Consider the following 113091-nt stretch of genomic DNA (forward strand, 5'->3'; position numbering starts at 1 on the left):
ATGCTCATAGTCGCTATCGTCGGAGGCATAACTGCGTTGATGGCCGCGACCATGGCGCTGAACAACCCTAATATCAAGAGGGTTCTGGCCTACTCTACCATCAGCCAGCTGGGATACATGTTCCTGGCACTAGGTACGGGCGGTTACTTCTTCGCCATGACCCAGGAGGTCAACGCTGGATACACCTCCGGCATGTTCCACCTGATGAACCATGCGTTCTTCAAGGCCCTGCTCTTCCTGAGCGCGGGCGCTGTCATCCATGCCGTGCACACGGAGGACATGCGATTAATGGGGGGACTGTCGAAGAAGCTGAAGATCACTTCCCTGGTGATGCTGATAGGTTGCATCTCCATCGCCGGTATCCCGCCGCTGTCCGGTTTCTGGTCCAAGGACGAGATCCTGGCTTCGGTGTGGGAGACGGGAGCGGAGAATCCCATATTCTACCTGCTCTACATCATGGGCATACTGACCGCGTTCATGACCGCGTTCTACATGTTCCGCCTATGGTTCATGACCTTCAAGGGAGAGCCCCGTGACCATCATGCATACGACCATGCACACGAGGCCCCCAAGGTGATGTGGGTGCCCCTGGCCATCCTCGCCATCCTGGCGTTCGGCTCGGGTTTCGCCCTGTTCATGGGCTTCGGGGAGGCCATCATCCCCGGTATAGAAGGCTGGCATCCCCACGCCGAGGACGCAGTGGGCATATTGACCACCATATTCTCGGAGTGGCAGACCTATCTGTCCATCATCGCGGCGGTCGTAGGTATCTATCTGGCCTACCTGATGTACATGAAGAAGTCCATCAACCCCGATGTGTTCGTGGCCACCCCCGCGCGCAAGAAGGTCTATGACTTCCTCCTGGCCCGATACGGCTTCACCGCGGGATATGACTGGATCGGCCTGAAGGTCGTGTACGGTATGTCGCTCGTAGTGGATTGGTTCGACCGCAAGGTCATCGATGGCATCGTGAACGGCTTCGCCAGCATCACGGTGCGCCTGGGCAACGTCCTGAGAAAGGGGCAGACCGGGTTCGTTCAGACCTATGCAGGAGTAGTATTGGCGGGTGTCTCGCTGATAGTAATCCTCCTCTTTTTACTCGGAGGCCTGATTTAGATGTTAGAGAACGTACCCATATTGTCCCTGCTGTTGATCGTCCCGTTCATCGGAGCGATGGCGACCCTCCTGCTGGGAACGTCGCCCAAGGTCGCCAAGTACATGGCCTTGGTCTTCTCGGGGATAACGTTGATCCTATCGGTGCTCCTGCTGTTCAACTTCTCGTTGAGCTCCGCTGATGCGTTCCAGTTCAGGGAGAACTACGTGTGGATCCAGCAGCTGGGGATATCGTACAACCTGGCAGTGGACGGGATCAGCCTACCAATGGTCTTCCTGTCCACCTTACTGGTGTTCCTCTCCATCCTGTTCTCGTGGGACGTGGAAGAGAGGACCAGGACCTACATGAGCCTCATGCTCATACTGGAAGTGGGGGTGCTGGGCGTCTTCATGGCCCTGGACTACTTCCTGTTCTACGTGTTCTGGGAGGTCGTCCTCATACCCATGTATTTCCTCATAGCGATATGGGGAGGGCCTAGCCGGGCTTACGCCTCGATAAAATTCTTCATATACACTCACATAGCGTCGCTGGTGATGCTGCTCGGTATCTTCGCCCTGTACTTCACCGCATCTCCCCTGCTGGGCTCTCCGAGCTTTGGCATGGAGGCGATCGCTTCGGTGGCAGGCAGCTTCGGTCACGATCTAGCTCTGATCGTGTTCTCGGCGCTACTGTTCGGCTTCATCGTCAAGATGCCGATGGTGCCGTTCCACACTTGGTTGCCGGACGCGCACGTGCAGGCCCCTACCGCAGGGTCGGTCCTTCTGGCCGGCCTCCTGCTGAAAATGGGGTCGTACGGAGTGATAAGGGTCTGTGTGACCACCTTCAACGATCTTTCCCATGAGGCCACTATCATGGTGGCCTTGGCCGTGATCGGCGTAGTGTCCATCATCTATGGGGCGTTCGCCTGCCTGGCGCAGACCGACCTCAAGAAGATGGTCGCCTACTCCTCCATCAGCCACATGGGGATAGTCCTGCTAGGTATCGCCACCATGACCGAGCTGGGGCTGGCAGCCGCCGTGTTCCAGATGTTCTCTCATGGTCTGATCACGGCAGTTCTCTTCATGACCTGCGGCATGTTCCAGCATAAGGTGGGTACGAGAGAGATACCCCTGCTAGGAGGACTGGCACCGAAGATGCCCATCGTGGCCACCATCATGATGATTGGCTTCATGGCCTCTCTTGGGCTTCCCGGACTGGTCGGTTTCATTGCCGAGTTCTCGGTGTTCACCGCCACCTACGACGCTTTCGATCTGTGGGTGCTGATACCGGTAATGAGCGTCGCAATCACTGCGGCCTATTACATATGGGCCATGCAGAGGACCATATTCGGGGATCTGACTACAAAGATCGACACCAAGCACATCCATGACTCGTACTGGTTCGAGACCGTGCCGCTGGCAGTCCTCATCGGGCTCATAGCTCTGTTCGGTATCTTCCCGTCCCTCATCATGGACATCATCTTGCCGTCGGTTGCACCCCTTGCGGCGGTGATCTAAAATGGCAATCGATTACAGCGCACTATATCCCGTACTGGTCATGGTGGTGTTCGCCGCCGCCCTTCCTGCGGTACACGCCGTCGCCAAGTCCAGCCGCGTGCTGGCCGGCGTTTCCCTGGTGGGCATAGCTGTGACCATGGCCCTGGTGCTGATGCATATTGTATCCGGTGAGTATCCCCCTGCCATCGGCGGCGCCTCCGTGGAGCTGCTGAGGCTGGATGTGTTCGCGGCACTGTTCGCATTGGTGTTCCTGGCTGTCGCCTTCTACGTGTCCTTGGCCTCGGCCAGGTACGTAGAGAAGGACCGCCACCAGGCAGAGTACTTCTCGCTCATCCTGCTGGCCACCGCTGGCATGATGGTCGTGGCCATGGCCGTGGACCTGATAGCCCTGTTCGCGGGCCTCGAGGTCGCCTCCATCTCCACCTTCGCCCTCGCTGCCTTCCGCAAGAAGGACAAGAGGGGTGCGGAGGCTGGTGCGAAGTACTATGTCATCGGTGGGTTGTCGTCAGCCTTAGCCCTTTACGGCATATCTCTGCTGTATGGAATAACGGGTACGACCAACATCGCAGGCATCAACACCGCCCTGGCCGGAATGGGCTCGGGACTGGACATCGCCTTGCTCCTTGCCATCGGCCTTCTGATAGCTGGTTTCGGTTTCAAGGTAGCCCTTGTTCCGTTCCACATGTGGGCCCCGGATGTCTATGAGGGAGCTCCTGATCCCATCGCCGGTCTGCTCGCAGCAGGCTCTAAAAAGATGGGCATGGTCCTCCTGTTCAAGGTCTTCCTGGTTGGCCTTATCGCCATCAAGGCGGACTGGCAGCTACTGGCGGGAGTGGTGGCGGTACTGACCATGACGGTCGGGAACGTCATCGCGGTCCAGCAGACCAATATCAAGAGGATGCTGGCCTATTCTTCGGTGGGTCAAGCGGGTTACATGATCATCGCGCTAGCGGTCGCCACGCCCTATGCGGTCGAGGGCAGCATATTCCACATCATCACCCATGCCTTCATGAAGGGCGGGGCTTTCATGATCGTGGCCTCGCTCGCATATGTGGCGCTGGGAGAGAACATCGCCAACTACAAGGGACTGGCCAAGAGGGCTCCGTTCCTGGCGATCTCTATGACGCTGCTGCTCTTCGCCCTGGCCGGCATTCCGCCCCTGTCCGGGTTCGTGAGCAAGTTCGTCCTGTTCTCTGCGGCCATCGATGCTTCGCAGATCGCGGATCAGAACTGGATGTTCTGGCTTGCTATGGCGGCCATTCTCAACAGCGCGCTGTCCCTGTACTATTACGTCCGCGTGATCAAGTACATGTATGTCGACGAGGGGTCCACAAAGGAGAAGATCAAGATCCCCTGGTCGATGACCGCCGCTGTTGCCATCTGCGTCATAGCGACCATCGTCCTCGGTGTGTGGCCCGACCCCGTGCTAGATATCTGCGATCAGGCCGCGAGAACACTTTTCGCCGGATAAGAGAGCAATTCAAACCTTTTCTTTCCAACCTCTTAGGGCGTCGAGGACGGATATGGTCCCGACCACCTTATCGTTTTTATCAACCACCACCAGGCTGGTGGCGTTCGACAGGTCCATCACCCTCAATGCGTTGAGTATGGTGTCCTCATCTCGGATCTGAACGCAGGGTTGGTTACCGGTTAGCATGCAAGCTGCGATGAAGTCCATCATCTTCGCTTCCTTCAAGTTCACCCCCTTGGCCACCAGGCGCCCGATGTCATTGTCCCCCACCATTCCCAGCAGCTCGTCACCATCCATCACTAGGACCAGGCTGCTGTTCTTCTCGGTCATCTCGTTCAGGACGTCCTCCAATGAACCGTCGCTCGGTAACCTGGGAGGGTCTCCTCTCATGAAGGCTTTCACCTTCGGCGTCTCATCCTCCTCCATCATTTCTTGCATGGCAATACCTTCGGAACCGGAGGGATATAGCCTTGCGGGTGCTTCAATCTCTTTCATGAGGTCTCAGACCGCCCTTGGATCCTGAGATGGACAAAGCCAACCGAGGCGTGTGCCGTCTTGGAGGACGCTGATACCTTTCATTTCTATTTCGCCAGGCCAATAACGATTAAGTAATCCCTCCGTATTATCTCGCGCATGGCAAGCTGGGACGCTCATATAAAGGACGAGCTCCGCCTTGTAGAAGAGGAGATCGTGAGGAGCGCCAGCTCGAGGCAGCCCCTTCTCAGAGAGATCGCCATGCACGTCATCCAGGGGGGCGGCAAGAGGCTGCGGCCTGGAGTCGCTCTTCTCTCCTTCCGCGCTGTGGGAGGGGAGGACACCGGAAGCGTGATCAAGGTCTCCGCCGGGGTCGAGCTTATTCACTCTGCCACTCTCATTCATGATGACATAAATGACGGTTCGGACACCCGACGGGGCCGCATCGCCGCTTACAAGAGATACGGGATCCAGAACGCCATCATCACTGGTGACTTCCTGTTCGTCCAGGGGTTCCGTTTGGGTGCTTCCCACGATAGCCGGGAGATCGTGGAAATTGTGGCTGATGCCTGTAGCGCCATGGCCGAGAGCGAGATCCTGCAGCTGGATGTCGAGCGGGATTCCAGCTTGCCCTTGGAGACGTACATGAGCATCATCGACGGTAAGACCGCTCGACCCATAATGGCGAGCGCGATGGTGGGAGCTTATTTCGGCAAGGGTTCGGTTGACCAGATAGATGCTCTGGGAAAGTACGGGCTGAACATAGGCTATGCGTTCCAGATCGTGGACGACATCCTGGACATCGATGGTAAGGAGACTGCCATCGGGAAACCGCTGGGAATGGACATAATGGACAGCAAGGCCAACCTTCCCCTGATGATCGCCATGCATGGGAAGGGAAAGGAGAGCGAACGCATCCGGGAGATCTTCAGCGCGCCCAAGAAAACAAAGGAAGAGGTCGATGAGGCCCTGGCCTTGGTGCGTTCCAGCGGAGCTGTGGATGAGGCCAGGAAGAATGCGGCGGCCTTCAGGGACAAGGCCTTGAGCTCCCTGGATGAGATACCTTCTTCCAAGTACCGCGACAGCCTGAGGGAGCTGGCGGCCACGGTGCTGGAGCGTAGTAACTGATGAACACCGACTATGATGTGGTCGTAGTGGGAGCAGGGCCGGCAGGCAGCACCACGGCCGAGTACGCCGCCCTCGGAGGGGCCCGGGTACTGGTCCTGGAAAGGAAGAAGGCGGTGGGGGAGCCAGTAGCGTGCGGGGAGTTCCTTCCCTCGACCGAGGAGGTCAAGGCCATAATCCCCAAGGCCGATGATCTGCACCCCCTTTTCGAGGTACCCTCCAACTTGATCTCCAGGCCCATGGAGACGTTCCGCATCTACTCACCCCGGGATCGCCCCTGGAACATCCCCTTCGATGGATACACAACGGACAGGGACCGCTTTGACAAGCACCTCGCGTCCAAGGCCCAGAAGGCCGGGGCCACCGTGCTCACCGATGCTCTGGTGACCTCGGTGCAGGGGAACGAGGTCAGGACGCGGGACGAGGTATATCGGGCGAAGGTCATCGTGGGAGCGGACGGCCCGGTATCTCGGGTGGCCAAGGGCCTTGGCCTCCCGCCCAACAAGGAGCTGTACCCTGCGGTGACCCAGCAGGCCGTGGGAGACTTCGAGCCGGTCATGGAGATGCACTTCGGGATCGCCCCTGGAGCATATGCCTGGGTGTTGCCCAAGGCGAAGGGCGCCAATGTGGGGGCGGGGATCTCCCCGAGATGGGCCAAGAAGAGGGCGGGAGACTACTTCCAGGACTTCGTTAGGACCAGGAAATTGGAGACCGTGGGGAGGATGATGGGCAAGTACGTTCCCTCCAGCGGGCCCATCGCCCGGTCGTGCACCGAGGACGGCATGCTGGTAGGCGATGCTGCCGGCCATGTGATAGCAGTAAACGGCGGAGGGGTCCCCATCGCCATGATATGCGGGCGCCTTGCAGGCCGGGTGGCCGCGGAACGCGTCAACAAAGGAACACCGCTATCCCGCTACGAAGAGCTGTGCAGGGACCAAGTGTACAAACCCCTGCGGACCGCGGTCCACACTCAATGGCTGGCCTCCTTCTTCTTTGGGAGCGCCCGGCGCCTGGAGTTCTCCATGATGGTCCTGGGAGAGAGGAGGATGGGTAACATCCTCAGGTGCAGGCCTTCATTCCCGTGACCGGAAGGAGCGCAGCGCGCTGCCGCAGACGGGACAGTCAGGGTGGTTCTCATCCCATACTTTACGGCAGCCGGTGCACCGGTACTTCCACTTTACTACCTCTTTTATCTCTTTCAACCCCACTCCCATATGCTTCACACCCATGACCCTGGCGACGTTCTGAATGGAGTAGTCATCGGTAAGCAAGAAGGCCTTGATCTCTGCCGCCAGTGCCAGGACCTCCACGTCAGTGGGGGACAGCCTTGCATCGTCCCCTGTCCTCCGTGCCGCCTCCCTTACCTCCTCGACAGCGGCGGGACCGGGCGAGGAGACGTTCAGAAGGTCCTCCCAGTACCGGAGCCTTGGGTCATTGTACTTGCGCAGCTCCCGCAATACCCCTGGGGTCACATGCACCTCTCCTGGAGGAAGGTCCTGCATGGAGAACAGTGCCGAGGTGTCTAGAACGTATCGCACGAACGCACACATGTCGCAGGGCCGACAAATAGGTTCGTAACCGTAATATACGAACCCGATAATGCCGTACAATGCAACGCATAACGGTCGATCAGGAGGTCATTGATTTCATCTTGCATAACAAGAGGGACTACAGGGTCTCCACCTCCTGCTCTGGACCGGTGATCGTCCCTACAACAGTGAAACCACCCAAGGATACCGATCTCAAGGTAAAGGTGGGGCAGAACACGCTTTACATCTCCAGGGTACAGGCCAGATATATCGATAGGGTCACTCCCGATATGCTCGATGAGACTAGGCTGGAAAGCTGCTCGCTGTTCTGAGGGGGACGGCCTCTTCAGCCGCGCGGCGCGCCACCGATTCTAGGTCCAATCTCTCCTCCTGAGCCCTCATCAGATCGGGCGTGGTAATGGTAGCTGGACGGTAGGGCACCAAGTTGCAGGGATTGGACCTCCTTATCGATATCTCATAGGTGCCGATGCGTCTGGCGATGCTCTCGATCTCCAGCTTGTCCAGGCCGATCAGGGGCCTCAGCACGGGGAAGCCCAGGCCGGCCTGCTCTGAGACCAGGTTGTGGAGGGTCTGGGAGGCTACCTGCCCTAGGGATTCCCCGGTTACGACCGCGTCGGCACCGATCCTCCGCGCCACGTTCCTGGCCACCTTGAGCATGGTGCGCTTGCACAGGACGCACTGGAGGTTGCGCTGGCAACGTTCGTATATCTGAAGCTGGCTCGGACCATGCGGAGCGGTGTAAAGCTCCACCCTGCGTCCCAGCGTTCTCTCCAATTGCGCTGAGAGGTCCATCACCTTGCCGAGGTCCGTATCATCGCAGTAAGGCCGGTTGTCCATGTGTAGGAGCACCAGGTCCGCTCCGCTCCTTCCCATCGAGTATGCGGCTACTGGGGAGTCGATACCTCCAGACAATAGGCAGACGACCTTTACCATGGGTACCGTCCTGTTCTTTCGTGACCTACACCGATCTCAAGAAAAATGGATCAGTTGTTGAAGCGAGGTACGTCCTGAACGAATCCGGGATAGTTGACCTCTTCTTCCTCACCCTCATCGGACTCCATGACCATGGAGAACAATACGTTCAGGACCTCTCTCATCTGCTTCATCTCGTTCTTGAGCTCATTGATCTCACGGATGAGGTCTTCGTTGTTCTTGGTCATGTTCCACCTGTTGGCGACTAATACTGACCATTGATATAAGCATATTCCCGGCCATACCAAAGAGGTGCTGGACATGCAAAAGGGCGTCCAGGCAGATGTTGGTGGATGGTGTTTCAGAAGTTTATGTCGCCGTAATCGTCGGCGACCTTGCGGTTCTCCACGCGCTCGCACGGCTCGCACCTGAGCGCCTTGCCATGAACGCTGAGAGGGGCGCGGCACTTACGGCATGATGCCTTGACCACTCCGAAGTGAGGCTCCTGCGTTGACAGCTGGACCGAGGGCTTGGTCTGGATGACCTTTGCCCGGATCAGGTCCCCCGGGCGGAACTCCCTGCCTACTTCCTGAACGTAGTCCGAGGACAGCTTGGAGATGTGGATGGTCGCGGAGGTGTCTCCGGTGATGTCCCTATCCTTGCCTTCCGCGGCAAATATCTCGCATATGGCCATGCTCGCACGGACATCGGTTATCCTGCAGAACACGCTGTCCCCGTTCTTCAACACCACCAGGGGGTTCTTGGGGGTCACCTTGGCTAGCTTCTCCTCCTGGTCCAGTTCCAGGTCTCCCGCGAGACTAGCAAGTATCTTGCCATCGTTCTCGTAAGTGCCCTCTGCGGGCATGTACTCCTCGGCGACCGCTACTTCGTCACCGGGAAAAACCGTCTTCTTGGTCATTTTGTCACTTCCGATGATATGCACAACAGCACAACTTCGATCTCTTTCTTCTTCCTGTCGTGGAACTCGAACAGATGAGGAATCTCGAATTTATAGCTTTTATGGAAGAATATTCTCGCGTCCATGGCCCGGATCATTCCCTCTAGGAAGTCCAGGGTCCGGGCGTTGTGAAGGGAGTACGCCCGGGGAGCGATCCTCAGAGCCGTCTCCAGGAACGGACGGTCTGCGTTACGGCGCTGGGCCCCGAAGGGAGGGTTCATTATGACAGTGTCCGCTCTCAGGTCCGCGTCCCTGATGTCCATGTTAAAAAGTTCCACGTTAACCCCTGACTCCTCGACGTTTCGCTGGGCGTCCTCTATGGCATGGGGGTCCACGTCGATGCCCGTCACCGACTCCGCACCGAGGAGAGCGGCCCCGATGGAAAGGATGCCCCCTCCGCAGCCCAGATCGACCACTTTCCTTCCTTCCACATCGCCATAGGAGTGGGCGGTGTAGAGCATGTCCGCAGCTATCGTCGCCGGTGTTGAATATTGCTCCAGGTCCGGCCGGGGTCGGCTGTGGGGGGTCACGCGCTGCAGGGCCCGCTCCAATTCTTTCTTCTTCATGATTTCAGTGCAGCCCCAGGTCCAGGAAGTCAGCGCTGGTTAGTATCCCGATGATCGTGCCGCGCCTTGTGACCAGGACCGCCTCCTCACGTTGCAGGTGCAGGGATGCCAGCTCTATGGGGGTGTCCTCTGCCAATATGGGGAAGGGGGGCTCCATGATGGAGTCCACCTTGGTCTGCATGACATCATCGTAGGACATGCGCTGATTCCTCGTCTGCTCAATGGTGTAATCGCGTATACGGTCGTCGGTCACTCCGCCCACGATGCGTTCTCCGACCATCACCGGCAGCTGGGTGAAACGCCCTTTCATCATTTTGTCCACCGCCTCCGCCAGGGTGGCCTCGGGTGTGATCGATATCACTCCCCGCGTGGCCAGGTCCCCCACGGTGAAGCGGGCTCCGGTGTTCTTCCCCTCCAACGCCCTCTTCTTTAGGATCCCTTCGAAAGCATTGAAGATCTTGCATACGTTGTCGTAGGAAGGATCTATGCTCCCTTTCTCGATCTTGGCTATAAGCGATTGAGACACTCCCGCAAGCGATGCCAGCTCCCGTTGGGAAAGGTCCAGTCTCTTCCTCATTTGCCGGATCTCTGCCAGATCGGGGAGCTGCGGAACAAGGGTCAATTTCAATGACGACATATACCGTCACCGTCTCCCTGCTATACCTCGGTCATCTATATAGAATCTTATAGTAATCTAATAGGCTGATCTTTGATTACCGTAAAATTGCTTTTTTTCCCTCTGGATGTTGCGATTTAAAGCGTGACGTCATTCTAGGAGGAATCATAGAACAGGAGGCCGCTGGAGGGGACTGCTTTTGAATGCGATTGCCCATGGTGTGACGATCATCCCTTATCAACGATGGGGGGAGTGTTTCCAAAAGAACTCATAAAAAATACCGCTACTAGATATTCATCTATTTCCAAAATATCTATATAGATGATAATTTAAACAATAAGCTCCTTGCTGAATGAAAATCTAAATATCTATTCCAAATGGAATCAAATAAATAACAACGATTAATAAATGGAGCGGTTTAAAAGGGTGAAAACCTTGCATTTGTGCAGGTGCCCTCAGGCATCCGCGGTCCATTGGCAGGTAGAATGTTATGAATATGGGGTACGACAACGACGATGGGTTCGATAGAAGGGACGATTTTCCCTTACTTCCGAGCTTCGGGGCTCAGCGGCCACCCGGGCTCCAGTACATGATGGGCGGTTGTGGGATCGCTGGCACCATTGATGTGAACGGAGGTAAGATATCGGGCAGCACCATCACCAGCATGCTCACAACCATGAGGGAGCGCGAGAACGGCCTGGGGGCTGGATACTCGGCGTATGGGCTCTTTCCAAAGGAGTACAAGGACCACTACTGCATGCAGTTCTTCTTCGATGACGAGGACGCGAGGATCGCCGTGGAGGAGTACCTGAAGGACCGTGGGGAGATAGTGCGAGAGGGCTCTGTGCCAACGAAGAGGGTCCGCTCCATGAGGCCTCCACTACCTAACGTCTGGCGCTATTTCTTCGATCCGCAGCCCAGGTCCAACAGGTTCGTGATACGGGACCAGTCCCCTGATGAATGCATCGTGGACATCGTTCTGGGCATAAACGGGACCATCCCCGGAGCCATGTGCGTGTCCAGTGGGAAGGACATGGCGGTGTTCAAGGGCAACGGTTACTCTTACGAGATCGCCGAGCATTATGACCTAGAGCGTTACCAGGCCTCCATGTGGCTCTCTCACTCCCGGTTCCCCACCAACTCTCCGGGGTGGTGGGCAGGTGCACATCCGATCAGCATCCTGGATTGGTCCGTTTGCCACAATGGGGAGATAACATCGTACGGGGTGAACCGAAAGCTGGTGGAGATGAACGGCTACCGGCTGTCCCTTCTTACCGACACCGAGGTCGTCACGTATCTGTGGGACCTCCTGGTCCGCCGCCATAACCTGCCGCCTCAGGTGGCGGCGTTCGCCCTTGCTCCACGTTACTATTCGGAGATCGAACGCATGGACGAAAGAACCAGGAAGCTCGCAGAGCAGATCCGGGTCACTTACAAGGAGGCGTTCCTCAACGGACCGTTCTCCATCCTGGTGGGCAGGAGCAGGCCCGAGATCGCCATGATCGCCATGGCCGACCGCAAGAAGCTCCGGCCCCTTCTGTTCGGCCGGTCCCTGGATGGCAGCCGCTACTACGCCGTCTCCGAGGAGAGCGCGGTCCGGGTCGTGGAGGAGCAGGCCAACACCTGGGTGGGCAATCCCGGCAACCCCATGATCGCCCAGGTGGGCAAGGGCCTTGTGCGCAAAGGTACGGAAGCACCGTTCGAGGGGGTGATCAGATGAGCGACGGCGAAAGAACGAACAGACGTAAGGACTCAGAGAGCATATACCGCAACGTTATTCATGAGAAGTTCAAGCCCTCGATCGACCGCAACATCTGTATCCGGTGCAAGAGGTGCGTCAAGGAGTGCAGCTTCGGGGCCCTGGAATCGGACGATGATGGCAACATAAGGTACAAGGGGAACTGTGTCGCGTGCCAGAGATGTGTGGCGACCTGCCCGGTGAAGGCCATCGACATAGTCCATCTCCCAACCCAATACCCGCCTCATGCCAGCTACACGGAGAGGGTGAGACAGGCCATTACGGCGCAGGCCACCTCTGGGGGCGTTCTCCTGTCGTCTTGCGGTACGGACATGCCGTATGGCATGATATTCGACGACCTCATCCTCGACTCCGCGCAGGTCACCAACCCTTCCATCGATCCCTTACGGGAGGAGGTGGAGACGCGAACCTATGTGGGCCATCGTACTGGGAAGATTACCCTGTCCAGCGACGGTTACATCACTGGTAGCGATTCCGTGGGCCCCATCGTGGCCATGGCCATGCCCCTGATGATCGGCCACATCTCCCTAGGGGCCATAAGCTACAACACCCAACTGGCGCTGCTGAAGGCAGCCAAGAACCTCGACATACTGGCGGGTTCCGGCGAGGGTGGTCTGCATGCCGACTTCAACCCCTTCGCCGACCATGTCGTCAGCGAGGTCGCCTCCGGCCGCTTCGGCGTCACCGCAGACTATCTGCAGAGGACGGCGGCAGTGGAGATCAAGATCGGCCAGGGTGCCAAGCCCGGCGTTGGGGGCCATCTGCCGGGGGAGAAGGTGACGGACCTCATATCCTCGTCAAGAAGGATCCCGCTAGGGACCGACGCCCTGTCGCCCTACCCTCACCACGATATCTACTCCATCGAGGACCTTCAGCAGCTCATCGCCGCCCTTAAGGAGAGCACGGAGCACCGTGTCCCCGTGGGGGTCAAGATAGCCGCCGTTCACAACGTGGGGGCTATCGCCTCCGGTGTGGTCCGGGCGGGGGCGGACTTCATCACCCTCGACGGGTTCCGGGGGGGCACGGGCTCCTCACCACGGGTCATAAGGGACCATGCAGGCCTGCCCATAGAGGTGGCGACCGCGGTGGTGGACAAACGGCTCACCGCCGAAGGCCTGAGGAACCGCATCACCCTGATCGCCGGGGGCTCCATCCGCAGCTCGGCGGACATGATCAAGGCTATCGCCCTTGGGGCTGATGTGGCCAGCGTGTGCACATCGGCCCTCATCGCCATGGGCTGTCAGGTGTGCCAGTCCTGCCACCGCGGGGTCTGTGCCTGGGGGATCACCACCCAGCGGCCGGACCTGGTCTCCCGCCTGGATCCAGACATAGGGGCGGCCCGGGTCACCCGCCTGTACACAGCGTGGAACGAGGAGCTTAAGGAGATGCTGGGGGCCATGGGCATCGACTCCGTGGAGTCCCTTGTGGGTAACCGTGACCGGTTACGCTACTTTGGCCCCAACCCCAAGATCGCTGAGATCATGGGCGTGAAACACGTCGGTGAAGGATGGGGGTGAGAGCATGAGCCCCATCTATAAGGTGACAGTTCGCAAGAACAGGGACGGGATCTCAGAAACAATAATCGATGCCACCAGCAGGGATCGTTGGGGTCGGCCGCTGGAGCACATGGCCCTGAACGCCGAGATCCGCAAGGCCATCCATGAGGGGGCCAGGCGCATCATGATCGACGGAGTCCTGGGGCAGAGGTACATCGCTTCCGCGGCCAAGGCCAAGGACCTGTACGTGGGCATCAGGGGGACGCCGGGCAACGACCTGGGGGCGTTCCTGGACGGCCCCACCCTGGAGGTCTTCGGCAACGCCCAGGACATGACCGGCAACACCATGTCCTCCGGCCGCATAGTCATTCATGGTAACGCCTGGGACGTCACCGGCCTTTCTCTCCGAGGGGGGCGTATCCTGGTCCGCGGAAGCTCCGGGTTCCGCGTGGGCATCCATATGAAGGAGTTCGGCGAGGACAGGCCTGCCATCGTCATCGGGGGCAGCACCGGCGACTACCTGGGGGAGTACATGGCCGGGGGCAACGTCCTGGTGCTGGGCGATGGGGTCCCGGAGAACGAGTCTCCCGTGGGCTCCTTCGTTGGCACCGGCATTCACGGCGGGTGCATCTTCGTGCGCGGGAAGGTGGAGAAGCACCAGCTAGGTATGGGAGCTTCCATCTCCGACCTGACCGATGATGACAAGATACTTCTCGAGGAGCTCATCAGCGACTTTGAGAAGTCCTTCGAGACCAAGGTGGAGAGGGATTGGAGCAAGATCGTCAAGATCAAGCCCCTGTCCTCACGGCCGTTCACTGGAAGGTTCGATTCCACGCCTATCTGGAATTAGATCCCGGGGAAGCGCATGACCGATTCCAGGATGATCCGGACCTCTACGTCCTTCAAGCCCAGGGGGATGATGGAGCTGGCGATGGTGCTCTCCAGGGTGTGATTGTCCGGAGCGTGCAGCCGAATGAGGACGCCTCTCCCTCCGCTGACGAGGAGAACCTCCATCACCCCATCCACGTTGCGGAGCTTGCTAAGGTCCTTTATGGTCACCCCATCGCCGATGTTGGCGAGCACGATGGCATCGGACTCCATGCCCATGAGCTCGTTGTTGACGATGGCCGAATACCCTAGGATCACGTCGAAGTCCTCCATCCTCTTGATCCGATCGCGGACCGTGGAAGGTGATCTCCGAAGCTTCTCTGCGACCTCGCGGTAGGTCATCTTCCCGTCCATCCTCAGGAGCCTGAGTATACGCTGGTTCATCTCATCGACGGTGACCGTTGTCCCACCACCTACCCGCCGCTTCAATGGTTTGCCGGACGATTTATAGGTTGGCTCCTGAACCCCTCGGAGAGGGGACGTCAACGCTCATACGGCGGTAAGGTGGTGTTAGAATCGCCGAACGGAGGGTCTTGACGTGTTGACATCCCTGAGTTTATTTTCCTGGCATCCTGCAATTATCTTGTGTTCCATATTTTGAGCTGGGACGGAGGGCTCATAAGGTCGTGCCTATCCTGGCTCCCAGAGAACGATCGAGGGACGAGAGGGAACGAAAACGCAGGGTGCCAACGGCCACCACTTCTAATTAACAAGCCCGACCGCGGCATTTCGCCAATGTGTATAAGCCGACCTGGCCTTTCATCTGGCAGAGGTGTGGTAGATTGCGGGAAAGCTCGTGTGCAACGGCCTGATGAAGGGGAGGTGGCGGGAGCGCTGAGCCCCAGGCCTCCGGCCTAGATCTCCTTCAGGGCCTCCTCTACGCTCCAGCCCTGGTGCACGATCCCGGATATGGCTCGTAGCATCCTCACGGGGTCCTCGGCCTGGAACACGTTTCGACCCATGGCCACGCCCCCGCCGCCGGCCTCCACGGAATCGTGGACCGTCTCCATCAGCTCCTTTGTGGTCTCCATGCGCGGACCTCCGGCCACAACGACTGGGACCGGGCATCCCTTGGTCACCTCACGGAATGACTCCACGCTTCCAGTGTAGTTGGTCTTGACTATGTCCGCGCCCATCTCCGCCGCCGCCCGGGCAGCTATCTTCACATACTGGGCCGAGGTCTCGGAGTCTATCTTGCGGCCCCGGGGGTACATCATCGCAAGTAGGGGCATCCCCCATTCCCGGCACTTGGTGGCGGTCATGCCCAGCGAGCGCAGCATCTCCCCCTCCGTCTCCGCGCCCACGTTGATGTGGACGGAGACGGCGTCCGCGCCCATCTTCAGAGCCTCCTCCACAGGCGTCACCAAGACCTTGTCGTTGGGATCGGGGGAAAGGGAGGTGGACGCTGATAGGTGCATGATCAGCCCGATATCCTTGCCGTGACGGCGGTGCCCGTGAAGGGGCAGGCCTATATGGCCCAAGACGGCGTTGGCGCCTCCCTCGGCGATCCTGTCCACGGTCTCCGTCATGTTCACCAGGCCCTTGATAGGCCCCAGGCTCATTCCATGGTCCATGGGGACGATGACCGTACGCCATGTCCTGCGGTCCATGATCCTTTCCAAGCGAACTGCCTTTCCAGTGTAGCTCATTTCATCTCACCTCAAAGATAAAGGATGGAAAATGGGGGCCTGCCCTGCTTACGCTGGCAGGCCATCAAAATATAATGGCAGAGCTACGGAACGAGAAGAATGAAGGACCGATGTCGAATCCGTAGCTCATTTTACCATCCTAGTAGGTGATAGTGATGTCCCATATTAACAATTCTTTCGCCGGGCAGGAGGTTCCCCCCTTTTTTTTCGGACCTTATCTTCAGGTCCCATGGTGAGAAGCTCTTACCCTTTGGCGATGAGCTTGATCAGACCTGAGGGGCTCCCCTCCACATCCCACTTGCCCATGGGAAGCGTCCAGATCTTGTCCGAGACCTGCTCCAGTCCCCCCGCTGTATCATTGTTGACGATGAGTGTGTATATCTTGGAGCTGGTGCGGAGCTTGAAGTCGTTCCACTCGTCTATCAGGACCTCGTTGTTCAGGTTGGACTCTCCGTCGGTGAAGAGGATGACATCGGCCGCGTGCCATTCCTTCCCCTTGACATTGTCCAGGCCCACGCGCAGGGCGGAGTTGAAGTCGGTGTATCCCTCGAAATGCCGGACCATGAGGTCCAGAAGGTTCTTGGCCACCTTCTTCTTGTCCGCCAGGTCGATCTCCAGCTTCCAGTCGGAGGCGGCGAACAGAATGACCTTGATGTTCCTTCCTTCCCGCTCCATGCGCTTGGCCAGCATGAGGATGAACGCCTTGGCCAGTATCTCCGGCTCCCCATACATGGAGCCAGAGGCGTCGATGAGGGCGATGACCGGCCCCTTCTTCTTTGGCGGCATATTTTCAGGATCGTCCTGCCCCTTGAGCTGATACGTCAGGAGCGCCCCTTCCAGCATCTGAGAGAAGAACAGCAGGCGAAGTATGGGGTCCTGCAGCTTGAGCAGTTCCACTGGTAGGACGTGGCGGATGTCCTTTGACAGGCCCAGGTCATAGGCCTCGGTGGTGGTGAAGCTCTTGGCCTTCTCCTGCTTGGCCCCGTACTCCACGTCCAGTTTGCCCATCAGGTCTATGATGCGCTGTAGGTCCTTCCTCTGACGGAGAAGCTGGGCCATGCTCTCGATGTTCTGCATGTAGGCCTGGAAGACCTCCTCCACGAAGGTCTCGTCATCGCCGGAGGGAAGCATCTTCTTCATCATCTCCAGCATCTCCATGTAGCTCTCCATCTGCTCGACCACAATGGTTAGCCGCTCCTTCAACACCGATCCCAGAGAGCCCAGGGCCTCCCCCCGGACGTCTGTCGACTCGAACTCCTCCACGCCGCGGGCCAGCATCTCCATGTTGACATCGCTGTGGCGCTGCCAAGCGATCAGGGTGAGGGCCGTCAGGCCCCTGAGGCTCCTCTCCGCCTCGCTCGATGCCGGCAGGGGGGCCGTCCTGTCCAGGAGGTCAAGGACGACCATCGTGGTGTATCGTAGCGAAAGAGCAGCAAGGATATCGCTCCTGGCGGCCATGCCCCGGAGCTTCTCCCAATCCTCCGTTCCCTTCAGAGCCTTCAGAACAATGTAGAACGAGCCGTAGCGGGCGGCCTGCCTGCGGACATCTATCACCGATCTCCGCTCCAGGATCTCCTGCGCCAGTATGGACGCTATCTCCTCCCTGCGTTTCCGTGGTATCATCCTCGGCCGCCCCACCACCAGGCGCACGGAGTCATCGTTCAGGGCCTTCCGGCAGCGTACGCTGCTCGTTTCCGCCATGGGGACCTCAGGGCTCTACCACGTCCTCCGATAGAACGATCTCCCGCGTCTCGGAGTGCAGCTTCTTCATCTTGACCATGGCCTTGGTCTTGATGTCATACTGGGCCATGATACCCTCTCGGTCCCTGGGAGTAAGCCAGATGTTATTGTTGAGTATGTTCACCAGGACCTCTCTCTCCTTGCCCAGGTCCTTCTCGAGGATCCCCAGGTCCTCCTGGAAGTCGGTCAGCTCCTTGATGTACAGCTCCTTGTCCTGAGGGGAGGCGGTGAGTATGACGGGATGTCCTCTGCTCGCGTACAGCTCGATGAGGTTGGGGAGAAGATGCGGTGACACCTTATGCTTCCACAGCTGGTAGAGGTTGTCATCGTCCGGGAGCATGTAGGCGTGATCATGAAAGGCGGAGGCGTGCACCTGCAGTCCCTTCCAATTGGAGAACCGTTGCCCGCACGACTTGCACGTTACGATCTCTGGCAGCTCGAAATCCTTCAACTGCTTGGCGGAATCGTGTAGGTCCTGCAGGTACTGCTGCTCCTTGTCTAGGTTCAGACCTCCTGCCACGGCCATCTCCACCAGGCGCTTCCCGATGGTCACCTTCTCCTCCGGTCGGTTCCAAAGCATATGCTTCAGAATGGGGAGCATGCTCTTGTCCACATTGGAACGGCCGAGGCTGTGGGCGGCCACCTTGAGGACCCCCACCATCTTCTTCCACCTGCGGTCGGAGATGGAGATGCTGGAAGTGCGGAACTCTTTCCGCAGGGCGACGATGGAGTCCATGACGTCGTTGTCGATGGTGACATCGGCCGATTCCTGCAGCTCCTTCCTGATCTCCTCCACGGTTAGCTGCACCGAGGGCGTGAAGTTCTCGGAATGCCCCAGGATTATGTCCACGAAATTGGTCTCGTCCTGCACGTATCCTATATAGAAGCGGAACAGGAATCGATCGTACAGCGCCTCCAGGGACTCGTTCTCCTCCGGCAGCTCGTTGGAGGCCCCGAAGACAGATATGAGGGGCACGTCCAGGATCTCGCATCCGTTGTGATACTTGCGCTCGTTGAGGATGGTGAGCAGTGAGTTCAGGATGGAGGAGTTGGCCTTGAAGATCTCGTCCAGGAACGATACATGGGCTGTCGGCAGGTATCCCTCGATGTTACGCCGGAAGATGTCCTCCTGGAGCGAGCTCAGTGACAGGGGCCCGAATATCTCATCAGGGGTGGTGAAGCGGGTGAGCAGGTAGTAGAAGAAATTGCCTTCTTTGATAGACTTGCACAGCTCCCTGGCGAGCATGCTCTTGGCCGTTCCGGGCGGGCCGATGAACAGTACGTGCTCCCCTGACAGCATCGCCAAAAGGGAGCCAGCGATCTCCTCGTCGCGTTCCCTAAAATTTTCGTTGAGCTCCTTGCTCAACGTAATGATCCTTGACCTCATCTTCTCGCCCCAATTAAGGTGGACTCACTATAAATTATACTCTGGAGAATGAAGCACGTTCACTATGGGACGATTTTCACATCTGGCCTCGGTAAAGTTGTACATCATACGCGCCCTCCGGCCGCCGTCCTTCGCTCAACATGCGTTGTACGTACTGACCGCAGTTGCTGCCTATCCGGTTCTCCACCTCTTCTCCCAGGCTGAGAATCACCTCGTAGCCCTCGTCATAGAGGGCGTTCATCAGGTCCATACAGGTCTCAGGACAGCCGTGCTGCAGCACGGACCTTATGCCATGGTCCATCGATCGTATCGTGGGGTTCAACGGCGTTAGCTTTATAATGAAGAACTCTGGATCGAAGTGCTCATTCAGCTTTGTGGCATCTATCGGATAGCCGACAAGGGGGGCGAAATTCAGGACCACTTTCCTATCAGCATGACGGCGATTATAGAAACGCTCCCCATATTCCGCAATTTGTTCAAAGGTCCAGGTCTCGGCCGGTATGAGGGCCCTCCTCTTCTCAAGGTCCGTGGTGTGGATGGAGAACTGCAACTGGAACCTGCCATTACGGTACATCTCCTCCTTGATGTGCAGGAGCTTTTCGAAGAAGCCGGAGGCTCGTGCTGGAGCGATGGTGGACAGTGATACCATCAGTCCAGGAGCGTCGAACCATCCAGGCAGGGCTCTCATGGTTTCAAGGACCGCCGGGTTCATGGACGGTTCGCCCATGCGCGAGAACTGCACCTTGAACTTCCTGGAAGGTACCCTGCGGTCGGGGTATCTCCTCAACACACATTCATCGATCTGTGCAAGTATCTCCGGGGAGGTCAGTGGACCGGCGTAGTCACCGCCGGCGTCGCACATCATGCAACCGATGGGGCAGCCGAACATGGATGACACGATTATCACCCACTTTTCCTCCCTTGACAGGGGGGGCTGAACGGATTCCACGAACTCGACCACAGATCGGGGGTCCTCCCTTCTCATCTGGGCGACGAAGACGCTGGCCAGTGTATCGTTCCCGTAATGTTCGAGCACGTCCATTGTGTCAACTCCCATCCACGTATCTTTCGGCCTTCATTGCCGCGCTCATCCCGCTCCCGATGGCTATGCCGACCTGCCGCTCCATCCCACCCACAAGATCGCCTGCCAGAAATAGTCCGGGGACAGGCGATGGGGAGGGCACAATGGACATCTGGGAGAGGAGCGTTGGGCTCAGTATCTCGACCCTGGGTTCCCTCCCGCAGGCCAGTAGGACCTTGTCCACTATCATGTGGTCTCCTTGTCCCATATCCAGCACCGTACCGTCCTGGTCTTTTCTCACATTGACGATCGGCAAACCATCCACTAGAGGAATGCCTCTCATCCTCGCCCGCTCTCGGAGCAACGGTAAGCACCTGGGTTCAGAACGGCACTGTACGGTCACCTCGTGGCCTTCCTCCCTCAGCCGTATGGCCTGGTCGAAGGCGGCATCACCGCCACCATAGACAAGGATCCTATCGTGGCCTCCTGCTGCCCTGGACAGCTCGAAGAGATCGTAGAACGCGGAGATGCCCTCCAGCCCTTTCAGCCCGGGTATGTCGATGGTACGGGGCCTGGTACCTGTGGCCATGATGACCGCGTCCGATTCGACCGTCCCCTGGGAGGTGGCGATGGTGAAGGTTCGTTCCGTATCGCGGTCGATCCGCTCCACGGAGGCGATGGTGACCTTCCCTCCCACCGATAGTAGGTGATCATGAATGAGAGACGCCAGCCTATCTCCCCCGATGCCCCCGGGGAATCCTGGATAGTTCTCGATCCAGTACCCATACCTCAACAGCCCCCCGGGAACGTTCTTTTCCAACAACAATGGTGCCAGACCAGCGCGTTGGAGGTAGATCCCAGCAGCCATCCCTGCTGGTCCTGCGCCAATGATGGTCACTGCCTGCCTTCCATCCAACTTAGCACCTCCTCTGTGGTCACCACTATGGTGAAGCCGTCGGCCAACGCCCGCAGGCTCCCCATATGGAGGTCCTCATGGTCTGTTGCCGTGGCATCCATCACAAAGAACACCTCCAGATCGCGCATGAAAGCATCACGAGCTGTGGATTCGCAACATAGGTGGGTCATGACCCCGGTAATGACCACCTTATCAGCCCTTAGTCCTCGCAGGATGCCTTCCAGTTCGGTCCCGATGAACGCGCTGTAACGGGTCTTTCGAACTATCGCCCCGTCCTTTTCTGGCTGCAGGCGGTCATCTATATGCGAGAGCGGGTCCTTATCCGCGGGAACGTCGCCCCACCAACCTCCCATGATGCCGGGGTCTTCATCGCTCCTCACCGCATGCCAAGTGAAAATGATCGGCCTGTGAGAGAAACGAAAGGAATCGACAAGGCTGATGACGTTCCCCATGATCTCCTCGGCCTCCGGGAATGAAGCATGGGACGATGGATCCAGGAAGTATCCCTGCATGTCGATGACAAGCAGGGCCGTTCGCTCAGTGATGAAAGGGAATCTCTCTCTGCGGCTTGGCCTTACATATGGCTGGAGCTGCTGAATCCGTTTTTCGGTTTTTTTATCTAGGCTGATGGCGGTCATGGTCGTTGGCCACCATCGGTGAACGGCGGCCTTATCCGCCGTTTCCTATTCTTTGGAGAGGCTGGAAACTGGAAAACAATGCCTCTTTCGATCGTCCCTATACCTCGGCGATCGTTGATATACTTGCCGTTATACCAGATGGACGAAGACATGCGCGTCCGTTCTAAACTTAAGGCCAGGAAGGAGTTGGAGGACCTTCCAGGCTACGAGATCGTTACTGGTTTGGGATCCGATCCCATGATCTTTTTCAGAAGCACGCACACTAGGAACAGACCTATGCTTATCAGCACGATAGCGCCGCCGGTCGCGAGCCTTTCGTACAATGCCGATGCTACCAGACCAAGGACTACGGCGATGATGCCTACCACCAGGCTTATGGCCACGGTACCGCGGAACGATTTCGATAGCTGCATGGCCGATGAAGCAGGCAGTATGAGCAAAGCCGAGACCAACAAGGAACCGACGATCTTGATCGATACCACCACGGTCAGGGCCAGCACGATGTTGAAGGCCAGGTCCAGGAGGAAGACGGGCACGCCGGACAGCCGGGCACCCTGCTCATCGAAGGTGAGGTGCATAAGCTCCTTGAAGAACAGGATTATGAAGACGACGACCACGAGTGACAGGGTTACACTGAGCGTCAGATCGTCCGCGGAGATCGTGAGGATGGAACCGAACAGGTAATCGAAGAGATCGACGTTGAACCCGTTCCCCAGGCTGGCCAGCACAGCACCAAGACCCAGGCCGAACGATATCATGATCCCTATGGCCATCTCCGAGTACACGATCCGCTTCCGTTGCATGTACGATATTCCGAGTATGCCCAGCAGAGATAGTACGAGGGCAGTGTCCAAGGGATAGATGGATAGGAAAAGGCCGAGGGCAATACCGCCGAAGGACAGATGCGCGACCCCCTCGCCGATGAGAGCTGCACGACGGAGGACGATGAAGACCCCCAGCAGGGAGCACAGCACTGCGGCACAGAGGCCTCCTATGAAGGCTCGTTGGAAGAAGGTGTAGTCAAATGCAGTTATCAGGTCCATGTTCTAATCACCATCATCGAGGAATAATGCAATTGTCACGGTGGTTATGGAACACGAACGTGAAGTGCTCACCGTAGGCATCGCGAAGCGACTTCGTGGGGTCGGTCCCCGGTGTTATCTCGGTCATCTCCAGCTTGCGGTTGACTATGGCCAGCTTATTGGCCTGGCACATCACGCTGGAAAGGTCATGGGACACTGTCACGATAGTGACCCCGGTCTCGTCCCGGAGCTGCCGCAGCAGGTTCACGAACCGGTCCTGGATGGATACGTCGAGACCGCTCGCGGCCTCATCGAGGATCAATAGCTCGGGACGTTTGACCAGCGCCTTGGCGATGAAGATACGCTGCTTCTGCCCGCCCGATAGTTCACTGATCTTGCTCTTGCGGACCTCATAGATCCCCACGGCATCCATGGCCTCCTTGACCGCTTCCTTGTCCGCAGCGGTGATCCATCGGCCGAGGTTGTTCCGGGAGATGCAGCCCAGGCGGACGATCTCCTCCACCGTGGCAGGGAACAGGGGATCGAACTGAATCGCATGCTGGGCCACATATCCTATGCGATGGTGCTCTTTGAACTTGCTCAGGTCGGTGCCGAAAAGGCGCACCTCTCCATGTGAGAGCTTAACGTTGCCTAGGAGGGCATTAAGGAGCGTGGTCTTCCCTCCTCCGTTGGGACCGACGATCCCCAGAAAGTCTCCCTTCAGGACATCCAGGTTAACGCCGTCCAGCACGGTAATGCCGTCGTATTTCACCACGATGTCCTTTGCCTCGATTACCTTTTCTACCATCTGGAGCCCACCGAATAAATGCTGAACCGTGATTTAATATTGTGCGATTGCTGGAATCGCTGTCGCAGCTCGAAGGGATTATGCGCTCTCCCTCTGCGATGGCGTTCCATTGCGCATGCCGATATCTTATCAACAGATATATCATCTATTATTAACTTTTCATCAATGATTCTTTTTTTCTTAATAAAGGAGAAACTCCAACCGCGGTCATTCGACAAAATAAGGAATGAGAAGGAAAGATGTTTCAGGGGGTCACCTCAAGGCCGGTCTTCAGAGATTCTAGGTTCGCACGCATTATCTCAAAGTAGTCCATATTGGAATGCGCTCCGGTCCTGCTGTGGATACCATCTAGGACTAGCACCTGCGCACCTGTCTCTTCGGCGATCGTGTCGATAATGCTGTCCGAGAAGATAGGCTCCGAGAACACGTAGTCAAGGCCGAGCTGGTCGACCATATCCGCCAGAGCCGCCAGGTCCGCAGCGCTGGGTTGGGCATCGGCGGAGATGCCGATGGCCGCGTACGCATCGAAGCCATAGCGCATGGCCAGGTAGTTGAATCCCTCGTGGGTCGTGATGATGGCGTTCTTGGTCCTCTTCGCCAGTCCATTGACGAACTCCTGATTGAGAACGTCGAGGCGGGACTTGAGATCATCAGCGTTCTGCTGGTAGGCCGTGGCGTTCGAGGGATCGGCGGCGACGAAAGCCTTCAGAATATTGGATACCTGGGCCTTGGCGCTGATCGGGTCCAACCAAATGTGTGGATCGTTCAGGCCATGTTCGTGGCCTCCCTCTCCCTCCTCCTCCCCGGCGATCATGATCAGCCCGGTCCCGGTGGAATTGGAGCTGAAGGATATGGAATAGACCTCACCGGCTCCAAGCTCCACGAACTTCGATCCATTGAACTGAGGATAGGAACTCACAGATCCACTTTCCAGCTCATACTCCAGCTCGGTACCTGTGGATGATCGTATGGTGAACTCGGTGGCATTGGTGACAAATAGCCTGATGTCCCCTCCGTTCATGGAACTTACCTTGATATAACCGCCATTCCCGCTGGCCAGGGGGGAGAAGTTAACATTCACGTATCCCTCTGCGCTCATGGTCGGCGCCGAAGCTTCTGAGTCCGTAGCTGTGACCACAGAGGTGAGGCCGCCATTGAAGGCCTCCACCGCCTGTTCATAGGCCTCCGTTATCTCGTCGGAAAGAAGCAAGGAAATGTTCTGGGATGAGTCGACCACGACCAGATCATCATTGTCCACGGAGCTTAGGACCGTGTCCATCCACGGCTCGAAACCTTGACCGTTATAGACAAGAATGTCTGCATCATTGACCTTGATGATATCAGATGGAGATGGCTCCCATGTATGAGGCTCGGAGTTGTCCGGGATCAGCATGCTGACGTCCACGTGTTCCTTACCGATCTCCGATGAGAAGTAGTAGAGGGGGTAGAAGCTCGCCACGACGCCCAATTTACCTGTCTTCGCATTGGAGCTGTTCGAGGACAGCAGGACCGCTGTGCCTGCCACTATCACAACCGCAACAACTGCGAGTGCCGCAACAATCCGTGTTCTCCTTCCGATGGCCATATTTCATCACTAACTAAATACACAGGTTATCAGGATATATAGTAATTTCTATTAACAAGTTAACAACATTTGATATAAATTTATTAATCATCTATAGGGGAAAATTTATGGCACTATAAGGAACGTGCATCCCATTTGCAATGATGCCATTGTAACATAACCGATCTGGCCAGATTGGGATCATGAACATCATAGTATGTTTGTCCCTTCTTTTCTCCATGGAATATTGTAGCATATGGGCCTCTTAGCAAATGCTGGAACTTTTCGGGAAGACGCCAATCACTTCTAGTTATGTGGCCAAGCTCGACCGTTCGATCCCCTCTGCCAGCAGGTCATCGAGCCCACCATATCATCGATGAAGATCGGCTCGGCGGCCCATGGGACCTTGAGACCCGGTGAAACATGGAGATTATCATCATCAGGTGCATTCCAGGCGGCCTTTCGACCTCGACCAGATGGTCGATCTATCTGTGAGGTGCCCAGATAGCGGCCCTGCTCCTCTAGTAAAATGATCATTCTAAGGGAGCCGACAAAGGACATAAGGATAGCTACTATCGTAAGAAATTGATAAATGGATACAAATTATTAGTGTCGGTGATGGGGAGTCGGCCGTCGAACGGGGGAGGTTGTGAGAAAATCGTATCGCATTTACCGCCCGGGACCTTGACGAAGTCCCTCCTAGGTCTCAGTAAAGGTCGCAGGCTAGCATACCTTGGGCATATCCGTTCCCAAGCATCATCGATGACACTTCTGGGCGGTCAATGCTGATGGCCTCGATCGAAGTTGCAAAGAAAGAGAGCACGCCCCCGCCGTGGATGCGTCGGTTCTTCACTCTATGGGCCGGGCAGGCCTTTTCCCTCCTTGGGAGTGCTCTCGTACAGTGGGCCCTGATGTTCTGGGTCGCGGTCACCACCGCCTCCCCACTGGACCTGGCCATTGCTGGTGCCATGGGGCTTCTCCCTCAGGTATTCCTGTCCCCGTTCGCCGGAGCGTACGTGGACCGTCACGACAGGAAGAAGGTTATGCTCTTCGCTGACCTGTTAACCGCTCTGGGCACTCTGATCCTAATGCTCCTGTTCGTTGCCCAGGCCATCGCTCTCTGGCACATATTCATCGTAATGTTCTTCCGGTCAGCCATGCAGGCCTTCCACTGGCCGGCGATGCAAGCCTCCACCGCGCTCATGGTACCGAAGGACCATCTTGCACGCATCACCGGCCTCAATCAGTCCGTCATGGGGCTCACCAGCATCATGGGCCCGGCCCTCGGGGCGTTCCTTTACGTCGCCCTACCCATGTACCTGGTCCTGGGCATGGATGTGGTGACCGCGGCCATGGCCATCACCGCCCTGTTGGTGGTGAGGATACCAGAGATCAGGAAGCCCAAGGGGCGTGAGAAGACCCCTATACTCCGAGATCTCGTGGAGGCGTTCCGATACGTACAGGCCTGGAAGGGGGCATTGCTGGTGGTAGCGGTGTTCTCCGTCGTTAACTTCCTGATCACCCCGGCGTTCACGTTCTTTAACCTGCTGACACTGTATCATTTCGGCCAGGGGCCGTACCAGGCCGCCTTCATGGATGTCATGTTAGGGGCGGGCATGATCACGGGCGGCCTCATACTGGGGATGTGGGGCGGATCCAAGCGGAAGATCGTCACGTGCATAGGGGCCCTTGCCTCCTCTGGCGGAGGGGTGCTCTTGATAGGCGTGCTGCCTCCTGACGGTTTCCTCATCGCGGCCACGACCGCCCTGTTCATCGGCACGGGCCTATCCATAGTCAACGGCATCGTCATGGCAATACTGCAGAAGGGAATCAGGGCCGACATGCAGGGACGGGTGTTCGCGCTCCTGTCGAGCTTGTCCAGCGGAATGGCCCCCTTGGGGCTGGCGCTCTCTGGCCCATTCGCGGCGGTGTTCGGCATTCAGGCCTGGTTCATCGCCGGGGGGCTGATAATGGTGGTCGTCAGTGCGTCCCTGTTCTTTGTTCCGGTGGTTTTGAACATCGAGGACCACATTGCCGAGGCGGTAGCGATAGAGCAGTAGCGTTGGGACCGCTGGGAGCGTGTATGAACATCACCGCATTGAGGTGTAAATACCTAGCGGCGTGTCTCATTCCTTCCTGGCGACACAGATATAGTAAGCGTCATCATCCCTCTCGAAGAGCACCGAGAGGCCGCTGTCCGTCATCATTCGCTTTAACCGCTCCATCGACGGTAAAAAGTCGTTGGAGATCTCCACACCTCCCTCCATGTGGATGCCATTGATCTTCTTCGCCGAGTCGGAGTGCGCGACGGCAAGCCGGCCCCCCTTCCTAAGTGCCCTCGACAGTATCTTGATCGCCAGGGGCTGATCGACGAAGTGAGGGAAACACGAGTAGCAGACCACCAGATCGAACTCCGAGCAGTATTCGAGATCGTACACATCGGAGATGACGTAGGAGACGAATGGATGCTCGCTCTCAGGATACTTGGTCCGGGCGACATCGATCATGTTCTCAGAGTAGTCCACGGCCACAATGGACCCGTTGACCAGACGGGCCTCGTAATGTGGGATCATTACCCCAGTTCCTGTGCCGATGTCCAGGACCCTTTCGTGGCCCTTTATGGAGAGGATATCGGTTATGTATTCTACCTTACTGCTATCGTGGACGGAGATCTCATCCCACACCTTGGCCTTTTCGTTGAAGAACCCCCTCTGCTTCGGATTAATCCTTTTCGTACCCACTGAGATCCCTTCCGTTCATATCGGTATGACCACCGGTATCCCCTTTACCTTTTCCACAAATGCGTCGATATTGTAGACGGCACGAATGTTCTCTGGCGTTATTATGCTATGATCGCCGGTGGCGAAGATCGCTCCTTCCCTCATCATTATGAACTTGTCTGAATGACGGATCGCCAGGTTGAGGTCATGTATCGTCATGATGGCCGCTATGTGGTTCCTTCTCGCGATGTTCCTAATCAGATGCATTATCATGTGCTGGTTGGGCAGGTCCAGGCTGCTTGTGGGCTCGTCCAGGAGGATCACCTTGGGCTGTTGCACCAGCACCCTGGCGATCTGCACCAGCTGGTACTCCCCGCCGCTTATCTCATTGACATACTTCAGCGCCAGATCGTCCAAGCCCATCAGGTGGATAACTCTTCCAGCGAGCCTGATGTCCTTTTCGGTGACCTCCCATTCAAAATGCGGTTTCCTCCCCAACAGAACGGAGTCAAAGACCGTCATCCTGGACATCTCGCCCCTCTGTGATACATAGCCTATTTTTTTGGCGATGTCCCTTCTGCTCATCTTATGGAGGTTCGACCCGTCTATGATGACCGAGCCCATGGCGGGCATCAGGATCTTGTTGATGCACTTCATCAAGGTGGTCTTGCCGACACCGTTGGGGCCCATGATCGATGTCACTTCATCCTTCTCGATGGTGAATGTGACGTCGTCCAGGACCTTCACGCTCTTGTAGGAGAACTCCACACCGTTCACCTGGAAGAACGTCATTTCCTGTACCTCCTTATCAGCAGGTAGATGAACAGCGGCCCTCCGAGCATGGATGTGATTATCCCCACCGGTATGACCGATGGGTACAGGATCACCTGCCCCAATCCATCCGCGGCGATCAATATGATGGCGCCCAGGATTATCGATAGGGGTATGAGGTGCCGGTGATCGCTTCCAATGATCATGCGAGCTATATGTGGACCAAGGAGCCCTATGAACGCGATGATGCCGAAGAAGGAGACGATGACAGCACTGAGGACCGAGGCCAGAACCATGCCTATGATCCTCTCCCTCTCAGTGTGTACACCGAGCCCCATGGCGGTCTCCTCCCCCGCCTCCATGGCGTTGTAGTCCCATCGCTTGTAGTAGAAGTACAGGGTCACCGATAGCAGGACAGCCATGATAAGGGTGTTCCAGGACCAGGTCGCCTTTCCCAGGTCTCCGAACGTCCACATGACGATATTGCCCAGCTGGGAGTCTGTTGCTAGGTACTGCATGAAGGAGAGGCCAGCGGCGAACATGGCGCTGATGGCCACTCCTGCGAGGACCATCGTTTCCGCGCTAACGCGGGTCACCCTGGTCAGTAGCAGGATGGCGCCGGTTGCCAGCAGCGAGAACAGAAAGGCGCTGATGGTAGTGACGTAGGGATTGCTGATGGAGACTATGGACGTAATGCTGGAGCCAGCGTTCAGGAATATGATGGCGAACGATGCTCCGAACGCAGCGGCGCTGGAGATCCCCAGAGTGTAGGGAGAGGCCAGCGGGTTCCGCAGGATGCATTGCATGACCACGCCCGCGACCGCCAGACCTGATCCAGCAAGGATCGCACCGACGATCCTGACCATTCGGATGTTCCAGACGACGCCCCCCATTCCATCATTGTCAAATGTAAAGATGTACCGGATGATGTCAGAGGTGGATATGCTCAGAGGGCCGTTGTGGGCAGCGATGATGATACATGCGAAGAGGGCCATTAGAGAAAGCACTACAACCAGGCCTTTCCTCCTGACGTATCCGCGATACAAACAGGAGTTGTGAGTGGCCTCCCCATCGCCATCATCGTAGATGTCGAAGCCTTCCCACTTGTCGTGGTCCGCGGTCATGTCGCCGTTCTTCGTTCTGATCACCGTATTCCAGAAAAAGATTGGAAGTTGTTTGAAAAATATTACAGCGTCACTTCCCCGCAGCCGTTGCCGCTCTGACCATCAGCGATCTCCGAGTATGTCATGGTTGTTTCTGGATAGAATAACTGAATGATCTCATTGGCCTTCTGGTCAAAGGTCCAGGAGAAGGCCTCACCGTTCATCACGGATGCCACGTAGTAGGAGTTGATAAGCTGGTTCTCCCAGTTGGTTCCGTAGCACTTGTAGACCATTGTAGAAAATATGCTGCCATTCTCTATCGCGGACACGTTCTGAAGCCCGGTCTCGTCCGCAATGTAACCGTTCATAGATGCCACGCAGTCGCTCAGGCCTATGCTGTCTATGAAAATGTAGTCTGGATCGGCAGCCACCAGTGTCTCTAACGTAATGACATATGGCTGGCCATTGCCGGCAGGGGCGATGGCGTTGGTGACGTTGGAGTAGTCAAAGGGGAGGTAGTTCCCCGAGGCCTTGAGGAAAGACGCCCCACCATAGTAGAACATCCCGCTGGCGTATGCGTTCTCAGTGCTTTCGTTCAATGACCTTGAGGTAATCTCGCTGATCATGTCCGCAATGCCTTTGTTCAGCTTTGCCGCCCTCTCCTCTTCGCCGAACAGCTTCCCTAGGGATGTAATCTGATCGTAGAAATCATCACCGAACTCCAGATTGGCATTGATGACATAGACGGGGATGCCTGTCTGGTTCTGCAGGGTATCGGCGGTACCAGCATCCGTTGCGGTGGATGTTATGATCAAGCTAGGGCCCAATGCCAGAATGCTCTCGGCATCGGTGGCGACCTGCGGCAAGGAGGATAGGTTCCCCTTGTTCACGAGATAATATGTCTGATCGTCCCGCGTGTTGAATGTACCAGCGGTCTCCACGGCCTTCACCTTGTCGAACACGTCGAAATAAGATACTAGCCTCAGGGAGCAAGCCCCTACACAGAAGACAGAGTCGATCTTCTCCGGCACCTCCACCGGTCTGCCCAATGAGTCTAAGGAGGTAGCTTTTTCTGCGTTGCTCCCGTTATCCTCGCCCCTGGTTAGCAGGTATGCTGCGCCAGTAGCGGCGATCACCACCACTAGCGCAGCTAATATAGCATATGTTTTTTTCGTATCGATTTGAACACCCCCGTTCGGAGCCGCCCTTGGTCCCGACAAGTCCAAGGACATGATCAGATGATAGGCTGAAATGAGAAGGGCTATTAATACTTTTTAAAAATTCGTATTACGAAATCGAACGAGGTCGTATGCAGGAACTAACAAGATTGGTGGATTATCAGGTCTTCGTATGTCGCGACCCGGAATCAATTAAATGGGTAGGCGACCTGTTCGAAGATTAATGGAACAGAGCAAAGACATGGCACCCATGAACTGGCGGATCTGAGGTAGGAGGAAGGCCATCTTACCAGAATTTGTGGTGGATAGAGATCTAGGCCAACATTCGAAGCTTGGTTCGATTAACGATAATGGTCTGTTCTCAAATTATCTGGCCCTTCATATCGGCTCCCCTTTTTCACGCTCCATTCCTTGATCTGGCGAATCAGCCTGAGAGCGCTCATCGTTCGCATCAGATGATAGAGGGACAACTTCAAACCAGGAATGAAATGCAAGGCCAGAGGGATTGTCCGGGAGATTAGCTAGATCACAAACGTCAATAACAGGGAAAATTGAAAAGTGGGCTCAGCCGGATTCGAACCGGCGGTCTCCTCCGTGTGAGGGAGACGTCATAACCGCTAGACCATGAGCCCGTGCGTGAGTCTGAAACCGCTGACCGTATATGAATTTTTGGCCATGGGGACGGTCGGAATTGGCCTTGGGTAAGCACATGAACCAGCATTTGGATCTGTTGCGAATTCCCGCGCCGCCATTGCCGTCATCCCATCATCAGAATCGGAGTCTCAGCCCTGGCATGTTCAAATAGGATGGCGTCTATAATAAGAGAAGGCTGCCGACCTGTTCTTCCAGAGGAAGTCGGCGGGCACTAACGTGAGGTATTGAGATGAAAGATGATCACTTACCGGAAGTTAGGAACAGCGAAGGAGTGGAAGAGGACCTCTGGACGGAGCATCAGAGAGCATCGGCACTGGAAGAGATAGACATTGATGATCTCAAGCAGGTAGCCCCTGCCCTATTTGATGACATATGCTCGAGCTCTGACCTGGAGGTGGTCAGGGAACGGGCGTTCAAAAGCCTCTATGAGCTGGAGCTAACCTATCATTTGCCATCGTGGACCGCGAGTTCGCTGGAGCGGGTGAACGCGCTGTATTGCATCCAGGTTCTCAGGAACTTCCTATCACCAAGGAACGAGAAGATAAGCGGATGCAGTACGCTCAAGGTGCTGCACCAGCTCGTTAATGAAGGCCAGATTGCTGCTGGCAACAGAGCCTTCTTCGTGGACATCTACCACATAATCAAAGGAGCGGTAGGCCTTTCCGAGCTGGCGCTGGAGGAGTCTCCGGACCTCTCCCAGACGTCCGGAAGGGAGGCGGCGAAGATCAGATCGGACTTTCTGGACGTGCTCTCTGAGAGGGCATGTCAGAGGATACAGTCGTACCCTACCGGCCTGGACCCTGAGGTCGTGGAGCGACGGAAGGAGAACCGCGAGCGCATAATCGAGGCCCTGGGAGGTGATCCTGAGAAGTGGCAGAGCTATAAGTGGCAGCTGATCAACGTCCTCAGGAACACGCAGGACCTCGATGGTCTCGTGGAGCTAACTGACGACGAGCGTAAGGCCATAGATATGGCTGTCAGCAACCGGATACCCTTCGGCATAACTCCCTACTACCTGTCCCTCATGGACATGGAGCCTCATCGTTGGTACGATCATGCCATTCGTGCTCAGGTCATCCCCCCATTGAGCTATATCGACGGCATCCTCCGGATGAGGGGGACAGAATCGTTGGACTTCATGCGGGAAGGTGACACCTCCCCCATTGATCTGGTTACCCGGCGTTACCCGATGATTGCTATCCTCAAGCCCTACAACAGCTGCGCCCAGATATGCGTCTATTGCCAGCGCAATTGGGAGATCGATGAGGCCGTCAGCCCCGACGCCCTCGCCCCCATCTCCAAGCTGGATGAGGCCCTGTCATGGTTCCAGGAGCATCCTTTAGTGTCAGAGATACTCATCACCGGTGGGGACCCTGCGCTGCTTCCCAACAATCGCATCCGCCGTCTCCTCTCCAGGGTGGCGGAGCTGGACCATATCAAGCGAGTGAGGCTCGGGACGAGGCTACCCGTGGTTCTCCCCATGCGCTTCGATCAGGAGCTCATAGACATGATGGGCGATTTCAACGATCCCTCCAAGAGGGAGCTGTGCGTGGTCACCCATTTCGAGCATGCCTACGAGGTCACGCCCGAGGTCATGTGGTGCATCAACAAGATCCGCCGGGCGGGTCTTTCGGTGTACAACCAGCAGGTCTTCACCATGGAGAACAGCCGCAGGTTCGAGACCGTGGCCCTCCGCCTGTTGCTTAAGCAGATTGGTGTCGACCCATATTATACGTTCAACACCAAGGGTAAGGAGGAGACGGACTGGTATCGAGTACCTATCGCCCGCATCCTGCAGGAGAGGAAGGAGGAGGCGAGAATGACCCCGGGGCTCGCCCGCACCGATGCCGCGGTGTTCAACATACCTGCCCTAGGCAAGAACAACATCGATTCCTGGCAGAACCATGACCTCATCATGATCTCCTCTGCGGGGGAAAGGATCTACGAGTTCCATCCCTGGGAAAAGAACATCGTGGCAGCACCTACGTACGTCTACCGTGACGTCCCCATACTAAAATACCTCAGGAGATTGCAGGAGAGGGGAGAGGACCCCATGGAGTACAACAGCATGTGGTACTACTTCTAGGGCTAGGACCATGCTCGTGAACCTCTCTGGCAAATTATTTATAGAAGTGCTTACAATGTGAGATAAGGATGTAAACCATCGGTTGTTTAGATCTACAGGAGATGGTACCAATGGTAATCAGAAAGAGGGACATTGGCTTGGTGCCCTGGGGTTTCTGGGGCCCCGTAAGCATAATGAGAGAGATGGACCGGATGTTCGACGAGATGGGCAGGGGATTCTCCTACGTGTCCATGACACCTCCCGGGACACGGATGCCAGCCGTTGATGTTCGCGACGATGAAAAGCACTACACTGTGGAAGCCGAGCTTCCTGGCCTGTCCAAGGAGGATGTCAGCTTGGAGATGGACGAGGAGTCCCTAGTGATCAAGGCGGACAAGGAGACATCCAACGAGGACAAGGCAGAGGGTTATGTACGCCGGGAGAGGGGAAGGATGTCCTTCTACCGCCAGGTCAGCCTGCCCGCCGATGTAGATGTTACCCAGGTGTCCGCTAAGATGGAGGACGGGGTGCTTAGGATCGTGCTTCCTAAGAAAGAGAAGGCCGAAGGCAGCAAGAAGAAACTGGATATCCAGTGAGGAGAACCCTTCTCCCCTTTTTTTCTGTGTTCCTTCCGTTCAATATTGAGATGGAAGGAAGAGCGTCACTGCCCTTCTTTTCAGTGGAAGCGACAGAAGCTCATCACTCGGTGATGACCTGGGTGGCTCGGAACTTGCTCTCAGAGAATAGAAGTGAGAAGTAGCCGGTCTTGTGGTTGGTGCTCCTCAGCTTTATGCATCGTATGCGTCTCTGAATGTCCGTTTCCCCGATCTCTTGGAGCTTCAGGGAGATAACGCCGTCGGCGAGGTACCCTTCATCGAAGCGGTTCTCGAACATGTTGTCGGGGGTGGTCTCGGAGATCAGGAACGATGTCACGTTAAGGTTCCTCAGCCATTCGAAGAGGTAGAACAGCTCGGTACGGCGGCTTCCCTCCATCTGGGCGGCCATCTCCAGGACGTCCAGGGAGTCGACCACGAGGATATCGTAATCGAAGCTCTGCTTGAGGTTGTCGGCGTACATCTTGAACACCTGCATCCATGTGCCCTTGGCGCTCAATTGTGTGAGCGACTTTCGTATGAGACCAAGGTCTAGGATCTGGATGTAGTCCTGTGCCTTCTTGTCGTCCATGCCTAGGGAGGTCATCTGTTGCAACAGGTTCTCCCTGGACTGTTCCAGAGTCATGTACACGGACTTGATCCCTTTCTCCAGCGCATTGTAGTATAGTATGCTGTATGCCACTGAGGACTTCATGGTTCCTGGCGTGCCAGTGAGAAGGACAACCTGGTTCTTGGGTATCCCGCCCTGGAGGTTCTCATCGAAGTTCTGAATGTAAGTCCTCACGCGCTCGATCTGCAAGGTGTTCACTCCTTTCCTAATTAATTGGCCTAAGTATATTTAATCCCCGAGTAGCTTGGTATCAATCCCCGGATTGAGGGGACGCTCTCATCATGGGCAGGCTCAGAATGAACGTGTTGCCTGCGTGCATCATGTTGTGGAATCGGGGGTCTATGTTGGCCCCCCTCATCTTGATGCATCTAATCCATCTCTGGATGCGTGAATCTCCAACCTCCTTGAGGGCCAGCTCCAACGCGCCATCGGCAACGTACAGCTCCATGGCGCCATCGTTCTCGAGCTTGGTCATGGGGGTTTCCGATATTACGAAGGTCGTCAAACCCAGGGAGCGAAACCAGTCGAACAGGTCCTGGGTCTCGATACGGGAGAACTTGACCTCGCTCATGGATATGAACGATTCCAGGGAATCCAGGGCAATAAGCTGGAAGGGGCAGTCCTTCATAACATTCTCTACGTAGCGCTGGATGATGTTTCTCCAGTCCCCGCTCTGGCCCTCCATACTCCGGCGGAGATCGACAAGGTCCACTATTATCAGGTCGTCCAAGGACTCCTCGCGCGGCATGCCGAGCCTCTCCATCTGTCTGAGCAAGGAATCGCGGTCCTGTTCCAGCGATAGGAACAGGCTTTTCACCTTGTCGCGTGCGGAGTGGTGTAGGATGTGATATGCCAGAGAGGTCTTCATGCTCCCCGCGGGACCGTTGATAAGTACGACGCTTCCAGCGGGGATGCCACCTGAGAGCAGCTTGTCCAGGCCCTCGATGCCTGTTCGGACCGTATGGTCCCCCTGCCCCTCAGCCATGCCCGCCCCTATCTGGGAGCTCAGGACCTGGGTGATCTCGCCCAACACTTGTTTGATATCGATGGGGGACGGTTCCGATAGTCCCTGTGACTCTCTGATGGTGGCGTTAGCAGCCTTCAGCTCGGCCTCCAGCTGAGCTATGCGGCTGAGCTGGTCTGCCATGTCCCTCTCGATCGATCGTCGGATGCGGGCCCTCTCCTCCTCCAGGACCTCTCCCAATTCCGCCTGGTGGGCCATCAGCTCCTTGAACCGCTGGACCCCTTCCTTGTCCGACGTCACGGTCCTCTGGTATTCCTGTGCCGCCATGGCCGTCTCCTGCACTATCAGGGCCATGGCGTCAAGCTCGTCCTCTCTCTCTTGGATGCGCTTCTTCGAGGCCTCTATGGAAAGGCGCTCCTTCTCCAGCTCCATGGCCACGGCCTCCAGCTCCTTGGACTCCTCTTCCAGGGCATCCATGGCCTCCCGCAGCTCCTTCTCGCGGTCCTGGAGCTCCTTCTCCCTCCCGTTATAATCGCCCGTTACCAGCGGACGCAGGGAGGAATTGGTGGTGGAGCTCTCCCTGGGCCTAAGGTCCTTGATGTCCTTGATCCCCGGAGCCGGGCTCTTACCTACGGCAGATGAGGCCTTGGCCTTGGGGTTGCCCTTCAACGGCTCGCCGCAGCGCCAGCACTGAGAGTCAGTGTGGCTTATACCGGCACCGCACCTAGCGCACTCCAAGATCTTGGGCATCGGAACACCGACCTTACTCACTTATAGCCTTGGTAACCTGGAACCGGCATCCGGAGAATAAGAGGGAGTAGTAGGAGGGGTCATGGTTGGTCTCCCTCATCTTCACGCAGCGTATCCTTCTCTGCGTTTCCACCTCCCGCACCACCTGCATCTTCAGCGTGATTATCCCGTCAGCAAGGTACCCTTCGTCGTATGCTCCCTCGAAGAGCCGGTCCGAGGAGACCTCGGAGATCATGAAGACGGTGGAGTTGAGGTCCCTCAGCCACTCGAACAGGTAGAACAGGTCGGTACGCCGGTTGCTCATATCTGAAATGGTCTCCAACACTCCTAGGGAGTCGATGGCGATGACATTGAAGTTCATGTCGTTCTTCAGGGAGCTGAGGTATCCTTTGAAGACCTGCATCCAGGACTCTCCGCCCGCTGCGTGCCTGAGGTTCTTGCGTATCAGGCCCAGGTCCAGGACGTGCAGGTTCTGCTTGACGTCCTCAGTGCGCATGCCCATCTTTTCCATCTGACGCAACAGGGAATTTCGGGACTGCTCCAAGGTCACGTAGACGCAGGTGGTCCCGTTCTCCTTGGCCATGTTGTAGAGCATATAGTACACAAGGGAGGATTTCATGGTACCGGGAGTACCGGCCATGAGAACGATGTGCCCCTGGGGGATGCCCCCCTCCAGTATCCTGTCGAAGCCTTCGATGCTCGTCTTAAGCCTTGGTGTCTGCTCCAAATCAATGTCCCCTAAACATAATTGCTATGCGATAAAAATCAACGATAATGATACTAAAACCTTGGCGGCTCGATGATGCTATTGATAATGATTCTTGTTTAGATATCACCGCGGATGATGACCTTGCGTACGTAAAGGCCAGCGGTCTCGGCCATTCCCTTGAGGGCTGCTCCTGAGTATGGTTTCACGACCTTCAGGCTAGGGTCCAGGGTGTTGCCCGGACGGAACTGCTGGAGCGCATATCTCTTGGTGCCTCCGATGTATGCGGCCATTGACTCCACGTCATGCGCGGTCAGCAGGATGGGTACGACGGTGGTGCGGAACTCGTGATCGATCCCTGATATCTCGAGGATCTCGATGGAGCGCTTGATGTTCTCCAGATCTACCTTGACCCCGGCAAGCTCATCATACTTCTCGTTGAGAGGTGCCTTGAGGTCCATGGCAACATAGTCCACTAGGCCGGCATCGATGAGATCGCGAAGCATCCTAGGATTCGTGCCATTGGTGTCCAGTTTCACCTTGACCCCCAGTTCCTTGATCTGCTGGAGCAGCTGTGGAAGGTCCTTGTGCATCGTCGGCTCGCCGCCTGTCACCACCACCCCGTCAAGGAACTCGGAGTGGGAGCGAACGTAATCGGCGATGACCTGAAAAGGGATCTCGTCGAAGGAGCCAGGGTTCAGCACCAAGTCCTGATTATGGCAGAAGGGGCATAGAAAATTGCACCCTGGTAGATAGATGGACGACACCACATGACCATCCCAGTCCAAAAGGGAGGTCTTGATGAAACCGACGATCCTCATGACCTTTCAGGGCAAAGCCTCTCTGAACTTAACCCTTGCTCTGGGTGCTTCGATTGCGGTCGGTCGAGGAAACGGCGTTTCCACGTCCTCTGGGGTCGCCGTCCTTCCTTCGTTCATCGGGGGCGACGGCCGGGTAAGGATTAAGAGGCCATACGGTCTCCAGGAGGACCAGTGACCGATGTGGAGCCCTGGCAGCCGAGAGTGGTGGCGTTCTGCTGCAACTGGTGCGCCTATGCCGGGGCTGACCTGGCAGGTGTGTCCCGTAGGCAGTACTCTCCCAGCGTGAGGATCGTGAGGGTGATGTGCTCCAGCCGTATCGATGCCGGGCTAATACTACAGTGCTTCGAGAAAGGTGCCGACGGAGTGATGGTCCTGGGCTGCCACCCCGGAGATTGCCACTACATATCCGGCAACCAACGGGAAGAGATGCGGGTACAGGAGGTATGGGAACTGCTCGATCTCCTGGGGATCGGAAGGGAGAGGCTGGTGCTGAAGTGGATCTCCGCGGCCGAGGGTGAGCTCTTCGGCTCCACCGTGGACAGCTTCGTCACTTTGCTCCAGAGCAAAGGCCCGGTGGGGAGGGTAACGGATGGACCGTGACGATATCTTCCGCAAGTTCCACGCTGAGGCCTGCATCGGCTGCGGCCGGTGCACATATGCCTGTGTGGCCGCCCAGCGCTACGACGGCTTCTCTCCTCGAACAGTGGCCGAGCGGGGACTTAGCGGACGGGGCGGTGAAAAGGTCACGCAGCTGTGGTCGTGTACCTCCTGCGGAGCGTGCACCCAGGTCTGCAACGTGGGAGTGGACTTCCCGCAGCTGATCCGCGGCCTGCGGTCCTTGGCGAGAAGGGACGAGGTTCCCATGGCCGCGCACCATGGAGTGCTCACCGCCGTGGGGAGGCTGACGTCCTCCCCCACCCTGCGTCCCCGGTCCGCCAATTGGGTCACTCCCGACCTGCAGACGGACCCCCACTCCCATACCATGCTGTTCGTCGGCTGCGTGCCCTATTTCGATGTCGCTCTGCGCTACATCCGAGATGATCTCCTGGATATACCGCGAGCGGCGGTCCGGCTGCTTAACGCAATGGGTGTGCGACCGAGGCTGGACCCCTCGGAGCGATGCTGTGGACATGATGCTTACTGGGCCGGTGATGATGCGCTGTTCGAGAGGCTGGCCCGTGAGAACTGGCAGACTGCAAGGGATGCCGGGGTGGAAGAGATCGTGACGTTCTGTCCCGAGTGCGCGTCCGTGTGGCGTGACCTGTACCCTCAGGTGATCGGGGACACCGGCATCAGGGTCAGGACCATGGCCGAGGTGCTCGCCGAGGCCATCGCCGTAGGAAAGCTAGAGCTCGTGGCCGGGGAGGATGTGGTGACATATCATGACCCCTGCAGGCTCTCCAAGGGGGCGGGGATCGTGGATCAGCCGCGCAAGGTCCTGCGTTCCCTGAGCGAACTAAGGGAGATGCCCCGCAGCGGCCTCCTGAGCGCCTGCTGCGGCACCTCGGGGTGGGTCGATTGCGATCATACCGCGAAGAGGGTCCAGGTGGAGCGACTGCAGGAGGCCGCGGCCACAGGGTCTGAGGTTCTTGTCACCGCTTGCCCCAAGTGCCTCGTGCACCTCTCCTGCGCCGACAGGCACCATGCCTCAGAGCTTTCCAGCAGGGTGCGCATCGAGGACATTTGCGTACTTACGGCCCGCCGCCTTCACAGAGAGCCGGTCTCATCCACCAAGGAGTAACCTTTAAAAGCAAGCTCGATCAGCAGGACGATGCCCCGTGCTGTCATCGCATGAACGGTGCCACCCATCAATGCTGACGAAGCGGGTCATGCCGATGGGTCCGAGTTCCCGAACATCACTCCTTCCCCGCCCTCTCCCTCTCCTGGGCCTCGCGCTTGGCCTTGATGTGGCCTGCCGGCCCTCCGCGCTCTTGCATTGCCCGCTCCGCGCACTCGTCACGCTCGCAGATGAAGGCGCAGAACTGGAAGTTCTTGGCCGTCCGTCCGCAGAACTGGCACTTCTCCTTCTCAATGTCCATGATGCCAGAACTGTGTTATCAGCTCTTAATGTCATCGCGCATTCAGGGGCTTCTGCCCGAAGGTTGAATCCCTTTTACGGTTGCCTTAGATCATGCCGGGATGCAGACCCTATTGTTTCCGCATTATAACCGCTCATGCATGTTATGTCCAGTAGAACAAGGATGATGATACGATATCACCGGCATCAGGAGTGGGACCGACCTTGGAGCCGAGCCGTTCATCAAGGAAGGAGGTTGAGGTGTTTTTCAACAAGATGAGCGTTTTTCGCGATCGTCATCTAATGTAAAAATACCAGGCTGCGAGCAGTGCACCCGCCAAGATAAGGATTATCGCCGCAGCGGCGATGATGTTATCCTTCCATTCCTCCTTGCTCCATTTCCTCCTGGGAAGCTCATCGTATTCGTCATCAGAGGACCTCGTCTCCACCTCCTCCGAAGGTGGAGCCCCCTCGTTCGAGGTTGCGGGAGGAGCTACCGACGGGGAAGCTGGTGACGGTGTCGTTCCCGCCAGCACCATTTGATTCTCCTCCCTGGACTCCCTTCTAGACTCCCAAACCATCAACGCTCCGCCTAGCGCGAACGAGATGACCGAGATCCAGCCGATCCAGTTCAGGAAGAGGTAAAGGCCGACGGCGGCTACCCACATCAATATACCTCCGGCCATCTTGTAGCGCTCCAGGAAGCACCCGGCCAGACCAACGACGGAGAACAGAACGATGAGGGATGCCGCCCTATAGACCTCGGTGCTGTCCCCTCCCAGGGCGTCACCGATGCTCGCTATCCACAATATGAAGATGGCGAGGTTCAGTCCCACGATGCCTCCTACCATGCCAGAGATGATGCCCAGGGGAAACCTGGCCTTGGAAGGGGCCACCATCATCACCTGCTGAACGATCTCCGTTGGCGGGGGCACGGGCGGGAACACAGTATGTACCGGTGGCCGGTAAAATCCGGTCAGGGGGACGTACGAGTCCTGGCCGCATTGCGGACAGAATCTCTCCTCGTCTTCGAGCTTGTTACCGCACTTCTGACAGTAAGGCATACGCACCTTCCCATCGCTGCGAGCTGGATAGGATAGCTTAAAGATTACTGGTAATGGTAACGGCCGTTCCTGATACTTCGCGGTGCATCAGGTCATTATCTTCACTATCGATATCTTCACGAGCCCTCTCTCCACGTCATAGTTCAAGGTCCAGTTGCCCATTGGTTGATCGCCTATCGCACTGATACGGCCCATGATCACGGAACCATCCATGTGCTCGTCGTCGATCAACATGAACGGAAAGCTCGTCCCGTTAAACGTTGACGCTCCCTCAGGGAATCCTGGGATGGTCACATTAAAGATGACAGAAGAGCTGGTGATGCCTTCCACGAAGATCCCGATAGCGGTCCAGCTCTCATCGACCGCAAAGGTCTCGTAACCGGACATATTGTTCACAAAAAGCTCCTTCTCGATGGCCCTCACCTCATTGGTCATCGATGAGGGATGTGCTCTGGGATCGTATATCGTTCCCTCGCTCGATCCCGAGGTCAACGGCCCCATCATTACTAACGCTGTCAGCAGCACCACGATGATGCCTAGCGCGATCAACGCCACCATCTTAAACTGGTTGTTGTTCAGCATCTCTTCCCCGATCGCCGAGAGCTAGGTGTTAGGTGATAAATCTCTCTCGTTCAAAGAACTGGAGAGAGTGCCTTTTCATCAAACGTGCTCTATGTCGCCATCAAGGTTCGCTGCCAGCGGGACCAACGGGGCAAAGGAGTATATGGCCGGGAACGCTTGCCATTGGCGTGAGGAAGACCGTTTACGATAGGGACTTGGCCCTATGGTTGGAGAGCGTGGCCCCACTGGCCATGCTGTGCCAGCAGTGCGGTGGATGTGCCGCGGTATGTCCCAGCCAGAGGCATGGCGGCATCCGTCCCGCAGAGGTGATGGCCCGGGCGGTCTCCGGTTCCTGCGATACGCTTCTCAAGGATTCGCTGTGGCTGTGTGCCCGGTGCATGAGCTGCTCGGAGAGATGCCCCTCCGGAGCAGACCCTGGCGAGGTCATCGCCCACCTCAGGGAAAGTGTGGTGTCAGGCGGCGAGGTTCCCACCTTCCTTCGGGAAGAGGCGCAGCGCTTTCTGACCACCGGCCTTAGCTTTCCCCGCACAGGCATGACCAAGAAGATGAGAAAGGAGCTGGGCCTGCCTGACGGAGAGGTCCCTGCGGAAGCGGTGGCGGAGGCGCGGGAAATATGCATGCGGACCGGGTTAGGGAGGGCTGTTCATGAGTAGACCGCTGTACCTCTTCTCGGGCTGCCTCATTCCCACCCGATTGCCTTACTTGGAGGCCTCGTCACGGTTCGTCCTAGACAATATGAGTGTGGACTACGCGGACCTGCCGGGGGCCACCTGCTGCGTGGAACCCATCGGCCTTCGCACCATGGCCCGGGAGACGTGGCTAGCATCCTCAGCTCGACTGCTGGCCATTGCTGAGGAGGACGGCAGGGACGTGCTCACGTTGTGCAACGGCTGCTACATGTCGCTCCAGGAGGCGCGGCACGTGCTCGAGGACGACCGCGTCAGATGGAGGATCAACGATGTGCTGGGCGGTGTCGGGAGGGAGTACCGCGGAGAGGCTCGCGTCCACCATCTCCCGGGTTACCTCCTGGAGCACGAGTATGAGGTCCGCAAGCTGATCGCAAGGCCCGTGGACCTTAGACTCGCGCCTCATCCAGGTTGTCATATGTTGAGGCCCTCCGAGGTCTTGAGACTCGACCGATCGTTCCGACCAGAGGTCCTGGACAGGATCGCCTCCTGGACCGGGGCCAGCGTCGCTACAGGGCCGGAGTGGCCGGCATGCTGCGGGGGCGGCCTGGCAGGAATCGACGAGGGGCTGTCGGCGAGCTTGCTGAGGGACGCGGTGAAAGGTCCGCAGGCGTCCAAGGTTGATGCCATCCTCACTCCCTGCCCCTTCTGCTTCGTGCAGTTCGATATAAGGCAGAAGGATGGAGTGCCCGTCCTGTACCTTGCTGAGCTCATGGCATTGGCCATGGGCGCAACGCCGGAGAGTATCGGGCTGCGCTACCACCGCACTAAGATCGCTCTCCCGTCCCCGTGATGTCCAATGAAAGGTCCACCGCCCGTGAGGAGTGGGTCAGCCAGCCCAATGATATCACGTCCACGCCCACGGCGTACAGGGGCGCGCTCTCCATAGTGATCCCTCCCGAGGCCTCTACGATGACCCTGCTGTCAATGGCCTTGATGGCGGCGGCGCATTCCGCGGCCTCCCCCGGGGACATATTGTCCAGAAGCACTATGTCCGCCCCGGCGGCCGCGGCCTCCCGTGCGCCCTCCATGTTCACGACCTCCACCTCCACCTTCTTGGTGAATGAGTACTTCCTGGCCCTGGCCACGGCCTCGGAGATGCTACCGACCACTGCCAGGTGGTTATCCTTGATGAGGATAGCATCGTCGAGGCGATACCTGTGGGGGTCCCCGCCCCCGAGCATGACCGCCTTCTTCTCATAGTGACGGAAGCCGGGGGTGGTCTTCCGCGTGGCCGCCACTATGATCGCGGGGTTGCGCTCCCGGCATACCGCCAGAACCTGCCTGGTGGCCGTGGCTATCCCGGACATGCGCATAAGGAGGTTGAGGGCCACCCTCTCGCCGGTGAGTATGGAGCGCAGGTCACCCTCGATGTGCAGTACCTCCGTGCCCGCGGGAACGATGTCCCCATCATCGACGCGTGCCGCGGTCCTCAGCCCCAGGGCATGGAAGACGGCCTTCGCCTCCTCCAGTCCAGCTATCGTACAGCTTTCCCTGGCCACGATTCGGGCCATGCCTGGCAGGGCACCTATGAGCGCCTCTGTGGTGATGTCTCCCTGGCCGATGTCCTCGCGGAGGAACCGTTCGATCCCGTCCATGGTCCGATAGAACGAGCGTGTGGATAATGAACTTTCCTGGTCACAGCTCGACATCTTCGTTAGCCGAGGGCAGGAGGACCTTGATGTTCTCCTGGCGTATGGCCTCGGCCATGGGCTCGCGGTCGTCAGAGTGCATGATGATGACACGATCAGGATTGCAGGCCTTGATGAAGGAGAGCAGCTCCCCTTGGTCGGCATGGGCGCTGAGATCGTACTTCTTGACCTCGCACTTGATGCCCACCGGTAGGGGCATCTCCTCCTTGCTCCTCTGGACGTTTATCATCCCCTCCCGCAGGAGGCGCCAGCCGTTGGATTCCTCGACCTGGTAACCGGTCATCAGCACGGCGCTCTTGGGATCGTTCTTGACATCGTCCAGGTAGGTCAGCACCGGACCTCCGTCGAGCATCCCGCCGGTCGTGACGATCACCTGGGCCTCGCGTCGGGCCCGTTGTCGGTCCTGAGGCGTGCGGACCTCGTGGAACTTCCGCTTCGCGGCCTTCAATGCCTTCTCCGAGCGGATGTACTCAGGCCGGTCCAGGTACATGCGGTTGATCGTCTTCCCCATCCCATCGACCCACATGTTGTACTTCAGGTCCTTTAGGATTAGCATGATCTCCTGGGTCCTGCCCACGGCGAAGCAGGGCAGGATGGCCTTTCCTCCCCGCTCCACGACGGCCTTAACCTTCTCGATCAGCTCGTACTCTGTCTTGAGCCGGTCCGGGTGGAGCCTGCCAGAGTAGGTGCCCTCGATGATGAGGTTGTCGCACTTGACAGGGTGTGCCCCCCATACCAACTGCATGTTGTAGGTGTGCAGGTCCCCTGTGAACACGGTGGTCTGCTCCCCCTTGATCTCGAACATGGCCGCTCCAGGCAGATGGCCTGCGGGGTGCAGACCGACCTCGAAGCCTCCCACGTCCATGACCTCGCCGTAGGTCATGGGTGTGAAGTTATGCATCATTGTCTTGATGTCCTGCTCATTGTATGGCTTGGGGTATCCCTCGATGTCCGCGATCTTCAGGGAATCGCGCACCAGCAGCTCGGCGACGTCCACGGTGGTGGGGGTGGCCACTACCTCGGTGTCGTACTTGCCGCAGAGCCACGGCAGCATCCCACAGTGGTCAAGGTGACTGTGTGTCAGGAACGCCATGTCCACATATGGGGCAGGCAAGGGATATGTTGGGGGTTTGGACGCGGTCATGCCATATTCGAAGAGGAGGTTCGCACCCTTGTTCTGCAACAGCATCCCCATCCTGCCGACCACGTCGGCGCCTCCTAAGAATTTGATGTTCATTGTTCATGCCTCCTAAGGATCTCCTATGATCTGGATTATCACCTTTCTGTCTCGACCGCGGTTGTCCAGCTCCATGAGGACGACCTGTTGCCAGGTTCCCAGGTCAGGGACCCCCTCGTGAAAGGGCACGCTCAAGGAGGTGCCCAGGAAGGCCGACCGAATGTGGGAGTGCCCATTACCGTCACCCCACCGGAGGTGATGTTCATACTCCAACTCCTTTGGGAAAAGGCGCTGAAGAGCTTCCCTCATGTCATGCCGGAGCCCGTCCTCATTCTCGATCGTGAACAGGCCAGCGGTTGAATGTGCTATGAATACGCAGGCTATGCCTTCATTGAACTGTGATGAGCGTATCGCTGAGCTCAAATCCTCGGTGAGGTCGATGATATCTCCCTCCGCCGAGGTCCTCAACTTAAGGACCTTCCTGAAGTTACCCATGTATCACTCTGCTACCAAGGCTACATTTGGTGGAGTATTTTAACTTGATGCTTTTTTTTAACTACTTGAACAAATAACATCTGGAAGGGTCATTCCGCCTTCTATGCGTCCCCTCCTTTTGAGGCTCTGGAGCTCATCGACGGCGGTAACGACGAAGGTTTCATGGAATAGTATTTTAAACCACATGGTCTTCGAAGGGATGTTGCCAGAAATGATACCGTACAAATATCTCCAGCGGGGAGAGATCACAGAGGATAAGGTCTGGCTGTCCTCCAACTATCGGGTGCGCTTGATCCAACAGGGGATCGAGAAGGCCGGTAGCATCAATCAGCTCGGCCGTGTGCTCGGGTACCGCTCCCGCGTGCATCCAGGATGGAGCGTCCGCCAGATACTGGTTGGAAAACAGCCTTTCCCCTTCGACCGACTGAAGGTGATGGCCGACTACCTGGGGTGCCCGATGGAGGAGGTCCTGAAGCACCGCATCCGACCGGACAGGGTGACGGTGGACGGGACACGTAAGGCCTTGGAGACCTGGGGCATGCATTATTATGTGGACTGATGAGGTCCGGACACGCCCTGCTTCGCTCATGTAAAGGTCTTCCTGTGGCCGAAAAAGAGAGCGCATTTCTCACATGGCCAGTGCCCCATCGTCAACTAGCCTCAGAACAATGGAATAAGCTCAATAATATTTTATAGTCTCCGAGCGTTGAGCTAAACGGTCGGACGAACGTCGGACCGCTGGGATGGGAGTGCTGCTTCGGAAAGGGTCCAAGATAAAGGACGGTACAACTAGCTCGCTCGTTCATAACGGAGTCTATCATTTAGCGGACACCTATGACGACGAGGAGGCCAGGAAGTTCGACGGGCCAGTGGTCTACAGCTACTGGAGCGCCGTCAAGTACACCTTCACCCTCTCTCTCCTGCTGTGGTGGCTCCCGATCTTTGGTCAGATGATCGCTGGATACGTTGGAGGACGACGCGCGGGATCACCCTTCAAGGGCATGATGTCCGCCCTAATCCCGGTCATTTTCATCTTCGCCGTGACCATGCTGGTGCGTGTCGGCATCATACCTACTGTGATCTTTGGGATCGACCTCAGCCCGGACGCCATCGCTGCGGTGGTGGCCTCCAACGTCCCGGTAATCCAGCCATACCTGGAGTTCGTGGACATGTATCTTACGTCGTTCTTCACCTCCCTTCATTCCACCGCCAACCTGGGGCTCGACAGCTACGTGACCACGGTGGCCTTCGCTTACATCGGAGGAGTGTTGTCGCAGCAGACCCACCGGGAGATGCTCCTGCTATCGCGGATGAGCAAGGGCAACTCCACCACCGTGGTCCTGGAGGGCAATACCTTCACGACCAGCCAGCGTCAGCCTGTGGGGAGGCGCCGCGGCCGTGGCTTCGCCGATCTAGAGGTGGTAGGGGGCATGTACGACGAGGATGATGATGTCCCCCGCCCCATGCGGGCAGCGAGGAGGGCAGTGATAGAGGATGAAGGGGATGAGTCCATAACTCTCAGGGAACGCAAGGCCCTGAGAGCACACGCTCAAGCCATGGCCGAAGAGCAGAGAGGAGTTGAGAGGAAGGTCTCCAGACGGTCCTCGGATGATGCTCGACCTCCACGTAAGTCCAACGGCGGTGCGCGCGACTGGGAGTTCATCTGAGACCGGATGTTGGTCCAAAAGGGGTAGCGCAGAACCCTTTTATATGAGCATAATTTACAGCATTCTGGCGAGTTAAAAATGTTCTGTCCAAAGTGCGGTGGTCTGCTTAGAGCCAAAGAAGGCTGTAAGGGAGAGTTCGTGTGTCCCAACCCCAAGTGCGAGTTCGAGCAGAGCGCCAAGGACCTGAGTAAGACGGCCCACGCCAAGACGATCATGGGTAAGAACAAGAAGGAGGTCGAGGACTGTCCCGTTGTCGATGGTATCGAGGGAACGATGCCTAAGACCAACGTGCCTTGCCCCAAGTGCAACCACAACGAAGCCTACTGGTACCTACGTCAGACCAGGAAGTCCGACGAGCCTGAGACCACCTTCCTCAGCTGCTGCAAGTGCGGTTACCGCTGGCGGAAGTACTGACCCAGTCTGCAATTAAAGCAAGGTTTATCATAGGCGACACGTTTACCTTCAAGACCACGAACAATTAATCGGGGGGAAATGGATGTTTCATGCTAAGATCAAGTCAGAGACCTTGAAAGGCGTCGTCGATGTGGTCTCCACGCTCGTGGACGAGGCCAAGTTCAACATTTTTTCCGATGGTATCGAGCTCAAGGCGGTCGACCCGGCCCACGTGGCCATGGTAGATATGAAGGTGGAGAGGTCCGCGTTCGAGGAGTTCTCCGCTGACGAGACCGAGCTGGGCATCGATCTGGATAAGATCAAGGAGGTCCTCCGCCTGTCCCGGGCCGGCGACATCATCGAGATGGAGCAGGATGAGGCCAAGAACCGCTTGGTGCTCCATGTGGGCAACATCACCAGGAGGATGAACCTGGTGGACACGGCGGGCATGAGCGATCCCAAGGTACCGAACCTTAACCTCCCGGCCAAGCTCGTGGTGACGTCCGATGAGCTGCAGAAGGGAATAAGGGCCGCGGAATCCGTGTCCGATCACATTGCCCTCAACGCCACCCCCGAAGGTTTCGAGATGTACTCCGAAGGGGATACCGACTCGGTGAGCCTAAAGCTCCCCAAGGACCTGTTGATCTCCCTGGAGGTAACGGAAAAGGTGAAGAGCCTGTTCCCCCTCGACTACTTCTCCAACATGGTGCGCTCCATCCCCGCCGGTTCTGTGGTCACCATAAACCTGGGGAGCGACTTCCCGGTGAAGCTGGAGTTCGAGATCGCGGACAAGCGCGGCAACGTGAACTACCTGTTAGCTCCTCGGATCGAGAGCGATTAAGAGGAACGACAAACCACTTACCCCTAACTTATCCAGTCTCCACTTTGATCCCCTTGATGCCAAAAAATGGCGTCTGGCTTAACGCGTGGTATCTACAAAAGTTTTTTAATCAATGCCATATTATGACAAATCCCCATCCTGAGGTGCCCTAATTGACATTATATGATGATCGGACCATCCAGATGTTGGAGGCCAAAGCTAATATCCTCCGCCGCCACGTCATCAAGATGACCTACGCCGCACAGTCCGGCCATCCTGGGGGGTCCCTCTCTTACGCGGACATCATCACCGCTCTGTTCTTCAAGATCATGCGCTTCCGTCCCCAGGAACCCATGTGGGAGGGGCGCGATAAGTTCGTCCTCTCCAAGGGCCACGCCGCGCCTGTTTACTACGCGGCCTTGGCGGAGGCTGGTTACTTTCCGGTGGACGACCTCCTCTCCCTGCGCAAGCTTGGTTCCTATCTTCAAGGGCATCCCTGCCGCATGAAGACGCCGGGGGTGGAGATCTCCACGGGGTCCTTGGGCCAGGGGCTCAGCGTCGCCAACGGGATGGGATTGGCCGCGAAGCTGGACCGCCGGTCGTCACGCATCTACTGCCTTCTCGGAGATGGGGAACTTCAAGAGGGACAGAACTGGGAGGCGGCGATGCTGGCATCGCATTACAAGCTTGACAACGTGACCGCCTTCGTGGACCGCAACAAGATGCAGATCGACGGGCCCACCGAGCAGGTCATGTCCCTGGAGCCTCTGGTCGACAAATGGAAGGCCTTCGGATGGAACGTCATCGAGATCAATGGGCATGACATGAGGCAGATCCTGGATGCCTGCGAGAAGGCCGCCGGGGTCATGGGACGTCCGACGATGATCATCGCCCACACCATCAAGGGGAAGGGCGTGTCCTTCATGGAAGGGGCGGTGGCATTTCACGGGAAAGCGCCGAACGCCGAAGAGTATCGCATCGCCCTTCGCGAGCTGGGGGAGAACATATGAAGTGGGTGTACACCAGCCAGAGGAAGGAGTATGCCAACGCCCTGCTGGACATAGGGCAGAAGCGCACTGACGTGGTGGTATTGGATGCGGACCTGTCATCCTCCACCAGGACCTCGGAGTTCGCGAAGAAGTTCCCCGAGCGTTTCTTCAATGTGGGCATCGCGGAGCAGAATCTAATGGGGACCGCGGCCGGCCTCGCCGTATCCGGCAAGACCGTTTTCGCCTCCACCTTCGCCGTCTTCGCCACCGGCAGATGCTGGGACCAGATCCGGCAGTCCATCGCCTATCCAAACTCCAACGTGAAGATCGTGGCAACCCACGCGGGCATCACAGTGGGGGGCGATGGGGCCTCGCACCAGGCCCTGGAGGACATTGCCCTGATGCGGACCTTGCCAAATATGTACGTGATCGTCCCCGCCGACGGCGTGGAGGCGTACAAGGCGGTGAAGGCCGTGGCCGAGCACGTCGGTCCCTGCTATGTACGCCTGGGTAGATCGGACGTGCCCATGGTGACCGCGATCGACTCTCCGTTCGAGATCGGCAAGGCCACCATACTGCGTGAGGGTTCAGATGTCTCCCTTGTAAGCTGCGGGCAGATGGTGGCGGTCTGCCTGGACGCCGCCGAGGCGCTCCAGGAGAAGGGCATATCGGCCGAAGTGGTCAACATGTCTACGGTCAAGCCCCTGGACGCTCAGACCCTCCTCCGCTCTGTACGCAAGACGGGGTGCGTTGTCACCGCAGAGGAGCACTCGGTGAGGTCTGGACTGGGAAGCGCGGTCGCATGCGTGTTGGCCCAGCATCATCCTGCCCCCATGAAGATGGTGGGAACGCCGGACTGCTTCGGAGAGTCGGGGGAGAGCGCGGAGCTTATGTGCCGCTACGGCCTCACCGCCGACGAGGTCACCTCCTCTGCCGAGGAGGTCATCGGGAGAAAGATAACATGAAGATATTCATCGACACTGCTAACTTGGACAAGATAATGGAGGTAAACAGCTGGGGCATCCTCGACGGAGTGACCACCAACCCCAGCCTCGTGGCCAAGGAGAACACCGACTTCGAGACCTTGGTCAAGGAGATATGCAAGATAGTGGACGGTCCCATCAGCGCGGAGGTCATGAGCACCAAGGCTGCTGACATGGTCGCTGAGGCCAGGAAGCTGGCCAAGATCCATTCCAACATCGTGATCAAGGTGCCCATGACCGAGGAGGGCCTCAAGGCCACCTGCACACTGGCGACGGAGGACATCAAGGTCAACATGACCCTCGTCTTCTCCGCTGCCCAAGCCCTGCTGGCCGCCAAGGCCGGGGCCAGGTACGTTTCCCCGTTCGTGGGACGCCTGGACGATGTAGGCCAGGACGGAATGAAGCTGATAGCGGAGATCATGAACGTCCTCGACAACTATGACTTTGACACCGAGGTCATCGTCGCATCCGTGAGAGACCCCATCCACGTCGTGGAGGCGGCCCAGTTGGGGGCCCACATCGCCACTATCCCCTACGATGTGCTCAAGAAGATGTTTCTTCACCCCCTCACTGACGTGGGCATCAAACGCTTCCAGGACGATTGGGCAAAGGTGCCCAAGAAGTGATCGGGGGCCTTACCCCGTCCTTCTTTCGTATATAGGATTTTTATAACTAGCGTTCGTTCAGAGAGCCGTGGATGCTGAGGTTGTCATCATCGGCGGAGGGCCGGTGGGAAGCACGTTCGCGGCACAGACCGCCTCCCTGACCACGGTGATAGTGGAGGAGCACGAGCAGATCGGCGCTCCCGTTCAATGCACCGGATTAGTCCACCCGCGGGTTGTGGAGATGGCGCAGGCGCAGTCCTCGGTGCTGAATAACATCAGCGGGTTCCGCCTCACCTTCCCCGGCGGGAGGACCATGGAGGTGCGGTCCAACGATACCAAGGCCGTGGTGATCGACCGCGGCAAGTTCGACCGCCACTGCAGCGAGAGGGCGGAGCTGGAAGGGGCGGATATAATCACTGGAAGGGAGTTCGTGGGATTCCAGCGCGAGGGCCGTAAGATGACGCTCACCCTGAATGGCCCGGACGGACTGGAGAAGATGACCGCGGACCTTCTGGTGGGTGCCGACGGCTACAAGTCCCGAGTGGGCGAGCAAGCTGGACTGGGCACTGCCAAGGAGCATATCCGCGGTGTGCAGGTGGAGCTGGACGTGCGCATGGAGGAGCAGTCCCTGGTGGAGATCCTGGTCGGTAAGAGCGTTGCTCCAGGGTTCTTTGCATGGATCTTGCCCTGTGGCGATGTTACCCGAGTAGGATTGGGCGTCTCCCAGGAGGGCGAGGCCCCCAACCACTATCTCAACGCCCTGCTGAAGAAGCGGGGGCTGGACAAGGTAGGGCGCAAGAACATCATCTCTGGAATAATCCCAATTGGACCTCCGCGGAAGACCTATGCAGATAACGTTCTCATCGTCGGTGACGCCGCGGCCCAGACCAAGCCTGTCTCTGGCGGGGGCATCTACACCGGGATGCGGGCGGCGAAGTGGGCGGCCCTCACCGCGGTGGACGCAGTGGAGGAGGGGGACCTCAGCGCCAAGAGGCTTTCCGAATACGATGACCGTTGGAGATCGGACATCGGGAGGGAGCTGGACAGGGGACTAATGATCCGCAAGGTCTTCACCAACCTCACCGACAAGAAGCTGGACGATGTGGGAAGGATGCTCGACCGGGATGATGCCAAGGAGGTGCTGGCAACCGGAGACATCGACTACCCGTCGAAGCTGGCCTCGCCCCTCCTGAAGGCCGTACCGTCCTTGATCAAGTTCTCCCCTCAGCTCATAGGATCCTTGATAAGGAAAGAGCAAAGAGTGATATAATCCGGTCTTTTCATCACCATCATGCTCCTTGCCAAGGTGCCCAACGGTCGTGCTGAAGCGGTACGCAAGGTGCTTTTCCGCAAGGGGCTGGGACGTAAGGACCGCCGCATTCTCAGGGAGGGCGGCTTCATCTTCATACCCTTGTCTGCGGAGCCACCCACCATTCTTAGGGAGGAGCTGGGGCTGGAGCTCGTGGAAGGGGAGACCCGGGAGAAGAGCTGCTATCGCCCGCCCCACGATGTCATTGTGGAGAGGGCGGACATCCCCGATCATCTCAAAGAGCTGGTCCCGCGCCACTGGGAGATGTTAGGGGATGTCCTGGTCCTGCGCCTCCCGGAGCAGCTGGTCCCGTATCGTGAGAGCCTGGCCGCCACCTACGCCTCGGTGCTGGGGGCGAGGACGGTGCTTCGGGAGCGCTCACACATCGGGGGAGTGTACCGCATCCCCGACATGGAGGTCCTGTGGGGCGATGGGACCGAGACCGTCCACCTGGAGAACGGGATCCTGTATAAGCTGGATGCTGCCCGCTTGATGTTCTCCTCCGGGAACATCGATGAGAAGCTACGAATGGCCGCCCTGGACTGCAGGGGCGAGATCGTTGTGGACATGTTCGCCGGAATAGGTTATTTCACCCTGCCCCTGGCCTTGCACGCCCGGGCCTCCAAGGTCATCTCCTGCGAGATCAACCCCCTGGCATTCCATTACCTGTGCGAGAACGTCCAGCTCAACGGGCTGGAGAGCGTTGTGGAGCCAGTACTGGGCGATAACCGGGACCTCCCGGGCAAAGGCATAGCGGACCGGGTGGTCATGGGTTACGTTCGCACTACGGCGCAACACCTGTGCACCGCCTTCCGGCTGGTGCGGAAGGGAGGTACGATACACTATCAGGACACGTTCCCCCTGGAGGTGTTCCCGGAGATGGCATGGGAGAACCTGGCCTCGGCGGCTGATGGACGCAGCTACGAGGTTCGCCTCATGAAGGAGGTCAAGTCGTACTCCCCCGGGGTGTCCCACATGGTCCTGGACGTCGCGGTGCTGGATTAGCCTTTCTTCAACTTCTCATTGGAGCCTGAGGCCTCCAGGAGCAGTGACAGGGCCTCGGCGTAACCCTCCCCCTTCTCCACCAGCAGCCTCTGGGCAAATGGTGCCAGGTAGGAGCCGAAGTCCATCTCCTCACGGGTGAACTGCCACGACCGCGACTGCCCCTCCCCCAGCGCGGTGAGGAATGCATAGGATACGGAACGTGTCTTGTGGTCGGAGCCCTTCCCCTTCTCCACCTGCCGCAGGGCTGCCTCTTTGCCTTCTGTCTTGGTGGTCCGGGCCACCCGGTCGGCCATGCTCCCTAATGGCCCCAGGCCCTCGAGCGCGGGAAGCTCCCCCTCGATACCCCGGTACCCTTCCAGCCGCTCCGCCTCCACCACCATCTGCGACGGCGTCAGCTCCGACCTCTCGGACAGCACACGCCTTACGATGTCCGGTGAGGCCACCGCGCCCAGGAGGTCCTCCTTGTGCTCTGACCACAGGTCCGAAAGCAGGTTCGCGGTCTGGTCCGTGCGGGAGAGCACGCAGACCTTCTTTGAGGATATCAGACCGGAGATGGCCTTCTTCTCCGCCTTGGTGCCGCGGAGGGCCGCCAGGAAGCGTTCCTTGTCCTTCCCATAGCAGGTGTCCCCGATCATGTAGACCTCCTGCTCCCGCTGCCGGACGGAGGCGGACCGGGCCTTGAACTGCTCCTCCAGAAGGGTAGTGTCGTTAAGCTCCGCCTTGAGGTACCTGTCCACCAGGTCCTTGGACAGCTGGTACGCCTCCTTCACCCGGCAATCATCACAGGAGGAGGTGCACTTGAGATCGCTGATCACCTCAACAGCGAAATCGTCCGTGGGGTCCTCGGCGGCGATACGGCTGGCCAGGACGTGAACGGTGTTGATGTCCTTGACGCAGGAGGGGCACACTCTTACGGTCTGGCCCCCGCCTCTCCACGTTACCTTTATGCCCCGCCCCTCCTTCGCATGGGGGCAGTCATTGTTATCGTCCAGATCATACGGTAATAGGGACAGGACCTCCTCCACGTACTCGGCGGGAGGGCGCGGTCCATCCGGGGAGCAGATAGCCTCTTTCTCCGTGGAATAGATGTGCAATCCCCTCTTCTGCGCTGTGGACCAAAGCGCCAGGAGCCTCAGCTCGGGGTGGTCGAAGTGCTGCACCCCAATCAGCTTGTCCCGGTCGACCTTTCCCCGCATGGCGAAGGAGACCTCTCCCATGGGCGTCTTGGTGGTGGCGAGATATGGCACCTTCCCGGCCACGTGGAGGGAGATGGTGGCCGCATAGGCACGAACCAACTGGTCCCCCCAGTTCATGGAGAAGTCCAGCTTCTTGGGGTCCATGCGCCTGCTGGACACCTTTTCCATCTTCTCCACGGCCTTCTTCAGGTCGCAGCCCCGGCACTCCTTGGTGCACCGCGGCAGGAGGAGATGGGGGTCCTCTGCCAGCATTTTCGCTTTCTCCAACAGGTCCTTCTCGAGGGTCTTGGGGGTGGCCTTGGCCCCTCTGAACCTTGCACGCCTTCCCATGCATTGCCTCTACGCCACCAGCGTTCTTAAGCCTTGGGTATGTTCCATTAGGGTCCAATAAACAAAAAACGAAGGTGTTCCAAGCGCTGGCTGGGACGATACTGGATTGTTTTGGAAGAACCTATTTATCCGCGTACTCCCTTGTAATGATGGGATGCATTGCCGGAAGGGAGAGACTTCTATCGCGGTTTGGTCAAAGGATATGAGGTAGGGCTGAACAAGGCCTGGGACGACCTCATCGGACTGACCACCAAGGGCTTCAGCCCTAGAGAGATCCAAGTGATGGCCAAGAGCAAGCGCCAGAACATAAATACGGCCGTCAGACAGCTGCGGTTGGAGATAGAGGAGGAGACCGGCTTTGACATGACCGGGAGGTCCTCCGTAAACCGGGCCAGCGGCAGCGTGGATAACGGCAATGCCTACCTCATCGAGGTCACCGCCATCACCCAGGCCCTGAGCGTAGTGAACGAGCTGACCTCCGACGGCACCGACGCGCTGTGCATCCTCAGGAGCTTCCCGGGCAATTTCCAGGGAATGATGAACAACTCAGTAGGCTGCGCCTGGCTCACAAAGTACGAGGGCACCAACTACGATTCCTTCCCCGTTTTCTCAGGTTCTGCCATGGAGAGCATGGTGACGGAGATACGCAACTTCATGAAGGAAGGGCCGGGGCGGATAGTCCTCTTGGAGGGCATCGAGTACCTCATAATCCAGAACGATCTGGTGAAGGTGCTGAAGTTCCTCCAGACCATCGTGGACCAGACCGTGCTGACAAAGGGCATCCTTCTCCTGGCCATCTATCCCCATGCCCTGGAGGACCGGGTCCTCAACAACCTCCGCTGCAACATCGGTTCGGTTCTGCGAACCCGCTCACCGGGCGAGAACGATCTCAATCGATGAGACGTTGGTCCTCTCTCCCTGCTCCGAGACCAGGGCCTCGGTGCCGATTCGTACATCCTTAACGATAGCCTCCCTGATGAACCTATGGCGCACTATCTCCGCCACGTCCACGGCGCGGCTTATGGCCTTGCCCCGCGCACGGATGATGACCTCATCGGAGCCTGACTTGAACTGGGTGAGGACCGCGGTAACGTAGTCCATCGTATCCTTCCTGCCGATGAACACGATGTTGTCCTCGGCCATCCCTACACCGTTGCCCCGCTCGCTCATCCTTGCACCGACCTGATCTCCGTCATCATAGCTGGCGGTGCTCGGTGAAGTACCTCATCATGATGCGCCTCTGCCCCTTGCGGAGGATCTCGGAGAGAGTGGAGGTGGAGATGTCGAACATCTTCGCCAGCTCGCGAAGGCCGATGCGGCGGGGGAAGTCGAAGTACCCACGCTCGAACGCCATGCGCGTGATCTGTTCCTGCCTCAGCGTGAGATCGTCGGTATCGGATATCTGGGTCAGCTTCACCAGCTTGGGCGAGGCGTTTATGCGCTTAAGGTTCTCGATAAGGTCCTGCAGAGCCTTCTTCTGGGTGACCAACATGGTCCAGCTCAATCGCCCGTCCTTTGTGGTGGTGGAGCGGGTGAGGAAGCATTCCGTGCCTGCCAACAGCCGGCAGGCCATACATTGGTTGGTGGAAAAAACGGCCAAGGCCTTGCTCTTGTCGATGGCGCTTATATCAACGTTGAATATGTTGGGGTTGTTGCGAACCTGATCGATGACCTTGGGCAGATCCTCCTCGTTCTCAACCTCGATCTGGACCAGGTCTCTGACCTCAGACTGGAGGGCCTTGGAGTCGATGATCTTTATGACCGATGGGTAGGCCTCGACTATGTCGGTGATCCAGTTGTCTGGCATATCCAGGGAGACTATCGCTTCCATCATGTTACTCAATTACGGACATAGGTTCAGGGGTATATCCCCCTTAGCTCCATCGCGGTCACGACCTCCCGCACCGCTAGCAAATAGGCCGCGGACCTCATATCAGTGCCCTCGTTCAGGGAGCTGGTCAGAACTCGTCCAAAGGCCGAGGTCATTGTCCGGTCCAGCCGCTGGTTGACCTCGGAGCGGGTCCAGAACTGATACTGCAGGTCCTGCACCCACTCAAAGTAGGATGCGGTGGCCCCTCCCGCGTTCGCGAGAACATCGGGTATAAGCATACATCCCTTCTCGAAGAGTATCCTGTCGGCCTCGGGCAGCGTGGGGCCGTTGGCCCCTTCGACCACCAGGCTCGCCTTGATCTCATCGGCGTTTTGCTCGGTTATCACCTCTCCCAATGCCGCAGGTACCAGGACCGTGCATTCCAGCTCCAGCAGCTCCTCGTTGGTGATGTTGGTCGCGGAGGGGAGGTCCATCACGGAGCCGGTGGCCTCCTTGTGTTCGGTCACCTTCTTGATGTCCAGCCCCGAAGGGTCGTAGATGCCGCCGGTGGAGTCGGATACGGCCAGCACCTTCATGCCTAGTTCATCCCGCAGAAGGCGGGCGGCGTTCCTTCCTACGTTGCCGAAGCCCTGCACGGCCACGGTGGAGCCCTGAGGTGAGAGCTTTCGGGAACGCAGGGCCTCTCGGAGGCAGTTCATGAGACCGCGTGACGTCGCCTCCTCCCGGCCCTCCGAGCCGCCCAGGGAGACAGGCTTGCCAGTGACCACCGCGGGGACGGAATGGCCTACGTTGGCGGAGTAGGCATCCATGATCCAGGACATGGTCTGGGCGTTGGTGTAAACATCTGGCGCGGGGATATCCACGTGCGGGCCTATCACCGGCGACAGCTCCCATGCGAAACGCCTGGTCATGCGCTCCAACTCCGACCTGCTAAGTTGCTTGGGGTCGCACATCACTCCCCCTTTGGCCCCTCCGAAGGGTATGCCCACCACCGCGCACTTCCACGTCATCCACATGGCCAGTGCCCTCATCTCCTCCAGGGAGACGGTGGGATGGTATCGTATCCCTCCCTTGTAGGGGCCCCTGGCGTTGTTGTGCTGCACCCGGTAACCGGTGAAGACCCTTAGCGAGCCGTCATCCATCTTCACAGGGAAGTTGATCACAAGCTCCCGCCGTGACCTCACCAGGATATCCACGGTACCTTCATCGAGCTTCAATGCAGTAGCCGCACTCCTTACCTGGTCGACCGCTACCTGATACGGGTTGGACCTGCTCATCGTGTGCACCTTTTCCACATGGACGTGGTTATATGGTTCTAACTTCCATGTTGCTACGCCCACTAACTAATGACTATTGGTGAAGGTACCTATATGAACAACGCGGAGATCGCCGACCTGCTCCACGAGTTCGCTGACCTGATGGACCTGAAGGGGGATGTCTTCAAGCGAAACGCTTATCGGCGTGCCGCGCAGAACGTCCTGGAGCTCGACGGGGACATCACGTCATACTACCGGGAGGGAAGGCTGGAAAGCATCCCCGGGGTCGGGGAGTCCATCGCCAAGAAGATCGCCGAGGTCCTCGAGACCGGAAGATCACCGGAGCTGGAGGACCTCCAAGCGCAGTATCCTCCGGGACTGATCGAGCTTACCCAGGTGCCGGACCTCGGCCCCAAGAAGGCCCTGAGGCTGTACAGGGAGCTGGGTATACAGGACCTGGCGGGACTAAAGCAGGCGGCGCTGGAGCACCGCATCCGCCGGCTGGAGGGGTTCGGCGAGAGGTCCGAGAAGAAGATCCTGCAGGGCATCGAGCTGGTCGAGCGGAATAGCGGCCGCATGCTGCTGGGTGACGCCCTCCCCATCGGCCTGGCGGTGGAATCCTACCTCAGGCAGAACGGCATCGAGCATGTAAGCGTGGCCGGCAGCCTCCGCCGTAGGAAGGAGACCATAGGTGACATCGACATCGTCGTGGGCAGCGACCTTCCCCTCGAGGCCATGAGGCTATTCGCATCCTACCCGCGGCGGGATGCGGTGATACTGCAGGGGCCCACGCGTTCCAGCATTCGCCTCGAGGACGGGACACAGGTGGACCTGCGGGTAGTGCCCATTTCCGACTACGGCGCCACCCTCTTGTACTTCACCGGCTCCAAGGAGCATACCGTGGAGCTGCGGAGGATGGCCATCCAGATGGGGTACAAGCTCAACGAGTACGGGCTCTTCCGCAAGGACGATGGCTCGGTGGTGGCAAGGGAGGAGAAGGACATATACCGAGCTCTGGGGCTGGACCTGGTCCCTCCGGAGTTGCGGGAGATGAGGGGGGAGATAGAGGCAGCGAAGGACGGCCGGCTCCCGGACCTCCTGAGGTCCGAGGACGTCCGCGGAGACCTCCACGTGCACACCGTGATGAGCGACGGTCATGCCACCATGCGTCAGCTGGCCCAGGAGGCCAAGCGGCTAGGGTACGAGTACTTAGGCCTCACCGACCATAGCTCGTCCCTGCGAATCGCCCATGGCCTGAGCGCAGAGGACCTCCTGGACTCGGTGGAAGAGGCACGCCAGGTGTCGGAGGAGGAGGGCATTGTGGTACTGCGTGGCTCCGAGGTGGACATACTTGAGGACGGATCGCTGGATTACCCTCGGGAGGTCCTGTCCCAGCTGGACTTCGTGATCGCCTCGGTGCATTCCCTCTTCCATATGCCTGAGGAGGAGATGACGGAACGTGTCCTCCGGGCTATTAGCGATCCAGAGGTGAACATTCTGGGCCATCCCACGGGAAGGCTCCTCGGGCGCAGGGAGGCTTACAAGATCGACCTGGAGCGCGTGATGGAACATGCTCACCATCAGGGTGTGGCCCTGGAGCTGAACGGATATCCGTACCGGCTGGACCTCAACGACCTGAACAGCAGGAAGGCCAAAGAGCGCGGGGTGAAGCTCTCCATCGGCACGGACGCCCACGCCCTGGAGGACCTGAACCATATGTCACTGGCAGTGGGGACGGCACGAAGGGGATGGTTGGAGAAGCAGGATGTGATCAACACCCTCTCCCTGGCCCAGATCAGAAGGTTCTTCGAAAGAGGCAGCAGCTAAACTATATGTCATGCCGAGTGTTTAGTGTGGACCGGGACGGTGAAGCGTTGGGTGTGATCGAGATAGCTGATTCCATCAAGAGCATGGAGATCAGGGGTGCGGGGCTGATCGCCAGGAGCGCGGCGGAGGCGCTGAGGCAACAGGCCGAGGAGTACCGGGGAGAGGACGTGGAGGAGCTGCGGAGGCGCCTCGAGCAGGGGCGTAGGTCGCTGATAGACTCCCGTCCCACCGCCATATCGCTGTGGAACGCGGTCCAGGCCACCCTCCGGGGGGCATCCCGGGCGAGGGACGCGGAGGAGCTAAGGTCCCTGGTGATCTCCAACGCCGAACGGTTCATCGAGCGCTCCGGGAAGGCCGTGGAGACCATCGGGAGAATAGGCTCCCACCGCATCAGGTCAGGGATGACGGTCCTCACCCACTGCAACAGCAAAGCCGCCCTGGGGGTCATCAAGGCGGCGCACGCCCAAGGCAAGGACATAAACGTTTATGCGACGGAGTCCCGCCCCTGGAGGCAGGGGCTGCTGACCGTGAGGGACCTGTCCGAGGCGGGCATCGGCTCCACTCTCATAATCGACAGCGCCGTGCGCTGGATCATGAAGGAGGTGGACGTCGTGGTGGTGGGAGCGGACACCATCTGCTCCAACGGAGCCTTGATCAACAAGATAGGTACCTCCCAGGTGGCGCTGGCGGCGGACGAGGCGAGGGTGCCTTTCATCGTGTGCGCGGAGACCTACAAGTTCTCTCCCAAGACCGTACTGGGAGAGATGGTGGAGATCGAGGAGCGGGATGCCAATGAGATCATCGATCCGCGGCAGCTGCCGGCCGGGGTCAAGGTCAGGAACCCAGTGTTCGATTCCACCCCGGCGGAGCACATAGATTCCATCGTCACGGAGATAGGTCTGATCTCGCCATACGCCGCATACGAGGTCATCGTGAAGGAGCTGGGACAAGAGTCCATATTTGAGGCTAACGAGGAATGAAAATGGAGTATTCGGAGAAGTACCTGCACCTGGGGGAGACAGTGGACCCCGATGCCTACGTCATATGCAAATACAAGATCGTGACCGACATGGACATCAGGCTGGCAGCCGCTGCCGTGGCCACCGAGCAGTCCACGGGCACGTGGACCGGGATCTCCACCCTCAACGATGAGATCTTCGAGCGGTACCACGGACGCGTCACGGACATCGACGGCAACGTGGCCACCATAGCCTACCCCGAGGAGGATTTCTCCCTGGACATCGGCGGGGTGCCCCAGGTTCTGAGCGTCATCGCCGGGAACCTTTTCGGCCTGGAGGGGTTGAAGGGCGTACGCCTGGAGGACGTGGAGTTCCCCAGGAGCATGTTGAGCGAGTTCAAGGGTCCCAAGTATGGCATCCCCGGGCTGAGGAGCGCCCTGAAGAGGCCGAAGAAGCCGCTGGTGGGAACCATCGTCAAGCCGAAGATAGGCCTGCCGCCTCAGGGCATGGCCGATTACATCTACGAAGCGGGCATGGGCGGCCTCACCAACGGCAAGGACGATGAGACCCTGTCGAACCAGAGGTTCTGTCCCCTGGAGGACCGGGTGGTGGCCATCGCCGAGGCCATAGACCGGGTGCGGTCCCAGACGGGGAACGAGATGATGCACGCCATAAATGTCTCCACCCGGGGGGACCAGATACTGGAGGTCGCCGATCGGGCGCAGGAGCTGGGAGCCACCGAGCTGATGGTGGACGTCATCACCTGCGGTTTTGCCGCGGTCCAGGTGCTGGCCGAGGACCCGTCGATCAAGCTGCCCATCCATGTTCACCGCACCATGCACGGCGCCATAACACGCAACAAGGACCTGGGCGTCTCCATGCAGGTGTTCTCCAAGCTCGTCCGAATGTGCGGGGGCGACGCCCTTCATGTGGGCACCTTCGGCGTGGGCAAGATGAAAGGAACGTCCACCGAGGACCTTGCCAACCAGCGCGCGTGCGTCGGCCCGGAGCTGCCATACGAGAAGGTCATGCCAGTATGCTCTGGAGGGATGCATCCCGCGCTCATAGAGCCACTGATGAAGATAACCGGTCCTGATGTGCAGATACAGGCGGGCGGGGGCGTCGCTGGTCACCCTGGAGGGGTGCGGGGCGGGGCCCGGGCCATGGCCCAGGCGGTCGATGCCGCTTACGAGGGCATCCCGTTCTCGGTATACTCTCAGGACCATGAGGAGCTCAGGGAAGCGATAAACAAGTGGGGATAGAAATGCAGCTTAAGGCGAAGTACGTAGATATGGAGTCAGCAGAGTACACCGCGGTACTGCACACGGAGGATGCGCTGGAGATCGGTGTCAGGGAGCAGGACAGGGTCCGCATCAAGCACGAGCGCAGCTCCGCGGTGACCTTGGTGCAGACCACTGACACAGTCGTCAACAAGGGCGAGGTGGGCATCCTGGGCAAGGCCTGGGAGACCCTGGGGCCCGACCCTGACGAGGCCATAGAGGTGGTGGCCACATCCAAGCCCGAGTCGATCGAGTTCATCAAGAAGAAGATGAACGGCAAGGAGCTTTCCACCGAGGAGATCCGCGCCATCGTCAACGATATCTCCACCCATAACCTCAGCAACATCGAGCTAACCGCATACGTCACCGCCCTGTACATAAACGGCATGAACCTTCGGGAGACGGCCGACCTGACGCAGGCAATGGTGGAGACCGGCGAGACCATAAAGTTCGACCGGTCCCCCGTGTACGACTTCCACTCCGTAGGCGGCTGCCCTGGGAACAAGATCACCCTGATAGTGGTGCCCATCGTGGCGGCGGCAGGACTGCTGATCCCCAAGACCTCCTCGCGGGCCATCAGCTCTGCGGCGGGGACCTCGGACATAGTGGAGGTCTTCGCCCGGGTGGACTTCGACGGTAACAAGCTGCGAAGCATCGCCGAGACCACCGGCGGCAGCCTGGCCTGGGGGGGATCGGTGAACCTCGCCCCCGCAGACGACCTCATCATAAAGGTGGAGTACCCGCTGGGCATCGATCCCCACGCTCAGCTCCTGGCATCGGTCATGAGCAAGAAGAAGGCGGTGGGGACGGAGTTCCTGGTAATCGACATCCCCATGGGCGCCGGAACAAAGGTGCCGACCATGGAGAAGGCCCAGGCCTACGCCAAGGACTTCGTGGACCTCGGGGAGCGTCTGGGCATGCACGTGGAGTGCGCTATTACCTATGGCGAGCAGCCGGTGGGGAGGGCCGTGGGGCCGGCATTGGAGGCCCGCGAGGCCATAGCCATCCTGGAGGGTGAGCTCCACCCCAGCAGCGTGATCGAGAAGGCCTGCGGCATGGCGGGCATGCTACTGGAGATGGCGGGAATGAAGCGCGGGGAGGCCAAGGCCCGGGAGATACTCATGTCCGGCAAGGCCTTGGACAAGTTCCGCGAGATAGTCGCCGCGCAGGGAGGGGACCCCAACATCCGCTCGACGGACATCCGGGTGGGCAAGTTCACTCACGACATCACCGCCACCATGTGCGGCTACGTCAACTCCATACGCAACAAGGAGATCGTGGCCCTAGCCCGGGCCGCGGGATCGCCCCGGGACAAGGGAGCGGGGGTCCTTCTGCACAAGAAGCGCGGCAACCGCGTGGACGATGGGGAGGCCATTCTCACCATCTATGCCGATACCCAGGCCAAGCTCGACCAGGCGGTGGAGCTGTCGCGGAAGCTCAACCCCGTGAGCATCGAGGGAATGATCCTGGCGAAGCTGCCGTACATCAACAGGACGACGGTCATCGAGCGCACGTTCTGTCCTGCGCCCGGAGCGCCTCCGGCAGACTGATCTCTCCCTTGGCCACGGCCTCGGCCAGGTCGTAGGAGATGGTGACCCGGCCGCCGCTCTCAATACGGCTCTGCCGCTGAATGTCCCTAACCTCTCCGGGCGTGGGCTTCACCTCCGGAGGGAACGGCAGTCGGTAACCGCAGCCCAGGGCGATGGAGATGGCGGCATCGGCGTCCGGCTCCTCTGTCCTTCGGGTAGTGCTGGTCTCATCCACCACCTCCACGTCGTCCACCATGTTCCATATCGAGCGGATGATGCGGTTGCGGTTGGTCCGGTCCCCGTGGCCCACGCGAGCGATGATGCGGGAGTGCCGGAAGTTACGACCGTAGCGGACGATCTCATTGGCCACTTGCTCCGGGGAGGACACGGTCTCGGCGATCAGCACCCTTCCGTCCCCGATCATCGCCAGACCTGGACGGGAACCGGGATCGATACCGGCCACCAGGGTGGTGAAGGATTCCCGTCCCTTGAGCTGGGAGCGGGCGATGGAGAGCGCCATGTCCGGCTGGTCGTTCGCCACCACCTTCCGGAAGCGTACTCTTGGCCTCTCCTCTACGGTGGTGACGATCACGCCCACGTTCTCCGGTATGGCGTCATCGAAGTCGAGGGCGACAAAGTGTTCCCTAGATTCCCGGAGCAGGTGGACCAGCTCATAGAAGAAGTTGAAGTTCTTGGTCATTATCCCGATGACCTTCATCCAGATTACTAATTAGGGCGGATGGCTTAACCCTTTGCCCTTCCCATCCGGCCAGTAGGTCGGGGGGACGCTCCCGACGGCGAACGTCCCAGGATTAGGAAGCCAATAACGCTCACCATGGCGATGGAGGCCACCGCCGACCACAGCGCGAAGGGGCTGCCGTGCAGGAGATCGTAAAGCACACCTCCTACCGTCGGTCCCAGGGACCAGCCGAAGTAGAAGAAAATGCCGTACACGCCCATGTAGCGACCCTTCTCGTCCTCAGGGCTCAACGATGCCACCATAGCGGTGCTGGACGGCGAGACGGTATTCTCCCCCAAGGTTATGATGATGACCGTGATCAGAAGGACCCATCCGATATCGGTAAGGCCTACCAGGAAATAGCCGAGGGCGTACAGAAGGGAACCGGCGGACAGGACCAGGGGCATGCGATAGTGGCTGATGAGGCGGGTCATGGGGAACTGAAGGAGAACCACGATGATGCCGTTGAGCGCATACATGTAGCCGACTCCGGCCTCAGGTATGCCCATGTCCTTCACGCAGAACACCGAGAAGGTTGATGACAGCTGCCCCAGTATTATGCCCAGAGGAAGGGAGGCGAGGCAGAAGATAAAGAACGCCTTGTTGTGCCATATCTTGAGAAGGTCGCGGGGGTGAAAGCGATCGTGCCCCACCGCGACCCGCGCCGGCTCCTTGACCAGCAGCAGGATGACGAGCCCCACAATACTGCAGGTCATGGCCGTCATCAAGAAGAGATAGGAGAAGGGGAGGAGGACTATCATGAGGCCGGAGATCAGGGGCCCCAACGTCCAGCCGATGTTCTGCCCGATGCGGAGTATCCCGTAGGCCTCCAGCCTTCGGCCCGGCTCCACGATGTCCGCTATCATGGCGCTGCTGGCTGGATCGAATAAGGACCCCAGGGCGTTGGACACCGACAGCAGGACAGTAATGCCCCAGATATCACTATGGAGCAGGAAGGCACCGAACAGTAGCAAAAAGACCAGGCCCCGAAGGCCCATGGAGGCGAACATCACCGGTCTCCGGCCTATGCGGTCCGCCAGCTCTCCACCCAGGATCTGGCCGAAGGCGCCGGCCACGGCCATGACCAGGAAGACCATGCCCACCTCGCCCATGGACAGGGCGAGATCACGGTTCAGATGGATGGCCAGGAAGGGCAGTACGATGGAGAAGCCGGTCGTGGAGATGATCCGACCGCTACATAACAACCAGACCCTTCGGTCCAGCCCCCTCGGGAAGCTGTCTTTAAGCATTCTAGCCCTCGGGGGGAGAGGGCATGGGCTACATCATCCTTTCCACTAACGGCGTTTCTTGAACTTGCCGAGCATGGACTTGTCCTCCCCCTCGGTCTCCGCGAAGCGTTTCAAAATATCCTTCTGATCATTGGTGAGCTTCTCTGGCACCTTAACCTTCACCCGGACGTACATGTCCCCTCGGGTGCTGCCGTTAAGTATGGGCATCCCCGAGCCACGGAGCCGGAAGACGGTATCCGGCTGCGTCCCCGGAGGGATGGACACGCGCGCCTTCTTATCGAGCGTGGGTATCTCTATCTCCGCGCCCAGGGCCGCCTGGGGGAAGCTGATGGGCTGATCCATTATCAGGTCAGCGCCCTCACGGACGTATTGGGGGTGCTGCTTGACGTGCAGGACCACGTACAGGTCCCCGTTGGGCTCGCCAGGACCGCCAGCCTCACCGGCCCCGGGGATACGGAGCCGGGAGCCTGTCTCTACGCCCGCGGGTATGTCGATATCGATGTGGGAGCTCCGCTGCATCTTGCCCCGGCCGTCGCATTCCGGGCAGATGTTGGCAACCGAGCGCCCCGTGCCCCGGCAGCGTCGGCATGGGCCGACCTGGACGAACTGGCTGAAGCCTCTGCTCTGGACCACTCTCACCTGTCCCGAGCCCTTGCAGTCCGGGCAGGGCACCACCTTGCCGTCCTTGGCGCCCGTCCCCTGACACTTGGGACAATTATCGAACTTGGGCACGGTGATGCGCTTCTTGATCCCTTTGAACGCATCCTCCAGGGATATCTCTACGTCCATGCGCGCATCGCGCCCCCCGGAGCGGTGTGACGTCTGCCGTCCGAAGAGCATGTCGAAAATGGAGCCGAAGCCCCCTCCATCGCCGAAGATGTCCCGCAGGTCCCCCATGTGGGAGAAGTCGCTCCAGTTGAACGAGCCGTCCTGGAACTGGGAGTTGACCCCAGCGTGCCCATACTGGTCGTACAGTCCCCGCTTCTTATCGTCCACGAGGACCTCGTAGGCCTCGGAGATCTCCTTGAACTTCTCCTCGGCGACCTTGCGGTCCTCCTTGGTGACGTCCGGATGGTACTGCATCGCCAGCTTCCTGTACGACTTCTTGATCTCCTCGACGCTGGCTCCCTTGGAGAGACCCAGTACCTCGTAGTAGTCCCGTTGTGTCATCGGTCAGCTTCCGTGAGGCTCAGTCGACGATGTGATAATCGGCGTCCGTGAAATCGCCCTTCCCGCCCTGGTCCTTCTTATCGTCCCCGGGGGGTGGGGCCTGCGACTGCTGGGCCTGCTGCTCCGCGGCCGCGGCCTGGTAGATGCGCGTGGACACCGTGGACATCTCCTTGACTAGGGCGTCCATCTTGGCCTTGATGGCCTCAAGGTCATCGGACTTCAGGACCTCCCGCAGCTCGTCACTGGCCTGCTTGATCTTGTCCCGCTCCTCGGCGGTGACCTTGTCCCCCAGCTCGATGATGGTCTTGTCGGTGGTGTACAGCAGGGTGTCCGCCTGGTTAAGGGTCTCCACCTTCTCCTTGCGCTTCTTGTCTTCCTCGGAGAACTGCTCGGCCTGCTTCACCATGTTGTTGATCTCGTCCTTGGACAGCTTGTTGGTGGCGGTTATGGTGATCTTCTGCTCCTTGCCGGTCCCCAGATCCTTGGCGGACACGCTGATGATGCCGTTGGCGTCGATGTCGTAGGTGACCTCGATCTGAGGAACGCCTCTCGGCGCAGGCGGTATGCCGGTCAACTGGAACTTGCCCAGGGACACGTTGTCGGCGGCCATCTCCCTCTCTCCCTGAACGATGTGGATCTCCACGCTGGGCTGGTAGTCGGCAGCGGTGGAGAAGACCTGCGATTTGCGGGTGGGTATGGTGGTGTTTCGCTCGATTAGCTTGGTAGCGATTCCGCCGAGGGTCTCCACGCTGAGGGACAGGGGGGTCACGTCCAGCAGAAGGATGTCCTTGACCTCTCCGGAAAGTACAGCTCCCTGGATGGCAGCACCCATGGACACGCATTCCATGGGGTCGATGCCCCTCTGGATCTTCTTGCCCACCACGTTCTCCACGAACCTCTGGACGATGGGCATGCGGGTGGGTCCACCTACAAGGATGATGTTGTTGATCTGCTCCGGGGTGAGCTTGGCATCGCGCATGGCGTTGGTCAAGGGCGCCCGGCACCGTTCCACTATCGGGTTGATGAGCTCCTCAAGCTTGGCCCTGGTGATGCTCATGGCCAGGTGCTTGGGCCCGTTCTGATCGGCTATGAAGGGGAGGTTGATCTCTGTGGACATGGTCGAGGACAGCTCGATCTTGGCCTTCTCCGAGGCCTCACGGACCCTCCACATGGCCATCTTGTCCTTGGTGAGATCGATACCAGTGTCCTTGTTGAACTGCACAACCACGAAGTTGATCAGGGCCTGGTCCATGTCCGTGCCCCCCAGCTGGGTGTCGCCGGATGTGGATATGACCTCGAACACGCCCTCGGAGAACTCCATTATGGTGACATCCAGGGTTCCCCCGCCGAGGTCGAAGACCATGATCTTCTGGGACTGCTTGATGTTGTCCAGGCCGTAAGCCAGAGCAGCGGCGGTGGGCTCGTTTATTATCCTCACCACCTCCAGGCCGGCTATGGCCCCTGCGTCCTTGGTGGCCTGCCTCTGGTTGTCGTTGAAGTAAGCGGGTACGGTGATGACCGCCCTGTCCACGGTGTCGCCGAGGAAGGCCTCGGCATCACGCTTGATCTTTTGCAGGATGAAAGCGGAGATCTGCTGAGGCGTGTATTCCTTGCCATGGACCTTGAACTTGTGGTCCGTCCCCATCCTCCTCTTGGCGGCGGCGATGGTCCCCTCGGGGTTGGTGATCGCCTGCCTCCTGGCAGGCTCTCCCACCAAGAGCTCACCATCCTTCGTGAACGCCACGTATGAGGGAAAGGCCTTCCCGCCTATGCTGGTCCCTTCCGCGCTGGGAATTATCGTGGGCCTACCGCCCTCCATCACTGCGGCCGCTGAGTTGCTGGTACCTAGATCTATGCCGATTATCTTAGCCATTGTCATCACCCATTCTCTTCGCTACCATTACCTTAGAACACCTCAGCACCTTGTCGCCGAGGTAGTAACCTTTCTGGAACACTTCTAGGATCTTGCCATCCTCTCCCTCTCCCACGGCCAATGCCTCATGGATGGTTGGATCGAACTTGCCCTCGCAGGGTATCTCCTTCAGGCCGTTCTCCGCCATCAGGGCGGCGAGGTTTTCGCGTACCTTGTGGATGCCTTCCCGCAGCTGTTCCTCGGAGCATTGGGAGGTCAGGGCCCTTTCGAAATCATCGAACACCAGGAGCAGGTCGGAAAGAAGCCGCTGATTGGCGTACTTGACGATGTCCTCCTTCTCCCGCTGGGTCCTCTTCTTGTAATTGTCAAACTCCGCCTGGACCCGCTTTGCGGTGTCCAGGTACTCTGCAGCCAGCTTCGCCTGGCGCTCCTTCTCTTTCCGCTCTGATTGGATCTCTTCTTGCAGCGAAGACAGCTGCTGGTCGGGGTCAATGGACCCGCTTCCGTTCGCTTCTGACCCTTGCGCCTTCTCCATCCCATCACCGTCCTTGGATCGTGGGTCGTTTGTTGAGAAATGTTAAGGGGTTTGGAGTGGGGGGACGACCCCCATGAGTTCTCAGTCCTCGTCCATTCCGCCCATTCCGCCCATGTCAGGAGCGCCCCCGCCGGGGGTGTGGTATCCCTTGGCGGCGATTACGTCGTCGATCCTGAGAATGAGGACCGCGGCATCGGTGGCGGAGTTGATGGCTTGGCGACCGACCCTGATGGGCTCGATGACCTTCAGGTCCTTCATGTCCACGACCTTGCCGGTGTAGACGTTGAGACCGGCGTTGACCTTGCCGTCCTTGTGGGCCTTCCTCATGTTGATGAGGATGTCGATGGGGTCCAGGCCAGCGTTCTCGGAGAGAGCGGTGGGAATGACCTCCAGGGCGCTAGCATAGGCGTCGATGGCGATCTGCTCGCGTCCTCCGATGGAAGCGGCGTACTCGCGGAGCCTCATGGCGATCTCCACGGCGGAGCTTCCGCCGCCGGTGACGGTCTTGCCGTCCTCGATAGCGACCGCGACCACGCTCATGGCGTCATCCAGGGACCTCTCGACCTCATCGACGACATGCTGGGTGCCGCCTCTCAGCAACAGGGACACGGCCTTGGGGTTCTTGCAGCCGGTGACGAAGGTCATGTCGTCCTCGCCCATGGCGCGGACCTCGATCAAAGCGGCGCTTCCCAGCTCATCAGCGGTCAGCTCCTCGATCTTGGTGATGATGACGCCGCCGGTGGCCTTGGCGACCTTCTCCATATCGGACTTCTTGACACGGCGGAGGGACATGATCTTCTCCTTGGCCAGGAAGTGCTGGGCAAGGTCGTCGATACCCTTCTGGCAGAACACCGCGTTGGCTCCGGCCTCCTTGATGGCCTTGACCATTTTGCGGAGCATGTTCTCCTCTTCCTCGAGGAAGGCATGCATCTGGCTGGGATCGGTGATCTCGATCTTGGCGTCGACCTCGGTCTTCTGGACCTCGATGGCCACGTCGAGAAGGGCGATCTTGGCCTTCTCCAGCTTCCGGGGCATCTGGGGGTGGACCGGGTCCTTGTCCAGGATGATACCCTGGATGAACTCGGAGTCCTCGGTGGACCCGCCGGTCTTCTTCACGATCTGGATGTTGTCCATGTCCACGTTCCACTTCTTGCCTTCCTGCTCGGCGACCGCGGTGACCGCCTTCACGGCAAGGTCAGCGAGGTACTCACGGGAGGCGTTCACGGACTTGGAGATCATCGAGGTCTCGGCAACGACCTTCAGGGCCTTCTTGTCCTTGACATCGATAGGCATCGCGACCTCGTCCAGGATCTCCTGGGCCTTGGTACAGGCAAGCCTGTAGCCGCCCGCGATGATGGTGGGGTGAATGTTAGAATCTATCAGGTCGGTGGCCTTCTTGAGGAGCTCACCGGACAAGACCACAGCGGTGGTGGTACCGTCTCCGGCCTCGGTGTCCTGGGTCTTGGCGACCTCCACGAGCATCTTGGCCGCGGGGTGATCGACGTCGATCTCCTTGAGGATGGTCACGCCATCGTTGGTAATGACTACATCCCCCAGGCTGTCTACGAGCATCTTGTCCATCCCACGGGGTCCCAAGGTACTGCGGACTGCGTCAGCGATGGCCCTAGCGGCCATGATGTTGTTGTACTGAGCGTCCTTGCCCCGGTCTCTCTTCGTACCCTCCTTGAGGATGAGTATAGGTGTGTTTCCCATTCCCATGCATTTACCTCCAATAATCTTTCATATACGAAGCTAAAGTCTAGCTAAGCCTGCGTTGAATGTTTGTTCTTCTATATAAGAATAGCGTATGTTCAGTTCTCCCCTTGTATTCCATGGGAAGAAACAGTATCATGACTGGCCAGATGTCAGGGGCTGGCTCCCGAGACAGGTTTGGTAAGGTGTGTAAACGCCTACTTTTCATATTTCGCCTCTCGGCGGGAAACATATTTTACCCGCTATACGTTACTCATTACGGGATGCACTGGAGCCGGGTTACGCGCGGGCGAGGTTGAACCTCCTCCGCTCACGGCTGGATGGTACCGATAGGTGACCCTTCAGCAGCCCGTCCGTCACTTATCTGGCGATGTAGATGGAATATAGCGGTCTGATGCTGGAGATAGGGCTCATCTTGATGGTGGCCTTCATCGGGGCCCTCCTCGCCTCGAGGTCCAGACAGAGCGTTATCCTGGGATACATCGCCGCAGGGGTGATCATCGGCCCCTATCTTCACTTCCAGATCGGGGACTTCACCTACAATGGCATCATACAGGAAACGGAGTTTATCGAGACCATATCCGAGCTGGGGCTGATACTCCTCATCTTCTTCGTGGGCATGGAATTCTCCCTGGACAAGATCAGACGGGTCAAGGGGCCTGCGGTGATCCTCTCCATCATCGATGTGGGCGTGAACCTTTTCACCGGAATCCTGCTGGCGACGGGCCTGGGATGGCCGCTCATCGACACCTTGTTCCTGGCCTCGGTGCTGGCCATGAGCTGTTCGGCGGTAGCCATGAAGACCCTCATGGAGCTGGGGCGCTTGGAGAGGCCGGAGACGGAGTTCCTGTTAGGCATGATCATCCTAGAGGAGTTCATCTCCATGCTCTTCCTGACCATCGTGGGCGGCCTGGTGATCCACACCGACGCTGACTTCACGGTCTCCAGCATGCTCATGGGATTGGGGGCGTTCTTCCTGTTCTTCATCATAATGGCTGCAGTTGTGGTACCGCGGGTCATCGCCCGCCTGCAGAGGATGAAGAGCGACGAGATGTTCGTCCTGTTCATGCTGGGAGCTATCTGCCTGTCGGCGGCCTTTGCCGAACTGTGCGGGGTGCCGGCGCTGATAGGGGCGTTCTTCATTGGCATGACCTTCGCCGAGTCCAAGATCACCCTCCGGGCAGAGCGGATCATCGTGCCGCTGCGGGATGCCTTCGTGGCCATGTTCTTTGTGGCCTTCGGGATGCTGATAGACCCATCGTTGTTCGGCTCGGTCTGGGTCATCATAGTCATTGCGGTGGTGCTCATTACCGTCGACGAGATCCTTATCATGTCGGCACTGGCCTACCTCGTGGGCTTCGGACGGCGGGCCGCCACCTCTGTGGGAGCTTCCTTCAGCGCCCGAGGGGGAGAGTCCATAATGTACGCCAGCGTGGGGAGCCAGGCGGCGGGGGCCACCAAGGGGGCGGAGCTTTACCCGATCGCCGGGGCCGTGACCTTTATCATGAGCGTTCTGTGTCCCCTATACATACGAAAGGCCTTTTCGCTTGCGGACTGGGTTGCCCGGAAAGCCCCGCGGTTCATGACCTACGGGGCAGGAGTGATCTCCCGGACCTTCAACAAGATGGTCATGCCCGGGAGCAGGGTGTTCACCCTCTCCCGCTCCCTCCTCCTCGCCTTCATCGCATTCCTGGTCCTGGTGATGGCGGTGGCCATAACACCTGGGCTCCCAGGGCTGGTCCTGTACTACTTGGCGATCAGCTCGGTGGTGCTGATATGGTATCTGCTGCAGAAGGACCTCCTGAACGTGGTGACCAAGGTGGACTACTCCAACCTGGGAGTGAAGGAGGGGGTGGAGAGGACGGTGAGCCATTATGTCGCCACCGCGTCATGTCTGGGCCTCATCATGGTAGCGAGCGTGGCCCTTATGTACCTGGTATATTGGCCTTCAGTCGTCGTTATTACTCTGGCCTACCTGTTGTGGTTCATCTACCTCATGCACCTCTCCTACAATAGGACCTGCGATCTTGCCCGTTACGATGAGATACGGGAGAGGAGCTTTCAGCCACCGGCTATCATGGAGATCGAGAAACCCGTGTTCAACCACCGTCAGCGCTGGAAGGACTTCTGAGCGGCTTGCATGTAAGGAAAGATGGATATATCTCCTGGCATTGTAAGTCCCCTTGTTGGCGGAGGGAAGACAATGGGTGAACTGGAGACCTGTCTGGCTGTGCTCTTCAAGCGCAAGGGCAAGAACGTGATGACCGAGACCGAGTTCATGCTGACGGTCTCCTTCGACTACCGGTGGTTCACGCCCAAGGAGGCACAGATGCTCCTGGACGTATCCGTCAAGAAGGGGCTCCTTGTCCGCACGGAGGAGTTCCTCAAGCCCAACTTCGACATCAAGGACATCGAGGCGTCCCTGTCCTTCCGACCCACCAAGGCGGTGTTGAGCGCGGAGAAGGAGGAGATCTCCATCTTCGCGCAGCTGGTGCAGCTCATCTCCGACAAGGGCGGGCTGAAGAAGCGGGACGCGGTGGCACGCATCAACCGCACCCAGGAGCGCCTGGGAGTTGACGTGGAGGTCGCCGCGGTGCTGGTCGCCAGGGACCTGGGCATCGATGTTACCTCTTACCTGGAACCGGTAAAAAAAGAGATACTGAGCCGGTGAGGCTCATTTCTTCTTGATCATATCGCCCAGGGTGAGGGTCTTGCCCGTAGAGCGGCCACCCTCTGGCTTCACCACCGACACTTTCTCCGTGAGCTTCACCCCCAGCTCGTGCTCGAGCTTCTTCAAGAGGGCGTCGTTCGGCCGCATGGTCCCGTTCTCCAGCTTGGCAATGACGCTTGCCCTCTCGTTCAGCTTGGCCGCAAGGTCCTCCTGCTTCCAATCCCGGGCGGCCCGGGCCTCGCGGATGACCTTGGAGTACTCCGGTATGAGGTCCGTGGTCTCCTCGTCGGAGTAGATGGACCGGGTACGCATCCTGCGCTCCCGAGCCTCCAGCCTCTCGGTCACCATGGTGCGGCTGGGGGCGACGGTGGTTCCCCGCTTCGCCCCCCCGCCCTTTCCGTCCGGGCTCTCCCCAAAGCGGGAGCACTCCTTGCAGACTGTGAGCTTGGTACCTTCCACGAAAATCGTCTTGGTGAAATCTGATTCCTTACCGCACATCTCGCACAACATGATCGTTCAGTTCGCAATAATTCAACGATGATATAACATCTTTGAAGAACGGGAGTTGAGAACCACCCAAAAAGCGTTTTTTGGAAATGAAGAAGGTTCAATTAAATGTTCTGGAATATATTTTATTCTCGTGCTGAGTGAACTCTTTTTTGATACTGAACGTGACCGTACGGAGCATGGGAATTTTATGAATAATTTTATAAATCACAATGCACACTATATTCACATCGACGGGTAAAAGCCCGCTCGGCCTGATAAACGACCGCCCTACCTGTCTGGCTCCATCGGCTTTATAGGCGAAACGGTCTTATAGCTAAGGCCTTAATTAAGCGTTGCCGAGGTGACATGTTGAAAGAACCCCAGCTGGAAGAGCTTGTGACCGAGATGAGGGACAAGATCGAGGTCCTCGAGAGGCGTAACGGCGAGCTCCTGGAGGAAATAAGACGGGTAGAGGGAGAGAAGCGCTATGTCGAGAGCGAGCTCTTCCGACTGCAGAAGGAGCTCAAGCGCATGAGGGCGGAGATGGAGAGACTTAAGTCCCCTCCTCTAATTATCGGCGCCATCAAGGATGTTCTCGCCGACGGAAGGGTCATCGTTAAGAGCTCCACAGGCCCGGACTTCATCGTATCTACCTCCGAGTACGTTCCCAGCGAGGATCTTATCGTGGGCGCGAGGGTCGCTCTCAACAAGCAAACCCTGGCGGTCATGGGCGTTCTGCCTCCCTCCCTAGACCCGATCGTCATCGGTGCAGAGATAATCGAGAAGCCGGAGATCTCCTACGGGGAGATCGGTGGCCTGGAGGAGCAGATCCTAGAGGTCAGGGAGGCCGTGGAGGACCCCCTGCTCCGGCCTGAGCTGTATAAGAAGGTCGGTATCGAGCCTCCTAAGGGAGTCCTGCTGGTCGGTCCCCCCGGAACGGGTAAGACCCTGCTAGCCAAGGCCGTGGCGCACCAGACCAACGCTACATTCATACGCTTCGTGGGTTCCGAGCTGGTGCAGAAGTACATCGGTGAGGGTGCCAGGCTTGTCCGCGAGCTGTTCGAGCTGGCCAAGGAGAAGGCCCCCAGCATCGTGTTCATCGACGAGCTTGATTCCATCGGCGCCAAGAGGCTGGAGGTCGCTACCAGCGGCGACCGCGAGGTCCAGAGGACCCTGATGCAGCTCCTGTCGGAGCTGGACGGCTTCAACCCTATCGGGGAGGTCAAGATCATCGGGGCCACCAACCGTCCGGACATCCTCGACGAGGCGCTCCTGAGACCAGGTAGGTTCGACAGGATCATAGAGATCCCCATCCCCGGTTACGAGGGCAGACTGGAGATCCTCAAGATCCACACCAAGAAGATGGCCATCGACGAGAACATCACCCTTTCCGAGCTGGCCATGAAGGCCGATGGCGCCACGGGCGCGGACCTCAAGGCCATCTGCACCGAGGCCGGCATGTTCGCCATCCGCGACAACCGCGACCACATCAGCATGAGCGACTTCGAGAGGGCTATCATTAAGGTCCTGGATAACGAAGCGTCGAAGATCGTGGAATCCGGTGTGATGTTCGCATAAAAACCCTTTTCCAACCTTCTTTTAATTCTATCTTTTTGTCTTCTCTTTTCCGCTTGAAAAAATATTCTTGTGCCTGATAATCAGTATAGCGGACTGACGTCTAACCTGTTATATAGCCTGTTATCTAGTCAATGTACGATGAAGGTCATGGGAGCTGCCAAGGTCTTTGTGGACGAGAAGTCAGCAAAGATCCTGTTGGCAGTTCTGAACCGTCCGCTCTCAGCACTAGAGATATGCAAGGTAACAGGGGTACCGATAGCGCATGTGTTCTCCCGACTGCGCGTTCTGGAGAAGAAGGGGCTCGTGGCCAAGGTATCCTATCGCTATGATGCCCGGGGAAGGGAGAGGCCGGTCTACCGCTCCATGCTCTATGACTCCTTGGTCTTCGTGGACAGGGGCAAGCTGAAGGTGACCTTCCAACTGGTGGCCGCTGACCAGCAGAACTTCTCTCAGGCCGGCGAAGCCCTACTCTAAAGAGGGTCGGGACCCTGCGTCCTCTCCGCCCTCGAAGTACTGCTGGACCGTGTTGTAGATGTCCTCCATGCCCGTACCCTCCATAGCGGACACGGGGGTCAGCTCCTTGTACATGCCCACGTTCTCCATCGCCTTCAGGAACTCGGCGCTGATGATCGCCTGGGATGACATATCCTTCTCGGTTAGGGCATTATAGAGAGCATAAGCGTCCCGTGACCATATGGAGAGCTCCTCCAGCTCCTCTTCCTTGAGCAGGTCCGACTTCGAGAGGACGTTGAGTATGGGGAGGGAGAACCGGAACTGGGTGATCCCGCAGAGCATCATATCGGAAATGAACCCATTAGGGGTGCGCGCCAGGGTAGGGTCCGAAAGGAACACCAGGATGCTGTCCTCCCGACCCAGCTCCTCCACCAGGGCGTTGGAGGACTGGCGGAAGGCGAACAACTCCATCTGCCCGGGGGTGTCGATGAGGCAGTAGTCGGATTCCATGGACTTTATCACCGGCACCCACTCCTTGGCGTTCACCGCCATCAGGTCCGAGGCCACGATCTGAGCTCCATTGGGACCCAGCGAGTACTCTGCCATGATCTCGTCCAGGTGGATCCAGTCCCTGATGTCCACGTCGGCCTCATAGGGGATGAAGTCCGCGCCGGGGTCCAGGTTGACGATGATGCTGCTGATCCCATTTACGTCCAGCCACTCACTGAACGCCTGGACCAGAGAGCTCTTGCCGCTTCCGGCAGTTCCAATGAAGTAAACGTAGTGCATGTCCTCGCCTCTCGCTAAAAGGGAGATGGCATATCATGGATAAATGTTGCTGATGCGACCGCAAGGGATAACTCATGGGCGTTCCAACTCCTAACCATGAGCAATCCTCTACCTCCTGGACTTGACGATGCGCTCAGGTTCCCTCTGAACGATGCCCTTCAGGGCCGAAGGGCCCGCCGCTTCTCCCTCGGGGCCGAGATACCTGATGGCATGCTGCGCTACTGCTCCTCCAAACCACCACTTCCGTTGGAGGGCATCGAGAAGGAGATGGTGCTGTCGGCGGTCAGCGGCATCACCGGATGGCATTACATGATCTCCCACAACCCCCAGTACGCGCCCTTCCTGCCGAACTACTCGGGCTCGGCCTGGGGGAGGACCTTCCCCTCGGCCGCGGGCTTCCATACCAGCGAGGTGTTCTACACCGATGATGACGGCATTTACCACATGCCATCACGTGACGGGCCGCCTCTTGACAGGATCGAGGAGACCTGCGCCAGGGCAGGTGATGATGACCATCCTGAACGAACGACGGTGTATTATGGTGGGGTTCGGGTGTCGGAGACCGAACCGCCCACCGTTGATGCCGATAGGTGCGCCCCGGATGCGTTCAAGGGTTACCTGCCGTCTGTTGAGAAGATCAGTGACGGCCGCCTCCAACTACCGCCTGTGGAAGCCCATATAGAATCGCACAACCACTGGTGCGTCAACCGGCCGGGGAGCCTTCTGGTGATACCGGTGGCGGACCTGGCCCAGCATATGATACTCGGTCTCTGCTACCTTGTGAAGAACGGAATGGGAATCTACGACGACATAAACCATACGCAGGTGCCGGAACTTAGTAGATTCTCCGATATCATCTACCTGGACAAAACGTACCCCCTCTCCTTCCTGGAGACCCAGGTGGTCACGGAGGCGTCGGTGGAGATCGGAACGTCGTGCTATGCAGGGATGCTGCAGCTCCAGGCCATGGGCCTGGGCGGTTGGATGTTCGACGGCATCAACCCCTTCAGCGTACTGGGCGCGAGCGGCGATCCGGACGTCCCGGGACTGGGATTCCGATTCGATACCGATCCCCGGTGGCCTCTCCCCAACCCTACTGGACTGGAGGGGCATTTCGAAGGCGCCTGCCCCCCGCACTGCAAGGACATGAGGGAGGCGGTCGACAAAGTGATCTCGCGTAAGTTCAACGGGGGCGGACCGTTCCACCGCGATACGCCCGGACCGTGGAGAGAAAGCCCATTGGTCCGGGGCTCGGCCCAAAGGCATTCCACGGAGTTCCGGGAGTGTGTGAGCCTCATGTGCCAGTACATCCTGGACACGTTCGGCAAGTTCCCGGGGACGGTGCCTACGATATGGGCCATGATGTACCTGCAAGCGCACCACCTGGACCTGGAGTTCTATGATGCCAAGTTCAAGCCCGGAGCGTACCTGGAGACCCACGCCCGACATATGGAGCGATGGCATCCAGGGACGAAGTGAGCATGGGGGCTGTCTTGAAAATATCGATCGGACGTCGCGAATGAGGATCGCTCTCGGGGGCCACATTGGCCACGTGGCAACCTATTAGTACTCAACGATGAAGAATACAGTCAGGCAGCACCAAGGACTGCATCGGAGGTGACACATTGAGATCGACGCAGGACAAGAAAGAGATACCAGAAGTAACCAATATCGCGATGAACCCACCGGGGGTTTTGGTGGACAACGCTCGGGTACGCGTGTTGAGCGCACACATACCTGCGGGCGACAAGGCCCCCATGCACTCACATCCAGATCATGTAGTGTATGTATTGAACGGGGGCGTGGTCAAATTGACCTATCCTTCCGGAAAGGAAGACACCATGGAGCTGGGGTCAGGCAAGGCCATCTACATGGAGGCTCAATCACACGAGGTGACGAACCTCAGCGATAAGGACATCGACATGGTGGTGATTGAGCTAAAGTGAGACACGGGGCCTTATGCCTACCATTGGCCTCACTACGTTTCCGAAAAAGGTCCAGGGCCATGGTATGTGAATGATGACTAGACCGTTCCGTCATTATATATGCCATCAGTTCAAAATGACTGTATTGAGGAAGTGAAGACCTCATGGCAAAGAAGGTCAAATACCCCATCAAGACCCCCGACAAAGAGAAGAAGGTCAGTGAGGCGGAGCGAGAGAAGGGCGGATATGGTATGGCCAAGAAGGACGGGATAACCTATCCCCCGGCCAAGAAAGAAGGTAAGAAGTAAAAGCTTGGTCCTCTGGCTCCGCCTCCAAACGCCCTCTCGCGAGGGTTCATTACGTTGCAACGAGAGGACGCCTAGTGCGTTTGTACCCTTTTTTCCATTTTTTGTTTAGTAGCTCAAATGATGGTCGAACAAGGTCAATTTAATCATCCGTTACTCCGTCAAGAGAGTGTAACTGTTCACGCTGCATGGAACGGCCACAAGGCAATGGCAGTGGCTCAATAGAAGTAAAAATGTCAAAATGAAAGGATGATGTAGGGAGCGGGCCCGGAGGGATTCGAACCCTCGGCCCATCGGTTAAGAGCCGATTGCTCTACCTAGCTGAGCTACGGGCCCCCTGTAAGCCCGTGAAATATGGTCGATATACATAAGTCTTTCTGAACTCTCGTGAGGTCAGAGAACAGAAAATGTCGGAGAACATTCCAGCCCCGACCGGCCAGGAAAAGAACGCCGATCTAGGCCATATCGTTACGCCATGCTAGGGAGGAGCTATATTTATGCGCTATCAAGATGGCTGGTACCTCCCATTTGAGCAATAGCATTGAAGAACTTGCCCGCTTCAGCCGATGTCATCGACAACAATGTGATCGAGTGTTGAGACTCACCATCTAGCACACATTGGATACTGCCCTGCGAGCGGAGATCGGGGAAGCCATGACACATGCGACCGTTCCAAGGAACGTCGTCTGTTTGGTATCGTGGTCAGGCAGCGGACGTCGATTAGCGAGCAACTCTTGATAGGGCAAAAGCGTCGTCTTCCTGGGTGACCACAGGTCGCTAGTTATTTTAACCCAAGTACGTTAGAGGTTGGGATGAGATGAGCTCGATAGAGGTGCACGTCCTGGCCAGTGGGAGCGACGGCAACTGTTCTGTCATTTGCACCGAGGACACCATGATCATGCTCGATGCTGGCATCTCCGGCAGGCGGATCGCCAACCTCATGGGCCGCGTGGGCCTGGACCCCTGCGACCTCGATGCCATCCTTCTGACCCACGAGCACTCCGACCATGTGAGCGGGGCGGGCATCATGTCCCGTAAGTACAAGATACCGATATGCTGCAACCGCTCCACGTTGACATGTTCCAACATAGGTGCGGTGCACGACACCATTCTCTTCCAGACCGGCACGAGGTTCGAGATCGGCTGCCTCTCCATCGATCCCCTTCCCATTTCCCATAACGCCGCCGATCCCAACTCCTTCCACGTTCATTACAGGGACAAGAACGTCCTCCTGGCGACCGACCTGGGCAGAGTAGGCGCAGAGGTGTTCACGGCCCTCCGGGATGCTGACCTTGCTATCATCGAGGCCAACCACGACGTGCAGATGCTCATCAACGGGCCCTATCCCCCGCGCCTAAAGAGCGATATCCGGTCCGATAGGGGACATCTTTCCAACGTGGACTGCGCTCATGCCCTGTGGGCCACGTCCAGCGAGAAGCGGAAGGTGTTCCTTGCTCACCTCAGCAAGAACAACAACACCCCGCTCCTGGCAAGGCGCACGGTGTCCCGCACGTTGGGATGCAAGGAGGACAGGATAGACTGCATGCTGTGCCCTGACGATGTACGCTCCATCATCATTTAGGCGGAGAGAACGACGGAAACGGCCACCGCCTTCTTCCTGGCGATGAGGGCCCTGGAAATGGTCGATGGAAGGCACACCAGGTCCTCCTTACGGAGAATGTAGGTTCGGTCAGGACCAACGAACTTCGGAATATCCTCCAGGATCTTGAGGATCACGAACTCGGCGGCAGGCGGAGCCGCGGGAGCGGCGACGGGGGCGCATTCCTCTTTGACCGCGGCCTCGACAGGCACATTCTCCGCAACATCTGAAGGAGGTGCGGCGGCCTCCGTCTCAATGGTGACCTCGGGCGTAGGGTATGTAGGCATGACAGCCGCGGCCTCCTCTACCTCCTCCCTCTTGGCCTCCCTAACCATGTCCGGGACCTCCGCCGTGTCCAGGGAAGGCTCCTCGACCTCGACCACCTTTGTCCTGACCCCCTCGAGCAGCAGGGTACGCTTCTCCTTCAGGAGGGAGTGGACCTCATCATAGATCTCTTTCTCTTCGATCGTAAGCCTTGAGGTCTCGGTCCTATTGCCCTCTGCCGCCCTGAGCGCCATGTCCAGCAGCTTGCCCATGCGGAACCCGAACACCTGCGCCGCCTTCTCCTGGAACTTCAGAAGCTGATTGCTGGCAAGCTTTGACTTGGTGGAGAAGGGATCGGTCGCGAACTCCCGCTCGCTTTCCCGCTTGAGCATCTCCTGGCACTCCGCCATGGCCTGGTAGAGGTCCTTGCGGACGTCGGATATGTTCTTGTTGCGCTGCTCCCTACGGGCGACCTCGGTGAGGTCATCGTAAGTGAAGTTGTCCGTGGAAGCTGTCATCAAGAGGTTCATTCTGTCGGCCATATTTGAGCGTATCCGGTCACCTCGTCCTTTTTCCCCGATGAACGTCACCGCTGTGGAGACATGAGCGGATATCAAGCGGACGATGGGAGCGCCGGCCGTCAAGCCCGGGCACGGGACAATGGACGGAAACCTTTTCACCGTACATCAGCCATCCCGTCGCATGGATGTCTCCGAGGTCCTCCGGGCGGTCAAGGGCGGCGTGGAGGTAGACATCATGGTCACCCCCAACGCCAAGCGGCCCCAGGTCGGTGAGGTCGATGAATGGAGGAAGCGACTGGTGGTGAAGGTACAGGCCCTGCCCACCGATGGGAGGGCCAACCGGGCGGTGGTGGAGCTTCTGTCAGAGCTCTTCGGTGTCAGAGTGGAGATCGTGCGCGGCCACACCGACCGTCAGAAGACGGTCCTGGTCCCATTGGACCTAGAGAGCGCACGCACACAGCTGGAGGGTGCATGAGAGATCCCCAGGAGACGCTGGAGGAGCTGGAGGAGCTGCTCGGCCTGCTGCGGGAAAGGGAGGATAACACGGTCATCCTCATCGAGGGCCGCAAGGACCGGCTGGCCCTGGCCTGCCTGGGCATCGGCGGCGAGATCCTACAGGTGCAGGACGCCCGCGGCCTCTTCGGCGTGGCGGAGGAATTGGCGAGAACGGGGAAGGAGGCCATCATCCTTACCGACTGGGACCGCAAGGGAGGCCACCTGGCCCAGCTCCTCAGGAACGCCCTCAAGGCCAACGATGTACGGTACGATGACACCATCCGCAGCCGCCTATCGATGCTGTGCAAGAAAGAGATAAAGGATATCGAGTCCCTGCCCTCGTTCATCTCCTTCCTGGTCCAAAACGCCTCTGGGGCATAGTTTTGTTTTATCACGACCTTGGGGATGAAACCACCACGGCTCATATTGGCAATGCCTGAACAACATAACCCTCCAGTTCCTGGGGGAACTGACCGATGCCCCATCCCAGAGCGGTGGTCTCGCAATAATAGTATACAGAACCCTCGTACGTGTACGACCGACCTTCATAAACGTCCCCGGAGATGCCTGCGGCCATGTGACCCGAGACGCCTGGGCTTGTGTACTTCAGCATGATCACGTCGTTCTCCATCGGCAGGGACCTGATCAGCGAGGCGAACAGCGCCACCTTGTCCTCGCAATCCCCCCCTCCATCGACCAGGGTCTCCAGGGGATAACGGGGATATTCCATCTGGCCGGCGGTGGTCTCATCGCTGGTGTACGGAATGCCCTGAACGAAGGACAGGATGAACTGGACGGGGTCGTGTCCGTTGAGCAGGGCGGTGCTCCTCAGGTCCTCAGCGATGGTCGCCAAGACGGCATCATCATCGTCGACGTAGGAGCTGTAGTTGAATGAACGGTCCTGCTCATGTAGAGGGTAATAGTCAGTACCGTTTATGGTCGCGGTCATCGACCACACCTGCCCACCGTAGAGCCATTCATATCCTACATTGAATGCCTCGACGCCGAGGAAGAAACGCCCTGTGCCGCTCCAGGGGCTCCACCTCCCATCGTCGGACGTCCTCACCCTCCACGAGTAAGTGGTGTTCTCCACCAGGGGCTGTGATAGGGTGTACACGCTCTCCGTGGTGGTTGTATCCAGGGTGGGGTTCTCGAAGAGATCGGACGGAGAGACCTGCACCTGATAGCTGTCCGCCCCGGACACCCCTTCCCAATCGAGCAGTACCTCGCTGCCCAGAACGGTGGTGGAGTCGGTGGGGCCGATGAGGGAGGGAGGCAAAACGAAAACGTTGTAAGAGAAGGTCCAGGTCTCGCTCCACGTGCTTAACAGTGACATGTGATGAGCCGATACTCTCCAGTAGTACGTGGTACCCTCCATTAAAGAGAACTCGGGTGCGTACGAGGCCTCGCCCAGGACGAGATCCACTATAGTGTCGGTGAAGGCAGGGGTGACGGAGACCTGCAGGCGGTACTCGTCAGCGTGGGCGACCTCCTCCCACTCCAAGATCGGAACGCGGTTGGACAAGGCGCTCCCGTCCGCCGGCGAGGACAGCTCCGGCGCCCTCAGCCCCGTCCGCAAGGAGAACGTCGTGGCCTCGCTCGCAGGACCATAGTTCCCGTTGACCACGGCCCGCACCGTCCAGCGATAGGTTCCGTCCGCTAGGACCTCGTGGAGGACGTAGCTGGAGGTCGGTGACGAGCGGTTCATGCGGAAGCCGTACTGGTCCAGGCAGGTGATGAGCAGGGAGTAGCTCTCGGCCGGACCATATGAAGACCAGGAAAGGGCGACCGAGGCCTCGTTGACCTCCTCCCTGTCGTCCGGTCCCAGATGCACCAGCACCGGGATGCTCGTGCTCTCTCCGTTTGGCCCGTTGAGCAGGCCCAGCACCGGGCCGACGAGGAGGGCGGCAGCGATAAACAACGCCCCCACGACGACCAACCAGGCCTTGGAACGTCCTCTGCTCTTCCCTATCGCTTGTCCATTCGGTTGCTGTGCGCTCGGAGCGGCTCGATCCCTTCCCGGACCGCGTTCGGGATCGGGGCCGGACGGATAGATGTCCGCGTACCTCTTCTCCCTGTTCTCTACGTCCCTTTCCATTTAATGGATCCTCGAATATCCAGCAGTACGCCCGTGGAGCAAGGTCGTACCCATCTTCGGTGGGAGGCAGGCATGCAACGGAAGAACGCGCACGGTCGCTCCCGCCTTGTTCATGTTATCATGCGCTCATCGTTCTTAATGGAACGCATGAGGGTCCACCGCCGCACCCTACCCTAACCATAAATAGCTGGATGACCGCTCTCGTTCCGGGGACGAGCATATCTGGGAGCCTTGGTCCAAGCTCAAGGCACCCTTGACGTTCAGTATCGGTCGTTGTACCCGACGTGCAGTGATCCGCAAACGGAGCGTGAGGAGGGGATGCCTGCTCGAGATCCTCAAGAGGTGCGACCTCCCGGACCGGGGCCGCAGGTGATGAACGCCCATGAACGAAGGTGATGGCCCGTTGATCGAAGATCGCACCGTTGGCAGAACGCTACAGGTCACGGAGGCGCGCTGTATCCCTTCTGGCCGCTTCTTCGTGTTCGAGGGGATCGATGGCTCGGGGAAGAGCACCGTCGCCCGTCTCTTCGCCGAAAGGCTGCGGTCCACCGGCCGGGAGGTGGAGCTCACGGCCGAGCCTACCAGCACCTGGTTGGGAGACCAGGTCCGCCGGGGGAACAGGGATGCGAAGAACGACTTCACCGAGACCTTCCTGTACATCGCCGACCGGGCCGAGCATACCTCTCAGATCCTGAAATGGACGTCGGAGGGCCGAGCCGTGGTCTGCGACCGTTATGTCGGGAGCACTCTGGCCTATCAGGGCGTGACCCTCCGCCCCCACCTAGGACCGGGGACCCTGGAATGGCTCAAGAGGGTGAACGAGCCTATCATCGTCCGCCCCGACGCGACCTTCCTTTTGCGGATCGATCCCGCAAAGGCCATGGCGCGGCTGGAGGACAGGAAGGGGAGGGAGAAGTTCGAGAAGATCACCTTCCTAAAGAAGGTGGCCGCCCTGTACGACAGGATCGCCGAGGAGGATCCCTCCTATATCGTGGTGGACGCGGAGCGCCCCCTGGACGAGGTCCTGGGGATGGTGATGTCCATGGTAAGTAAATATTAAAACGTCCTGCGGGGTTGGTCCATCATGCATCCTTCCGAGACCATCCGGTTCGCCAAGGGACGGGAGCTTGAGGGCAAGCTCATCGTACTGGGCATGACCGGCAGCATCGCCGCGGTGGAATCCTTCGAGCTGGTCAGAGAGCTGATCCGCCACGGGGCGGAGGTACAGGTGGTCATGACCCCGGAGGCCCAGAGGCTCATGACCCCGGAGGCCATGGAGTTCGCCAGCGGTCGGGCGGTGATCACGAAGCTGACCGGGGCTACGGAGCACGTTAGCCTCCTTGGCGATTACCCTGGACGGGCGGACATGTTCCTGGTGTCACCGTGCACGGCCAACACCATATCCAAGATGGCCCTGGGGATCGATGATACGCCGGTGACCACCATGGCGACCCTGGCCATCGGAACTCACACTCTCATGTTAGTGGCCCCGGCGATGCACCTGGCGATGTTTGAGAACGCAGCGGTGCAGCGAAACGTGCTGGCGCTGAAGGACATGGGGGTCGAGCTGGTGGGCCCGGTGCTAGTCGGCAAGAAGGCACGGGTGGCCTCGGTGGAGGAGATCGTGGACAAGGTGCTGGCGATGTTCTCCAAGGGGGACCTGTGCGGGAGGAAGGTGCTCATCATCGGAGGCTCCTCGGAGGAGCCGGTGGACAGCGTCAGGGTGGTTAGCAATACTGGCACCGGGGCCACCGCAGCGGAGATGGTCAGAGTGGCTCGCCAGAGGGGCGCGGAGGTGGAACTGTGGGCCGGGAGGATGTCCGTTCCCGTACCCACGGGCATACCCGTCAGGTCCTTCCGTTCCGTGGAGGACCTGGTGAGCATGGTCGGTGAGGTCGATCACGATGTGGTCATCGTTCCCGCCTCCCTTTCCGACTACGCTCCTACGAAGATCGCTGGCAAGATGCCATCGGGCAAGAGCTCAGTGGACCTCGAACTGCACCCCCTGCCCAAGGTCCTTCCCCTTCTGAGGCCCCGGACGAAGGTGCTGGTGGGCTTCAAGGCCGAGGTCGGGGTATCCCCGGCGGTGCTGTCCAAGAGAGCGGTGTCGAGGCTCAAGGAGTACGGCCTCGATATGATCGTGGCCAATGACCTCGAGGATGTCGGGCAGGGGAGCACCAAGGCGATCATCATCACCGCGGATGGTGGCAGGAAGAAGTATGAGGGGGACAAGCGAGGCCTGGCGGACGCGGTCCTAGACGAAGCGGTCAAGGTCCTGGGATGAGAGTAACCGCCTACTGTCCCGGCCATATCACCGGCTTCTTCGTGCCGTGCGTCCATGAGGACCCGCTCAGGACCGGTTCCCGGGGGGCGGGCATATGCATCGACAGGGGCGTTACCGCCACCCTCGAGGTTCTTCCAGGAGATGGCTCGATGGAGTTCATCGTCGACGGCGTTATGCGCGATGCCCCGGTCATGCGTGACGTCTTAGAGAACCTCATGGGAGGGGGGGATTTCGACATCATGGTGGAAGCGAGCCTGGGGCTGCCCATCAGTTCTGGCTTCGGCATGAGCGCGGCGGGAGCGCTGGCGACCGCTTTCGCCATGGCCGAGGCGTTGGGAAGGACGACGGAGGAGGCCTTCGCCGCAGCCCATCGCGCAGAGCTGGCCAACGGCACGGGTCTGGGGGACGTGGCCGCCCTGTCCCGCGGGGGGATGACCTTCCGCCGGAGGGAGGGTATACCTCCCTTCGGCCGCATCGACCGACTGACAGATGCGCTGGACATAGTGGCGGCCGTGGTAGGTCCGGTCATCCGCACCTCCGATGTGCTGAGGGATCCCACCAAGCGCAAAACGATAGATAGCATCGGCAGGGAGTGCTATCGCCTGCTGGCCAAGGACCCTACCCCGGACATGTTCTTCCGAACCAGCCGGGAGTTCACCATGCGCTCCGGCCTGGCGGGACCTCCCGTCATGGACGCCCTGGAGGCGATAGAAAGACTGGGTGACGCCTCTATGATAATGTTAGGAAACTCAATCTTCGCCCGAGGGGACCTGGACGCTATGCAGAGTGAACTGTCGCGGTTCGGCACCACGTACCGATTGTCCCTGGACCTGCTGGGCCCGAGGGTCCTGAGCTCTGAGGGCTCACTCGTATAGCGTGAAGAGCTTGTCGTCCTCGCCCACGTCGAAAAGGCCTATGCGCGCCCCGCAGTCCAGCCAACCGTGGGCATAGTTTACGCTGGCGAAGGCGTTGACATAGTCGCCGACCTCGCGGAAGTGCCGGGCGTCGTTATAGTAGGAGGTCGCCATATTGAGGAAGTCGTCGGCCAGTTTCTTCCCGAAGGACCGCGGCGGGGCCGCTACCTTGAGCTTGTCCAGGGCCCTCTTGGTGGTGTCCAGGTACTTGGCCAGCTTCTCGTCGGAAATGATGTCCTTCATGCCTCATCATCCTCGGTCGGTATTATCTCCACGCTCTCTCCGCCGTGGCGGCTCTCCCGGGGCCGTACCTCCACGAACAGGGGCATCTGGATGCTCCCGCCGATGCACAGGGCGACCCCGATGGGCAGCCTCTGGATCTCATCAGCCATTCCTGCGGTCAGGCCTTCCACGGAGGCGGTTATGGCCTTGAGGTCATTGGGGTTGGTCACCTTGAGTATCATCTGCGTGTTGCACTGGCTGAGAACATTCTTGTCGATCTTAGCCGCCCTCTGGCTAATGATAGTGAGGCCAAGACCGAACTTGCGGCCCTCGGCAGCGATGGTGCGGAATATCTTGGAGGACGCGGCCAGCCCCTGCTGAGGACAATAGTTATGGGCCTCCTCCACCACCAGCATCATGGGCGGTATCTTACCCATCTTTCGCAGCTCGAACAGCGCGGTGCAGATACGGTTCACGATCAGCTCGGCGATCTCCGGGACCGTGCCCTTGAGATTGATGATGGTCACCTTGCCCTTGACCACCAGATCATCTATGCGCGTCCCCGCGGGGGCGAAGATCTTGCAGTCGTCCAGGAACTGCAGCTCGTTCACGAGGGCGGCGTTGTTCCCCTCCTCGTCGCTCTCCAGCACCCGGATGATGTCCTTTAGGGAGTACTCCTTCTTGACGCTCTTCACCGCATCGATGGCCTTCCGCAACGCGTTCAGGTAGGCCTTGCCGTTCTTGATGCTGGTCAGAGAAAGCAGGTCGCCCGCCTCGATGTTCGCCAGCGTGAACAGCAGGGGAGTGGCCTGGGGGTTCACGGTGGTGTCCGTGGCGAACTCGATGATGCGGTCCGCGAAGCCGCGGTTGGTGACGTTGAAGTTCCGGGAGCTGGTGGAAGGGCGCCCCGCCTCGCGCATGGCGCCATACTCTCCGTGAGGGTCGAGCACCATGATGGTTACGTTGTGCTTCATCAGCTCCTCCACCAGGTCACCACACATGAACGATTTTCCCCCGCCGGTCTTGGCCAGGATGCTGACGTGCTTCTGCACCATGGAGTTGATGTCCATCTCCACCCGGATGTCGTGGCCGAACAGCAGGCCGATGTACGCTCCCGTCGGGGTGTTCTCCTTCAGCCCGATGACCTTCTTGATCAGCTCGTCCCCGGCCTTGTATACGGGCAGGCCGGCATTGAACGGTGTACGCGGGACCTGCAGCAAGCCGCGCTCATCGCGGTAGCCGATGACGTTGACCAGGGCGGTGACCTTCTCGTGTATGAGCACGTCCTCACCCTGCGAGATCATCTTTGCCCGGTCCAGGGAGAGGTCTGTCTTGCGCTGCATATCCATTACCTGACCCAACACCCATCCTGCGGCCTCATGCCGGGCCTGGACATACTCCATCTTCTCGACCCTGCCGGTGACGCTGAGGTTGAAGCTGGAGGTACCCACGTCCCCATAGATTATCCCCACAGCCTCCAATCCGTCGTCATCGGTGAGCGGAGCTGGGTCTGCGGCGATCGTGGTTGCTTCGACATCTTGAACGGGCGCTGGTGCCGCATTCTCCGGTCGTGCTGTCGGAGCCCTTACATAAGGCCCACCAGAAACAGGATCAGCGGTCGGCTCACCAACGACCTGGGGCGGACTGTCCGCCTCGGTTTCCATGTGCATCCCGAAAAGATATTAGATGCTCTCGATAAATAAATTGTTACATGATTACGATACCTGGTGATGAGAGTCGTGGAAGCAGCCAGATATGCCAACGATCCGCATCGTGATGTTGCATTTCTGCAGGCATCGGCCCGCTCAATGATAGGAGGATGATGCATACCGGACTTTCACATATCCATGAGGGTGCTCATGAGGGAGTCCATATGTACAGGAAAAAGGAAGGTCGGACAGCGTAGGATTTAAGACGGAAACGCCAATGCCCTTCGTATGATCGTAGTCGGCGGTTCTTCCTCGAAGATGCTTGCCCAGGACCTGGCAAAGGAACTGGAGTGCAAGTACCTGCAAGCCCATACCACGCGCTTCCCGGACGGGGAATGCTATGTGCGGATCGAGGAGGAGCGGATCGATGATGAGGTCGTCATCGTCCAGAGCACCCACCCCGACCACAACACGGTCGAGCTGCTGCTCCTGCAGGACGCGGCCATTGGCCTGGGGGCGAAGAAGGTAAGCACGGTGGTGCCATACTTCGGGTACGCCCGGCAGGATGAGCGTTTCAAGAGAGGGGAGGCGCTCAGCGCTAAGGTTATGGTCAAGGTGGTGGAGATGAACTCCCGGAGGATCGTCACAGTCGACATCCACAAGCCCATAGTCCTGGACTGGTTCCGCGGGGACGCTTTCGATGTCCATGCGGCCCCGTGCATAGGCGATTTCTTCAAGGGTTCGGAGATCGACATGGTCCTGGCGCCGGACGAGGGGGCGCTGCAACGGGCCCGCGAGGTCGCCACAGTCATCGGCACGGAGTGGGACTACCTCGAGAAGACGAGGCTCTCGGGCGAGGTCGTCAGGATGGCCCCCAAGAACCTGGACGCCAAGGACAAGAACGCCCTCATCGTCGATGACATCATATCCACCGGCGGGACCATCGAGGCCGCCGCCAACCAGCTGAAGATCATGGGCGCGAAGAGCGTCACCGCCGTGTGCACCCACGGCCTGTTCGCCAAGGGAGCGCTGGACCGGCTGCGGAAGTGCTGCAATGCGGTGTATTCCACCAACACCATCGAGGGCGAGGTGTCCGTGATCTCCGTGGCCCCTCAGATCGCCAAGGCCCTGCGCTGAGCAGCACCATCGACCTATTCTCTTTACGATCCGCTCTCCGCCGTCGGTGCTCGTGGCCCCGGCGACCGGCCTTGAAACATTTAAGTGCGGAACCTTATTCGGTGGAGCTATCAAGGGTGTGACGGATGAAGAAGGAAGAGAACTTCAGCGAGTGGTACAACGAGCTGGTCGATACCGCTGGCCTTACCGATAAGCGCTATCCCATCAAGGGAATGAACGTCTGGCCTGCCTATGGGTGGAAGATCATGCAGTACATCGATTCCTTCATCCGCCAGGAGCTGGACGCCACCAACCATGATGAGGTGTGCTTCCCTCTCCTAATCCCCAAGTCCGAGTTCCAGAAGGAGAAGGACCACATCAAGGGCTTCGACGCCGAGGTGTACTGGGTCACGCATGCCGGCCTCAACGAGCTGGACATCCCCCTGCTCCTGCGGCCTACTTCAGAGACGGCAATGTACCCCATGTTCTCCATCTGGGTCCGCTCCCACGGGGACCTGCCCCTGAAGATCTATCAGCTGGTCAACACCTTCCGGTACGAGACCAAGCAGACACGTGCCTTCATCCGCGTCCGCGAGATCCACTTCTTCGAGTCCCATACCTGCCATGTGGACGAGGCCGATGCCCAGCGCCAGGTGGAGGAGGACTTCGTCATCCTGGAGAAGATCATGCAGAAGCTGTGCCTGCCGTACAAGCTGCTGAAGCGCACTGACTGGGACAAGTTCCCCGGCGCTTACTACACCGTCGGCATCGATACCGCCATGATGCGCGGTCGCAGCCTGCAGCTGGGCTCCATCCACCATTACAGGGAGAACTTTTCCCGTCCGTTCGACATCAAGTACGAGGACGTCGACGGAAGCACCAAGTATGTGCACCAGACCACCTACGGGATGTCGGAGAGGCTCCTCGGCTCCGTGGTCGGGGTGCACGGCGATGACAAGGGACTGGTCCTGCCGCCCGCCCTCGCCCCCTTCCAGGTGGTCATTGTGCCCATACTGGCAAAGGGGAACGTGGAAGCGGTGACGGCGCAGGCCCGGGCGTTGCGCGATGAGCTCAAGGATGCGGGGGTCCGGGTAACGCTCGATGAGAGCGATGAGCGCCCCGGAGCCAAGTTCTTCAAGTGGGAGCTGAAGGGTGTGCCCCTGCGCCTGGAGCTGGGGGCTAGGGACATCGAGAAGGGTGTGGTGGCGTACGCCCGCCGGGACGATGGGAAGAAGGGTAGCTTTGACCGCGGCAAGGTCGTGGACGAGGTACGGTCCATGTTAGGCCTCATCGCCAAGGACATGCGCGCCAAGGCCCAGAGGTTCCTTGACGACTCCATCATTGACGTCGACAACATGGAGTTCAAAGAGGTGCCGGAGAAGTGGCTGCGTTTCGGATGGTGCGGGGAGCAGGAGTGCGGACGCAAGATAGAGGAACGCACCGAGCTGAAGATCCTAGGGAGCCCGTACGTCAAGGAGGAGTTCCACGGAAAGTGCCTTTGCTGCAGTAAGGAGACCGACACCGTGGTCTATGCTGCCCGGTCGATGTAAACACCTTCAAAACTTACATTTTTGAAGATTGCCAGCGGGTGTGATGGGAGCTCAGCAACGGACGGCCCGACACTGAGATACAGCTCCCACCACCGCCTCAAGGTACTCGCATTGGATGCTGCTCTTCGACCACATCTCTTCCTTCCCATGGCTCATCGACATTGATCAGAACATGCGGGAACTGAAAAATTCAATCCTTGTTCTTTAGCAACAATAGGCCCAGGCCGCCGAATGCCACCATGATGATGAAGATGGCGTACACGGGGATGAAACGGGACTCGAAGAAGTTCCAGCTGCCGAAGGCGATCCCCCACACCAAGTAGAAAGCCACTCCGCCGATGATCAGAAGAATGGATAGGAACCTGATGGCCTTGTTAGGTAGATCGACCTCTGCCATGAATCCGGCCAACGCCATAACTGTATAAAATGGTTTTCCAGACAGTTGACGCTGGTAGGGATTTGGTAATGAGCCGTGTCTCTTCGACATGTCCGGCATGCTTGCTGTGCAGCTTAACCGATGAGGCGGGGCAGGAGGGCACCTGTACGGGCCGCATATCCATCGTACTCATCTCCGAACTCCTCCAGGAGTATCCTCTCCTCGAGGGGCACTCGGACAAGAAGGAAGGTGGCTATGGCGGCCAGGGGGAGCATCCCGACCAGATAGTTATGAAGGACCAGCGGCGAAGAGATGGCCCATAGCATCATCGCCAGGTACATGGGATGCCTGATGCGGGAGTAGATTCCAGTGGTGACCAGCCGCCTCTTTCTCCTTGTTCCCGGGGAGATGGTAAAGTTTTCGCCCAGGTCCACGTGGGCCTTCGCCCTGATGAGGAAAGCGGTGACGAGGCCGGCGAGGCCCAGTATAGCCAAGAATGGCGGTGTATTATAGTTCAGCCCATCGTACACGCTGGTCACTGCGTACGTGAACGGAAGAATGATGAACGCTAGATTGACGATGAGGAACAGGAGATACTCTGTCCTTGTGCCCTTCACGACGCTGTGGTCCTTCCTCACTCCGCGAAAGAGAATGCTGATGAAGAAGAAAAAGAACATCAGCGCGAGATAAGCCCAGACGAGGGGTGATGAGCTGAGGGACAGGAGGGTGGCCATTGTGAGGCATCCTAGGGACCGCATCGTTATTGAAGGGCATGTTACCATGAAGAACGGATGCCTAACCGCATCGACCTGTTTGGGCGGGAGCTCAGCATGGACGTATGTAGGATGGGGGCAATGAGAGATCGATCGCGAATGAGACTAGCTGCGCATCCATATATTGCGGATGAACTCCTCATCGCCAGAACCGCTTGTGATGCTTGCGCTATATTCGGTCTGAAGGATGGTGCCGTCCTCCTGACGTATGGCCGCTGTGCGACGCCCAGGCATCTCCAGATGGCCCACTGGGTCTATCGTCCTTATCCACTTGACGGTGTTCTCCAGCCACTGCGCGCGATACCACTTGGGCTGATTGGCGAACCAGCTGATCTCATCGAAGCCCCACCAGCTGATCTCCTCCCCGTAGGACGGCCTGTCAAGAAGGCGGGGAGCGTATCCGTTCCAATTGTCCAGTTCGACCAGGTAAGGCAGCCTCGCACAATCCCAGCCGCTCGGCGAGGTGCCACCCAGGCTATGGGTGAAGATGGAGTCCCTGTGGTTCAGGTATAGGTAGTTCTTACCAAGCCCCACCCCTGGCACGATCTCCTGAGGAGCTTCTTCGGAAGCAACGTGGGGGAACGAGCCATTCGGAGCGCGTCCACGCACAGGATGTGCATGGAAATCGAACATAAGCTTCCCATGGGTATCGATGATCCCGAAGGTGTGGGCGTTTATCAGCACATGGTTGCGGCGTGAGCGCTCCGCGGCATGGCCGCGTATCTTGTCCACCACCTCTGTCCAGTATTCCCACGTCCCATCGCGTGTTCCGGTCAGATGCACCTGCCCCAGATGCAGTCCCTCATATCCCGCATCGATGTGCTCGCAAGCCAGGTAGTAGAAGAACATCCGGGTCTCCACGCGCCTGATGTCTGGAACGCTGAGGCCGCGGCCGAAGTGATCGCGAAACGGTCCCCACCATGGGGACATGCTCTTGTACGAGAAGTGCCGCTCCTCCAGCGGCATATCGAACGCCTCCAGCACCCAAGTGGGTATCCTGATGTCGTTCACCGCCGGGCTGACGTGCTCGAATATACAGGCCTCGCATATCAGGTTGTCGTCCGACCGGTGCAGCCTGTCGATGGCAGCTTTCTGCTGTCCGATGGACTCGACGTAGGCCCTCGTTGGGTCCCAAGCTCCTCCGGAGCGGGCTATATACTTGGCTCCCGTGTTGAGTATCATGCGCAGGTCATCGTCCAGGGTGAGAGCTTTGGCCGTGCAGTCGGAGATCACCATGGCACGGGACAGGTAGCCGCAGAGCACCTGCCTGGATATCCTGCCTTGAAAGGTGAGGTCCAAGCCCACTTTGAGGGGTTGTGACGGATCTGCCATGGATGGTTAGGAAGGTGCTTCTCGCTCAAAAATGATAGTTGTGCTAAGCAGCCTTTTGACCTCGGGACCGTCTGTATCCTTGCCTTGGTCTCCATTGGACCTTCCGATGGGGTTCCATCTGAGCCATGCCCTGTGACGTAAAGTCCTCAGGTCCATGAGAGGGAAAGTATTTTTGTCCGTCCCCCATGCTGGTGAATCATGCTCTCCGAAGGCGATTTGATCTATCTCCTGGATGACAAGGACCGGCGATTCTGGCTTCAGCTCCAGAGAGACATGATGAAGGTGCAGGGCCTGGGTGTCGTCGACGGAACCAAGATCGTCGGAAAGAGCGACGGTTCTCTGGTCAGGCTAGCGGGAAGGGACTTCCATGCCTTCAAGGCAACTGTGGTACAGCTCATGGAATCGCTGGACAGGGGTCCGCAGATCATCACCCCCAAGGATGCGGCCACGGTGGTGTTCCGTCTGGGCCTGAAGGCAGGAGATGTGGTCCTGGAGGCGGGGGTGGGCTCGGGGGCCTTGACGATCGCCCTGCTGAACTCGGTCATGCCATCGGGCAAGGTCATCTCCGTCGAGGTCAGGGAGGAGTTCGCGCACCGCGCCAAGAGGAACATCGAACGGGCCGGGCTAGCCCCTTATTGGGATCTGCGGATCGGGGACGTGAAGAACGTGGACCTAGGCACTATGGTGGACGCAGTAGCGCTGGACATGCCCGACCCGTGGCAGGCGCTGGACAACATCGACCGCGTCCTCCGTCCCGGAGGAACCTTCTCCGCCTTCGTCCCCAACACCAACCAGGTGGAGGGCGTGATCACGGGGCTCAGGGAACATGGGTACCTGGAGGTGGACGCCGTGGAGAACATCCAGCGACGCATCGAGGTCCATCCCGGAGGAGTGCGTCCCGCATATGAGAATCTCGGCCACACCGGATACCTGGTGTTCGCGCGAAAGGCCGCCCATGACCAGCAGCATTTATCAATGGCACGGTGATTAGCAGACATGCAGCCGGAGTTCGCGATCTCGGCCTTTTTAACCGTGTTCGCCATCGTCAACCCCCTGGGGAACATCCCCTTCTTCTTCGCCGTCACCGAGGGGTTCACACCGGCGCAGAAGCAGCGCGTGGCCGCCAAGACCTGCATCGTTGTCCTGGCAGTGCTGTTCACCTTCGCGGTCTTCGGCCAATGGATATTCTCGCTGTATGGCATCACCATCCCCTCGTTCAAGATCGCCGGCGGCGTCCTGCTGTTCTCCATCGCCTTCTCCATGTTGCAGGGTCAGAAGTCCAAGACCAAGATAACCCAGGAGGAACATGATGAGGCGCTCCAGCAGGAGTCTGTGGGCATCGTGCCCCTGGGCATACCGATGTTCGCCGGCCCCGGCGCCATCACCACGGTGATGATCCTGGTCTCCGACTCCTCGACCTACCCGGACTCCTACCTCTACCTCCTGGCCATCGGCCTGGCCATCATCCTCACGGTGGTGATATCCTACGTGGTCCTGAAGGAGTCCGGCAGGATCTTCAACCTCATGGGCAAGTCCGGGGCCATGGCCTTCTCCCGCATAATGGGTCTTCTGTTGGCGGCGGTGGCGGTGAACTTCATCCTGTCCGGCCTCGCCCAGGCCATACCTATCTACGGCCTGGCTCTGTGATCGGAAAGGATATTCAGGCACAAACCTGGAAATAAAATGACTTTGGTCCCTTGACCATGGGACCTTCCAACTCTTCCCGCACAATTTCCATGGTCATCGCCGCCGCGGTCTTCCTCTCTGGTATGGGCGCAGTGCTGGCGATCAACGCCGAGAGGCCCGATCTCACGGCGGAGCAGCTTTTCGACAATGGGATGGTCGAGTTCCAGGCCTCCAACTACGGTGCGGCCTCGGAACTGTTCGAACGCTCGTACCGGGGCCACATGAGCTCCGGAGAGAACGATGAAGCGATGGAAGCGCAGAACATGAAGTTCCGCTGCGACCGGGTCCTGCTCGAGTACGGCCTGACCAGAGAGCAGGCGGAGGACGTGCTCGCTGATACTTTCACCTGGGTACCGGAGGGTCAACGCAGTTCATGGCTCGACGGTCCGAACGTCGAGAAGATCACATCTGACGGCGAGGAAAGATACTACAACAATATCGCCGAGAACATCGCCTTCCGCAATCTCTCACTTCTCCACCAGTGGCGTGATCGGGATGACCCGGACATGTTCAAGGCCATGATGGACGATATCCTGGACCTCGATTCCAACCGATCAGGGACCTACTTCAATCCGGGGGGTTACATCGCTGACGGTTCACTGACGCTCCCCCGCTCCGAGCTGCCACCCACTGGCACACTATCAGTATGGCTCCCGGCCCCCATAGGAACGGCCAGCCAGGTCAACGTAACGGTGGTCTCCGTGGAACCGGAGAAGTGGGTCAAGACCATATCCACGGACGGCGACCTGGGGCAGATATACATGGAGGTCCCGCTGGAGAACCTCACCGGAGACCTGGTCATCGATGTGACCTATTCCTACAAGGTGTACCAGAAGCACTTCGATATCGACCCCTCGTCCCTGGGCGATTACAACCGGACCTCTGAGGACTACATCCGGTACACCACCTCCCAGGAGAACATAAGGATCACGCCGGAGATAACCGCCGAAGCCCTGCAGGTCGTGGGGAACGAGACCAACCCCTATCTGCAGGCCAAGCTCCTGTACGACCACGTGATCGGCACCATCACCTACAGCTACACGCCGCACCTAACCATAGACGCGCTCAACATCGGCGAGTCGGAGTACGTCCGCACGCACCGCTTCGGGGACTGCGGGGCCCAGTCGCAGTACTTCTGCGCCCTGCTCCGCTCCCTGGGAGTACCGGCACGCTCCTGCGGCGGCTACCAGTCCTTCGGTGGCGGTACGGGCAGCCACTTCTGGGCCGAGTTCTACCTGCCCGAGTACGGCTGGATACCGGTCGATGTCACTGCCGCCGACACCGTGGACTGGATACCCCCGGGCCAGGCTACCGAGGGGGAGCGGGCCATGTTCAAGGAGTACTTCTTCGGGAACCTCGACCGCATGCGCTACGTGATCCAGAACGATGCCGACATAGCCCTGGATCCCCAGCCCCAGCAGTCGAACCCCATGGACATGGCGTTCCAGAACGCGATCGTGTCATGCTCGTCGTCAGAGCAGGACCTGCCTCTGATGGCGATGATGAGCTGGAACCTCATCATAACCGCGTTGCCTTAGACGACACGGATGGCGCTGGACCGCGGCGCCCGTCCTATTTTTCTTTCCCTCCCCGCATATAGTTAAGTATTGGACCTCAATTCGGAATCGGTGCTGACCATGGTGACGGCCGAGATCAGGATTGAGCTGAAGCATGGGGTTGCGGACCCTGAGGGCGAGAACACCAAGAAGGCCTTGGAACTGCTGGGCTTCAAGGGCATCAAGAGCGTCAAGACGGTCAAGGTCTTCGAGATGGACCTGGACGTGCCCCCTTCCGAGGCTGCCGCTGTATGCGAAGAGATGTCCCGCAAGCTCCTGGCCAACCCTGTGATCCAGACCTTCAAGGTCGAGCTGAAGTGAGGGATAGCATGGCCAGCAAGGAACTGACCAGGAAAAAGGGCGTACCCTTCCCACTGTACGAGGTGGACCTGTTCTCGGCGTCCCCTGATGAGCTGCGGGAGATGTCCAAGGCCATGGGGCTCAACCTCAGCCTGGATGAGCTGGAAACAGTGAAGACGTACTTCAAGGCCCATGGTCGTCTGCCGACCGACGTCGAGCTTCAATCCATCGCCCAGGCGTGGAGCGAGCACTGCTGCTACAAATCCTCCAAGTGCTTCTTGCGCGAGCACATCTTCGGCATCAAGCACCCCGACGTTCTGGCCAAGGGGGACGCGGGAGTCATGGCATTCGACGACGAGCACGCGTACGCGCTCCGGGTGGAGAGCCACAACCATCCCTCGGCCATCGAGCCGTACGGCGGGGCGGCCACGGGCATCGGCGGCATCGTCAGGGACGTGCTGGCCATGGGCGCCCAGCCCATCGCCCTGGTGGACCCGTTGTTCTTCGGCCCCCTGGACCTCACGAGCGTGCCCCAGGGCGTGAAGCTGCCCAAGTATCTCGCCCGGGGGGTGGTGGCGGGGATACGTGACTACGGGAACCGCATCGGCATCCCCACCGTCGCCGGGGGCATGTTCTTCGATCCCTCCTACACTGGCAACTGCCTTGTCAACGTCGGCTGCATCGGATTCCTGCGGAAGGACAAGTTGCTCAACAACGCCGTGAGGGGTGTCGGTGACGTTCTGATCCTGGTCGGCGGCCGCACCGGTCGTGACGGCATACACGGCGTCACCTTCGCCTCCGCCGAGCTGAGCTCTCGCTCCGAGGACGAGTCCCGGGGGGCGGTGCAGCTGGGCGACCCCATAACCAAGGAGCCCACCATCCATGCGTGCCTGGAGGTCAACGAGAAGGGGCTGGTCAGCGGCATCAAGGACCTCGGAGGGGGCGGCCTGTCCTGCGTGGTGGGCGAGATAGCCCTGGCCGGAGGATGCGGGGCCGTGGTGCAGCTGGACAAGGTCCCTCTGAAGGAAGCGGGCCTGGCTCCGTGGGAGATCTGGGTGTCCGAGTCCCAGGAGAGGATGATGCTCGCCTCGCCCAGAGAGAACGTGGAGAGTATCCTGGAGGCATTCGACCTGTGGGACGTACCGGCCACGGTCATCGGCGAGGTCGTCAAGGAGCAGAAGGTGAAGCTCATCTTCCAGGGGGAGGAGGTGTTCGATCTCGACCTGGACTTCCTCACCAAGGGGCCGGAGTACTGCCGCCCGACAGCGGCCTCCAACGGCATCGGAGAGGTGTCGGTGAAGGAGCCGCAGCTCCCGGAGAGCTGGAACTCGGTGATACTTTCCACGCTGGCGGACCCCAACATCGCCTGCAAGGACTGGGCCATCATGCAGTACGACCATGAGGTCCGCGGGTCCACTGTCATTAAGCCCCTCCAAGGCAAGCCCGGCCTGCACGGTCCTGCTGACGCGACGGTGCTCAAGCCCCTTCCGGACTCGTTCCGCGGCCTGGCCATCGCCATCGGGGTCAACCCCTGGTTCACTTCACAAGATCCGTACAACGGGGGGAGGAGCGCGGTGGATGAGGCTTGCCGCAACATCATCGCCGTGGGCGGGCGACCGCACGCGCTGACCGATTGCCTCAACTTCGGCAATCCCGAGAAACCGGAGCGCCTGTTCGAGTTCAAGGAGGCCGTCCGTGGCCTCGGAGAGATGGCCAGGGACCTGGAGCTGGCGGTGCCGTCCGGAAACGTTTCCTTCTACAACGAGACCGCCCAGGGCCCGGCGCTGCCCACGCCCACGGTGCTGGGGGTGGGCATCGTCGAGGACGTCCGGAAGTGCGTCACCACCGACTTCAAGACGGAGAGGAACCCGGTGTACGTCATCGGTGAGACCAGGGACGAGATGGGCGGGTCCGCCCTGTACCGTCGCTACGGCGGCAGCGGGGGCACCGTACCCACGGTGGACTCGGCGGCCTTGAGGTCAAGGATGGACCTGCTGCTGGGCGCCATGTCCAAGGGTCTCGTTCGAAGCTGCCACGACTGCTCCGACGGCGGTCTGGCGATAGCTCTGGCGGAGATGTGCCTGGGCGGAGATCTGGGGTTCGAGGGAGACCTCGGCGCCCTGGGCGATCTGCCAACAGCGGTGAAGCTGTTCTCCGAGTCCAACTCCCGCTTCGTCGTGGAAGTGGAGCTATCCAAGGCGGGAGAGTTCGAGGCGCTCGCCACGGAGCAGGCCTTCCGCATCGGGAGCGTCGGCCGGAGCCGGATGACCATCAGAGACAAGGGCGTGGCCGTGGACCTGAAGACACAGGCCATGAGAAGGGCATGGTCCGAACCTCTTTGGAGAGCGCTGGGGTGATGAAATGAAGCTCGAAGATATCAAGGTCTGCATTCTCCGCATCGAAGGCACCAATTGCGAGCAGGAGGCGTATGACGCGTTCAAGATCCTGGGGGCGGACCCCGAGAAGGTTCACTTGAAGCAGCTCATTGGACGCTCCCCTGCAGAGCTCCGCCGGGACCTGGACAGCTATCAGGTGCTCATGCTGCCCGGGGGGTTCTCGGCGGGAGACTACGTACGTGCCGGTGCCATCTTCGCCGCCCGCATGAAGAGCCACCTCGCCGCCGACCTGGAGAACTTCATCGCTTCCGGACGGCCGGTCCTGGGGATATGCAACGGCTTCCAGATCCTCGTGGAACTGGGCGTGCTGCCCTCGTTCGACGAGATCATGAGCGAGGCCCCCCAGGCAGCGTTGTACACCAACGTATCCGGCCGCTTCGAGTGCCGCCCCTCTTACCTGAAGCACGAGAACCACGGCAAGTGCGTGTTCACCTCCTTGCTCCCGCGCGGCGAGGTCGTCAACATCCCGGTGGCCCACGCCGAGGGCAACCTACGGTTCCCGTCAGAGAGCGAGGAAGAGTTCGTAGCTCGGCTGGAGGACAACGACCAGGTGGTGTTCCGATACGTTAACCCCAGCGGTGATTACGCCGGATACCCATGGTGCCCCAACGGGGCCATAAGCAACATCGCCGGCATCTGCAACCCCGAGGGCAACGTGCTGGGCATGATGCCTCATCCTGAGCGCGCAATGTTCCGCTACCAGCATCCCGACTGGACCCGCACTGGCGGCAAGCCGGACGCTCCGGGGGACGGGCGCGTCATATTCCGGTCCGTCCTCGACCACGTGAGCAAGCGGATCTGATCATTCCATCTTGATCTGGATCTCCACGACGTCACCATCATGCAGGCCTAGCGTGCGCCGGAGGTTGTACTTGCAGAGGACCTCCATGATGTCGCTGTAGTGCGAACGCGATGGAAGTATTACAGCGCACTCGATGTTCTGGATGGTGGCGTGATACGCCCTCACCTCACCGAACGTACGGCCGTTGCGCTGGAAGCCATTGATCACCACGCCGTCGCCCCGGCGGAGGATGTCCAGCTTATCCACGTCGGAAGGGTTCATCTTCAGGTTCAGCGTGCCCTCGAACGGCACGAAGTTGAGCTTCTCGGTGAACTGTTCCTGGTATCCGGGCTGGGTAACGTAGTACTGCCCCTCGCCCATCCCCGTGGTGACCATGCCGCGGATGGCCAGCTGGTCCCGCAGCTCGAATATCTTCTGGTACTCCGAGTATTCCGAACGCAGGGCGTCCACCCCCTTCTTGGTGAGCTTGATACGCTGCTTCCGGGCACCCAGGTCCCTCTGGATCAGTCCCTCCTCCAAAAGCTCCAGGATGCGCTTGGACGCCGATTGCTGGCTTATCCTCAGCCGCGAGCCCAGCTCCCGCGAGGAGATGGCGATGTAATCGTTTATTCCACCCAGCAGGGCGATCTGCTTCAGAGCGACAGCGAACTTCTCGTTCATTATGATTCGAATCGTATGGCCTACGTCGTATTTGCATCTTGGTAGCAACCCGGATCTTGGTCAGTGAACGTGCTGACCATCGTTTTTATAGCTTTCATGCTTTGAAGATGGCACCGCTCATCGAGCAGGGAAGGTATCTGGATGGATAGGCACGTCATCGAGGCTTTGGGCAGGACGAAGGTTGTGATCAGGGACGGAAAGGTAGTGGAGGTCGGCAGGCCAGAGGTGGATTACTGCCCCCTGTTCGCCAAGGTCCGTAACATCCAGGTCATCACGCCGGAGGTGGTCAGGGAGAACATGGAGTTCAGGATCCGCGACTTTGGCATGTGCACGCCGGAGCGCAAGATGCGCATGAAGGACTTCCTCTCCTTTGGCGTCTCCGAGCTTCTGGGAATGGCCGTGGACCGGGGAATGCTGGACGCCGTGGTCCTGGTGTGCGAGGGTGCGGGCACCGCCGTGGTCTCCGATCCCACACTGATCCAGGGCATAGGCGGGAGGGTCTCAGGCATTGTGGAAACGACGCCTATCCCCGAGATCATTGATGCCATCGGCCAGAACATGGTGCTGGACCCCAAGAGAGCGGGGATCGATCAATATGAAGGTACGAGGTTGGCGTTCCTGCGCGGGTTCAAGCGGATAGGGGTCACCGTGGCATCGGCCGCGGACGCCCGGCGCATCCGAGAGGAGTTCGGCCAGCGCGTGGCCATATTCGCCGTCCACACCACCGGGCGCACCGCTGAAGAGGCGGAGATGTTCTTCGACACCTGCGACATCATCACCTCCTGCGCCTCCAAGGCGGTGAGGGACAGAGCTAAAGAAAAGGCGTTGTTGCAGGTCGGTAACAAGGTCCCCATATACGCTTCCTCACTTTGGGGCGAGATGCTGCTCAAGGTACGCCTGGAGATGCTGAAGAGTTCCAATGTGACCGCGCCCGAGGACCCGCCCCGGCCGCTGATCTAACCGTCATCAAGAGCGAGGTGGCTGCCGCCTTTCAGTAATATGACCTTGATCCGCTTCTTCCGCAGCTTGCTGATCAGCAGGCGGTCATTGGTGACGACGTAAGCGCCCAGGCGTTCGGCGAGCTCCATTACCGCGTTGTCACCCACGGCCACGGTGTCCTCAATGGTGTAGCGGGATAACAGCCGAAGGGCGGCCGACGAGTGCTTGCTGGGGGAGCGCTTCAGTTCACCCACGATCGGTCCAGGAACGAATATCTGGCACTCGCCCAACAGCGAGCGCAGCTGCGTATCTACGTTGATAGAGCGCTCAAAAGGTAAAAGAAGAGCGTTGGTGTCCAGTACCACCTTGGGCATAAATGCCTACTGGATTATGCCGTAGCCGATGAGGCGCCACTTTCCAGATATGCGTCTGGATATGGCGACCCTCTGGTCCTTGAGCGCACATACCGGGATCTTCAGGGCCACCTCGGACTCGTTACCGCGGGCGCTGGTGACTATGCCTACGGTGGTGGCGGTGCCGATGCTCAGCATGAGGGGCTCATTGGTCTTGATGTTCTCGACGATCAGATCCTCGGCGGCACCCACGACCCTCTCCAGGAGGTGGGTGTTCATTACGAACTTATGAACGACCGGTGGCAGGGTGCCGGGCTTTCCGAGCAGCCTTCCCGTCAAGCCATCGGACTTGGTGAGCGCGGGATCCAGCTTGGTGCCGATGGCGATCAGACCACCGGGACGCGCGGTGCTCAGAGTGGTGTTACCGGTGTGCAGAGATTGTATGGTCGTGGTGATCTTCTCCCACGAGGTCTTGCCGCTGACCTCGACCTTCCGGCCAGGAAGGACCTCGATCTCATCCCCGACCTCCAGTGTCCCCTGTGTGAGGGAACCGCCAAGCACTCCGCCCTTCAACGAATCGGGGAAGGACCCGGGCACGTTTATGTCGAAGGACCGGGCGATGTACATCATCGGCGTCTTGGAGCTGTCATACTTCGGTGTGGGGATGTGGGTCTCGATGGTCTCGATAAGCTTGTCGATGTTCACATCGTGGTGGGCGGAAACTGGAATTATGGGGGCGTTCTCGGCGATGGTCCCCTTGACGAAGCGCTTGATCTCACGGTAGTTCTCCAAGGCCTCTTCCTTGGTCACGATGTCGATCTTGTTCTGCACGATGATGATCTTATCGACCCCGATGATCGTCAGGGCCATCAGATGCTCCTTGGTCTGGGGCTGCGGGCAATGCTCGTTGGCCGCGACCAGTAGTAACGCGCCCTGCATCATGGCCGCGCCCGAGAGCATGGTGGCCATCAGCGTCTCGTGGCCGGGAGCGTCGACAAAAGAGATGGCGCGGAGGAACTCGGCCTCCTCATTACACTCCGGGCACATTGCCTTCGTCGTGTACTTATTGCACTTCTTGCAACGATAGAAAGCGGTATCAGCATAGCCCAGTCGAATGGAGATGCCTCTCTTGATCTCCTCCGAGTGACGGTCCGTCCACTCCTCGCTCAAGGCCCTGGTGAGGGTTGTCTTGCCGTGGTCGACGTGGCCGATCATCCCGATATTGACCTCGGGCTGCTGGGACACCTTCATTTCTTCTCCTCTTTCTTAGGGAGCAGTTCCTCGACCGTCTTGGAACCGACGGCGGAAATGGTCATGTTTATCTGAGTGTTCTCAGGGGAGATAGTGTTCCCGCGGACCAGCTTGCGGCGCCTCATTCCATCCACGGGGGCAGCGAAGCCGATGCCATCGGACAACAGGATGTTCTTTCTCCTTACACCAGGCAGGTCAGAGCGCATGGGCACTCCGTCCTTGTCGCTACCTCCTGCGATCGTCAACTTGTATCCGGGAAGGCTAACAAAGATACCGTCCACGACATCCCCGATCTTCTTTCCGATAAGGGAGTTGGCATGATGGCCGGCGACAGGGACCTGGTACGACTTACCGGTCTTGACATCATTGATGACAGCTTTGAATTCTACCATCTAAACACCTTTTTTAGGTAATCGCCTTAATGTAGCTTAGAATAAATAACTATTGGCTCCCCCATGGACTCAGGGTAAAGGTTTTTTTCATGGTGCCAGAACGCGCCCGAGCATTGACGAAAACCATTCGAACTCATTTTTCTTGTTAATGGAGCGCAAATAAGAATTTTTACTATGTTTGACCGATCGGTTGGCCGTACCTCTCACGCGGTTCCCAAGCACTCGCTGAATAAGAACCTTAGAAATGCAGGGCATCTGAGACCAGCACAGGTGAGCTAGCGGCATGAGGTTTTGAATCTCTTACCCTGGACCTCAAGGATCCGTATCCAGGCACATTACCCATTAGGTAACTTTACCTAGCTGTTGCCTTTACCCGCATAACCTTCTGCGAAGTACCTCCTGGTGGAGGGCATGATCAATGCTATGAAAATGGCGAGGCCTAACGCGATGGTCATGTACGTGGCCGGATAGTCCAGACCGATCAGGAGGTTCTCCACGAACAGCCACCCCACTAGAATGGCAATGAGGGCCATCCCGCCCTGCCAGGACCAATGGATACCGCCGGCCCTGCTGATCTCCTTGAAGAACAGCTCCTCCTTCCCCCAGGCACCATGAGCGAGGAGCAGGGGATACAGTCCGAAGATAACGAAGAGGAACAGGCCCACCAGGAAGAAGTTTTGGAAGGGGATCTTCTCCACGACGGAGGATGGGAATCCGATCAGCGAGCCGCTGGGGTCAGCCATAAGGAGCAGTCCGCTGATGATGCCCATCACTCCAAAGAACACTTCCAAAACGACTAGAGCCAGGACGGCCTGGGGACGATGAACGCTTGTTACGGTCAATTTGTCACCAGGCCGGAACCGAGTTAACCCTTATTAAGGGATGAGGTATGGTCTGAGGGAGATCATACTGGACCGACCCCTGATGCCTTTGACCTCTAGACCTTTTCCAAGTTAGATACTTACAGCGATTGGCGACGAACGAAAAGTGAAACCAACAAATATCTCTCAGCTGAATTGAGGATTGCCGATGCATGCATCGGCATTTGCCGTTGGTGCTCGGCACGAGGTGAGAGAATGGAGATGAAGCAGCAGACCCTGAAGACAGCTGAGGGAATGGGAACCCCGAGCGCTCGCTCAGAGGTTATGCCTGTAAGGTATCGAACCGAGACCGCTGGCCATCCCAGAGTTCCGGTCAGGGAGGAGAAGAAGGTCTTCACCAGATACGGATGAGGTTGGTCGTGCAGAGACCCGGTGGATGCTATAGAGGCGGCAAGAAATGGAGAGGCGCGTGACCCGCTACGGGGTTACGGAAATGAGAATGCCAGGCGGGAACAGTGACAAGAACTCCCGCCTGACCTTTTTATGGGGTCACTGATCGTCACCGAGCGTCCATGCTGCATCAGCACTTATCAAAGGCAGAGGTCGCTTAGATCGAGATGATCAGATCGTCCTTGTTGACGGCCCCCTCAACCTCATGAAGCCCAATATGAGGAGGACGATGGCGGCGATGATGGGTATTGTGAAGAGGATGAGCGGCACGTCGATCTCCAGAGCATAGAAGATGATGGCGATGGTGGAGAAGGTCACAAGGTCCAGGGCACCTATGAAAGCAAGGATCTTTCCGCCCTTCTTCATCGCCTCCGACCTCCGTTCCTCCTTCTCAAAGTCAAGAATATTTTGCTTTGGAGCCTTTCTCTCTCGATCTTTGATGGCAGCGCTCACCTCGATGCTCGACCAAAGCTCCTCGAGAAGGGATCCCCAATTCGCCCTGGTCTCCTCCATTCTAAGGGAGATGTTGTCCAGTATGGCTATGGAGGGCCTTGCGGTAACGCTTACTATGACATTCCGTCCAGATGAGTTCAGGACAAAGCTGAGCTTCTTCTTGCCATCGCGCTCGTGAGGCTTCATGGTCTTGAACGTTCCATGCATCGCCTCGATGCTCGCGGGGCCCGTGCTCTTGACCTTCTGAGCTCCTTCCTTGCCAAGCCAAGCGAGTATTCTGCTCAGCACTTTTTCTATAGATGCATCTTTGAACTCATGGACGTATTCGAATTTGATGACCAACTACCCAACTCCAATTAAGCTCCTTGTTGTGATCAGGAGATGTGTGTTAAAGGATAAAGGATGCTGGGCTCATTTTTAGATGCTTGTTGATCGTAACACGTCCATTGTCCAAGCTGGTCCAGGATGGGGCGCATGTAAACGATCCCACCTTTTTTATGGAAGTCCAGGACAGAGGCCAGGGATGAGAGGGTGCCACGAGGGTGTTCTGGACAGGGATCGATCCGTCATGATGTTTGCACTTTCACCTTGATTATCTGAGCCTGGTCCCCATTGAGCGGTGTGCACTTTCGCTTACCTCCCCCGAAATCCTTCATATCTATGCTTTCTCATTGTGAATGACATGGGAGAATTCGAGGTAATCACGACCAAAGCGCAGACAGCCATCTCCATACGAGAGAAGGTGAAGATGCAGGACATACCACAGGCAATGGGGAGGATGTTCGGAGAGCTCATGCCCATCCTCCAGAAGGATGTTCAGTGTGCAGGTCCGCCGTTCGCTCTCTACCACTCCTGGTCGGACGATGAGACGGACATGGACGTAGGTTTCCCCGTGGCGGGAAATGCGGTCACCAAGGGACGTGTCAAGCCGTTGGAGCTGCCTGCCGTCAAGGCAGTGGTGGGTATGCATATGGGCCCTTACGACAAGATCGTCGAAACCTACAACAAGATGATGGAGTGGATTAAAACCAACGGCTACGAGCCAGCGGACTACATGTGGGAGGAATACCTTAACAGCCCGGATGAGGTGCCTGCCGAGAAGCTGATGACCAGGCTGGTATGGCCGATCAAGTAGCCTCATGTCCTTTTTTACTTCCTTTTTTCGAACAATGGATCGAGTAAATTGATGGCCCCTTCTTGTCAGACCGGGTACCGCATATCGATCGCCTCGTCTTGGGGAAACAAGGCCCAGGGAAGGGATGGACCAGCTCCATCGCATAACAGGCACTTTTCTTAAGTGTTGAATGACCATAGTAAAGAGGAGGAATATTCTAACGGAGGACAGAGAAATGGCTAAGCACTTGAAGGTGGGAGATGTGGCACCTGCGTTCTCCCTGATGGACCAGAACGGTAATATGGTGGACGTTGGACAGATGGAGGGGAAAAGGGCCCTGGTGGTGTACTTCTACCCCAAGGACTTCAGCGCTGGCTGCACCATGCAGGCCCATGAGTTCCGGGAGATGCACGAGGAGTTCATGAAGAACGGGGCCGATGTGATCGGAGTTTCGTCCGATTCTGTGGAAACCCACAAGAAGTTCGCTGAGGAGCACGAGCTGCCGTTCACGTTATTGAGCGATCCTGACAACAAGGTCCGGGACCTGTACGGTGCCTGGGGGGCGGGGCGGACACCGGGTCGTATCACGTACCTGATCGACCGGCAGGGCGTCATCAGGATGGTGTTCACCTCCCAGATGAAGCCTAGGAAGCATATCAGCGAGGCTTTGCGGGTGCTCAAGGAGATCAACGTCTAGTGCCATCGTCGCATCATCACGTTCCCTCATCCAGCAGGATGAGGTGGCTGAGTTTTTTAAAAGACTATATAGCTACTATGCTCCATAATAGCCCATATAGATGAGTCGCAAGGAGAAGAGCAAGCTCCCCCAGTACAACATCGAAGGGTCAAGGACGGACTCCTTCCTTGGGCCCCTGGAGGCCAAGGTCCTGGACACCATCTGGGAGGCTGAGGACCGCCCTCTCACGGTAAGGGAGGTCCATAAGGCCATGGGTGAGGACAACAGACTGGCGTACACCACGATCATGACCACCATGAACCGCCTCTTCGAGAAGGGTCTTCTGGACCGCGAGGTCAAGAGCGGCAAGGGCGGCCTGTACTACGTCTACTGGCCTGACATGGAAAGGGACGAGTTCGAGCGCTCTGCTATATTAGACGTGCTCCAGAGCCTGAGCGATAAGTTCGGCGAGAATGTCATCAAGTGCATCGTGGAGCAGGCATCCAGGGACAAGGGACAGCTCGACCGGCTCAAGAAGGAGCTGAACGAACTGGAGTGAGCCGGTAAAGGCCTGGGATGCCGCACCGGTCGGGTCTATGGACGGAAGTGGCCCCTGAACCGCTGTGTGCATGGACCATTGGTCCGGGCATCAAACGAGCAGGGTCTACTGAACGTCTCCGACCTCCTCCATACTCGTGCTTCAGATCTGGCCGTACCTAGCTAAGCTCCTCCAGCTGCATAAGGTACTCCTCGGCCTGGTCGATGCCCTTCTGCCAGAACCCCTCCTCGTTTATGTCGAAGCCCAGCTCCGCTGCCAGTTCCGCCGCCGACCGGCTCGATCCGGCCGACAGGAGGTTTTTCAGCCGGGGCACGAACTCCCTTCCCTGCTCCTTGTACAGGCGGTACAGGGCGAAGACGAACAGCTGCGCAAACACATACGGATATTCGTAGAAACGGATGTCCGAGAAATAATGGTGCGGGAATCTCGCCCAGTCCCACCTGTTCTCCGGCAGATACTCCACCGAGGTACCGTATATCGAACGCTGCGCATCCACCCACATTCCCGAGATGGTCTCCCCATCCAGGTACCCGCCCTCGTCCACGGCCTTGGCCAGCTCCATCTCGAAGAAGAAGCGGAACCCTTCCTGGAACACCACCTGGGTAAAGCTGTTGAGCACCTTTACCAAGAGCTGCCTCTTCTCCTCCTTCGTCCCCGCTTCCCGCAGCAGCCGCTCGGTGAGCAGAAGCTCCCCGAACATGCTCCCGCACTCTGCCACGCACAGGCTGACCTGGCAGTTGCTGGGGTTCTGGGCCCTCGTGTAGAGATACGCGTGCACCCCGTGCCCCAGCTCGTGTGCCAGGGTGTAGACGTCGTTGATGTGGCCGTTGAAGCTGGAGAGAATGAAGGCGGACCGGCCATGCACCCAGGTGTCGCAGAACGCCCCTGTTCTCTTCCCCTTCCGCAGCTCCCCGTCCAGGCGCCGCAGGTCGAACATCTCCTGCACCCACTGGCCGTACTGAGGATCGAACCCCGAATACACCGAGATCAGGAGCTCCTTCGCCTCCTGCCAGGAGCGGACCTCGTCCCTGGCGTCCGGTAGCGGGGCCCTCAGGTCCCAGTTTCCCAGTACGTCCAGGCCTAGCAGTGATGCTTTGAGCCGGAAGTAGCGCTGGCACACCGAGGCGTTCCTCCTCACCACCTCCATGAGGGTCATGATCGTCCCCTCCTCGACGTCGTTGTCGATGAGGCTGGGGGTGAGGGTCGAGGGATAGTGGCGCAGCCGGCACATCTCCTGGTGGTCCGTCCATATGGCCCTCAGGGCATCGGACCACAGCAGCTGATCTTCCCCCAGGGTGCTGCCCAGTGCATGATAGACGGCCCTGCGGACCTCGCGGTCAGGGCTGTAGATGTACGGGACCGCCTCCCCGATGGTCAGCGGGACCTCCTTGCCGTCGAACATCGGGCGGAAGGTCTTGGCGCTCAACCACTTGCTCTGCAGCTTGGTCCAGGCCCGGATGCCGGAGCGGTCCTTGGCTATGATTATCTTCTCCTCGCTCTCCGACAGGAAGTGAGGAGCCGACCGCAGGTACCTCTCCAGGTAGTGACGGTACTCTGCCAGGACGGGATCCTGGACCAGCTCTGGCCGGGAGAGAAGAAGCTTTCCGAGGTCAATGCTCAGGAAGGCCATATTTTGCCCTACCCGGTTCGCCGCACGAGAACTGGCATCATTGAGGGAGGTGGCCACGGGATCCCCCTGGTCGGCCTGGAAGCGGAGGGAGCAGTAGGTCAACACTCCCTCGTACTTCAGCGAGAGGGAGTCCTTGGCATCAAGCAAGCCCTTCAGTTCTCCGGCCGAGAGGCCTTGGATGCGGCCGCGGTAGAGCTCCGCGAACCTTGAGGATTCTTCCACGAACTCCTCCAGCTGTGACTTTATACCTTCAGGGTCGGTGCTGTCCACCAGAACCGACAGGTCCCATTGCATCTCCGTCATTTCCGTTCCCTCATGTTTAGCCATTGATGAGCGATAGAACCTGCCTGACCGTTCTTCATTGCCGGAGCGGTCCCTGGAGATCATCTCTCGTCTATGGGTATGTACTCCTGATCGACCTTGCCCACGTAGACGCTCGTTGGCCGGTAGAGAGCGGGCCTCACCGGGGGCTCGGGAAACTTTTCCTCCAGGATGTGTGCGCACCATCCCGCGGAGCGGGACATGGCGAACACCGCGGGGAAGAAGTCGTGGTGTATTCCCATGGCGTGGTACATGGAAGCGCTGTAGAGATCGACATTGGGGTAGATCTCCTTCCCCTTCTTCTTCAGGAACTCCTTCTGCGTGGCCATGGCCATGCGCTCGGTCATCTCGTACCACCGGTACTCGGGATAGTCGGTGGTGATCTGCCTGGCCATGTACTGCAGTATGCGTGCCCGGGGATCGATGGTCTTGTAGACCGCGTGGCCCATCCCCGAGACCCTCTTCCCGCGCTTGAACTGGTCCTCCACCCAGGCCTCCACGCTATCCGGGTCCTTGGTGTCCAGGAGGTTTCTCATGACCTGGGCGTTGGCGCCTCCGTGCAGCGGCCCGGACAATGCCCCGATCCCGGCCGCGATCGATGAGTATAGGTCCGCACCGGTGGAAGCGACGACCCTGGTGGCGAAGGTGGAGGCGTTGAAGGTGTGGTCCGCGTGAAGTATCATGGCCACATCCATGAACCTCACCGCCTCGTCACGGAACTCCCTCCCCCGGGTCATGTACAGAAAGTTGGCAGCGTGCGACAGGTCGTCCCTTGGCTCCACAGAACCCTGGTTGTTGACCAGCCGCTTCCACGCCGCGATGATCGTAGGCATCACCGCGATGGTCCTCATGGCCTTGCGCTGGTTGGCCTCTCGGGACTCGTCGAAGCGTTCGGGGTCGTAGCCCGATATGAGGGCTACCCCCGCCTGCAATATGGCCATGGGCGGAGTGTCCAACGGCAGCATGTCCAGCGAGGCGACGAGGGCACTGGGGACCCTGCGATGGGAGATCAGGTCCTGAGAGAAATCCTCCAGCTCCTCCCTCCTGGGAAGGCGGCCGTGTATCAGGAGGTAGGCGACCTCCTCGAAGGATGAGTATCTCGCAAGGTCCTCGATGGTGTACCCTCGGTATAACAACCTGCCTGCCTCACCATCCACCATGCTGATGTGGGAGGTGGCGGCCTTGACCCCTCTCAGTCCCCTGTTCTCCGTGGAACCCATCGATACACCTAGACAATCTTCATTAAAAATCTTTTTTATAGATTTCAACAATAAGTCAATTCGTCAAATATCTAGACGGCATTTGATTTTTATCTCAAATATCGCAACGTATTCGCCCGCCCGCGTAACGGCCTCGGAGCCCCCATTTGAATGTATATTATTTATATCATTTTACTAGGGCTTCCAGGACCGGCGGGTCTCTGACCGACCTCACTTGGTCGAACCCTATCCTTAACGGTCACGTACCTCGCGGGAGAGCGATGAACGCACGAACGGACGGGGCAGGCCTCAGACCTCATCCCTGTTGTCCAGTAGGGCGGCGAGGTTCCGGGGGAAGTACGAGAGGCTCAGTCCCATCCCCTTTAGCTTGACCTCCAAGGCGCGCACGTCATCCCCTGTGCGCCTTCCGCTCAGCAATAGAGCGGTCTCCTCCTCTGAGAGCGAACCCCGGTCCGAGGACCAGTACACCACGTTCTTGTTGTAGGGGCACACCCGCTGGCAGCGCAGGCATCCCACCAGGGAGTTGTGCGCCATGGGATCGACCCAATCAGGAAACGGCTCGGATGTGTCTTTCTCATTGAGCTGGGTCAGGCACCTCTCGGCCCGCATCATGAACTGCCCCTCCGCGATGGCGCCGGTGGGGCATGCCCTCAGGCAGGCATCGCACCCGTCGCATCCAGAGAGCTGCTCCAACTCCTGCCACTGGTCCTCGTGGCAGGGGGCGTCGCTGTAGAAGGCGGTGAGGCGGTGGAAGCTCCCGAACCTCGGCAGGTAGGTGATGTTGTTCCTGCCGTACTTGACAAGCCCGCTGCGGGCCGCCAGCAGCCTCAGCGGAAGGCGGGCCTTCACATACCGGTACGGCCCCGGTTTAAGCAGGTTGTTCAAAGCCGCCAAGGCCAGATCGTCCGTATCCTCGGCATCGGCGTAGCCAGGGGGGACGGTCAGAGGTATGTCCTCTCCTTTCCATCGCACGCTCACGGACAGGGAGGGCTGCGGCCGGGAGACCACCAGTATGGTCTGGGCATCCGGCAGTTCCGGGGGAACGTCGAA

116 protein-coding genes and 2 tRNA genes (2 of these 118 running past the window's edge) are annotated in these 113091 nt (G+C 58.6%); 57 read left to right on the plus strand and 61 right to left on the minus strand.

The features are described 5' to 3' along the window. The 3 genes in view from nuoL to GXX95_06865 are tightly spaced (at most 1 nt apart) and all read left to right on the plus strand, a layout consistent with a single transcriptional unit that may run on beyond the window. Positions 1 to 1116, plus strand: the 3' portion of a protein-coding gene (gene nuoL / locus GXX95_06855) for an NADH-quinone oxidoreductase subunit L (protein ID NLT37860.1). The gene continues 873 nt to the left of window position 1, outside the view; only the last 1116 of its 1989 coding nucleotides appear in the window; its start codon lies off the left edge, out of view; the stop codon is at positions 1114 to 1116. Beyond that, the gene (locus GXX95_06860) at positions 1117 to 2610 is read left to right on the plus strand and encodes a NuoM family protein (GenBank protein ID NLT37861.1); all 1494 of its coding nucleotides are present in this window, start codon (positions 1117 to 1119) and stop codon (positions 2608 to 2610) included. A gap of 1 nt (position 2611) precedes the next feature. Beyond that, entirely contained in the window at positions 2612 to 4081 is a 1470-nt protein-coding gene (locus GXX95_06865; protein ID NLT37862.1) for an NADH-quinone oxidoreductase subunit N, read from the plus strand. Between the two features lie 9 nt (positions 4082 to 4090). On the opposite strand, the gene GXX95_06870 is transcribed toward GXX95_06865, so the two are convergent. After that, a complete protein-coding gene (locus GXX95_06870) occupies positions 4091 to 4519 on the minus strand; it encodes a CBS domain-containing protein (protein NLT37863.1) in 429 nt (142 codons plus the stop codon). Between the two features lie 195 nt (positions 4520 to 4714). On the opposite strand from GXX95_06870, the gene GXX95_06875 reads away from it, so the two are divergent. Together GXX95_06875 and GXX95_06880 are read left to right on the plus strand one after the other, a co-directional pair. Next, complete coding sequence (locus GXX95_06875; protein NLT37864.1) at positions 4715 to 5683, plus strand: polyprenyl synthetase family protein; 969 nt, start codon at positions 4715 to 4717, stop codon at positions 5681 to 5683. Next, positions 5683 to 6765, plus strand: a complete 1083-nt coding sequence (locus GXX95_06880; protein ID NLT37865.1) for an NAD(P)/FAD-dependent oxidoreductase — start codon at positions 5683 to 5685, stop codon at positions 6763 to 6765. The genes GXX95_06875 and GXX95_06880 overlap by 1 nt, the downstream gene beginning before the upstream one ends. Here the strand turns inward: GXX95_06880 and GXX95_06885 are convergent. Beyond that, positions 6754 to 7218: a nucleic acid-binding protein gene (locus tag GXX95_06885; protein ID NLT37866.1), complete on the minus strand. Its 465-nt coding sequence runs from the start codon at positions 7216 to 7218 to the stop codon at positions 6754 to 6756. The two genes, GXX95_06880 and GXX95_06885, sit on opposite strands and share 12 nt — an antisense overlap. Positions 7219 to 7289: 71 nt before the next feature. Here GXX95_06885 and GXX95_06890 point away from each other — a divergent pair, with 71 nt between their 5' ends. Beyond that, positions 7290 to 7541: a hypothetical protein gene (locus GXX95_06890; protein NLT37867.1), complete on the plus strand. Its 252-nt coding sequence runs from the start codon at positions 7290 to 7292 to the stop codon at positions 7539 to 7541. On the opposite strand, the gene GXX95_06895 is transcribed toward GXX95_06890, so the two are convergent. From GXX95_06895 to GXX95_06915, 5 genes are all read right to left on the minus strand, one after another. Then, positions 7513 to 8163 carry a tRNA 4-thiouridine(8) synthase ThiI gene (locus tag GXX95_06895; GenBank protein NLT37868.1) on the minus strand — a complete coding sequence of 217 codons (651 nt, stop codon included), beginning with the start codon at positions 8161 to 8163 and terminating at the stop codon, positions 7513 to 7515. The genes GXX95_06890 and GXX95_06895 overlap by 29 nt on opposite strands. A gap of 50 nt (positions 8164 to 8213) precedes the next feature. Beyond that, on the minus strand, positions 8214 to 8390 hold the full coding sequence (locus GXX95_06900; protein ID NLT37869.1) for a hypothetical protein: 177 nt from the start codon (positions 8388 to 8390) through the stop codon (positions 8214 to 8216). A 113-nt stretch (positions 8391 to 8503) separates the two neighbouring features. Continuing rightward, positions 8504 to 9061, minus strand: a complete 558-nt coding sequence (locus GXX95_06905; protein ID NLT37870.1) for an exosome complex RNA-binding protein Csl4 — start codon at positions 9059 to 9061, stop codon at positions 8504 to 8506. After that, positions 9058 to 9666, minus strand: a complete 609-nt coding sequence (locus GXX95_06910; GenBank protein NLT37871.1) for a methyltransferase — start codon at positions 9664 to 9666, stop codon at positions 9058 to 9060. The genes GXX95_06905 and GXX95_06910 overlap by 4 nt, the downstream gene beginning before the upstream one ends. A gap of 4 nt (positions 9667 to 9670) precedes the next feature. Further along, positions 9671 to 10243, minus strand: a complete 573-nt coding sequence (locus GXX95_06915; protein NLT37872.1) for a CBS domain-containing protein — start codon at positions 10241 to 10243, stop codon at positions 9671 to 9673. Between the two features lie 535 nt (positions 10244 to 10778). On the opposite strand from GXX95_06915, the gene GXX95_06920 reads away from it, so the two are divergent. Genes GXX95_06920 through GXX95_06930 form a run of 3 tightly spaced genes read left to right on the plus strand, consistent with a single transcriptional unit; the run spans position 10779 to position 14387 of the window. Beyond that, positions 10779 to 12002, plus strand: coding sequence for a hypothetical protein (locus tag GXX95_06920; GenBank protein ID NLT37873.1), 1224 nt, complete (start codon positions 10779 to 10781; stop codon positions 12000 to 12002). After that, complete coding sequence (locus tag GXX95_06925; GenBank protein NLT37874.1) at positions 11999 to 13558, plus strand: 4Fe-4S binding protein; 1560 nt, start codon at positions 11999 to 12001, stop codon at positions 13556 to 13558. Before GXX95_06920 ends, GXX95_06925 begins: the two co-directional genes overlap by 4 nt. Positions 13559 to 13562: 4 nt before the next feature. After that, positions 13563 to 14387 (plus strand): hypothetical protein, encoded by an 825-nt coding sequence (locus GXX95_06930; protein ID NLT37875.1) that lies wholly within the window; start codon positions 13563 to 13565, stop codon positions 14385 to 14387. On the opposite strand, the gene GXX95_06935 is transcribed toward GXX95_06930, so the two are convergent. The 10 genes from GXX95_06935 to GXX95_06980 form a co-directional block, all read right to left on the minus strand. Further along, positions 14384 to 14854, minus strand: a complete 471-nt coding sequence (locus GXX95_06935; GenBank protein NLT37876.1) for an AsnC family transcriptional regulator — start codon at positions 14852 to 14854, stop codon at positions 14384 to 14386. The two genes, GXX95_06930 and GXX95_06935, sit on opposite strands and share 4 nt — an antisense overlap. 425 nt (positions 14855 to 15279) lie before the next feature. Then, positions 15280 to 16074 (minus strand): class I fructose-bisphosphate aldolase family protein, encoded by a 795-nt coding sequence (locus GXX95_06940; GenBank protein NLT37877.1) that lies wholly within the window; start codon positions 16072 to 16074, stop codon positions 15280 to 15282. A gap of 243 nt (positions 16075 to 16317) precedes the next feature. Beyond that, positions 16318 to 17775, minus strand: coding sequence for a VWA domain-containing protein (locus GXX95_06945; protein ID NLT37878.1), 1458 nt, complete (start codon positions 17773 to 17775; stop codon positions 16318 to 16320). A gap of 7 nt (positions 17776 to 17782) precedes the next feature. Then, complete coding sequence (locus GXX95_06950) at positions 17783 to 19201, minus strand: AAA domain-containing protein (protein ID NLT37879.1); 1419 nt, start codon at positions 19199 to 19201, stop codon at positions 17783 to 17785. Positions 19202 to 19277: 76 nt separating this feature from the next. Then, on the minus strand, positions 19278 to 20243 hold the full coding sequence (locus GXX95_06955; GenBank protein NLT37880.1) for a radical SAM protein: 966 nt from the start codon (positions 20241 to 20243) through the stop codon (positions 19278 to 19280). A 4-nt stretch (positions 20244 to 20247) separates the two neighbouring features. Then, positions 20248 to 21138: an NAD(P)/FAD-dependent oxidoreductase gene (locus GXX95_06960; protein NLT37881.1), complete on the minus strand. Its 891-nt coding sequence runs from the start codon at positions 21136 to 21138 to the stop codon at positions 20248 to 20250. Continuing rightward, positions 21117 to 21776 (minus strand): cysteine hydrolase, encoded by a 660-nt coding sequence (locus GXX95_06965; GenBank protein NLT37882.1) that lies wholly within the window; start codon positions 21774 to 21776, stop codon positions 21117 to 21119. The genes GXX95_06960 and GXX95_06965 overlap by 22 nt, the downstream gene beginning before the upstream one ends. Positions 21777 to 21979: 203 nt before the next feature. Beyond that, on the minus strand, positions 21980 to 22819 hold the full coding sequence (locus tag GXX95_06970) for a metal ABC transporter permease (GenBank protein NLT37883.1): 840 nt from the start codon (positions 22817 to 22819) through the stop codon (positions 21980 to 21982). A 13-nt stretch (positions 22820 to 22832) separates the two neighbouring features. Further along, positions 22833 to 23606: a metal ABC transporter ATP-binding protein gene (locus tag GXX95_06975; GenBank protein NLT37884.1), complete on the minus strand. Its 774-nt coding sequence runs from the start codon at positions 23604 to 23606 to the stop codon at positions 22833 to 22835. A 244-nt stretch (positions 23607 to 23850) separates the two neighbouring features. Next, positions 23851 to 25131 carry a zinc ABC transporter solute-binding protein gene (locus GXX95_06980; protein NLT37885.1) on the minus strand — a complete coding sequence of 427 codons (1281 nt, stop codon included), beginning with the start codon at positions 25129 to 25131 and terminating at the stop codon, positions 23851 to 23853. 827 nt (positions 25132 to 25958) lie between these two features. Between GXX95_06980 and GXX95_06985 the strand changes: the two genes are divergently transcribed. Next, the gene (locus tag GXX95_06985; GenBank protein NLT37886.1) at positions 25959 to 27230 is read left to right on the plus strand and encodes an MFS transporter; all 1272 of its coding nucleotides are present in this window, start codon (positions 25959 to 25961) and stop codon (positions 27228 to 27230) included. Positions 27231 to 27296: 66 nt separating this feature from the next. Here GXX95_06985 and GXX95_06990 read toward each other — a convergent pair whose 3' ends face one another. The 5 genes from GXX95_06990 to GXX95_07010 form a co-directional block, all read right to left on the minus strand. After that, positions 27297 to 27911 carry a class I SAM-dependent methyltransferase gene (locus tag GXX95_06990; GenBank protein ID NLT37887.1) on the minus strand — a complete coding sequence of 205 codons (615 nt, stop codon included), beginning with the start codon at positions 27909 to 27911 and terminating at the stop codon, positions 27297 to 27299. Positions 27912 to 27926: 15 nt separating this feature from the next. Next, entirely contained in the window at positions 27927 to 28682 is a 756-nt protein-coding gene (locus GXX95_06995; GenBank protein ID NLT37888.1) for an ABC transporter ATP-binding protein, read from the minus strand. Next, entirely contained in the window at positions 28679 to 29785 is a 1107-nt protein-coding gene (locus GXX95_07000) for an iron ABC transporter permease (GenBank protein ID NLT37889.1), read from the minus strand. Before GXX95_07000 ends, GXX95_06995 begins: the two co-directional genes overlap by 4 nt. 62 nt (positions 29786 to 29847) lie before the next feature. Next, positions 29848 to 30900 carry an ABC transporter substrate-binding protein gene (locus tag GXX95_07005; protein ID NLT37890.1) on the minus strand — a complete coding sequence of 351 codons (1053 nt, stop codon included), beginning with the start codon at positions 30898 to 30900 and terminating at the stop codon, positions 29848 to 29850. A gap of 601 nt (positions 30901 to 31501) precedes the next feature. Next, a tRNA-Val gene (locus tag GXX95_07010) sits at positions 31502 to 31574 on the minus strand. A 251-nt stretch (positions 31575 to 31825) separates the two neighbouring features. Between GXX95_07010 and GXX95_07015 the strand changes: the two genes are divergently transcribed. Further along, complete coding sequence (locus GXX95_07015) at positions 31826 to 33682, plus strand: KamA family radical SAM protein (protein NLT37891.1); 1857 nt, start codon at positions 31826 to 31828, stop codon at positions 33680 to 33682. Positions 33683 to 33792: 110 nt separating this feature from the next. After that, a complete protein-coding gene (locus GXX95_07020; GenBank protein ID NLT37892.1) occupies positions 33793 to 34257 on the plus strand; it encodes an Hsp20/alpha crystallin family protein in 465 nt (154 codons plus the stop codon). Positions 34258 to 34360: 103 nt separating this feature from the next. On the opposite strand, the gene GXX95_07025 is transcribed toward GXX95_07020, so the two are convergent. The 4 genes from GXX95_07025 to GXX95_07040 all read right to left on the minus strand — a co-directional run bounded on the left by GXX95_07025 (position 34361) and on the right by GXX95_07040 (position 38126). Further along, a complete protein-coding gene (locus GXX95_07025) occupies positions 34361 to 35074 on the minus strand; it encodes an AAA family ATPase (protein NLT37893.1) in 714 nt (237 codons plus the stop codon). A 61-nt stretch (positions 35075 to 35135) separates the two neighbouring features. Then, positions 35136 to 36599, minus strand: coding sequence for an AAA family ATPase (locus tag GXX95_07030; protein ID NLT37894.1), 1464 nt, complete (start codon positions 36597 to 36599; stop codon positions 35136 to 35138). A gap of 13 nt (positions 36600 to 36612) precedes the next feature. Then, positions 36613 to 37326 (minus strand): AAA family ATPase, encoded by a 714-nt coding sequence (locus GXX95_07035; protein NLT37895.1) that lies wholly within the window; start codon positions 37324 to 37326, stop codon positions 36613 to 36615. A gap of 98 nt (positions 37327 to 37424) precedes the next feature. After that, entirely contained in the window at positions 37425 to 38126 is a 702-nt protein-coding gene (locus tag GXX95_07040; protein NLT37896.1) for an anaerobic ribonucleoside-triphosphate reductase activating protein, read from the minus strand. On the opposite strand from GXX95_07040, the gene GXX95_07045 reads away from it, so the two are divergent. The 3 genes from GXX95_07045 to GXX95_07055 are packed head-to-tail and all read left to right on the plus strand — an operon-like array spanning position 38107 to position 39867. After that, positions 38107 to 38301 carry a hypothetical protein gene (locus GXX95_07045; protein NLT37897.1) on the plus strand — a complete coding sequence of 65 codons (195 nt, stop codon included), beginning with the start codon at positions 38107 to 38109 and terminating at the stop codon, positions 38299 to 38301. The genes GXX95_07040 and GXX95_07045 overlap by 20 nt on opposite strands. 5 nt (positions 38302 to 38306) lie before the next feature. Continuing rightward, on the plus strand, positions 38307 to 38726 hold the full coding sequence (locus GXX95_07050; GenBank protein ID NLT37898.1) for a hydrogenase iron-sulfur subunit: 420 nt from the start codon (positions 38307 to 38309) through the stop codon (positions 38724 to 38726). Further along, a complete protein-coding gene (locus GXX95_07055; protein NLT37899.1) occupies positions 38716 to 39867 on the plus strand; it encodes a (Fe-S)-binding protein in 1152 nt (383 codons plus the stop codon). The genes GXX95_07050 and GXX95_07055 overlap by 11 nt, the downstream gene beginning before the upstream one ends. 115 nt (positions 39868 to 39982) lie before the next feature. Here GXX95_07055 and GXX95_07060 read toward each other — a convergent pair whose 3' ends face one another. The 3 genes from GXX95_07060 to GXX95_07070 all read right to left on the minus strand — a co-directional run bounded on the left by GXX95_07060 (position 39983) and on the right by GXX95_07070 (position 41789). After that, positions 39983 to 40165 carry a hypothetical protein gene (locus tag GXX95_07060; GenBank protein ID NLT37900.1) on the minus strand — a complete coding sequence of 61 codons (183 nt, stop codon included), beginning with the start codon at positions 40163 to 40165 and terminating at the stop codon, positions 39983 to 39985. Between the two features lie 274 nt (positions 40166 to 40439). Continuing rightward, positions 40440 to 41207 (minus strand): zinc ribbon domain-containing protein, encoded by a 768-nt coding sequence (locus GXX95_07065; GenBank protein NLT37901.1) that lies wholly within the window; start codon positions 41205 to 41207, stop codon positions 40440 to 40442. 87 nt (positions 41208 to 41294) lie between these two features. Beyond that, the gene (locus tag GXX95_07070) at positions 41295 to 41789 is read right to left on the minus strand and encodes a hypothetical protein (protein ID NLT37902.1); all 495 of its coding nucleotides are present in this window, start codon (positions 41787 to 41789) and stop codon (positions 41295 to 41297) included. Between the two features lie 167 nt (positions 41790 to 41956). Here GXX95_07070 and GXX95_07075 point away from each other — a divergent pair, with 167 nt between their 5' ends. Together GXX95_07075 and GXX95_07080 are read left to right on the plus strand one after the other, a co-directional pair. Beyond that, positions 41957 to 42442 (plus strand): hypothetical protein, encoded by a 486-nt coding sequence (locus GXX95_07075; GenBank protein NLT37903.1) that lies wholly within the window; start codon positions 41957 to 41959, stop codon positions 42440 to 42442. Further along, a complete protein-coding gene (locus GXX95_07080) occupies positions 42435 to 43268 on the plus strand; it encodes a hypothetical protein (GenBank protein ID NLT37904.1) in 834 nt (277 codons plus the stop codon). The genes GXX95_07075 and GXX95_07080 overlap by 8 nt, the downstream gene beginning before the upstream one ends. On the opposite strand, the gene nadC is transcribed toward GXX95_07080, so the two are convergent. The 3 genes from nadC to GXX95_07095 are packed head-to-tail and all read right to left on the minus strand — an operon-like array spanning position 43243 to position 45799. Continuing rightward, entirely contained in the window at positions 43243 to 44073 is an 831-nt protein-coding gene (gene nadC, locus GXX95_07085) for a carboxylating nicotinate-nucleotide diphosphorylase (protein ID NLT37905.1), read from the minus strand. The two genes, GXX95_07080 and nadC, sit on opposite strands and share 26 nt — an antisense overlap. A 40-nt stretch (positions 44074 to 44113) precedes the next feature. Continuing rightward, entirely contained in the window at positions 44114 to 45364 is a 1251-nt protein-coding gene (locus GXX95_07090; protein NLT37906.1) for an MBL fold metallo-hydrolase, read from the minus strand. 12 nt (positions 45365 to 45376) lie between these two features. Beyond that, positions 45377 to 45799, minus strand: coding sequence for a YjbQ family protein (locus GXX95_07095; GenBank protein ID NLT37907.1), 423 nt, complete (start codon positions 45797 to 45799; stop codon positions 45377 to 45379). A 211-nt stretch (positions 45800 to 46010) separates the two neighbouring features. On the opposite strand from GXX95_07095, the gene GXX95_07100 reads away from it, so the two are divergent. The 9 genes from GXX95_07100 to GXX95_07140 all read left to right on the plus strand — a co-directional run bounded on the left by GXX95_07100 (position 46011) and on the right by GXX95_07140 (position 53570). Next, on the plus strand, positions 46011 to 46358 hold the full coding sequence (locus tag GXX95_07100) for a hypothetical protein (GenBank protein NLT37908.1): 348 nt from the start codon (positions 46011 to 46013) through the stop codon (positions 46356 to 46358). 184 nt (positions 46359 to 46542) lie between these two features. Then, a complete protein-coding gene (locus GXX95_07105; protein NLT37909.1) occupies positions 46543 to 47466 on the plus strand; it encodes a hypothetical protein in 924 nt (307 codons plus the stop codon). A 78-nt stretch (positions 47467 to 47544) separates the two neighbouring features. Next, the gene (locus tag GXX95_07110; protein ID NLT37910.1) at positions 47545 to 47880 is read left to right on the plus strand and encodes a transcription factor S; all 336 of its coding nucleotides are present in this window, start codon (positions 47545 to 47547) and stop codon (positions 47878 to 47880) included. Between the two features lie 82 nt (positions 47881 to 47962). Next, positions 47963 to 48700 carry a proliferating cell nuclear antigen (pcna) gene (gene pcn / locus GXX95_07115; GenBank protein ID NLT37911.1) on the plus strand — a complete coding sequence of 246 codons (738 nt, stop codon included), beginning with the start codon at positions 47963 to 47965 and terminating at the stop codon, positions 48698 to 48700. A gap of 182 nt (positions 48701 to 48882) precedes the next feature. After that, positions 48883 to 49689, plus strand: a complete 807-nt coding sequence (locus GXX95_07120) for a transketolase (GenBank protein ID NLT37912.1) — start codon at positions 48883 to 48885, stop codon at positions 49687 to 49689. Beyond that, positions 49686 to 50633, plus strand: a complete 948-nt coding sequence (locus GXX95_07125) for a transketolase family protein (protein ID NLT37913.1) — start codon at positions 49686 to 49688, stop codon at positions 50631 to 50633. Before GXX95_07120 ends, GXX95_07125 begins: the two co-directional genes overlap by 4 nt. Further along, on the plus strand, positions 50630 to 51277 hold the full coding sequence (gene fsa, locus GXX95_07130; GenBank protein NLT37914.1) for a fructose-6-phosphate aldolase: 648 nt from the start codon (positions 50630 to 50632) through the stop codon (positions 51275 to 51277). The genes GXX95_07125 and fsa overlap by 4 nt, the downstream gene beginning before the upstream one ends. Before the next feature lie 67 nt (positions 51278 to 51344). Continuing rightward, entirely contained in the window at positions 51345 to 52526 is a 1182-nt protein-coding gene (locus tag GXX95_07135) for an NAD(P)/FAD-dependent oxidoreductase (GenBank protein NLT37915.1), read from the plus strand. 21 nt (positions 52527 to 52547) lie between these two features. Continuing rightward, positions 52548 to 53570, plus strand: a complete 1023-nt coding sequence (locus tag GXX95_07140; protein NLT37916.1) for a class I SAM-dependent methyltransferase family protein — start codon at positions 52548 to 52550, stop codon at positions 53568 to 53570. Here the strand turns inward: GXX95_07140 and GXX95_07145 are convergent. Beyond that, positions 53567 to 55096, minus strand: a complete 1530-nt coding sequence (locus GXX95_07145) for a hypothetical protein (GenBank protein ID NLT37917.1) — start codon at positions 55094 to 55096, stop codon at positions 53567 to 53569. The two genes, GXX95_07140 and GXX95_07145, sit on opposite strands and share 4 nt — an antisense overlap. 159 nt (positions 55097 to 55255) lie before the next feature. On the opposite strand from GXX95_07145, the gene GXX95_07150 reads away from it, so the two are divergent. Then, positions 55256 to 55996 carry a DUF835 domain-containing protein gene (locus GXX95_07150; GenBank protein ID NLT37918.1) on the plus strand — a complete coding sequence of 247 codons (741 nt, stop codon included), beginning with the start codon at positions 55256 to 55258 and terminating at the stop codon, positions 55994 to 55996. Here the strand turns inward: GXX95_07150 and albA are convergent. Genes albA through GXX95_07165 form a run of 3 tightly spaced genes read right to left on the minus strand, consistent with a single transcriptional unit; the run spans position 55967 to position 58204 of the window. Then, entirely contained in the window at positions 55967 to 56239 is a 273-nt protein-coding gene (gene albA / locus GXX95_07155) for a DNA-binding protein Alba (protein NLT37919.1), read from the minus strand. The genes GXX95_07150 and albA overlap by 30 nt on opposite strands. Positions 56240 to 56291: 52 nt before the next feature. Then, complete coding sequence (locus GXX95_07160) at positions 56292 to 56930, minus strand: hypothetical protein (GenBank protein NLT37920.1); 639 nt, start codon at positions 56928 to 56930, stop codon at positions 56292 to 56294. Positions 56931 to 56953: 23 nt separating this feature from the next. Beyond that, the gene (locus GXX95_07165; protein NLT37921.1) at positions 56954 to 58204 is read right to left on the minus strand and encodes a Glu/Leu/Phe/Val dehydrogenase; all 1251 of its coding nucleotides are present in this window, start codon (positions 58202 to 58204) and stop codon (positions 56954 to 56956) included. A gap of 93 nt (positions 58205 to 58297) precedes the next feature. On the opposite strand from GXX95_07165, the gene polX reads away from it, so the two are divergent. The 4 genes from polX to GXX95_07185 are packed head-to-tail and all read left to right on the plus strand — an operon-like array spanning position 58298 to position 63799. Then, positions 58298 to 60010, plus strand: a complete 1713-nt coding sequence (polX, locus tag GXX95_07170; GenBank protein NLT37922.1) for a DNA polymerase/3'-5' exonuclease PolX — start codon at positions 58298 to 58300, stop codon at positions 60008 to 60010. 5 nt (positions 60011 to 60015) lie between these two features. Beyond that, on the plus strand, positions 60016 to 60990 hold the full coding sequence (locus tag GXX95_07175; GenBank protein ID NLT37923.1) for a ribose 1,5-bisphosphate isomerase: 975 nt from the start codon (positions 60016 to 60018) through the stop codon (positions 60988 to 60990). Positions 60991 to 60992: 2 nt separating this feature from the next. Further along, entirely contained in the window at positions 60993 to 62231 is a 1239-nt protein-coding gene (locus GXX95_07180; GenBank protein ID NLT37924.1) for a ribulose 1,5-bisphosphate carboxylase large subunit, read from the plus strand. 2 nt (positions 62232 to 62233) lie between these two features. After that, positions 62234 to 63799, plus strand: a complete 1566-nt coding sequence (locus GXX95_07185; GenBank protein NLT37925.1) for an AMP phosphorylase — start codon at positions 62234 to 62236, stop codon at positions 63797 to 63799. Here GXX95_07185 and GXX95_07190 read toward each other — a convergent pair. The 6 genes from GXX95_07190 to GXX95_07215 all read right to left on the minus strand — a co-directional run bounded on the left by GXX95_07190 (position 63750) and on the right by GXX95_07215 (position 71058). Then, positions 63750 to 64496: a hypothetical protein gene (locus GXX95_07190; protein NLT37926.1), complete on the minus strand. Its 747-nt coding sequence runs from the start codon at positions 64494 to 64496 to the stop codon at positions 63750 to 63752. The genes GXX95_07185 and GXX95_07190 overlap by 50 nt on opposite strands. 26 nt (positions 64497 to 64522) lie before the next feature. Further along, entirely contained in the window at positions 64523 to 65767 is a 1245-nt protein-coding gene (locus GXX95_07195) for an MFS transporter (protein NLT37927.1), read from the minus strand. Between the two features lie 45 nt (positions 65768 to 65812). Next, positions 65813 to 66937 (minus strand): molecular chaperone DnaJ, encoded by a 1125-nt coding sequence (gene dnaJ, locus GXX95_07200; GenBank protein ID NLT37928.1) that lies wholly within the window; start codon positions 66935 to 66937, stop codon positions 65813 to 65815. A gap of 19 nt (positions 66938 to 66956) precedes the next feature. Further along, complete coding sequence (dnaK, locus tag GXX95_07205) at positions 66957 to 68810, minus strand: molecular chaperone DnaK (GenBank protein NLT37929.1); 1854 nt, start codon at positions 68808 to 68810, stop codon at positions 66957 to 66959. Beyond that, a complete protein-coding gene (locus tag GXX95_07210) occupies positions 68803 to 69345 on the minus strand; it encodes a nucleotide exchange factor GrpE (GenBank protein ID NLT37930.1) in 543 nt (180 codons plus the stop codon). The genes dnaK and GXX95_07210 overlap by 8 nt, the downstream gene beginning before the upstream one ends. Before the next feature lie 81 nt (positions 69346 to 69426). Continuing rightward, positions 69427 to 71058, minus strand: a complete 1632-nt coding sequence (locus tag GXX95_07215; GenBank protein ID NLT37931.1) for a thermosome subunit — start codon at positions 71056 to 71058, stop codon at positions 69427 to 69429. 376 nt (positions 71059 to 71434) lie between these two features. On the opposite strand from GXX95_07215, the gene GXX95_07220 reads away from it, so the two are divergent. Together GXX95_07220 and GXX95_07225 are read left to right on the plus strand one after the other, a co-directional pair. Continuing rightward, positions 71435 to 73189, plus strand: coding sequence for a cation:proton antiporter (locus GXX95_07220; GenBank protein ID NLT37932.1), 1755 nt, complete (start codon positions 71435 to 71437; stop codon positions 73187 to 73189). Positions 73190 to 73261: 72 nt separating this feature from the next. Beyond that, positions 73262 to 73729 carry a DUF2240 family protein gene (locus GXX95_07225; GenBank protein NLT37933.1) on the plus strand — a complete coding sequence of 156 codons (468 nt, stop codon included), beginning with the start codon at positions 73262 to 73264 and terminating at the stop codon, positions 73727 to 73729. 3 nt (positions 73730 to 73732) lie between these two features. Here the strand turns inward: GXX95_07225 and GXX95_07230 are convergent, their stop codons facing one another. Continuing rightward, the gene (locus tag GXX95_07230) at positions 73733 to 74239 is read right to left on the minus strand and encodes a TIGR00270 family protein (GenBank protein ID NLT37934.1); all 507 of its coding nucleotides are present in this window, start codon (positions 74237 to 74239) and stop codon (positions 73733 to 73735) included. Between the two features lie 384 nt (positions 74240 to 74623). Here GXX95_07230 and GXX95_07235 point away from each other — a divergent pair, with 384 nt between their 5' ends. Together GXX95_07235 and GXX95_07240 are read left to right on the plus strand one after the other, a co-directional pair. Then, positions 74624 to 75796 carry a proteasome-activating nucleotidase gene (locus GXX95_07235; protein NLT37935.1) on the plus strand — a complete coding sequence of 391 codons (1173 nt, stop codon included), beginning with the start codon at positions 74624 to 74626 and terminating at the stop codon, positions 75794 to 75796. 138 nt (positions 75797 to 75934) lie between these two features. Then, entirely contained in the window at positions 75935 to 76270 is a 336-nt protein-coding gene (locus GXX95_07240; GenBank protein ID NLT37936.1) for a winged helix-turn-helix transcriptional regulator, read from the plus strand. Here GXX95_07240 and GXX95_07245 read toward each other — a convergent pair. Beyond that, the gene (locus GXX95_07245; protein ID NLT37937.1) at positions 76262 to 77038 is read right to left on the minus strand and encodes a GTPase; all 777 of its coding nucleotides are present in this window, start codon (positions 77036 to 77038) and stop codon (positions 76262 to 76264) included. The two genes, GXX95_07240 and GXX95_07245, sit on opposite strands and share 9 nt — an antisense overlap. A gap of 96 nt (positions 77039 to 77134) precedes the next feature. On the opposite strand from GXX95_07245, the gene GXX95_07250 reads away from it, so the two are divergent. The 3 genes from GXX95_07250 (at position 77135) to GXX95_07260 (ending at position 79271) form a co-directional block, all read left to right on the plus strand. After that, a complete protein-coding gene (locus GXX95_07250; GenBank protein ID NLT37938.1) occupies positions 77135 to 78517 on the plus strand; it encodes a hypothetical protein in 1383 nt (460 codons plus the stop codon). A gap of 146 nt (positions 78518 to 78663) precedes the next feature. Next, the gene (locus tag GXX95_07255) at positions 78664 to 78984 is read left to right on the plus strand and encodes a cupin domain-containing protein (protein ID NLT37939.1); all 321 of its coding nucleotides are present in this window, start codon (positions 78664 to 78666) and stop codon (positions 78982 to 78984) included. A 143-nt stretch (positions 78985 to 79127) separates the two neighbouring features. Next, a complete protein-coding gene (locus GXX95_07260; GenBank protein ID NLT37940.1) occupies positions 79128 to 79271 on the plus strand; it encodes a hypothetical protein in 144 nt (47 codons plus the stop codon). Positions 79272 to 79530: 259 nt separating this feature from the next. Here the strand turns inward: GXX95_07260 and GXX95_07265 are convergent. Continuing rightward, positions 79531 to 79604 (minus strand) — tRNA-Lys (locus GXX95_07265). Positions 79605 to 80085: 481 nt separating this feature from the next. Between GXX95_07265 and GXX95_07270 the strand changes: the two genes are divergently transcribed. Beyond that, positions 80086 to 80850 (plus strand): MBL fold metallo-hydrolase, encoded by a 765-nt coding sequence (locus GXX95_07270; protein ID NLT37941.1) that lies wholly within the window; start codon positions 80086 to 80088, stop codon positions 80848 to 80850. On the opposite strand, the gene GXX95_07275 is transcribed toward GXX95_07270, so the two are convergent. After that, entirely contained in the window at positions 80847 to 81674 is an 828-nt protein-coding gene (locus GXX95_07275) for a hypothetical protein (protein ID NLT37942.1), read from the minus strand. The two genes, GXX95_07270 and GXX95_07275, sit on opposite strands and share 4 nt — an antisense overlap. A 118-nt stretch (positions 81675 to 81792) precedes the next feature. Between GXX95_07275 and GXX95_07280 the strand changes: the two genes are divergently transcribed. Then, complete coding sequence (locus GXX95_07280) at positions 81793 to 82128, plus strand: YggU family protein (protein ID NLT37943.1); 336 nt, start codon at positions 81793 to 81795, stop codon at positions 82126 to 82128. Then, positions 82125 to 82529: a Toprim subdomain protein gene (locus tag GXX95_07285; GenBank protein NLT37944.1), complete on the plus strand. Its 405-nt coding sequence runs from the start codon at positions 82125 to 82127 to the stop codon at positions 82527 to 82529. Before GXX95_07280 ends, GXX95_07285 begins: the two co-directional genes overlap by 4 nt. Positions 82530 to 82569: 40 nt before the next feature. Here the strand turns inward: GXX95_07285 and GXX95_07290 are convergent, their stop codons facing one another. Then, positions 82570 to 84246 carry a hypothetical protein gene (locus GXX95_07290; GenBank protein ID NLT37945.1) on the minus strand — a complete coding sequence of 559 codons (1677 nt, stop codon included), beginning with the start codon at positions 84244 to 84246 and terminating at the stop codon, positions 82570 to 82572. A 403-nt stretch (positions 84247 to 84649) separates the two neighbouring features. Here GXX95_07290 and tmk point away from each other — a divergent pair, with 403 nt between their 5' ends. The 3 genes from tmk to GXX95_07305 are packed head-to-tail and all read left to right on the plus strand — an operon-like array spanning position 84650 to position 87405. Further along, a complete protein-coding gene (gene tmk, locus GXX95_07295) occupies positions 84650 to 85306 on the plus strand; it encodes a dTMP kinase (protein ID NLT37946.1) in 657 nt (218 codons plus the stop codon). Between the two features lie 24 nt (positions 85307 to 85330). Then, complete coding sequence (gene coaBC / locus GXX95_07300) at positions 85331 to 86530, plus strand: bifunctional phosphopantothenoylcysteine decarboxylase/phosphopantothenate--cysteine ligase CoaBC (protein ID NLT37947.1); 1200 nt, start codon at positions 85331 to 85333, stop codon at positions 86528 to 86530. Next, positions 86527 to 87405, plus strand: a complete 879-nt coding sequence (locus tag GXX95_07305) for a GHMP kinase (protein NLT37948.1) — start codon at positions 86527 to 86529, stop codon at positions 87403 to 87405. The genes coaBC and GXX95_07305 overlap by 4 nt, the downstream gene beginning before the upstream one ends. On the opposite strand, the gene GXX95_07310 is transcribed toward GXX95_07305, so the two are convergent. Both GXX95_07310 and GXX95_07315 read right to left on the minus strand, forming a co-directional pair. Then, complete coding sequence (locus GXX95_07310; GenBank protein ID NLT37949.1) at positions 87394 to 87687, minus strand: DUF357 domain-containing protein; 294 nt, start codon at positions 87685 to 87687, stop codon at positions 87394 to 87396. The genes GXX95_07305 and GXX95_07310 overlap by 12 nt on opposite strands. Then, positions 87684 to 89186: an ATP-binding protein gene (locus tag GXX95_07315; GenBank protein NLT37950.1), complete on the minus strand. Its 1503-nt coding sequence runs from the start codon at positions 89184 to 89186 to the stop codon at positions 87684 to 87686. The genes GXX95_07310 and GXX95_07315 overlap by 4 nt, the downstream gene beginning before the upstream one ends. A 417-nt stretch (positions 89187 to 89603) precedes the next feature. On the opposite strand from GXX95_07315, the gene GXX95_07320 reads away from it, so the two are divergent. Both GXX95_07320 and GXX95_07325 read left to right on the plus strand, forming a co-directional pair. Then, positions 89604 to 90452, plus strand: a complete 849-nt coding sequence (locus tag GXX95_07320; protein NLT37951.1) for a ribose-phosphate diphosphokinase — start codon at positions 89604 to 89606, stop codon at positions 90450 to 90452. A gap of 125 nt (positions 90453 to 90577) precedes the next feature. Beyond that, positions 90578 to 91981, plus strand: a complete 1404-nt coding sequence (locus tag GXX95_07325; protein NLT37952.1) for a proline--tRNA ligase — start codon at positions 90578 to 90580, stop codon at positions 91979 to 91981. A gap of 190 nt (positions 91982 to 92171) precedes the next feature. Here the strand turns inward: GXX95_07325 and GXX95_07330 are convergent, their stop codons facing one another. From GXX95_07330 to GXX95_07340, 3 genes are all read right to left on the minus strand, one after another. Next, complete coding sequence (locus GXX95_07330) at positions 92172 to 92378, minus strand: hypothetical protein (protein ID NLT37953.1); 207 nt, start codon at positions 92376 to 92378, stop codon at positions 92172 to 92174. 113 nt (positions 92379 to 92491) lie between these two features. Beyond that, positions 92492 to 93091 carry an isoprenylcysteine carboxylmethyltransferase family protein gene (locus GXX95_07335; GenBank protein ID NLT37954.1) on the minus strand — a complete coding sequence of 200 codons (600 nt, stop codon included), beginning with the start codon at positions 93089 to 93091 and terminating at the stop codon, positions 92492 to 92494. Positions 93092 to 93235: 144 nt separating this feature from the next. Further along, on the minus strand, positions 93236 to 94462 hold the full coding sequence (locus GXX95_07340; protein NLT37955.1) for a hypothetical protein: 1227 nt from the start codon (positions 94460 to 94462) through the stop codon (positions 93236 to 93238). A gap of 198 nt (positions 94463 to 94660) precedes the next feature. On the opposite strand from GXX95_07340, the gene GXX95_07345 reads away from it, so the two are divergent. From GXX95_07345 to purQ, 6 genes are all read left to right on the plus strand, one after another. After that, complete coding sequence (locus tag GXX95_07345; GenBank protein ID NLT37956.1) at positions 94661 to 95449, plus strand: tRNA (adenine-N1)-methyltransferase; 789 nt, start codon at positions 94661 to 94663, stop codon at positions 95447 to 95449. Positions 95450 to 95458: 9 nt separating this feature from the next. Beyond that, positions 95459 to 96109: an NAAT family transporter gene (locus GXX95_07350; GenBank protein NLT37957.1), complete on the plus strand. Its 651-nt coding sequence runs from the start codon at positions 95459 to 95461 to the stop codon at positions 96107 to 96109. 56 nt (positions 96110 to 96165) lie between these two features. Then, on the plus strand, positions 96166 to 97686 hold the full coding sequence (locus GXX95_07355) for a transglutaminase domain-containing protein (protein ID NLT37958.1): 1521 nt from the start codon (positions 96166 to 96168) through the stop codon (positions 97684 to 97686). Positions 97687 to 97785: 99 nt separating this feature from the next. Further along, the gene (gene purS / locus GXX95_07360; protein ID NLT37959.1) at positions 97786 to 98025 is read left to right on the plus strand and encodes a phosphoribosylformylglycinamidine synthase subunit PurS; all 240 of its coding nucleotides are present in this window, start codon (positions 97786 to 97788) and stop codon (positions 98023 to 98025) included. Next, entirely contained in the window at positions 98022 to 100361 is a 2340-nt protein-coding gene (gene purL / locus GXX95_07365) for a phosphoribosylformylglycinamidine synthase subunit PurL (protein NLT37960.1), read from the plus strand. Before purS ends, purL begins: the two co-directional genes overlap by 4 nt. A 19-nt stretch (positions 100362 to 100380) precedes the next feature. Beyond that, entirely contained in the window at positions 100381 to 101202 is an 822-nt protein-coding gene (purQ, locus tag GXX95_07370; GenBank protein ID NLT37961.1) for a phosphoribosylformylglycinamidine synthase subunit PurQ, read from the plus strand. Here purQ and GXX95_07375 read toward each other — a convergent pair whose 3' ends face one another. Beyond that, positions 101203 to 101862, minus strand: a complete 660-nt coding sequence (locus GXX95_07375) for a DUF120 domain-containing protein (GenBank protein NLT37962.1) — start codon at positions 101860 to 101862, stop codon at positions 101203 to 101205. It lies immediately after the preceding gene. 141 nt (positions 101863 to 102003) lie between these two features. On the opposite strand from GXX95_07375, the gene GXX95_07380 reads away from it, so the two are divergent. Next, entirely contained in the window at positions 102004 to 102822 is an 819-nt protein-coding gene (locus tag GXX95_07380; protein NLT37963.1) for a DUF2099 family protein, read from the plus strand. Here the strand turns inward: GXX95_07380 and GXX95_07385 are convergent. The 4 genes from GXX95_07385 to GXX95_07400 all read right to left on the minus strand — a co-directional run bounded on the left by GXX95_07385 (position 102819) and on the right by GXX95_07400 (position 105639). Further along, positions 102819 to 103175 carry a twitching motility protein PilT gene (locus tag GXX95_07385; GenBank protein NLT37964.1) on the minus strand — a complete coding sequence of 119 codons (357 nt, stop codon included), beginning with the start codon at positions 103173 to 103175 and terminating at the stop codon, positions 102819 to 102821. The two genes, GXX95_07380 and GXX95_07385, sit on opposite strands and share 4 nt — an antisense overlap. Before the next feature lie 6 nt (positions 103176 to 103181). Next, positions 103182 to 104405 (minus strand): translation initiation factor IF-2 subunit gamma, encoded by a 1224-nt coding sequence (locus tag GXX95_07390; GenBank protein NLT37965.1) that lies wholly within the window; start codon positions 104403 to 104405, stop codon positions 103182 to 103184. Next, complete coding sequence (locus GXX95_07395) at positions 104402 to 104797, minus strand: 30S ribosomal protein S6e (protein ID NLT37966.1); 396 nt, start codon at positions 104795 to 104797, stop codon at positions 104402 to 104404. The genes GXX95_07390 and GXX95_07395 overlap by 4 nt, the downstream gene beginning before the upstream one ends. 356 nt (positions 104798 to 105153) lie before the next feature. Continuing rightward, entirely contained in the window at positions 105154 to 105639 is a 486-nt protein-coding gene (locus tag GXX95_07400; protein NLT37967.1) for a hypothetical protein, read from the minus strand. Positions 105640 to 105873: 234 nt separating this feature from the next. Between GXX95_07400 and GXX95_07405 the strand changes: the two genes are divergently transcribed. After that, complete coding sequence (locus GXX95_07405; protein ID NLT37968.1) at positions 105874 to 106029, plus strand: hypothetical protein; 156 nt, start codon at positions 105874 to 105876, stop codon at positions 106027 to 106029. A 210-nt stretch (positions 106030 to 106239) separates the two neighbouring features. Here the strand turns inward: GXX95_07405 and GXX95_07410 are convergent, their stop codons facing one another. After that, on the minus strand, positions 106240 to 106863 hold the full coding sequence (locus GXX95_07410; protein NLT37969.1) for a hypothetical protein: 624 nt from the start codon (positions 106861 to 106863) through the stop codon (positions 106240 to 106242). A 340-nt stretch (positions 106864 to 107203) separates the two neighbouring features. Here GXX95_07410 and GXX95_07415 point away from each other — a divergent pair, with 340 nt between their 5' ends. From GXX95_07415 to GXX95_07425, 3 genes are all read left to right on the plus strand, one after another. Next, the gene (locus GXX95_07415; GenBank protein ID NLT37970.1) at positions 107204 to 107656 is read left to right on the plus strand and encodes a GyrI-like domain-containing protein; all 453 of its coding nucleotides are present in this window, start codon (positions 107204 to 107206) and stop codon (positions 107654 to 107656) included. A gap of 214 nt (positions 107657 to 107870) precedes the next feature. Beyond that, positions 107871 to 108332: a peroxiredoxin gene (locus GXX95_07420; GenBank protein NLT37971.1), complete on the plus strand. Its 462-nt coding sequence runs from the start codon at positions 107871 to 107873 to the stop codon at positions 108330 to 108332. 100 nt (positions 108333 to 108432) lie between these two features. Beyond that, entirely contained in the window at positions 108433 to 108870 is a 438-nt protein-coding gene (locus tag GXX95_07425) for a BlaI/MecI/CopY family transcriptional regulator (GenBank protein ID NLT37972.1), read from the plus strand. A gap of 157 nt (positions 108871 to 109027) precedes the next feature. Here GXX95_07425 and GXX95_07430 read toward each other — a convergent pair whose 3' ends face one another. The 3 genes from GXX95_07430 to GXX95_07440 all read right to left on the minus strand — a co-directional run. After that, positions 109028 to 110827 (minus strand): M3 family oligoendopeptidase, encoded by a 1800-nt coding sequence (locus tag GXX95_07430; GenBank protein ID NLT37973.1) that lies wholly within the window; start codon positions 110825 to 110827, stop codon positions 109028 to 109030. 56 nt (positions 110828 to 110883) lie between these two features. Beyond that, positions 110884 to 112041, minus strand: a complete 1158-nt coding sequence (locus GXX95_07435) for a citrate (Si)-synthase (protein ID NLT37974.1) — start codon at positions 112039 to 112041, stop codon at positions 110884 to 110886. Positions 112042 to 112329: 288 nt separating this feature from the next. Further along, positions 112330 to 113091: the 3' portion of a hypothetical protein gene (locus GXX95_07440; GenBank protein ID NLT37975.1), read on the minus strand. Its footprint extends 162 nt past the window's final position; only the last 762 of its 924 coding nucleotides appear in the window; its start codon lies off the right edge, out of view; it ends in the stop codon at positions 112330 to 112332.

The organism is Methanomassiliicoccus sp. (assembly GCA_012719175.1).
GTDB lineage: Archaea > Thermoplasmatota > Thermoplasmata > Methanomassiliicoccales > Methanomassiliicoccaceae > UBA6.

What these genes read in the sequence shown, in the direction of transcription:
- GXX95_06860 (NLT37861.1), top strand. Translation starts at nt 1,117, where the DNA reads ATGTTAGAGAACGTACCCATATTGTCCCTGCTGTTGATCGTCCCGTTC.
- GXX95_06865 (NLT37862.1), top strand. Translation starts at nt 2,612, where the DNA reads ATGGCAATCGATTACAGCGCACTATATCCCGTACTGGTCATGGTGGTG.
- GXX95_06870 (NLT37863.1), bottom strand. Translation starts at nt 4,519, where the DNA reads ATGCAAGAAATGATGGAGGAGGATGAGACGCCGAAGGTGAAAGCCTTC.
- GXX95_06875 (NLT37864.1), top strand. Translation starts at nt 4,715, where the DNA reads ATGGCAAGCTGGGACGCTCATATAAAGGACGAGCTCCGCCTTGTAGAA.
- GXX95_06880 (NLT37865.1), top strand. Translation starts at nt 5,683, where the DNA reads ATGAACACCGACTATGATGTGGTCGTAGTGGGAGCAGGGCCGGCAGGC.
- GXX95_06890 (NLT37867.1), top strand. Translation starts at nt 7,290, where the DNA reads ATGCAACGCATAACGGTCGATCAGGAGGTCATTGATTTCATCTTGCAT.
- GXX95_06895 (NLT37868.1), bottom strand. Translation starts at nt 8,163, where the DNA reads ATGGTAAAGGTCGTCTGCCTATTGTCTGGAGGTATCGACTCCCCAGTA.
- GXX95_06900 (NLT37869.1), bottom strand. Translation starts at nt 8,390, where the DNA reads ATGACCAAGAACAACGAAGACCTCATCCGTGAGATCAATGAGCTCAAG.
- GXX95_06905 (NLT37870.1), bottom strand. Translation starts at nt 9,061, where the DNA reads ATGACCAAGAAGACGGTTTTTCCCGGTGACGAAGTAGCGGTCGCCGAG.
- GXX95_06910 (NLT37871.1), bottom strand. Translation starts at nt 9,666, where the DNA reads ATGAAGAAGAAAGAATTGGAGCGGGCCCTGCAGCGCGTGACCCCCCAC.
- GXX95_06915 (NLT37872.1), bottom strand. Translation starts at nt 10,243, where the DNA reads ATGAGGAAGAGACTGGACCTTTCCCAACGGGAGCTGGCATCGCTTGCG.
- GXX95_06920 (NLT37873.1), top strand. Translation starts at nt 10,779, where the DNA reads ATGGGGTACGACAACGACGATGGGTTCGATAGAAGGGACGATTTTCCC.
- GXX95_06925 (NLT37874.1), top strand. Translation starts at nt 11,999, where the DNA reads ATGAGCGACGGCGAAAGAACGAACAGACGTAAGGACTCAGAGAGCATA.
- GXX95_06930 (NLT37875.1), top strand. Translation starts at nt 13,563, where the DNA reads ATGAGCCCCATCTATAAGGTGACAGTTCGCAAGAACAGGGACGGGATC.
- GXX95_06940 (NLT37877.1), bottom strand. Translation starts at nt 16,074, where the DNA reads ATGAGCTACACTGGAAAGGCAGTTCGCTTGGAAAGGATCATGGACCGC.
- GXX95_06945 (NLT37878.1), bottom strand. Translation starts at nt 17,775, where the DNA reads ATGGCGGAAACGAGCAGCGTACGCTGCCGGAAGGCCCTGAACGATGAC.
- GXX95_06950 (NLT37879.1), bottom strand. Translation starts at nt 19,201, where the DNA reads ATGAGGTCAAGGATCATTACGTTGAGCAAGGAGCTCAACGAAAATTTT.
- GXX95_06955 (NLT37880.1), bottom strand. Translation starts at nt 20,243, where the DNA reads ATGGACGTGCTCGAACATTACGGGAACGATACACTGGCCAGCGTCTTC.
- GXX95_06965 (NLT37882.1), bottom strand. Translation starts at nt 21,776, where the DNA reads ATGACCGCCATCAGCCTAGATAAAAAAACCGAAAAACGGATTCAGCAG.
- GXX95_06970 (NLT37883.1), bottom strand. Translation starts at nt 22,819, where the DNA reads ATGGACCTGATAACTGCATTTGACTACACCTTCTTCCAACGAGCCTTC.
- GXX95_06975 (NLT37884.1), bottom strand. Translation starts at nt 23,606, where the DNA reads ATGGTAGAAAAGGTAATCGAGGCAAAGGACATCGTGGTGAAATACGAC.
- GXX95_06985 (NLT37886.1), top strand. Translation starts at nt 25,959, where the DNA reads ATGGCCTCGATCGAAGTTGCAAAGAAAGAGAGCACGCCCCCGCCGTGG.
- GXX95_06995 (NLT37888.1), bottom strand. Translation starts at nt 28,682, where the DNA reads ATGACGTTCTTCCAGGTGAACGGTGTGGAGTTCTCCTACAAGAGCGTG.
- GXX95_07000 (NLT37889.1), bottom strand. Translation starts at nt 29,785, where the DNA reads ATGACCGCGGACCACGACAAGTGGGAAGGCTTCGACATCTACGATGAT.
- GXX95_07015 (NLT37891.1), top strand. Translation starts at nt 31,826, where the DNA reads ATGAAAGATGATCACTTACCGGAAGTTAGGAACAGCGAAGGAGTGGAA.
- GXX95_07020 (NLT37892.1), top strand. Translation starts at nt 33,793, where the DNA reads ATGGTAATCAGAAAGAGGGACATTGGCTTGGTGCCCTGGGGTTTCTGG.
- GXX95_07030 (NLT37894.1), bottom strand. Translation starts at nt 36,599, where the DNA reads ATGCCCAAGATCTTGGAGTGCGCTAGGTGCGGTGCCGGTATAAGCCAC.
- GXX95_07045 (NLT37897.1), top strand. Translation starts at nt 38,107, where the DNA reads ATGAAACCGACGATCCTCATGACCTTTCAGGGCAAAGCCTCTCTGAAC.
- GXX95_07040 (NLT37896.1), bottom strand. Translation starts at nt 38,126, where the DNA reads ATGAGGATCGTCGGTTTCATCAAGACCTCCCTTTTGGACTGGGATGGT.
- GXX95_07055 (NLT37899.1), top strand. Translation starts at nt 38,716, where the DNA reads ATGGACCGTGACGATATCTTCCGCAAGTTCCACGCTGAGGCCTGCATC.
- GXX95_07060 (NLT37900.1), bottom strand. Translation starts at nt 40,165, where the DNA reads ATGGACATTGAGAAGGAGAAGTGCCAGTTCTGCGGACGGACGGCCAAG.
- GXX95_07065 (NLT37901.1), bottom strand. Translation starts at nt 41,207, where the DNA reads ATGCCTTACTGTCAGAAGTGCGGTAACAAGCTCGAAGACGAGGAGAGA.
- GXX95_07070 (NLT37902.1), bottom strand. Translation starts at nt 41,789, where the DNA reads ATGCTGAACAACAACCAGTTTAAGATGGTGGCGTTGATCGCGCTAGGC.
- GXX95_07080 (NLT37904.1), top strand. Translation starts at nt 42,435, where the DNA reads ATGAGTAGACCGCTGTACCTCTTCTCGGGCTGCCTCATTCCCACCCGA.
- nadC (NLT37905.1), bottom strand. Translation starts at nt 44,073, where the DNA reads ATGGACGGGATCGAACGGTTCCTCCGCGAGGACATCGGCCAGGGAGAC.
- GXX95_07090 (NLT37906.1), bottom strand. Translation starts at nt 45,364, where the DNA reads ATGAACATCAAATTCTTAGGAGGCGCCGACGTGGTCGGCAGGATGGGG.
- GXX95_07095 (NLT37907.1), bottom strand. Translation starts at nt 45,799, where the DNA reads ATGGGTAACTTCAGGAAGGTCCTTAAGTTGAGGACCTCGGCGGAGGGA.
- GXX95_07100 (NLT37908.1), top strand. Translation starts at nt 46,011, where the DNA reads ATGATACCGTACAAATATCTCCAGCGGGGAGAGATCACAGAGGATAAG.
- GXX95_07105 (NLT37909.1), top strand. Translation starts at nt 46,543, where the DNA reads ATGGGAGTGCTGCTTCGGAAAGGGTCCAAGATAAAGGACGGTACAACT.
- GXX95_07110 (NLT37910.1), top strand. Translation starts at nt 47,545, where the DNA reads ATGTTCTGTCCAAAGTGCGGTGGTCTGCTTAGAGCCAAAGAAGGCTGT.
- pcn (NLT37911.1), top strand. Translation starts at nt 47,963, where the DNA reads ATGTTTCATGCTAAGATCAAGTCAGAGACCTTGAAAGGCGTCGTCGAT.
- GXX95_07120 (NLT37912.1), top strand. Translation starts at nt 48,883, where the DNA reads ATGTTGGAGGCCAAAGCTAATATCCTCCGCCGCCACGTCATCAAGATG.
- GXX95_07125 (NLT37913.1), top strand. Translation starts at nt 49,686, where the DNA reads ATGAAGTGGGTGTACACCAGCCAGAGGAAGGAGTATGCCAACGCCCTG.
- fsa (NLT37914.1), top strand. Translation starts at nt 50,630, where the DNA reads ATGAAGATATTCATCGACACTGCTAACTTGGACAAGATAATGGAGGTA.
- GXX95_07140 (NLT37916.1), top strand. Translation starts at nt 52,548, where the DNA reads ATGCTCCTTGCCAAGGTGCCCAACGGTCGTGCTGAAGCGGTACGCAAG.
- GXX95_07145 (NLT37917.1), bottom strand. Translation starts at nt 55,096, where the DNA reads ATGGGAAGGCGTGCAAGGTTCAGAGGGGCCAAGGCCACCCCCAAGACC.
- albA (NLT37919.1), bottom strand. Translation starts at nt 56,239, where the DNA reads ATGGCCGAGGACAACATCGTGTTCATCGGCAGGAAGGATACGATGGAC.
- GXX95_07160 (NLT37920.1), bottom strand. Translation starts at nt 56,930, where the DNA reads ATGATGGAAGCGATAGTCTCCCTGGATATGCCAGACAACTGGATCACC.
- GXX95_07165 (NLT37921.1), bottom strand. Translation starts at nt 58,204, where the DNA reads ATGAGCAGGTCCAACCCGTATCAGGTAGCGGTCGACCAGGTAAGGAGT.
- polX (NLT37922.1), top strand. Translation starts at nt 58,298, where the DNA reads ATGAACAACGCGGAGATCGCCGACCTGCTCCACGAGTTCGCTGACCTG.
- GXX95_07175 (NLT37923.1), top strand. Translation starts at nt 60,016, where the DNA reads ATGTCATGCCGAGTGTTTAGTGTGGACCGGGACGGTGAAGCGTTGGGT.
- GXX95_07180 (NLT37924.1), top strand. Translation starts at nt 60,993, where the DNA reads ATGGAGTATTCGGAGAAGTACCTGCACCTGGGGGAGACAGTGGACCCC.
- GXX95_07185 (NLT37925.1), top strand. Translation starts at nt 62,234, where the DNA reads ATGCAGCTTAAGGCGAAGTACGTAGATATGGAGTCAGCAGAGTACACC.
- GXX95_07190 (NLT37926.1), bottom strand. Translation starts at nt 64,496, where the DNA reads ATGAAGGTCATCGGGATAATGACCAAGAACTTCAACTTCTTCTATGAG.
- GXX95_07195 (NLT37927.1), bottom strand. Translation starts at nt 65,767, where the DNA reads ATGCTTAAAGACAGCTTCCCGAGGGGGCTGGACCGAAGGGTCTGGTTG.
- dnaJ (NLT37928.1), bottom strand. Translation starts at nt 66,937, where the DNA reads ATGACACAACGGGACTACTACGAGGTACTGGGTCTCTCCAAGGGAGCC.
- dnaK (NLT37929.1), bottom strand. Translation starts at nt 68,810, where the DNA reads ATGGCTAAGATAATCGGCATAGATCTAGGTACCAGCAACTCAGCGGCC.
- GXX95_07210 (NLT37930.1), bottom strand. Translation starts at nt 69,345, where the DNA reads ATGGAGAAGGCGCAAGGGTCAGAAGCGAACGGAAGCGGGTCCATTGAC.
- GXX95_07215 (NLT37931.1), bottom strand. Translation starts at nt 71,058, where the DNA reads ATGGGAAACACACCTATACTCATCCTCAAGGAGGGTACGAAGAGAGAC.
- GXX95_07220 (NLT37932.1), top strand. Translation starts at nt 71,435, where the DNA reads ATGGAATATAGCGGTCTGATGCTGGAGATAGGGCTCATCTTGATGGTG.
- GXX95_07225 (NLT37933.1), top strand. Translation starts at nt 73,262, where the DNA reads ATGGGTGAACTGGAGACCTGTCTGGCTGTGCTCTTCAAGCGCAAGGGC.
- GXX95_07230 (NLT37934.1), bottom strand. Translation starts at nt 74,239, where the DNA reads ATGTTGTGCGAGATGTGCGGTAAGGAATCAGATTTCACCAAGACGATT.
- GXX95_07235 (NLT37935.1), top strand. Translation starts at nt 74,624, where the DNA reads ATGAGGGACAAGATCGAGGTCCTCGAGAGGCGTAACGGCGAGCTCCTG.
- GXX95_07240 (NLT37936.1), top strand. Translation starts at nt 75,935, where the DNA reads ATGAAGGTCATGGGAGCTGCCAAGGTCTTTGTGGACGAGAAGTCAGCA.
- GXX95_07245 (NLT37937.1), bottom strand. Translation starts at nt 77,038, where the DNA reads ATGCACTACGTTTACTTCATTGGAACTGCCGGAAGCGGCAAGAGCTCT.
- GXX95_07250 (NLT37938.1), top strand. Translation starts at nt 77,135, where the DNA reads ATGAGCAATCCTCTACCTCCTGGACTTGACGATGCGCTCAGGTTCCCT.
- GXX95_07260 (NLT37940.1), top strand. Translation starts at nt 79,128, where the DNA reads ATGGCAAAGAAGGTCAAATACCCCATCAAGACCCCCGACAAAGAGAAG.
- GXX95_07270 (NLT37941.1), top strand. Translation starts at nt 80,086, where the DNA reads ATGAGCTCGATAGAGGTGCACGTCCTGGCCAGTGGGAGCGACGGCAAC.
- GXX95_07275 (NLT37942.1), bottom strand. Translation starts at nt 81,674, where the DNA reads ATGGCCGACAGAATGAACCTCTTGATGACAGCTTCCACGGACAACTTC.
- GXX95_07280 (NLT37943.1), top strand. Translation starts at nt 81,793, where the DNA reads ATGGACGGAAACCTTTTCACCGTACATCAGCCATCCCGTCGCATGGAT.
- GXX95_07285 (NLT37944.1), top strand. Translation starts at nt 82,125, where the DNA reads ATGAGAGATCCCCAGGAGACGCTGGAGGAGCTGGAGGAGCTGCTCGGC.
- GXX95_07290 (NLT37945.1), bottom strand. Translation starts at nt 84,246, where the DNA reads ATGGAAAGGGACGTAGAGAACAGGGAGAAGAGGTACGCGGACATCTAT.
- coaBC (NLT37947.1), top strand. Translation starts at nt 85,331, where the DNA reads ATGCATCCTTCCGAGACCATCCGGTTCGCCAAGGGACGGGAGCTTGAG.
- GXX95_07305 (NLT37948.1), top strand. Translation starts at nt 86,527, where the DNA reads ATGAGAGTAACCGCCTACTGTCCCGGCCATATCACCGGCTTCTTCGTG.
- GXX95_07310 (NLT37949.1), bottom strand. Translation starts at nt 87,687, where the DNA reads ATGAAGGACATCATTTCCGACGAGAAGCTGGCCAAGTACCTGGACACC.
- GXX95_07320 (NLT37951.1), top strand. Translation starts at nt 89,604, where the DNA reads ATGATCGTAGTCGGCGGTTCTTCCTCGAAGATGCTTGCCCAGGACCTG.
- GXX95_07325 (NLT37952.1), top strand. Translation starts at nt 90,578, where the DNA reads ATGAAGAAGGAAGAGAACTTCAGCGAGTGGTACAACGAGCTGGTCGAT.
- GXX95_07330 (NLT37953.1), bottom strand. Translation starts at nt 92,378, where the DNA reads ATGGCAGAGGTCGATCTACCTAACAAGGCCATCAGGTTCCTATCCATT.
- GXX95_07335 (NLT37954.1), bottom strand. Translation starts at nt 93,091, where the DNA reads ATGGCCACCCTCCTGTCCCTCAGCTCATCACCCCTCGTCTGGGCTTAT.
- GXX95_07340 (NLT37955.1), bottom strand. Translation starts at nt 94,462, where the DNA reads ATGGCAGATCCGTCACAACCCCTCAAAGTGGGCTTGGACCTCACCTTT.
- GXX95_07345 (NLT37956.1), top strand. Translation starts at nt 94,661, where the DNA reads ATGCTCTCCGAAGGCGATTTGATCTATCTCCTGGATGACAAGGACCGG.
- GXX95_07350 (NLT37957.1), top strand. Translation starts at nt 95,459, where the DNA reads ATGCAGCCGGAGTTCGCGATCTCGGCCTTTTTAACCGTGTTCGCCATC.
- GXX95_07355 (NLT37958.1), top strand. Translation starts at nt 96,166, where the DNA reads ATGGGACCTTCCAACTCTTCCCGCACAATTTCCATGGTCATCGCCGCC.
- purS (NLT37959.1), top strand. Translation starts at nt 97,786, where the DNA reads ATGGTGACGGCCGAGATCAGGATTGAGCTGAAGCATGGGGTTGCGGAC.
- GXX95_07375 (NLT37962.1), bottom strand. Translation starts at nt 101,862, where the DNA reads ATGAACGAGAAGTTCGCTGTCGCTCTGAAGCAGATCGCCCTGCTGGGT.
- GXX95_07380 (NLT37963.1), top strand. Translation starts at nt 102,004, where the DNA reads ATGGATAGGCACGTCATCGAGGCTTTGGGCAGGACGAAGGTTGTGATC.
- GXX95_07385 (NLT37964.1), bottom strand. Translation starts at nt 103,175, where the DNA reads ATGCCCAAGGTGGTACTGGACACCAACGCTCTTCTTTTACCTTTTGAG.
- GXX95_07390 (NLT37965.1), bottom strand. Translation starts at nt 104,405, where the DNA reads ATGAAGGTGTCCCAGCAGCCCGAGGTCAATATCGGGATGATCGGCCAC.
- GXX95_07395 (NLT37966.1), bottom strand. Translation starts at nt 104,797, where the DNA reads ATGGTAGAATTCAAAGCTGTCATCAATGATGTCAAGACCGGTAAGTCG.
- GXX95_07405 (NLT37968.1), top strand. Translation starts at nt 105,874, where the DNA reads ATGGAGATGAAGCAGCAGACCCTGAAGACAGCTGAGGGAATGGGAACC.
- GXX95_07415 (NLT37970.1), top strand. Translation starts at nt 107,204, where the DNA reads ATGGGAGAATTCGAGGTAATCACGACCAAAGCGCAGACAGCCATCTCC.
- GXX95_07420 (NLT37971.1), top strand. Translation starts at nt 107,871, where the DNA reads ATGGCTAAGCACTTGAAGGTGGGAGATGTGGCACCTGCGTTCTCCCTG.
- GXX95_07425 (NLT37972.1), top strand. Translation starts at nt 108,433, where the DNA reads ATGAGTCGCAAGGAGAAGAGCAAGCTCCCCCAGTACAACATCGAAGGG.
- GXX95_07430 (NLT37973.1), bottom strand. Translation starts at nt 110,827, where the DNA reads ATGGCTAAACATGAGGGAACGGAAATGACGGAGATGCAATGGGACCTG.
- GXX95_07435 (NLT37974.1), bottom strand. Translation starts at nt 112,041, where the DNA reads ATGGGTTCCACGGAGAACAGGGGACTGAGAGGGGTCAAGGCCGCCACC.